Raw genomic sequence first — 115,343 nt, forward strand, 5'->3', positions numbered from 1 at the left:
AAATAGTTACAAAAATATCTGTACAGTAACCAGCTAAAGCCTCATCAATAGAGTTATCTACAACTTCATACACTAAATGGTGCAGACCTTTTGTGCCTGTATCGCCAATATACATCGACGGACGTTTACGAACGGCTTCTAAACCTTCTAAAACCTGAATATTATCGGCCGAATAATGTGATTTGTCTTCCTTTTCTTCGCTCATTATTTATTTAAATCAATACCCGTAAAAATACGTTTTATGCTTGGCATTCCGAAACGGTGTGGATAATTCGTTTTTTGTGGGAATCGTGTAATTATAGGCTTGTCATATTTCTTATGCGCACAATTTTTAGGTTAGAAGCGGAAACATAATTATGCTTGGGTTTGTGGCTGTTTTTTGGCTTTTGTACATGTTTTTCCCCTAATAGGGTAATAACTTCTTTTCTCAATTTTACACATTTTTATATGAATCATAGTTTGATTATGGATAGAGTGTGTTTTTTATGTATTTTTTCTTGTGGTAGTATTATTGTCTTATTTTCTATGAGGTTAAAAATTTTATTTATAAAAAGCCTTGCAAAGTTATTTCAGTTAAAATTAATTGTAACCCGTTATTAGTTGAAGCGTATAAAAGATGTGTGGTGTGGAAAAACGGGGTCATAAAGAGAACCTAAAGGGACATTAAAATGAAAAAGAATTTTTACTTACTATTATTCACACTTAGTATTTTTGCAGTTGCTTGTACAAAAGAGCAGTTGCCAGGTGTTTCTCCATATTCCGGACAAAAGGAGCTGGTGGAATTTGTATTTCTAAAAGCTAACAACCCAACTTTAGACAAAGATTATAAAGCAAGTTTTGACGGACAAGCGATAAATATAGAAGTGCCTAAAGGGATAGACTTAACGGCATTGGTTCCAACTTTTGAATTGTCAGAAAAGGCTACTTTAATGATTGGCGACACCAAGGTTGAGAGTGATAAAACTCCAGTCAATTTTTCCAAGCCACTTTCAATTACTGTTGTGGCGCAGAATAAAAGTATTTTTAAGTATTACCCATCTGTTTTGTTGGTTGGCGTAACGCAGGATTTTGAAGCGAACAGCAAGACCTCATACCATAACTATATCACAAATAATTTATACATCGATTTGTCAACGGCTATTCAAAAAACCGCTTTGGGTGTAAACTATTACGAGGATGCTTATAATGCAAGAGCGTACGGAGATTTTGACAAAGATGGTGATTTGGATATCATAGGAGGTACAAGTAATGCATATGGCACTAATGCGTTAGAACTGGAGTATTTTAGAAATGATGTTTTTGAATTTAAAAAGGATCAAAGTGTGTTTAGCAATGGCATGCCTAAAATGTTGAATGCCAGAAAGGCGATTGTTGCGGATTTAGACAATAACGGATGGTTAGATGTGGTATTCGTAGGTTCTGGATTTGATCAGAGTCCTTATAGTGGCGAAACCATCAAAATTCTGATGAATTATAACGGTAAATTCGCTGTAAAAGACTTAAATATCAATAAAAGCTACTTTGCATCTGTAACTGCCGGCGATATTGATAACGATGGTGATATTGATCTGTTTGTAACTGATAACAAGTCCATCAGTAAGTTTTTAATTAATGATGGAGCAGGTAATTTTAATGAAGATTTAGCAATTTATCCAGGTGAATTATGGGGTAAGGCATATTATTCCTCTGAGCTTTATGATATCAATAAGGATGGTTATTTGGATTTGGTAACCGGTGGACATGAGCACAATAATGCAAATACAATTATTCTTTTAGGGAATGCAAGTGGAAACTTTATAACTTCTAGAATGGTTACTATACCAGCTATATCTGGCTTTGGCGTAGTGGTTGATATTGATTTTATTGATTATGATAAAGATGGTAAAACGGATGTTCTGATTACAAGAACAGGTGATGGTAAGTTGGAGCAGGGATATTATAAAGGTTATTATCTACAGTTATTGAAGAACGGCGGTGATAAATTTGAAGACGTAACTAAAACGGTGTTGAGCAACAATGCAAGCAATAGCGCAAGATGGATTAATTTGGTGCGGGTGCATGATGTGGATAATGATGGCGATATGGATATTACAACAGATGATAAGTTATATGGCTTATCTTGGATTAACAATAATGGTACATTCTTAAAAAAATAGGGTTAAATAGTTGGTTTGATAGGGCAGGATGTTTACACATCCTGCTTTTTTTGTTTTAGAACTATTTTTTTGTTTATTTATACAATGGCGAACACGACAGTTGATTTGGCCGAAAACATCAGTTTCGGAAATTTGGAGTTATTGGCAAAGCAAGTTGTAGAAGGATTTGTAACAGGTTTGCACAAAAGTCCTTTTCACGGGTTTTCTGTAGAATTTGCCGAGCATCGTTTGTACAACAACGGAGACTCTCTTAAAAACATCGATTGGAAACTGTTTGCCCGTACCGATAAGCTGTTTGTTAAGCGATTTGAGGAGGAAACTAATTTACGTTGCCATTTATTGATAGATCGCTCCTCGTCCATGTATTATCCCGAAAAGGGAATCAACAAGTTTGCTTTTAGTGCATTGGCGAGCGCTGCCATTATCAATCTTTTAAAAAGACAGCGAGATGCTTTTGGTCTAACACTTTTTGCAGAAGAAATTGAGTTCCATTCGGCAGCCAAGTCTACCACAAGCCACCAAGCTTTTTTGTTGAACGAATTAGCTACAAGGTTAACAGAGCAGAAGAAAAGCGTAAAAACCAGTCTGATAGCTAACATTCATGCTATTGCTGATAAAATCCCAAAACGTTCATTTGTGATTTTGTTTACAGATATGTTTTCTGCCGAAGCAGACGACACTTATTTAGATGAAGTTTTTGTTGCGCTACAGCATCTTAAATATCAGAAAAATGAAATTATTATTTTTAATGTGAACGAACAGAAACATGAGCTGGACTTTGATTTTGAAAACAGACCTTATCATTTTGTTGATGTTGAAAGCGGGGCAGAAATAAAGCTAAATCCATTACAGTTTAAAGAAATGTATCTTCAGAAAATAAAAACTTTTAAAGAGAAACTCCATTTAAAATGCGGGCAGTTTAAAATCAATTTTGTTGATGCAAAGATTGAAGATGGTTTTTACCCTATATTGAATGCTTGGTTGCTAGCCCGAGCGAAGAAGTGATTGAACCAAATACTCCTCGAACAAAAAAATCTTTTAAATTGGGATTTCAATTAATTCTTGAACCATTAATTTCAAACTAAAATGATGAATAAAACGAAAGCTACGCTACTCATACAATTTGCTTTATTGCTGAGCTTTACGAGCTTGTTAGCCGATGTGAAATTACCCGCAATTTTTGCCGATAACATGGTGTTACAGCAACAGAGTGAAGTGGCTATTTGGGGAAAAGCCAAAGCAAATGCCAAGGTAAAGCTGACTACATCTTGGAATAAGGAGAGTTATAACGTTACCACAACAAGCGATGGTAGTTGGAAAGTTAAGGTTGCCACGCCAAAAGCTGGTGGTCCGTATCAGATAAATATTAACGATGGTAAAACGATTACCTTAAAGGGTGTATTGATTGGCGAGGTTTGGGTTTGCTCTGGTCAGTCGAATATGGAAATGCCGATGAAAGGTTTCCGTAACCAAGCAGTTTCAGGCTCGGCGGCAGCGATAGCTTTTTCTGAAAATCCACAGATTCGTTTGTTTACCGTTAAAAAGAGTAAAAGCTTAACACCGTTAAATGATTTTGACGCCCAATGGAGTTTGTGCGAGCCGGAAAGTGTGAATAATTTTAGCGCCGTGGCTTACTACTATGGATTGATGTTACATAAAAAACTACAAGTTCCTATCGGATTAATACAAGCTACCTGGGGCGGTACACGCATTGAACCTTGGATTAGTGAAATGGGTGTGAAAAATTTTGATTGGCTAAAACTTCCAGAAGAGAAGCCAGTTGATAACCTCTCACAACAAACGCCTACTGTCCTGTTTAATGCGATGATTAATCCAATGGTAGGTTATGGCATTAAGGGAGCAATCTGGTACCAAGGCGAATCTAACAGAAAAGAATATGTGGAATATGAGAAATTAATGCCGGGTTTAATCAATGACTGGAGGAGCGCTTGGAACGTTGGCGATTTTTCATTTTATTATGTACAGATAGCACCCTATAACTATAAAACAACTACTGCAAATTCTGCTTATTTACGCGAGGCACAATTAAAGGCATCTACCAGTTTGCCTAATATTGGTATGGCAAGCATTCTTGATATTGGCGACGAGGCTTTTATCCATGCGCCAAATAAAGAAACAGTAGGACAACGGCTTGCATTTATGGCTTTAGAAAAAACTTACGGGGTTAAAGGAATACAATCAGGAAGTCCGGTTTTAAAGGAAATGAAAATAGCTGACGCTAAAGCGATGCTAACTTTTAGTAATGCGCCACTTGGATTAACATCTTACGGGAAAAAGCTACTAAATTTTGAGATTGCCGGGGCCGATCAAAAATATTACCCAGCAGATGCGGTGCTCACCAATATTGGAGTTGATGTGTCATCGAGTTTAGTTAAAGAGCCTGTTGCGGTACGTTACGCATTTAAAGATTTTGTAATTGGCGACTTATTTGGTTTAAACGGCTTTCCTGTGTCGTCTTTCCGTACAGATAATTGGAATTAATAGGTCTGTTTTTTTAGATAAGTTAAAAGAATGTTTGAAAAGTGGGTAAACCCAGAGCTTAATATTGTGAACCCGATATAAGCTCTCGGTTTTTTACACAAATCAAAATAGGTTCAAAGTTGCCAATCGATCGCATCTTTGCCATTCTTTACTAAATAGGCATTTGCCTTGCTAAAAGGTTTAGAACCGAAAAAACCGTTATACGCCGAAAAAGGAGAGGGGTGAGGAGATTTTATAATCAAATGTTTTTGGGTATCAATTAGTGCTTCTTTTTGTTGTGCATAATTGCCCCACAATATAAAAACAATATTTTCTGTGCGATTGGAGATGGTTTTAATCACTTCATCGGTAAAAATTTCCCAACCCTGTTTTTGATGCGAAGCTGGCTTGCCAGCAGCAACTGTTAAAGTGGCATTTAATAAAAGAACACCTTGGTTTGCCCACTTGCTCAAATTACCGTTTTGTGGGGCCGTAAAATTCTGAAATTCGGCCTGTAGCTCTTTAAATATGTTGCGTAAGGATGGCGGAAGCTTAATGCCATCTTGAACGGAGAAAGAAAGACCATGTGCTTGTTTTGCACCATGATATGGGTCTTGTCCTAAAATTACCACTTTAACCTTATCAAAGGGAGTGAGTTCAAAGGCATTAAAAATTACATTATTTGCTGGGTAAATTAATTCCCCATTTCTCTTTTGCATTTCCAAAAAGCTTTTCAGATTAGCGAAATAGGGTTTGTCAAACTCCGCTTTTAATAGTGTAAGCCAAGAAGATTCTAATTTAACCGACATATTTATCGTTTTTATTGATTTAAAGCCTAAATAAATAGATATTTGCGCCACTAAAATAAAACAATTAATAAGCAGCTATGCCAAATTTTATAAGAATAATTATTGCCGGTTTAATATTGGGTACGGCAATTACGCTAATCGTTTTCTCTTTTTGGGGATGGGGAATATTATTGATTTTTATAGCCATATTGGTGTTCGTTACCTTTATTTTTAACGAAAGAATGCTTTTGGCGCAATGGTATTTGCGTAAAGAAAATATGGATAAAGCAGAAACTACTTTGTTGAGTATCAAAAATTACGAAAGAGAACTGTACAAAGGGCAATACGGCTATTACAACCTTTTGATGGGGCTAATCGAATCTCGCAGATCGCCGATGAAGTCGGAAAAGTTTTTTAAAAAATCTTTAAGCTTAGGTTTAACCATGGATCATAACATCGCTTTAGCTAACTTAAGTTTAGCGGGAGTTGAGATGGGTAAAAGAAATAAAAGAGAAGCCCAAAGGTTATTGAAAGAAGCTGAGAAAGCAGACAAAAATAAATTGCTTGCCGATCAAATAAAGATGATGAAAGGCCAAATGTCTATGTTGGACAAAACCCAACAGGTACGTGGCGGAAAAGGAAGCTACAGACAGTTTTAGTAAGCTGTTTTAAATTATATGTAAAAGCAAATTGGCGATGAGTCGGTTTGCTTTTTTTATTTAGGTGCAATGATTAATTGTTGTAGGAGGAAATTGATTATTGAAATTAACCCGCAAATTTTCTTGATGCTACAACACAAAGAATCACACCAATGGTAACCAACATCATCAATGTACTGACTTCTTCCTGCAGTAAGCTGGTTGCCAGCGCTAAACCAAAAAAAGGTTGCAGTAACTGTAATTGACTAACGGACGCAGTACCACCTTGTGCCAATCCTCGGTACCAAAAAATAAATCCTATAAACATGCTAAATACCGAAACATAACCTAAACCTAGCCAAGAAGCTATGCTGATTCCCCTCAGTGTAGGTGGAAAAAAATAGAATAATAATAAAATCATCAGTGGTAAAGCAATCGCCAAGGCCCAAGAAATTACCTGCCAACCACCTAAACTTTTCGAGAGTTTTGCGCCTTCGGCATAGCCCAACCCACATAAAACAACCGCTAAAAGCATGAGTAGGTTACCCGTCGGAGAATTTGAAACTCCTTGATAGACGGCAAAACCAACGACCAATGATGCGCCTAGAATGGAGAATAGCCAAAATGCTGGGTGAGGCTTTTCCTCGTTGCGAATTACTCCGAAGATTGCAGTTAATAAAGGAAGTATGCCAATAAATACCACAGAACTGGCAGACGTGATATGCTTTAGCGCCATTGCACTAAAAAGTGGGAAACCGATTACGACTCCAATTGCGGTGACTATTAATTGCGAGAATTGCTTTTTGGTTGGCCTTCTTTGATTAAAAAACAACAGCACAAAAACGGCTAACAGTCCAGCAACGGAAGCCCTGGCAACGGTTACAAAGATTGGATTAAAGCCCATGACAGCTATCCGCGTTGCCGGTAAAGATCCACTAAAGATCAATACGCCAATAAATCCGTTGACCCAACCCTTGCTTGATTTTTCTGGCAGTTTTTCCATTGGGCTCAAAAGTAAACAACAGAATGGGAAAATATAGTTCGACGGTTTTCTTTTTGATTAACACTATCCCCACAGAAAAACCTCAAAATTATAGTCAATAAACGCCTTTCAGCTAAAGAGACCTTAAAGTTGCATCTGGAGACAAAAAGAAATACAGCGTGGAATTGTTCTCGAAGTGAAATACGTCCGCTATGGAAAGAGGAACACCATTAGGTTCCATGTGAAATTTGAAAGGAATATAAAACGGTGATAAAAAAACGGTGAGCAAAATTGCCCACCGTATAAATATACTCCCCATTGCGGTGAGTACACTTCCAACTAAACTAAAACTAATCGCTTAAATCCACTCTAGTGTTTGTAATTGAGTTGCGTTTCATTACATAGAGTCCATTATTTAATTTCACAATCAATCATTATAATGTATTATTATATAGGTTTTTAGCGTTAGGCTTTGTGCATTCTGCTTTTAGCCTTTATGTAATATTATTTTGATTGTTTGATGTTTAATAAAACAGGAGCCAAACTAGCATTGGTTGAAACTAATTTTATTTGCGTTGTACGATCTAAACCTGTTGCGTTTGCATTAATTGTCAGTTTTAATTTGAAGTCTCCAGCACCAAAGTTCTTTTCTGTAATGCACCAAGTATTGGTTGGATTCTGGGTGATAGACCATCCATTTGTTCCTGCAATGATATTGATATTTGTAATTGTTTGGGTAGGAGGGAAAAGTGCAGAAGGATCTTCTACCACTGCGGTGAACGTAGCGCTCTGAATAGGTTTTATCGGCTGATCCTGTTTTTTACATCCCGTCGCTGCAAAAGCAATTAAAAGAACTATTGCACAATATTTTATAATTTTCATCTGATTTAAATTTAAAGTATAAATAATTATTACCAGCCAGGGTTTTGAACCCACTTTTCACTTGTTAATTGTAACATCCTTTGCTGAATTGGCAATAGATAATCCCGACCTATATTAAACTTATAGCCTGTAGGCAATGTGTTTTTAAAAGGGTCGATGTAACGTACCGCATCTCCAGATGTACCGGTTAAGTAAAGGTTGATTGATTTTCCAGTGGGGGCAGTATCATAATAAAGTGCTCCTTTATAAAAACCTGTAGGTACGTTTTGGGTGGCCATATCGCTGCCTACAAAAAGACTTCCTAAGGGTCTTTTGCCAACCAACAAGTCGTCCGCAACAGCCCATCTAAAAATATCATCTACACGGAAACCCTCGCATGCAAGCTCTACTCTACGCTCCCTCCTTACTGCTTGTAGTACTGATGAAAGATTTTTGAAAGGATAATCGGCTGCTGTGTTGTATTCTCTTGCAAAATCAACGGCAGGCATGCCACAGCGATCTCTTAATGGTTTTAATGCATTTGCAATCAAGGTTGCGTCACCCCCTAATTCAGCCATAGCTTCTGCATAGTTCAACAGTACCTCGGCATATCTAATAGCAATGGCTGGTGTCATGCTTTTAAAATCGTCGGAAGTTGCCGGTACACTGCTGTATTCTAAAAACTTATGCAGTGGAAAACCTGTAGTGTTTCTGTTAAAGCCGGTTTGATCTATCGGTGGATAATTAGGCACAACTATATTTACCGGACGTAAAGGCTGACCAGGAACACCCACTGTTTGCGATAAGCGAGAATCTCGCTGGCTTGCCAATAGCTCTTTTGAGTAGATTTGCTGTGCATTAGATCGTTCTGTACCTAGAAAGGGTCTGCCGTCGGCAGTTAAATAATCGTCTACTAAAGAAAGTGCAACTCCTAAATCTCCTCCGTCTGTTGAAGTGTACTTTGAAACACTATGGCCAATGTTGTCTGCTATATTATATTTTCTCCATAACATCACTTCACGGTTGGCCGAAAGGTCATAGGTAGTAAATAAATCAGAATAATCTTGTTGTGGTTTACCTGTATTGTGAATTGCCCAACGTCCGCTTGATATTACAGTAAGTGCTGCATCACGAGCCTGTGTGAGGTAGGCCTGAATTTTAGCATCGGTGATACCTATGGTAAAAAACTTATCGTTTTTTAGTTTATGGTATTTTTGCCAAGTACCTTCGTAAAGTGCAATTCGTGATTTATAAGCTAAAGCAACATCTTTATGTACACGTAAGCTCGAACTATTAGAAGCTGTTGGTAGTAGCGAAATAGCCACATCCAAATCGTTCAAAACAGAGTCAATTACCAAGGTGCGAGGATCTCTGGGTACTTTCATTACTTCCGGATCTTCTGGTAGAACTTTATTTACCCAAGTTAAATCTCCGTAGCTTTTTACCATGTTGAAATATGTAAGCGCTCTAAAGAACCGAGCTTCGCCCACATATTGGTTAATCGAACTCTGGCTTCCTACTGCATTTTTATAGTTGCCCAAAAAATAGTTCAGGTTTCTTATAGTGGTATAACCGCTTAAGGTACTTGCGTTGCTCAATGCAAGCTGACCAGTTAATCTGGTGTTTACCGATGAGAAAATAAGATTATCCGTACCTGCATCATCAAAAGCAATTCCTGCACCGCCAACTGTAGTTGGTTGTGTAGGCAGAATGCTATAGAATTGATTTACATACAAACGCAATTCATTAGTACTTGCTAAAGGATTAGCAGTACTCAGTGCGTCCAAAGGTTTGCGCTCTAAAAAATCTTTGTTACAAGAACAGACTGTTAGCGCCACTAAAAAAAGCACTAATTTAGTTATATTGATTTTTTTCATTTTCGTTAAATTTATAGTGAAACAGCTAGACCAAATGCATATACTTTACTTAACGGATAAGATTTACCCGTTCCATTTGAGCCCGACAATCCTTCTGGATCAAACATTTTTGCCAGATTGGTAAACACGAACAGGTTTTCCCCGGTTACAAATACATTGACTCTGCTAAGCTTAAGCTTGTTAATAATTTGTGAAGGCAATACATAGTTAAGTGTTAGGTTCTTTAACCTTAAGTAGGAAGCGCTTTGGAGAAACCTGTCTGCAACTTGCTGCGTTTTGTTTGCAAAAGAAGGCTGAGTGCCTCCAGGTGAAGCATATGGATTAGGATAATAAGCATTGGTATTTTCGGGTGTCCAATAATCTAAATGTTGTTTAAAGACCGTAACTTGAGCCAAAGATCCAGACCCCCAAAAATAAACATCACCTAAGCCTGGCGCAAAGTCCTTTTTGCCAATACCTTGCAAAATACAAGACATGGTAAGCCCTTTCCAGCTAATACTTCCGTTTAATGCATAAGAGTAACGGGGCGTGGTATTTCCTATTACTGACAGATCACCCATATCGCCAAGTTTGTTGCTGCCGTTATTTATCTTCCCATCGTTGGATGTATCTAAATATTTCACATCACCAGGTATCCAGTCTCGGGCAGATAAAAAGCTTCGATTTAGTTTGTTGTACTCAGTAGCATCTGCGGCGTTTTGAATAAGTCCGCCGGTTTTGTATCCCCAAATCTCACCAATGTTTTTACCCTCGTAAAAGGTGCCACCAGGATTCGTAAAAGTAGGATTCTGGTACCTGGTTACTACAGATTTATAATCAGATAGCACTCCGCCTACTCGGTAGTTAATATCCTTATTGATATTACCACGCCAGTTTAAGCTCAGCTCCCAGCCTCTAGTCCGTAAATCTGCGTTGTTGCTAGATGCCACGGCACCTCCAAACATGTCTGCGATGTCAAACGATGGACCTAACATGTCTTTGGTGTTTCGTTGGTAAACATCCGCACTACCAGTTAAACGATTACTCAGAAGCTCAAAGTCGATTCCAACGTTACTGCTCAATACCCTTTCCCAAGTTAGAGACGGGTTATAAGGTGCAGGAGCTAAAATGTTTCCTTCACGACCGTTCTGGTAATACCATCTTGGTCCTGCACCACTTGGTCCAGGTACCGCGATAGACATAGTTTGTGCGTAAGAGTAAATTGGTGCACCAGCCTGATTTCCAAGCGTACCATAAGAACCTCTTATTTTTAAGAGATTGATTTTATTGCCTAAATTTTTAATAAAATCTTCTTCAGCAAGGTTATAGCCAACAGACATTGATGGGAAAAATCCCCATCTGTTGTTGGAGGCAAAACGGGAAGAACCATCGTATCTTGCATTGGCTTCAAAGAGGTATTTGTTTTTATAATTATAGCTTACACGACCGAAATAACCCTTGGTTGCCCACTCATTTCTTGCTTCCTTAGATACCCCTGGCGTAGTAGTTAATACCAAACCTGGTGTAGAAAAACTGATTAAATCTTGCGCACTTGTACCTAATGAATCAAATCTGCTCAGTTCCTGTTGATATCCAGCAAGCAAATTTATCTGGTGTCCATCACCAATTTTTAGATCATACGAAGTGTAAATATTTGGAGAAATGTATGTGTTTGTAGAGCCAGACCTACCGTAACTGCCGGAAAGTACAATTCCAAACTCTGACCTATTTACCAATTTTGGTGTGCCATCAATCCCGTAAATAGTACCAGGTAGTAATAAAGCAGAATTATCAATATTGGTTCTCTGAAGGTTAAAATCAAGGTTAATGTTCCAATTTTTAACAGGGGTAATTTTCAAACTCGGTGAAATACTCAATGAATTCTCTATGGTCTCATTTTTTGACCCTGCTTTTAAGTAAGGCACACTCGAGATTTCGTTGAAGTTCCCACTTAAATCATACGGAGATATATTAGGTCTCATCCTTAGCATATTATGGAAAAACAAGTTTTCGAAGCCTGGAGAAAACGGACTATTATAAGTGCTTTGTGAGTATTTAGAGTTAACAGATGCCTTAATCCATTTCGCTACGTTAGCACTTACGGAAGTATTAAAATTATAACGCTTATAGTTAATGTCAGCATATCTTAATGATCCACCCTCACTATTGCTTCCTCCAGAAACATAATATTGGATATCTTTTGTGCCACCGCTTACGTTTAAATTATGCGTTTGACGGAGGGCAGAAGGTTTATAATTGAAATCAAGCCAGTTGGTGTTAGCTATCCCGTTTGCGGTATTTTCCCAATTAGAAAGATAATTATCATTCGCTTCGGGAAGAACCGGAAAACCAGACGGATCTGCTATAAATGCCTTTAGTTTGGCTAGTTTATCATCGGTATATTGTTTGCTCCCTGTTGCATTAAAGGTAGAGGCGTTAAAATACTGCGCAAAATCGTAAGAATTAACCAGTTCTGGAAGTTTTGTAGGAGAAGTAAGTCCAACATTGTTTGAATAAGTAATCTTCGTTTTGCCTTCTGAGCCTTTTTTTGTAGTAATCAGGATTACGCCATAAGCGGCCCTGGCCCCATAAATAGCAGAAGCTGCAGCATCCTTTAAAACAGATATAGATTCTATGTCATCTGGGTTTACCCGGTCAAGTGGCATGGGCGTACCATCAACCAAAACAAAAGGATTATCCGTGTTACTTAAATTTCCAACTCCTCTAATATTTATAGCATAACTTTGACCAGGTTTTGTGTTCCCGGTAGCGTTTACGTTTAATCCAGGCACAATGCCCGCAAGTCTTTGGCTGGCATTGGTTACGGGTCTGTTTTCCAGATCTTCGCCTTTCACTACAGATACTGCTCCGGTAAGGTTTACCTTTTTCTGCGTACCGTAACCTATCACAATAACGTCGTTTAAGGAACCTGATATTGCTTTAAGTTTGATAATTAAATCCTTTCCTGATGTCGCTTTTACTTCAATAGTTTGATAACCAATACTTGATATTGTTAACGTCTGTCCTTCATCTAAGTCTACCAGTTTAAAATTACCACCAACATCGGTAACAGTGCCTTTTGTGGTGCCTGTTACTCTTAAAGATGCGCCAGGAATCCCTGTGCCGGTTTCATCAACTATCTTTCCTCGCACATCTATTTTATTTGCTTTTTCAATATCTGCAAAAGCATTTTTTGATAGTTCTTTTACGATTACCGTTTTTTCTGTGATGGTATACGTAAATGGTTGGTCTTTAAAACAGATATCTAAAGCTGATGTTAGACTTGTTTGTTTAAAATCTACCGTTACAAGCTTGTCTTTTTTGAGTAAGTCTATGTTATAAAAGAAATCGTAGCCTGTTTGGATATTTATTTGTTCAAATACTTTTTCTAGATGCGCATTTTTTAGCTTTAAAGTAATGGTTTGAGCATAAATACTGGCAGCATTTACCTGCATAATTCCCATCAAAAGCAGAAAAGACATTAGTTTCATTATTCGAAAGAATTTAAGAGTGCAGCGAGACTCACTGCTGAAAATTTTCCTGTAAAATTTCATACATTTGGTTAGTTTAGGTTTAAAATTGTGACTCTTTAATTAAGAAAAGTTTGAAAGCCTGAGCATTCTGAGGGAATCCTGATTGCAGTCAGGATCCCTTTTTTGTCCAAATTACTTCATTACGGTTACCCTCCTTCCTGAAATTTTGAAATGAACATTTCCTGTTTCTTCTATTATTTTTAAAACACTTGAAATACTTTTAGTTTGGGATATTTTACCAGCAAAAATTAGATTAGGATTTTTTCCGGTTTCAAAAACCACATCTATATCATACCAGCGTTCTAGTTTCCGCATGATACTTTCTAAATCTTCATTAGTAAACGTGAAGTATCCACTTTTCCACGCAACAACATGCTCAACATCTACTTGCGAGATTTCTAAATGATTTGCCTGTAATACGGATTGCTCTCCAGGTTTTAAAATGGTAGACTGTTTAGCAGTTTTACTGTTTATTTTTACACTCCCTTCCAGTAAAGTTGTTTTTACTGATGATTCGTTTTCGTAAGCACTAACATTAAAATGTGTTCCTAATACCTCTATTTCTTGTGTATTAGTAATTACTTTAAATGGTTTGGATTTATTTTTTGCTACTTCAAAGTAAGCTTCTCCATACAATTGAACCAATCTTCGGTCTTGTTCAAACTGCACCGGAAATTTTAAAGAAGAACCTGCATTTAGCCAAACTTTAGTCCCGTCTGAAAGACAAATGGTGAATTTTTGACCAACAGGTGTTCGGATTTCGTTATAAACAGTTTTTTCAGAGGGGCTATTTGAAGGCTCATTGTTATAGGAATAAACCAGTTGTCCCGTATCATCTTTAGTAACTGCCACATCTTTTTGATGGTTAATCGTACCTTCCTTAATTTTAGACAGATTTATTTCTGAGCCATCTTCTAGTATTAATACAGGAGCGGAAACTTCTTTTTTGTTATGGATTATTTCCTGTTTAGGACTGTAAGCTGTATTTTTAAGTTTATCAGTCGTTTTTAAACTAATTAACACGCCAATGGCGAATAAAATTGTTGCGGCAGCAGACCACATCCATATCCGGTAAGTCGATTTGTCTTTTACTAACTTAACTTGGATTATACGGTATAAAAAACTCTTATAGTCTTGTTCTGAGCCATTGAATTTATGAGGTATTTTAAAGATGTCCGAATTATCTTCGTTATAGAACTGATATAACTCTTGCTCTTCCGCTTCAGTAATGTCGCCTGAGAGCCACTTCGCAGAAAGTTCATTATATCGTTTTGCCATTTCGGGTGTATGCATATTTCCAAGTATCTAATATTAAGTACTACTTGGACGCGTTTACCCTTAGTGTTTTATAAAAAAAATATAAAATGGTGGCGTAGACTCGATTTTAAAGTCTTTAAGGCTTTGCTGATATGCGCTTCCACTGTCTTTTGCGATATTCCCAATATCGAGGCAATTTGTTTTTGACTCATTCCGTCTTCCCTGCTTAGTTCAAAAACGACCCGACACTTCTCGGGCAAATTTAGTATTGCGTTTTTTAAATCAAGATTAAGCTCTTTAAGGCTTATCGAATCCTGGATTACTTGTTGCGGTTGTGCAGTTTTGAAATTTTGATATTGAGCGTCTTGATGCCTCCTTGCCCAAATTTTTATAACCTGATATTTTAGTGCGAGGTGTAAATAGCTTTTTAGGCAAACAATTGATGGCAGTTTCTCTCTTCTTTTCCATAAAGAAACAAACAAATCAGTTAAAATATCTTCCGCTTCTTCGGTATTAGAAAGCTTTTGACCTGCCTTTGTTAATAGAATTTTCCAATACCTTGTGTAAATTTCCTGAAAAGCTTTCTCGTCGTCTTCTTTTAGCAAATCCAGTAAAACCGGATCAGGTAATGAGGAATAAATAGGCATATCGAAATTAGGTTTTCTTGGTTTGGTCCGATAAATTTAGAAGATTAAAATTATAATCGTTTAAGAATTTAGAAAAAATATTACAGATACTTATTGATGTTTTAAATTTTTTTGAGAAAAACAAGTGTAGTTTTTTCCAAAGATGTTCTATGAGGTAATGTGTACTGTGTTTTTTTGAAGTATAATGAATTGGTACTACATTGATCCAGCTTTGTAGGGCATATTTTTAAATGTTTTTCTCGGTTTTCGAAGCGAAAAAAAAGCCTACAATTATTTGATCAACAGGCTTTTGATAAAGTTTGATGTGAGTATCAGCGGAGAAGATGGGATTTGCGCTTTGTTTTTAACCTACTGAAAATAATAGGTTTAATGGGTGTCTTCGCTGCTTACTCTCGATATACTCTACTTTGCTTTGATCTTGTTTGTCTGCGTTTATTAGGAGTTAAATATAAAGTAAACTGACGATATAGGTAACTTTCTATGTATAAAGCATGCCCTCTTAATTGTTTTAATGCGCTTATTTGACGTTAGGTAAGTTACAGCAAAATTTGTAATTCGATAAACTAAGCGAAAATCAGGAGTGTTGGGAGGGGACTCAACCTATGCTCTATTCTCTTTAAACCAATATTTTGCAATATTTATAACTTAATGCTCACCAAATGCTCACCTTTTTTCTGTAACTAATTGTCTGCAATTGAATGCTAAAATCAACCATTTTATATGAAGGAAGCAAAAATAGCCAACCGCTTGTTAGTAGTAATGGTCCCGATAAGGTATAATTATGGCATGTAAAATGAATATAATCCCGATAGGGTATAATTGGATAATTTATTTTATATTTGTACCCGAAAGGGTATAGATATGTTGTCAGAATATTTAAAGAGCAAAAGAAAAGCCTTAAATCTCACTCAGCAGGATCTCGCTTTAAAAGCTGGGGTCGGTCTAAGAGTTGTCCGTGAGATGGAACAAGGAAAGCCGACATTAAGAATGGATAAGGTCAATCAAGTTTTGATGTTGTTCGGCGCAGAACTAGGAGTGATATCAAAAGTAAAAGAGGATGAGTAAGAAAGGTTTAGTTTATTTCAAGAACACGCTGGCGGGGATAATTGCGGAAACTGATGAAGGTTATGAATTTAGTTACGATGACGATTACTTGGAGAATAAAAACGCAAGACCCGTGAGCTTAACACTCCCGCTTTCCTCTCTGAAATATGAAAGTAAAGTGCTTTTTGCTTTTTTTGATGGATTGATACCTGAGGGTTGGTTATTGGATTTGGCAACAACACACTGGAAGGTCAAAAGCAATGACCGGTTTGAACTGTTGCTTTTAACATGCCGGGATACAATTGGGGCGGTGACAGTTACACCTGAAAAAGATTAATTATGGCAAATTGTTGGTTTTGTTATCAGGATGCGGGTACATCCTCATATCATGAAAAATGTTCAAAGCATTTTTTTGGTACTACCAAAGTACCTGAGCTAGAATTGAACAATAAGCTACTGAAATCGTTGGCTGACCAGACCATCAACGAGAGGATTGCTATGACCGGAGTTCAGCCTAAACTCTCCGTTACACTGGAAAAGAAGAAAGAACAGAACCGGTTGACTATAGTAGGACTTTGGGGAGAATACATACTCAAACCACAGCATCCTGATTTTCCGGAAATGCCACAGTCAGAAGATTTGACCATGCATTTGGCGACTGTATTTAAAATGCCTACTTGCGATCATACTTTAATGGAAGCGTCAGGCGGCAGTTTAGTTTATTTGGCCAAAAGATTTGACAGGGTGAAAGGCCAAAAAGTTCATATGGAAGATTTCTGCCAACTTTCTGAATTTTTAACAGAAAGTAAATACAAGGGATCTTATGAAAAGATTGGCAAGCTCATCCTAAAATACTGCACTCAAACTGGCTTTGATGCGCTCACCTATTTTGAGCTGGTATTATTTTCTTACTTAACAGGAAACAATGATATGCACTTAAAGAACTTTTCTGTGCTACATACAGACCAAGGAATAAATCTAAGTCCTGCTTATGACCTTCTCAATGTGAATCTCGTTAATCCACAAGATGATGAAGAATTAGCCATGACATTGAACGGCAAAAAGAAAAAAATAAAATTAGCTGATTTCGATTTGTTGGCAAAAATGATGAATATACCTGGAACCACTGTTAGGAATACCTACAACAAATTTTCCGCTAGTAATAAACAAGTTGAAGAAATGATCGAGTTATCATTCTTAAGCGCTGATAAAAAAGAATTATATCAAGAAATCTGGAATAAAAAGCAAGGGCTATTTAATTAACAGCAATCCACTTTTACCTATCTTTCAAAGTGTTAGGTTGTCGCAAAAACTATTACCGAAAAGGCTTCAAAATAAATTGGGTAGAATATTATTTATAAGTAGTGAATCAGGTGTTAATATACCCGAAAATATGATTCATTATGGAATGAATAAGGTTGCGATGATGGCTATTAGTAATGGCTTATCAAAACTAACGAAAGGTGCAGAGGTAACAGTAAATACGATTTTGGGCAGACCTACCTATTCAAATGGTGTAGCCACAACTGTTACAAAGCTTGCAAAAGCGAACTGTCTATGCGTAGAACTAATGAAATATCTATCATTCAACAAACAAATCCAAATTCACTTTTAAGCAGATGGTGGAACTTTGAGAATAATCTATATAAGATTTTATATATCTTGAAAGAGGTTTTTTCAGCATGTTTTACTACTTTATTGACCATTCCTTCAAAAAAAAACTACTCGAGTCTGTAGTGATTTTTAAAAACGAATAAGTTTTAGTAAAATAACTTTCTATGTTTGCGTTCTACGGCTTGAGAATTTGCGAAAACTGAGTGCCACATAAAAACTTATTTGGGAATCATTAAAGGGAGAATTACAGGATATAGGTTTTTTTAAAAAAAAATACTTTGAGGTTTTAAAGCATTAATTGCAACCCAAAAGAAGTTAAATCATTCAATAATTATAAAACACATATAATCTTTATTTATGAAAAGAATCCAAATTCTCTTATTTATATATATTGTTCTATTTTCTTTTGGAACGATGGCGCAAAGTAAAAATCGCCCAAATTCGCAAGCCGGGAACACCAAAAAGGACTCAGTGGAGGGTGTAAATCTTTTCAAAATCGCCTATTTTGGGTCTTCAGTACCTTATGGTCAAGGTGCCACAAATAACGATGGGTATACCAACATCTATACTAAAATTTTAGATGAGCGGACTAAAAATGGAGGTTATCCGTGGGAAACCGTTAACATTAGTATTCCTGGAAATAATACAGTTGGCGTATTAAACCGATACACTCGTGACCTTACGTCTAAAAAATTAAAATATGTGATTTTTGCACTTGCCTTAGGCAACGAAGGTATTCACGAAAACGGGGAGCCTGCTTTTGATCAGTTCAAAAAAAACATCAAAATATTGGTAGAGAAAGCCAGAGCTGACGGAATGACTCCCGTAATAACGAACAGCTACACCCGTAATGACTATAATTTGGTGGATTACGGATATATTAAACAGATGAATTTATTTATTCACCTGTTAGATGTGCCAAGCGTTAATTTATTAGGAGCTGTGGATGATTTAAAAGGGCGCTGGAGTAATGGTTACTGGGCGGATAGCGCCCATCCAAATGACAAAGGACACAGAGAGATGGCTTATACATTAGTGCCATCGTTATTTGATGCACTTAACAATAAAAAGCCAATACCTAAAAAGCTAGATAGTTCATCGTCAATACTTAAGAAACGAAACCATACTGTGTTGAGTTTTGTGCCAGAGAACATTGTACATCCATTCACTGTTGCATTTACTTTTAATTCATCTTCATCGGGTAAATTGATGGCAATAGAGGGAGCTGATGGAGAATCTACAATATCTAATGAAAACGGTGTATTGAAATATACGTCCCCAAAAGGCAATGCCATCATCGGTAAAACACCGATAAATGATGGTAAATGGCATAAGGTTGTTTTTACACACTATCACGCAGAAGGAGTCTCCACATTATACTGCGACAGTACTGCCCAAGGTAATGTTAAGGGAAAGCTTTTTATAAATAGTATAAAGTTTGGAGGGAACGAAATGCCTAAAAAAGTTTTTTATAGAGATCTGATGTTTTGGCGATCAGGGATGAATTCAGAGGAAGTAAGATACATCACCAGAGATTCCTTATTAAAATCTAGTTTAGAATTATACGCTCCACTGAGTGGGGCAAGGAAGAAACTGAATAAAGCTAACATTGTTAATTTGGCACAAAGTAGAAATAAACTGGTACTAATCGAAAAAGACTAAACTTATTATTGCGTTTTTCTTCTCTCCTAAAAGCGGGGCGAGTAAAAAGATGAGATTATTTTTAATAAGATTCATATTTAGACTAAGCACAAGAAAGCGAATTTCGATAAGTATAAATGGAATGTAATTGGATATTTAGTGATTTATAATTATCATTGCTAAATCGTTTTATTTAATTTTTTAGGACATATAGCTCATTAGTAGTCTTACATTTTATTTTGAAGGGTGTTGACGGGAGATACACCAATAATTAAAAAAAAACCAAAAATCGATGATGAAGCGTTTTCTACTTTTTGTACCACTTATATTTATTTTTTATGGTAATAGTTTGTATTCTCAAACGGCATACTTTGTTGATGGTTTCCACGGTGGTATTTGGGGGCATTATCCTGAAAAATACACAAGTTTTATAATTACTCAACTAGATAAACATCCGCAGTGGAATATAAACTTAGAAATTGAGCCTGAAACCTGGGACAACGTAGCCATTACAGATAAAGAAGCTTATCTACAGCTTCAGTCTCTTGTGAAAAATCAATCTAAACGTAAAAGAATTGAATTTGTTAATCCAGCTTACGGGCAAAGTTATATGTTTAATATCTCCGGAGAAAGTATTATTAGACAGTTTAGTTACGGAATTGATAAGATTAGATTCCATTTCCCAGAGGTTCAATTCCATACTTATTCTTCAGAGGAGCCTTGTTTTACCAGTGCACTACCAGGTATATTACGGTCATTTGGGTTTAAATATGCTTCATTAAAAAACCCTAATACATGTTGGGGCGGTTATACCAGAGCGTTTGGTGGCGAATTAGTAAACTGGATTGGTCCCGATGGCACAAGTATTTTAACTGTTCCCCGCTATCAAATCGAGCTATTAAAAGAATCATCTACTTGGGAGACTATCGCAAACGATAACGCCGTTGACTTTCTTCAATCAGCATTTAAGTTTGGGATAAAGTCGCCAGTAGGAATGTGCTTGCAAGATGCCGGTTGGAGGTTTGGGCCTTGGCTAAGGAAAGACTTTTATATGCCTACAGAATATACCACTTGGGCAAATTATTTTGAGAACGTAGCTGACCGATCAAAAGTTACCGACTGGAATTTTAGCCAAGAAGATTTGCAGGTAAGTTTGGTGTGGGGAGCGCAGATTCTTCAGAAACTAGCACAAAACGTAAGAATAGCCGAAAATAAAATTGTTCAGGCAGAAAAAGTTGCTTCCATCAAAACGCTAGATAGTAAAACTGTTTATCCTGCTGTTTCTCTTGATAATGCATGGAAATCATTATTGTTAGCTCAACATCACGACTCATGGATTGTGCCTTACAACGTGTTGGATGGGCAAACATGGGCAGATAAGGTTAAAAGTTGGACAGCTTTTACTGATACAGTAAGCGATAGTATTATCAGGACAAAAACCGACGAAATAAAGTTTGATAATAAAGTACTTAAAATTTATAACACAACTTTAAGTGCTAGAGAGGAATGGGTTTCGGTAGCTATTCCTCACGGCTGGAATCCTCACAGAACTTCAATTGCTGATGAAAATCATAAACTGTTAGATGCTCAGGTGGTTGGGTCTGATAAAACCCAGATTAAACTTTTATTTAAGGCTAAAGTGAAACCCTTTGGGTATAATAAATTCTATTTTAAAAAAGGTATACGAACTAAGTTTTCTGGAGCAGAGGTCAAAAAATTAGCAGATGGTGATTTTGTAATGGAAACCAATTTATACAAGCTTGTTATAGACAGCAAACGAGGTGGCATTATCAAAAACCTAATTGCAAAAAACATGAATAATAAGGATTTTGTGGACAACCTATCTGATAGAGGTTTTAATGAGTTACGTGGATATTTCTATAATAAGGGAGGCTATCATTCAAGTGGGGATAAGTCTGTAGAAATTGCCATAGTCGAAAACGGACCAGCCAGAATTAGTTTGTCTATTACAGGTGAAATTGCCGGTGAAAAATTTCAACAGCTTATTACCATGGATCAAGGGCAAGAAAGAATTGACTTTAAACTAAACATAGACTGGAAATCAAATCAAGGAATAGGTGCCTATAAAGAAAACAATTATCAAGATGCTGAACATAAGAAAGCATTTTATAACGATAAGTATAAACTGCTCACCTTGTTTCCTTTAAACTTAAAAGGACAAAAAGTTTTTAAAAATGCACCATTTGATGTTACTGAAAGCAAGTTAAAGAATACTTTTTTTAGCTCGTGGGATAGCATTAAAAATAACATCATTTTAAACTGGGTGGATGTTGTTGATGAAAAGGGAGAATATGGTTGTGCTTTATATACCGATCATACTACAAGTTACACCCATGGAGAAAACTTCCCGCTAGGGTTGAATGTTCAATACTCTGGAAAAGGACTTTGGGGTATGGACTATACAATTAAGGAGGCAACCGAAATTTGTTATTCGTTAATTCCGCACAAAGGAGACTGGAAAGTTGCTGAATTATGGCAAAAGAACGAGCTGATAAATGAGCCATTACTAGCCGTTAATTCAGGAGAAAATAGGTTAATGAGTCCAAATCCACTACTCACTACAGATCAAAAAGGATGGGTGCTATCTTCAAGTGTTTTTGATGGTAATGATCTTTTGGTTAGAATATTTAATGCGAGCGGTAAAGATACGGCGGGAGATTTAAAATTGGGCTTCAATGCTTCAAAAGCACAAACGGAGGAGTTAAATGGTGTTTTAATCCAATCGCTCATGATTGGGAAAGCTAATAATTCTATAGCCAATCTAAAAATGTCTATTCCTAGTTTTGCTTTTAAAACGATTAGATTTTTTGACGTTAATAAATCAGAAAGAAAAAGAGGTGGGCTTGACTAAAAAGTAGGATGAAAATTAATCTAGTTTTAGGAGTTGATATAAGTGCTTCGCACATTAAAGTTGCTTTGGTAGATTTAGAGACCAAAAAGATCATGGACGATTCTTATGTTAGACAACCGATAAATTCATGGGGTAACGCCGATGAAATTATTAATTCGTGGACATCTATAATTTTAAGTGCATTTGATAAACAAAAAATTGCTGAAAAGTATATCCGTATTGCAATGCCAGGTCCCTTTGACTATGCAAACGGTGTATCTTTAATGCTAGGCCAAAAAAAATACGATTCGCTTTACGGGTTGAGTGTAAAACAGTTATTGGCTAAAAAATTAAATATCCCATCAGAAAATATTCGATTTTTAAATGATTCCACTTGTTTTCTTAATGGGGAATTGTCATATTCTGATGGTTTTAGAAATCAAACCGTAATTGCGCTCAATATAGGCACTGGTTTAGCAAGTGCGGTATATAAAAATGGTATCTCGGTAGACGCCCAATTATGGAATTCATCTTTTCTTGACTATACTGCCGAAGATTACATTTCTTCTGGTTGGTTTTTGAAAGAGTACGTGAAATTAACGGGTATTAATATCATCAATATTAAAGGTTTGCGTAGGATTTATTCCAAATCCCCAGTGGCAAGAGAGCTTTTTAAAGCTTTTTCAGTTAATCTTGCTAATTTTATTTATGAATTTGTTTTAAGGGAAGAGCCCGATTATATCATTTTAGGAGGCGAGGTGCTTGATGCCTATCCATGTTTTAAAACGGATTTGGGGAAGAATTTAATCAAAAAAAATATAAATGTACCTTTAATTCTCTCTAAAGCAGATCCGTACTCAAGCGTATTAGGTGCGGCGCTCAGCGGTGGTAATTAGCGAGTAGCGCAGTAATTTCCGTTGATAAATCCACAATATTGAAATATAGCTAAAAGGAAGGTCGAATTTTATTTAGTTGAGTTATTGTTTAACAGATCAAAATTATGCCTCTAAAGCTGTTTAAGCCTTTTGCTAAATCGTTTTTTTTGTATAATTTAGCACTATCCAATTATAATGTCAGAGATACGTCTTTAAAGCTATACGTCTGAAAAACTAAATGACAATATGAAACAAAGAATTGCTTCAATTATAATCATGTTAGCCCTTTCATCAGCCATGAATGCTCAAGAGGTTAAACCTTTTAATGATGGAGACAAAATTGCTTTTGTTGGCAATAGCATAACGGAAGCAGGATTTTATGAAGCTAATATTTGGCTTTACTACATGACTCGTTTTCCCGAAAAAAGAATTAAGATTTTCAATAAAGGGGTTGGGGGCAATGTTGCAAGTCAGATCAATTACAGATTAGAAGATGACGTATTGGTTGAAAAACCAAATGTGGTGTTGATCACTTTTGGGATGAATGACAGTAAGTATATGGAGTATATGAATGCTGTTCCAAGCGCTAAAGCGGTAAATGCAATTGTAAACGAGTCAAGAATTGGCTTTGAAGGTATTGAGGCAAAACTGAAGCAAGTGCCTAATGTTCGAAAAATCATTATGTCGTCGTCTCCTTACGATGATGGGATGGAGAAACAGAAAAGTGATGAACATATCCTATTTGGCAAAGTAGCCACTATGGAGAAAATAACCGATTTTCAGAAAGCCATCGCTAAAGAAAATAACTGGGAGTTTTTGGATATTATGCATCCAATGATGGAGATTAACCAACAACAGCAAAAGATTGACCCAAAATATACACTTACTGGTAGTGATAGAATCCATCCGGGAGAAGAAGGGCATTTTATTATGGCTTATCTTTTTTTGAAAGCCCAGGGATTTGCAGGTAAACCTATCGCAGATGTAGAGATTGATAGCAAGTCAAAAAAAGTGTTGAAGGAAGTGAATAGCAATATATCTTCGTTGACATTTAATCAAAATGGTTTAAGTTTCGATTACTTAGCTAAATCACTGCCTTTTCCAATTGATACCATTGAGCACAGATGGTTAAATCCAGATAAGCAGTCTAACGCTTTAAAGGTTATTCCGTTTATAAAAGAAATGAATCAGGAGGTTTTGAAAATTAATAAGCTCAAAAGTGGTTTGTACAATTTAGCAATAGACAACAGAATGATAGGTGTATTTACCGCGGAACAGTTGCAAACAGGTGTTAATTTAGCGAATTATCCAAATACCCCTCAATATTTACAGGCAACTAACGTGATGTATCTTAACAGACAGCGTAAAGAAACAGAAGATCAATTGCGACAATATGATTGGTTAAAATTTAATTTTTTGAAAGAGAAAGGTTTGCTTTACAAAGACGATATGGCAACACTAGACACGCTGCACAAGCAAGCGAAAAAAGACTGGGCTGTGGCAAGTAAGATGGCGAATTATGAATACAGCCGTTTTCCGGAAGTGAGGGCGATGTGGAAAGATAATATGGATATATTGACGGATAAAATATATAGTATAAATAAACCTATAAAACGTCAAGTAAGACTTGAATTATTAAATATAACAAATTAGAAAGAAGCCTTGATGAGGTCAAATTTAGGTTTTTTTTAGAATAGCACTGCTTAAATTCAATGCTATCTTGTATTATAAATATTTATGATTTAATATTTTTTTTTAATTAATTACCAGTTCAAAAAGATGAATAAAAGCAACTTCCTTTTCTTGGGATTACTCTTTACCACGGTATTTTCGGCATGTAAAATACAAAAAACAAATTCTCAAAAACCCACAGCTTACGTTAATCCGTTCATTGGTGCAAGCACAAATGTTGGGGATGCTGGTACTTATCATGGTTTGGGAAAAACCTTCCCTGGTGCTACAACTCCCTATGGAATGGTGCAGGTTAGCGCAAACACAATCACAGGTGGCGATAATGGCTCTGGATATAGTAGTGAACATGGTAGCATAGAGGGATTCGCTTTTACACAGATGAGTGGCGTGGGATGGTTTGGTGATTTAGGCAATTTTTTAGTGATGCCTACCACCGGACCTTTAAAAACAAACTCAGGTTCTCTAGAAAAACCTGACGATGGTTATCGCTCAAGGTATAATAAAAAATCAGAAAAAGCTTCCGCTGGATATTATGAAGTTGATTTAACGGATTACAATATCAAAACAGAATCAACGGCGGCTCCTCATAGCGGAATGTTGAGATTTACCTTTCCAAAAAATGAACAGTCAAGAATTCAAATTGATTTAGCTCGAAGAGTAGGTGGTACTTCAACAAGTCAGTACGTGAAAGTTGTAAACGACCATACCATTGAAGGATGGATGAAATGTACACCAGAAGGTGGCGGATGGGGCGATGGAGATGGGAAAGCGGATTATATCGTTTACTTTCATGCTGAATTTAGTAAACCATTCAAAAATTACGGCTTTTGGTCTGCCGATATTCCTGACAGCTGGTCAAGAAAAAGAGAAAGCGTAACCAGTGAGCAATATCAACAACGTATTGCTGAGGCTAAGGTGATAGTAGGAACGCAGGAGCAAGAGGGTAAACACTTAGGCTTTTATACCGAATTCCCTACTTCAGAGCAAGAACAGGTAGTGTTAAAAGCAGGAATTTCTTTTGTAAGTATCAACGGTGCAAAAAAGAATTTAAATGCAGAAGTAAAAGATTTTGATTTTGATGCCGTTCATCAAAATGCAATAACATTATGGGAGAACTCGCTTGCTAAAATAAAAGTAGAAGGTGGTTCAGAAGAAGAGAAAACAGTTTTTTACACCGCTTTATATCACACACAAATTGACCCCAGGATATTTGAAGATGTTGATGGATATTATCCCGGAGGTGATGGCGTTGCTCGTCAATCTGAGAATTTCACAAAAAGAACGATTTTTAGTGGGTGGGATGTTTTTAGAAGTCAGATGCCACTGCAGACTATCATTAACCCTTTGTTAGTGAGTGATATGATTAATTCTTTAGTTACCCTAGCCGACGAGAAGGGTAAAAGTTATTTAGAAAGATGGGAGTTTTTAAATGCCTACACCGGGTGTATGATTGGCAACCCTGCGGTTTCTGTAATTGCTGATGCTTATGTAAAAGGAATTAGAGGTTTTGACATTCAAAAAGCTTATCAGCTTTCTGTAAATAGTGTAAATGAATTTGGAAATGGAGCAAGAGGGTTTTCTTATGAACCTTTTGGGATTTCAAACACGCTAGAATATGCTTATTTTGATTGGTGCGTTTCGGAAATGGCGAAAGGATTAGGTAAAACCGCTGATCAGAAAAAGTACCTAGAACGATCAAAAGATTACAAAAATATTTTTGATAAAGAGAAAAACTGGTTCAGACCTAAAGATAAAGATGGGAAATGGTTACCCTGGCCAGAAGAAGGTAGGTTAAAACAATGGTACGGTTCTGTAGAGAGCAATCCTTACCAACAAGGTTGGTTTGTGCCACAAGATATAGACGGAATGATTGGATTGATGGGCGGAAAGGAAAAAGTAAAAGCAGATCTGGAGAACTTTTTCGAAAAAGCCCCTAAAGATGTGATGTGGAACGATTATTACAACCATGCTAACGAACCAGTTCATCATGTTCCTTTCTTGTTTAATAGAGTAGGGGCGCCATGGCTAACGCAAAAATGGACTCGCTTAATTTGCAAAAGAGCCTACAAAAATTCTGTAGAAGGCTTGGTAGGAAACGAAGATGTTGGACAAATGTCGGCATGGTATGTTTTAGCTGCTAGCGGGATTCATCCTATCACGCCAGGTAGTACAAGGTTCGAAATCACAAGTCCGGTGTTTAAAACAGTTTCTTTAAATGCAGATAATGATAATAAATTCACCATTACGGCTAAAAATAATTCTCCAGAAAATATCTACATCCAAAAAGCCACACTTAACGGAAAAGCGTATGATAAATGCTGGTTAGATTATGAAACTATTATTAAGGGAGGTAACCTTGAGTTGGAAATGGGTTCACAACCGAATAAAAATTGGGGATTAGCTATTTAAACGCATGGGTTTTATTGAATAAATAGGTTAAAAATTTTCATTTTATGGATGTTTTTACTTGTAAGGCTGAAAACTTATATTGCCACGGTTGATACGGCATTAACTTACAGCCTTCAATGAAAAAGGAGATTAAGGTGGTTGTAATTGAACCAGAAGGATATAATAGTATAGAACGGTTTCCGTTGGTTTACTTACTTCATGGTTTTTCTGGAAACTATAAAGATGTAACAAAAAATGTTCTGGCTATTGAAGAGCTGGCAGATTAATATCATATTATTATTGTTGTTGTCAGGATCGTAATTACGCAAGTTGGTGTTTTTGATAGCCCCGAACAGGCAGAAGCCCGATATTAAACCTATATCTCATAAGAATAGTTGACTTGGATAGATGCGCATTACAAAACCATCGCTTATAAAAACGCTAGAGGGATTACCAGTGTATCTTGCTTTCAAATATCAAGATGTTTTTTAGCGTTGCTAGAAGTATGATCGGAGGAGCCGATCTGCATCCTTTTCCTAATAACTGGGATATCGCCAAGCTTTTTGGCACTCATGCTGTTTATTCGGAAAGGTGGGAACAGAATAGCGTAGTTAATTTAAGGCATTTACTCACACCAAATTCACTTAAAATCATTAGTCAATGTGGTGATGATTTTTATAAGGTGGATGTAGCGCTACATGATAAATTATTGTTTGATAACATTCCTCATACTTTTATAACAGGGCTAGGTGGGTATACTTGGTCACATATCCTTAAATACCAGCTATTGTTTATGGGTATAAATTTTAAAATTCGCCAATTAAAATATATTATCGATTTTTTATTTCAAATTTGCTAAACTGTTTTAGTATTTAGGTATTGATCTTTTTAATTTTAAATAAACAGAATTTAACAATCAATATATTAACGTATCAATATAAATTTTTAAAAAATGCTTAAAACTTGGTTTTTAAATTTTATTATTTATTTCATATCTTCAGGTTTTTTTTATCTTTTTTTTTCTTTTTTTTTGAAGAAAAATCAATCAAAGAAAATTCAATTATTAGATGCTCCAATAAGTCATAGATTTAGAGAGTTTAAAAATTCTTTTATAGCGATTATCTTTTCTACAAGTATTTCTTTATTAATTATAAACCCATATACCATTCCATACACATTAATGTATATGGACGGCGATAAGTACGGAATACCATATTTTATATTCAGTATTTTAGTGTGTCTTTTTTTGCATGACACCTATTTTTATTGGACTCATAGGTTACTGCATCGGCCTTTTTTTCGTTTCGTACATAAAGTTCATCATCAATCAACTAATCCTACTTCGTGGAGTGCTTTCGCTTTCCATCCTATAGAGGCAATTATCCAGGCATTCATCCTATCATTGTTGCCGTTTATTATTCCTTTACATCCCATAGCATTACTTGTTTTTTTTATTATTATAATGATTTGGGATGCCTATGGTCATTCAGGTTTCGAAATTTTTTCTAAACGTTTTTTGATGTCTAAATGGGGGAGGTGGATTAACTCATCTATTACTCATAATATGCACCACGAATTTTACGAAGGTAATTATGGGTTATACTTCAGATTTTGGGATATTTGGATGAAAACGTCACATCCAAAATATAACGACCATATTGTTAAGGTAAAAGACAGAGAGGCGAAAAAGAAACCATAATGAGGTAAAACTAATTGGTAAAAATGGAATTAAAAAAAGTATATCTATTAATACTATTTACAGGAATTTTTTCAGCTTTTAGTGTTTTAAATGCATATTTTCTGCTTTCCTGGGTATGTTATATTCCGCTTTTTTATATTTTAAACAGTAATTCTAAACTTTCATTTTTTAAAAGTGGTTTTTGTTTTGGAATAGGCGTTTCTACAGTTTCTTTTTTTTGGATTTTTAAAGGGGCAAATGAGTTTAGTGGAAACAGTTGGATTTATGGGACTTTTCTTATTCTAATCTCCAGTTCATTATTTAGTTTATATTGGGCTGTCTTAATTAAAAGTTTAGGTATTCTTAGCTTAAAGTGTAAAAATAATCCATACTTAATGGCACTTTGTGCAGCAAGTGTTTTTGTGCTTTTTGAATCAGTTTTAAATTATGTTTTTAATAAGGCACCATATTATATGTATAATAGCGGTTATGGTTTGCTAAATAATATATATACAATACAATGGGCCTCGTATTTTGGTCTGCCAATTTTAAGTTTTATAGTGGTTTTCGTTAACTACTTAATTAGTAAGATTATAATCTCTGGCAAGTGGTTAAACTTAATATTACCTTCTGGAATTATATTATTGATTATAGGGATGGGATTTCTTATCAAACTTAAGGCAGAAAATGATGTGATTTTTCAAGGACCAATAAAAGTTGCAATTGTAGCCGAAAATGTTCCTCCGCTTTTAAAGTGGGATAATGGAGGAGGTAATGTTTTAGCTCAAAGATTATTATCTCTTAACGAACAAGCCGCATTGTTAAAACCTGATATTGTGCTTTGGTCAGAATCTGTAATCCCTTGGACATACAAGTCAGATGATGATTTGCTGCTTGAAATTCTTAAAGAACCTTATCCGGAAAAAACCACTCATATTATAGGACTAATAAGTGACCATTCTAGTAAAACAGTATATAATTCTGTCTATGGAATAGCAACTAATGGTAAAATAATAGGCAGATATGATAAACAGCAACTTTTAGATTTTGTTGAAGCTCCTATTTTGGGTTTAAGCTTGCCATTTCTTAATTTAAATAATTATTTAATAGAACCAGGCAACAAAAGCAATCCTATTATTACTCCTTATGGTAACGCTGGAATAAGTATATGTAACGAAATAGTAAATCCCAAATCTTCCGTATCTATGGTTAAGAATAATGCAGAATTTCTTCTGACTCTAAGTAATGATGGCTGGTTTAAGAATAATTACATTGTTGGATTACATTTTCTGTTCTGCCGATTAAATGCTGTTATTAGCCGGAAAGATTTGGTAACCAATAGTAATAATGGATTTTCTGGATACATAAAATACACAGGAGAGATTATGTTAAAACGTAAAAGCAATGATTTTTTTGTAGAAATGGTTGCTATTTCGTCTAATAGATTTAATAATTATAAATATTATTTTCCAAATTTAATATTAGGGATAGCTATAATCTTAATTTTTACTGTCCTTTTAAAAGAGTTTTCCTTAAAAAAAGCTTAGTAATCCAATAATAAGTAAGCAGCGATTAATCTATTTTACTTCCTAGGTCGTATTAAGAAATATTTTTTTCTTTTTATTTGCTAAATTGATTTAGTTGCTATATTTTAGTGGAAACTAATTATAAAATATTATGAAATTAAAATTACTATTATTCACACTATTTGTGTGTTTTGCAACGGCTTCCTTTGCTTCCCCAGGAGTTGTTCAAGAAAATTGGCGTTGGAATAATGATGATGCTACAGGGACTGCAAGAGCCACAGATGCATCAGGCCAAGCCGGATCTATTACTATTACCAATAACGGAGTTCTACGCTTGAGACTTATTATTAGAAGGCAAGCTGCTCCTGCAGGTGGTATGACTAATACTAATACTCTCCGCTACTCCACGGTTACTGGCAATGCCGGATCAAATTGGACTTATATTGATAATCCTTCAAATGCTGATACTAAAGCTTTTGAAATGGCACAGACAAATGCGAATGTTATTGACGGGCAAGCAATTACTTCTGGTGTATTAACTAAAGATGCGGCAGCCACAAACTTTATAAACGGCAGGTATATTTTAGCAAATTCTGGTATTAATAGTCCTGGAGTTACTCTACCTGCTGTAGGAGATTACTCAGAGGTTGAATTTCTTATTAAGCCTACTGCTGACGCTTTGCTTAATACAAGATATTATTTCTCTACAAACGATGGTGAGTATGTTGCAACTAATTTGCCTACATTGCTTGTAGGAGCTACATTACCGGTTAGCTTACTAAGCTTTGATACCAAGGCAGAAAACAATGGAGTAAGTCTTAAATGGGCAACGGCATCTCAACAGAACAATGATAAATTTGTTGTAGAGAGAAGCAACAACGGAAAGAACTGGTCAGTCGTTTCCGCAGTAAAAGGAGAGGGAAATTCTTCTTCTAAAAATGAATACTCAGTTTTGGATCAAAACCCAGAGAATGGAGTAAACTATTATCAGTTAAAACAGTATGATTTTGACGGTACATTTAAATTATTGGCCTCAAAATCAGTTAATTTTACTTTGCAATCCCCAGGAGCTGTTGTGTCGGTTTATCCTAATCCCACATTTGCTGACATAAATTTTTCATTAAACGGTTATAAAGGCGCAACAGTGAATGCTTCATTGATTAACACTCAGGGACAAATTGTTCATAAAGAAAGTTTCTCATCAAATAGCACAAACTCATACAAATTAAACCTAAGTACCAAGCTAAGCTTGGGTGTTTATATCCTAAAAATTGAAGGAGAAGGGTTTTCTTCAGCTAAAAATGTTTTAGTAAATTAATAATTGTATTTTAAAAGATATGACTGATCATTTAAGTTTTCAAGTGGTCAGTCATTTCATACATGCAAAAGCGGTATTCCCTAATTAGAATTTCGCACTTTGTAAAAAAAATAGCTTTAAATAGTTGCTAAATCGTTTTTTGTTTCTAATTTAGACGATAATTACCTATTAAGGTAAGTAACCAACCAACTGATTGTAATTAAAAAGGTTTATAATTTTCTTGAATTTTAATCCTTTGCTCCAAAGCGGGCGTTAACCTATTAATTAAATGAGAAATAATTGCTCCTTACTGGTGATTTTATTTTTAGTCACTGCGGTTCTCTATTCTTGTCAAAAAGAAAACTTTTTAGACAAAACACAGTCAACCGAACTCAATGAAAAGACTGTCTTTTTAGATAGTGCTTATACCATGGATTTCTTGACAGGTATTTATACCGATGTGGGATTTAGCACCAGCCCTACTAGGTTTGGTAATAGCGGTTTGGACGCGTCTTCAGATGAGTCCGAAGGCCCGGCTTCTGGGTCAGTTAATACTTATATCCAATTCGCCACTGGTACGGTTAACTCTAGCTTAATCACGACTGATGCATGGCGTATTCCTTATGCTAACATCAGAAGGGTTAATAAATTTCTTTTTCACTTGCCCGATGCTAAATTCGGTAACGCTTTAAAAGTAAGGACCAAAGCCGAGGCTAGATTTTTAAGGGCCTGGTATTACACATTGCTGTTGCAGCATTACGGTGGCGTGGCTATTATAGGTGATAGTACTTTTAATTCAAAAGACAGTATCCCTACTGTTAGAAGAACATACGAAGAATGTGTTAACTATATTGTGAAAGAATGCGATGCGGCGGCACAGGATCTTCCCTGGATCCAAGATGGTGAAGATTACGGAAGAGTTAATAAAGCTGCGTGTTTGGCGTTAAAAGCTAAGGTATTATTATACGCAGCTAGCCCACTGTTCAACGGTGGAGGCATAGCTACTGCGGAACCACTTAAATCTGTGGTTGCTTATCCTGCTTTTGATAAACAAAGATGGAAATTAGCGGAAGATGCCGCGGCTGAAGTGCTAAACTCCGGACAATATTCTTTGTTATTAGATAATGCAACTGAGCCTGGATATGGTTTCTATAAAATCTTTATAAAAAGAAAGAGTACTGAATTGATTTTTGCCAGAATGGTGGGCGACAATAATCAGTTAGAGAGTGTTTGGCTTCCGCCTACTCACGGTGTTACCAATCCGGCAGGATATCCTTATTTAGAAACTGTTAATGCTTTTGGGATGAAGAACGGCCTTGCCATAGACGCTTCCGGCTCTGGTTACAATCCTCAAAACCCATACGCAAATAGAGACCCAAGGTTAGCCAATAGTTTTGTGCGTGATCAATCGCTAGTTTATCATTATCCTGAATTAGCTCGAATTCCAGTAAATATTTTTGTTGATAAAACGGATCCAAATAAGGTTGTTTCTGGTCAAGATGCTATTTATAAAGGGACGCCAACAGGCTATTATACTTATAAGATGGTAGATAGAGAGGTGGTTTCCAACTGGTTTACTACAGCCACAGAGAGATGCCTTCCATTGATAAGATATGCTGAAGTTCTTTTGAATTTTGCGGAAGCAAGAAATGAGTTCTTGACTGCTCCGGATCAACAAGTTTATGATGCGGTTGAGAAAATTAGAGAGCGGGCAGGTCTAACACCTTTTGCTTTACCAGCTGGTTTGTCGCAACTTGAAATGCAGAAAATAATACGCAACGAGCGACAGAAAGAATTGGCTTTTGAAGGTCACAGATTCTTTGATGTGAGAAGATGGAAAATTGCAAGCCAAACAGAAAACCAAATGATGCATGGTACCGAGCCTGTTAAAACAGCTTCCGGCACAACTTACAATACCGTAGAGGTAAGAAAACACACGTTTACAGATAAAATGTATTTGTGGCCGCTACCTGAAAGTGAAATTAAAAAGTCAACGGAGCTATTGCAGAACCCTGGTTATTAACCTGATGAAAAAGAAAATAAAATCATGAAAAATAAAAAAACACTAACGTTTTTATGTCTGAGCTTTTGCGCCATAGCGATTTTTTTTAGTGCATGTAAAAAAGAAAAAACCGGTCAAACCACTGAAGCTACTAAGGATATCTCAGGGACGTGGCAGATTTCTCAATTGACAAGAAATGGCGAGGATTTAACCCAACGCATGGATTTAAGTAAGTTTAGGATTGTGTTTAACGAAGACAAAACTTACACACTTGTTGATAAATTGGCATTTGCTGTTGAGGAAGGCGGTGTTTATAGTTTGGATGATCCTCAATATCCATTCTCTATTATTTTAACACCACAGAGTGAACCAGATGCCAGTAAGGTTGTAAAATTTCAGTTTCCTGTAGTAGAAGGTAAAAGAAGGATGAGTTTAACGATGAGTATGGGTTGTTCAAGCAATACTTATAATTACGTATTTGAAAAGTTACAATAACATGAAGAAGCTATTTAAAATTAATACAAAAAAGGTTTTTATGCTATTGAGCTTATCAATAGTGATTTTTTTAGCACAGTGTGGCCTTGATGCATTGCTAATCACATTACCTCCACCTGGTAATGCCAATGAAGTAAGCACATTCAAATTAAAAATTAGTACAGTAGCAAAGGTAGAAAAACCTCCATATATCACTAAAATGGTAGTTGGCTTCTTAGCTCCGAAAAGTTGGAAAGTTGCGAGCAATACAGTAGTCACTTTTACAAGTGGAAAAGGCGACGGCACACTAGAACTTATTCCGGAAAGTGACAAAGAACTTAATACTGGTTTAAGTTGGCCTGAAGCTGCAAAAAAACAATTTGGAATTGGACCTAACTTAGTTAATGATCTGGAGTGGGTAGTTTACAGAAGTACTTCTACGTATTCTTTTGAGACTGATAAAAACACAGACATCAATGTAACTATCAAATCAAAATTAGGACCTGAAAATATGCTTGTTAAACTAGGCTTTTTTATTGGTGCCTCTAGAGAGGGGATCAACAATGGCGAGATGTATAAATTTGCTTTTTCAAATGCATTTGAAGTTAAAAACGGTGAAGGTGAGGTGATAGATTTTTTTAATCCTCAGTTAAGCAAGGTTGACCCTGTCAAAAGTTTAGATAATGATATTATTACATTAACCTATGATAACGGAGTTTCCGAAACTGTCTTAAGTAATACAGAAGAGATTTATTTATGCGCAACAGCATTACTTGATAATGGTAGCTCAATAGAAATCTGCGAGCAAACTGCCAAAACTAAGCTTAAGCCAATAGGGGGTAAAAGGTATATCATTGATTTTTGGCCGAGAGGTTTTTTTAATGTTCCCAAAGGGCGGTCAATTGTTAAACTTGAATATCATTTTAAAGATTTGAGTGGAATTGGAAAGGTAGGATATGGAAATACCCTAGTTCCTTTTAAATATGTTTTTAACTGTCCGTGATAGTTGCTTAAATTTTTTCTTTACTAGGGATTGATTGAAACTTCCCTAAAATCTAAAACTAATTGATCTTAAACATGATTAATATGCTGAATTGCTACTTTAAAAAGGGCACATTAGGAATGATATTGTTTTTCAGTAGCATTTGTTTCTCCTATGCTCAAAGCCCTGTAATTAATTCTACAGAATCATCTGTAGCTAATGCGACCAAAGAAATTACATTAAATGTAGTTGATGATTTTGGTAAACCACTTCAAGGGGTACGCGTAAGCACAACTACAGGTTCGGAAATAGGATTTACAGATGAAAATGGAAACCTAATTATATCCGGCCAAGGTATAAAACAAATAGTATTGGTTTCTCCTAATTTTATAAGTAAAACTGTAAACCTTTCTCAAAAAGACAAACTTACTGTTAAACTAACAGTAAGTTATCTGTCAAGCCCAGAAAAGGTACAGGTTCTATATAGTGAACAGTCTCCAAAAGAAATATTAGGTGCAGTTAGCTATGTAAATAATCAACAAATTAAATCTACACCAACATCTTTATACCTAAATGCCTTAACTGGTCGTTTGCCTGGTTTTTATACAGAACAATACAGCGGTTTTCGTACAGCTAAAACACAACCAATTACTAGATTAGATTTGGCAGGATGGCTTCCAAATGAAGCAACGAAATATTCATCAAATATTAGTGATAATTCAGAAATTTCTTACAATTTAAGAGGACAGCAGCCCGTTACAATTGTGGATGGTGTACAAAGGGATATTTACTCTTTAGACCCTGAAAATATAGAGTCTATTACAGTATTGAAAGACGCTTTGTCCACCTTATTATTAGGTCAAAGAAGTTCAAGAGGCGTATTGGAAGTAATTACCAAGAAAGGAGTTGTGGGTCCACCAAGAATTTCTTTTACAGCACAAACAGGTATGCAAAGTGCATTAAAAACGCCTAAACCTTTAAATTCCTATCAGTACGCGTATTTGTACAATGAAGCTTTGCAAAATAGCGGTAGAACATTGGCTTATAATATAGATGAGTTTAACGCTTTTAAAAACAAGACTTCTCCATTATTATATCCAGATGTTAACTGGTATGATGAAATTTTAAAGGATAATAATCCCATTACAAAATACAGTTTAAATGTAAACGGTGGGATTAAAAATGCGAGATACTCTTTAGGGTTGGGTTATTTAAGCCAAGAAGGCATGTTCAAGTCTGATGATGCTTTAAGTTACCAAACTAATTTAGAGCTAAGCAGATACCTTATCAACTCAAATATAGATGTTGATGCAACTAAAAATTTTAATATTGGCTTGCAATTATTCGGTCGTATACAAGATGGCCGTCAGCCTGGCGCAACTACAGCAGGTATTTTAAGCCAGTTATACAATACGCCTAACAATGTTTATCCGGTATTCAATAATGATGGAACATACGGAGGAGCTTCCAACTATACCAATAACTTATACCAGCAAGCAACCGGATCTGGTTATTTGTTAGATAACAGTAGGGATTTACTCGCTAATTTAGACCTGAAATATAAATTTGATAATTGGTTGCCAGGTTTGTACGCTAAAGGCAAAATCAATGTTTCTTCAACTTCCTCAAGTTTGATCAACAGATCTAGGAGCCAACCAGTTTATGATCTTTCGTTAAACTCTTCCGGAGATTTTGTTTCTACGAGATACGGTTTGATCTCTGATCAACAGAACTCTTTTAATAGCACTTCCACTGCTCAATTTTTTTATGCACAAGCAGCTATCGGGTATGAAACTACAATAGGAGATAATAATTTAAGTGGAATGTTATTTACAGATCAACAGACATCTACCTATCAATTTGATTTACCTTTTAAATACACCAATTATGCAGCAACAGCAAAATATAATTTTAAAAAGAAATATTTTGCAGAGGCGGCGCTAAATTACTCAGGCTTTGATCGGTTCCAACCAGGAAATCAGTTCGGATTATTTTATGCAGGTGGTTTGGGATGGGATATTTCTGAGGAAGCTTTTATTAAAGACAATGCAAAATGGGTTAATCAACTTAAGTTAAGAGCTACCTACGGAAAAACCGGTAATAGTAATGAAAATGCTTTAGGCTATTTTACATGGAGAAGTGCTTTTGGTCAAGATGGAAGTAATTCATATCCATCCGGAACTGGCTATAACAGCGTTTTTGGATTAATAGAAAAAGGGTTGGCCAATGTTAATGCCACTTGGGAAAAAGCTAATAAACTAAATATTGGGCTGGATGGTGCTTTTTTTAACCAGCACTTAAGTTTTACTGTAGATTTTTATCGTGATGCTTATTCTGATCTTTTACAACAGCGAGGATCAAACAGCGAGATTATAGGGATGGTTTATCCGAATGAGAACATAGGAAAAAACCTTTACCAAGGTCAAGAATTAAGCATAACCTATCAAAACCATTTGGGTAATTTCAATTATTTTATTACCGCAAATGCTTCTCGCATGAAAACTGAGGTGATTGACAAGAACGAGCTGTTGCAAAAATATAGCTGGAATAGAAGAACTGGAATGCCTGTTGGACAAACTTTTGGCTATTTAGCAAATGGATTAATACAAACACAAGCAGAAGCGGATCAAGCTCCACTATTAGCGGGTACTAAAGTTTACCCTGGCGATGTGAAATTAGTTGATTTAAATACCGATGGAATTATTGATCAATTTGATGAAACTGCGCTAGGTAATACCAAACCCGTTGTTTATTATGGAACTACCTTAGGGTTTAATGTCAAAGGTTTTGATGTAAGTGTGTTGTTGCAGGGCGTTAAAAACAGAACTTATCAACAAACGGATTATTCTTTTGGCAGTGGTGGGCAGAGCCAAGGTTATGAATACCTGTTAGGCAGATGGACACCTGAAACCGCCACCACAGCAACTTACCCACGTTTAACATTAGGATTTAATGCCAACAATACTCCTTTCTTAAATAATTCAAGTTATTGGACACATTCTGGCGAGTATTTTAGGGTCAAAAACGTTGATTTAGGCTATACTTTGCCATATAACATCACTAAAAAACTAAAGATAGCCGGACTTCGCCTGTTTATGAGCGGCCAAAATTTATTTACAGAAACTGCTTATGAACGACTTGACCCAGAGGTTTATGGAAACGCTTCATATCCAATTCAGCGGACAATTAGCGCAGGTGTAAATATCAAATTATAAAATCCATTAGACATGATCATGATGAAAACGAACTATTATAAATTATTGTTTATCACAGGTGTGATGGCTACTTTGATTTATTCTTGTAAAAGCGAATTGGAGACGGTGCCAATTGAACAGCAAACAATAGATTATTTATTTAACCCTCAAGATTCAGCCGGAGTAAATGCCAATAAATTCTTATATGATATTTATACCCATTTACCTTTACTGGGCAACAGAGTAGGCGACGATTACTTAGATGCTGCAACGGATGATGCAATTTCCTCCAACACTACCAACACATCTATACAACAGTTAGCTACCGGAAGCTATTCATCCAGTAATTACCCAGATAACCAATGGGGCAGTTATTATGCTGGTATTCGCCAAACCAATATCTTTATTACAAATATTGACGCGGTTCCGCTAAAAGGTAGTTTGGCAAATGGCACTTCATTTAACAGGGTGTGGAAAGCAGAAGCAAAATTTCTTAGAGCATTATTTTACTTTGAATTACTTAAACGATATGGTGGGATTCCTCTTTTAGGAGATAAGGTATATCAATTGAATGATGATATTTCTTTACCTAGAAACACCTTCGAAGAATGTGTAAACTATATAACAAACGAGTGCGCTGCCATAAAGGATAGTTTACGTATAGCCCCAGTTGCTAATAATGCTATAGAAAGACCAAGCAATGGCGCCGCTTTAGCGTTAAAATCAAGAGTATTGCTGTACGCTGCCAGCCAGTTATATAATGGTAAAAATGTAGATGCTAGTAACCCACTCACGGGTTATGCAGCCTACGATGCACAACGCTGGAAAAAAGCTGCTGATGCTGCAAAAGATGTAATTAATCTGGGTGTATATGGGTTATTGAGCAACTTTAAGGATGTCTTTTTGGTTCAGGTAAATTCAGAGAGAATTTTTATACGCCAAGGCGGAAACAATACAAGAGTAGAAAATAACAACGGTCCAGTAGGTTATACAACATCTGCAAACAACGGTCGTACCAGTCCAACTCAAGAATTGGTAGACGCCTTTGGTATGGCAAACGGTTTGCCCATAACAGCGCCACTTTCTGGTTACGATGCTACCAAACCTTATTTACTTAGAGACCCAAGGTTTTATGCAACAATTTTGTATAATGGAGCACCTTGGTTAAGCCGCCCAGTACAAACTTACCAAGGAGGGCTTGATAAGCCAGGTGGCGTAAAACAACAAACCAGAACAAGCTATTATGCTCGAAAGTTCATGGGTAATTTTGAAACTAAAACTACCTACGACAATCAAAACCACGATAATATTTTGTTTCGATATGCTGAAATCCTGTTGAATTTTGCGGAGGCGAGCAATGAATACCTTGATTCGCCAAATCAAGAAGTTTATAGCGTAGTAGAATCTATCAGAAGAAGAGCAGGCTTAGTACCTGCCGAACTTACTCCTGGTTTAAGCAAAGATTCCATGCGGGTAATTATCCATAACGAAAGAAGAAAAGAGCTTGCTTTTGAGGAACACCGATTTTACGATGTGAGAAGATGGAAAGAAGCTGAAATTACCTTTAATAAACAGATCCACGGAAACCTTATTTATTTAGAAGCTTCAGGTAAGTTGACCTATCAAAATGATCCGGTGCAAAAATTGGTATTTACGCCGAAAATGTATTTCGCACCAATTCCTTACAGTGAAGTTGTAAAGAATAAAAATATGGTCCAAAATCCAGGCTGGTAACGGTAAGTTCTCAAAAAATTAAATTAATAGACGATGAAAAAAAGCTTATATATTTTATTAATTATACTTGCTATATGCCCCGTTTTAGCGGTAGCTCAAACGCGTATAAAGGGTGTAGTTAAAGATGCAGGTGGTCCACTTCCAGGAGTAGCCGTAGCTGAAAAAGGAATTCAAAATATCACAATAACTGATGGTAACGGAGCGTTTGATCTAACTTTAAAAGGCTCGTCAAACATAGTTACGGTTAGCAGTGTGGGCTATCAACAACAGACGTTGACAGTGGCCAACGGTCAGACTTTAGAAATAATTTTAAGGCCCAGTACGCAAGACTTGAACGAAGTTGTAGTGGTAGGTTTTGGTACTGTTAAAAGAATAACCAATACGGGTTCAGTAAGTTCAGTAAAAGGAGCGGCCATTAGAGATATTCCTACTTCTAGTTTACAAAACGCACTGCAGGGAAAAGTACCAGGTTTTATTGCACAGCAACGTTCAGGGCAACCTGGAAAAGATGCCTCTGATTTTTATATTAGAGGGGTAAGTTCTTTAAATAGTGAAGGTAACCAGCCTTTAATCATAGTAGATGACATTGAATTTACGTACGAGCAATTTTCTCAAATAAACGTTAATGAAGTTGAAAGTGTTTCTATTTTAAAAGATGCATCTACCACTGCAATTTATGGTATCAAAGGTGCCAACGGGGTACTTGTAGTTACTACAAGAAGAGGAGCGTCTGGTGTTCCAAAAATTAGCGTCAGAGTAGAATCAGGTATGCAAAGCCCATCTAATAAGCTAGATTTTTTAAACTCTTTTGAGAGCGCTACCTTGGTAAACGAGGCTTATGGGAATGATGGTAGAACATTGCCATTTACACAAACAGATTTGGATCACTTTAGAACCGGCGACGATCCTTACGGGCATCCAGATATTGATTGGTATGACAGAATTTTTAAACAAAATACCTTTCAGTACAATACAAATATTGATATATCTGGTGGTGACAAAACCATTAAATACTTTATAGCAGGAGGGGCTTTTAGTCAGAATGGTCTTGTTAGAGATTTTTATGACCCAAGAAGTCAAGTAAACTCTAACTATTATTACCGTCGTTATAATTTAAGATCAAACTTAGATGTACAGGCTTCTAAAAGTTTAAGTTTGAGATTAGATGTTAGAGGAGGATTTAATCAAATAAATAGACCTTTTGCTGGTAATGTAGTTTCAGAAATTTATGATTTTTCTAGACTTCATCCATACTCTGCGCCTTTTCTTAATCCGGATGGCAGTTATGCTTACGCTAGTGATACCCAAGGATTACTTCCAACAATTAATGCCCGTTTAGCTACTCAAGGTTATGATTTAGATAGAAGAAATGATTTGAATATCCTTTTTGGTGGAACACAAAAGTTGGACGATTTAACCAAGGGTCTGTCTTTATCTGCTAAGATTGCATACGCAAGTGTGGAATCAAATACTAGAGAACAGTTTCGTGGAACACCGCCATCTTATCTGTACGATACCGATAAAGATACTTACACACTAAATGGGCCTAATTATACTTTAAGTAATTATACTTTAAGGGCTTACCAAGGAGAATATAATAGCAGAATCAACCTTCAGGGGTTGTTGAATTATGTGAGAGATTTTGGAGATCACCATGTAACCGGTTTATTATTGTTCAACAGAGAATCATATAAAACTAAGGCAAACCTAACCACCCCTTATAACTGGATTCCTCAAAATTTCAAAGGAGTAACTTTTAGAACAGGGTATAATTACAAAGAAAAGTACATGTTAGATTTAACTGGTGCTTACAACGGTTCTGATAGGTTTGGTGCCAATAAAAGATATGGATTTTTCCCTGCTATTTCAATTGGTTATAACATAGCAAACGAAGACTTTTTCAAAAAATACACTTTTGTTGACCTGTTAAAATTAAGAACTTCTTATGGTCTTGTAGGATCTGATAAGGTGCAGGGCAATCAATACCTTTACGAACAGGTATATCTCAATGGAGGTGGTTATTCTTTTGGGGAAACAGATAAATTTGCACCATCAAAATATGAGGGACCTTTAGGAAATCCTAACGTAGGATGGGAAAAACAACGATCTTTTGACGTAGGTTTAGATGTAAACTTGTTTAATAGTAAGTTTAACTTAACTTTTGATTATTTCAATAACGTAAGGTACGATCAATTGATTGTTTCGCAATCTTTACCATTAAACGTAGGGATTGGAGTTTCACCAACCAATATCGCAAAAGTGAGAAATCAAGGTTTTGACGGAGAAATTGGTTATCATAATAAAATAGGAAATGTTGATTATAATGTATCTGGTGTTTTTACATTCGCTAAAAACAAAGTTCTGTATCAGGATGAGCCAGCTGTAGCATACCCTTGGTTAGCACAAACTGGAAGACCTATAGGTCAGCAATTTGGTTACACTTTCATCGGTTTTTATAAAGATCAGGCAGATATTGACGCCAGTGCAAAACCAAGTAGTGGTGTAATCCAACCAGGTGACTTGAAATATAAAGATTTAAATGAGGATGGTGTAATTGATCAGTATGATCAAGGCGCTATTGGAAAACCAAATTCTCCGCCTACAACTACGTTAGGCCTAACACTAGGTGGTAGCTATAAAGGATTTAGTTTAAACGTGTTGTTTCAGGGTAGTACTGGTTATAGTTTTGGCCTGGTGGGTACAGGTATCCAACCGCTTCAAAGTCAGTTTCAACCTATCCACCAAAAAAGATGGACGCCCGGAACTAGCGAAACCGCTACTTTTCCTCGTTTGTCCACCAATCCAACAAACATAAACAGTCCAGCATCTTACCTTTCTGATTTTTGGTTGATAGATGTTACTTATGTAAGGCTTAAAACAGTAGAGTTGGGGTATCAATTACCAGAAAAATTATTGCCTTTTAAAATAAGCAATGTGAGATTTTACTTGAGCGGTTATAACCTATTTACTTGGAAAAATTACTCCTTGTACCAACAAGATCCTGAAGTGAGTTCTCTTACTGCTGGAGATGCCTATTTCAACCAGAGAGTAATCAATATAGGGGTGCAGATAGGTTTGTAGCAGAATTTGTCAAATTAATTAATATAAAATCAATTTACTTTAAACTTTAAAAAAATGAAAAAGCTCATGAATTTTATTACATTATCACTGATAATGGTATTCTCAGTATCATCTTTTGCTAAAAACGCAGATCCGGTAAATTACACTAATCCTTTTAAACAAATAAGTGAATACAAAGTGCGTGTAATAATTCATAGAGAAACTGATCCTTCCACGACTCTTAATGAGTATAAAATCACCGCGTATGTTTATGCAGATAATAATCCAAATGTGGCCGTAGTTATTCCTTCGCCGATAACGGTTGAAGGGAATATAACTTGGAACGGAGGGTCGACCAATTATCCCCTATATCGTACTATACCAACTAGTGGGGTAGACATAAGCTACCAACAAATAGACGTATTGACAGCTAATGAAATAACGTTTGTTAGTTTATCAACAAATAATTTAGGTGGTATTCCTGTAGTGTTTGATACGATTGTTTTTGACTAATCAATCAAATAAGGATTTTTTTAGAGGGTGTCGGGTTAAAGTCTGATACCCTCTTTGCATTTAATGCTCCAAAAATAAAAGAGGTTTAAGTTCTTTAAGAAACTTAATAGAGAACGTTAGTCCTTTGTTCCAAATTTGACAACAAGGTTTTGTTATAAAACATTCTTCTCCATTAGTAAACATAGTATTGCTATAAGATTTATCTAAGTCCGATTTTGTGTACTAACCTAAAATACTTTAAATTTAGCTAGCAATGTTCCCAACCTTATCATCGCTTACCGAATATCTTTTTGGCTTTAGTTTTAACTTTCCAATTTACACGTTTGGCGTTTTTGTTGCCTTGGCATTTATATTTCCGTACTTTATATTTCAAAGCGAATTTGAGCGCAAGGAAAAAGAGGGTTACATTAAACCGTTTTTGAAGACCACAGTTGTTAGCCTATTCTCACTTTACTCCAATATTCTATTAAGGGGTTTCCTGGGTTTTTTCATCGGCTTTAAATTAGTTGGTGTAATCTTTAATTACGCTCTGTTTAAGTATAACCCAGCGGGTTTTATTTTTTCGTTAGAGGGAAGTTGGTTAGGAGGATTATCGTTCTTAATAATTGCTCTAATTATTACTTACTTCAGCACTAAAAGCGAAAGCGTTCCACAACCAAAAGTGCTTGTTGAAGAAGTTCATCCTTATCAATTGATGCCAACATTAATTGTTTGGGCCGCCTTTTGCGGATTTATAGGATCAAAGCTCTTCAGTTTAATAGAAAGGTTTCCCCAATTTATAGATAATCCGTGGCATGAGTTAACCACGTTCACTGGACTTACATTTTATGGTGGTTTTATTTTTGGAGCGATAGCTTATCTTGTTATTGGATATAGGAACGGGATGAAGCTTATACATCTAGCTGATATAGGGTCGCCTGGTATGTTAGTCGCTTATGGCGTGGGAAGAATTGGTTGTCAGCTTTCCGGCGATGGTGATTGGGGAATTGTAAATAATAACCCCAAGCCAGAGTTTTTAAGCACATTACCAGATTGGATGTGGTCTTTCAAGTTCCCTCATAATGTTTTAAATGAGGGTCAATATATCCTTGGATGTTATGGCGAGCACTGTATGATTCTGCCACAGGGTGTTTACCCTACTTCTTTCTACGAAACAGTAATCATACTCACAGCGTTTCTTATACTGTGGTTGTCAAGAAAGCAAATGAAAGTTCCTGGCACTATGTTTACACTTTTTCTGATCGTTAATGGGCTGGAGCGGTTTTTTATAGAATTTATCCGTGTCAATCCTAAACATATTTTTTTAGGCATGTTTATTACTCAAGCGCAAATTATCGCTTTAATATTCATTGTTGGTGGTGTTTTAGGTTTAGCAATAATTATTTTTAAAGGAAATCGTACAGGAGATTATTTACATGACGTAGCGGTAATTGAAGAAAAGAACAAAGAGTAAATCTTGGGTTTCTGCATATTTGAGACTAAAACCTCTGGCCGTTCACTAGGAGAAACGATTGAAATCTACTAATGATAGTGGTTGTTAAATTGCAATTACCAACTTCAAATACCTTAATCCTTTTTACCTGATAATAAGTAATTTTCCTGTTTTATAAGAACTGTCAGTAGTTAATTTCAACACGTATATACCATCCTTCAGTCCAGAAGTGTCGATAGTTTTTATATGGTCTCCAGGAGTTTTTGAGCGTTCATCGGCTGATAGTAATACTCTCCCTACATTGTCATACACAGTAATGGATACTTGTGATTTTTGGAGCAAATTATACTTAATATTTGTTATAGTAGAAGCAGGATTAGGATAGATAGTCATACTTAAACTAGAGACCTCTTCCTCACGCGGGATACTGGTAGGTACGTCGTTAATTTTATGGTGGTAAATATCAATGCCAAAAGCACTACCTACAATCATATCGGGAATACCATCACCATCTAAGTCTGCAACGCAATCTGGAATTGTAACTATAGGGATGTCAATCCTGTCCTTAAAATACGCCGAGCTAATCTGTTGTAATGGTTCTGACTTATTTGGATAAAAATAAATACTATCTTGAGTAGCGCTAAGCGATACAAAATCAAGTTTACCATCACCATTTATATCTTGTGTCATCAAATCATTATAAAAATCTGGACTAATTTTTAGCTCAGTAATATTTATTAAATTACCAGTCAAATCACCGGGTATGGAAGTGTTTTGAATAATACTAACTGAATTATTTTCAGGTTTATCTAGTACGGTATCTAATTTTCCATCCCCATCCATATCTTTCAGGTTGATTGCTGTGGGACGAAAATTTAAGGGGAATTCTGTTTGGACAAAGGATGATTGTAAAATACGGCCGACAGTACAATTATTACGTAATGTTATAATTGAGTGGTCGTTATCATTAGTAATTACAATGTCGGTTTTTCCATCATTGTCCATGTCTCCCAACTTAATTATGCCCAACGATATGCCTACCTGTATAGTAATTCCAGCGCCAAAGAAAAACTCAGTAGGTTTTGCTGGCGTGTAGGTATTACGAAATATTGTTATAAAACCGTTTTTGTTTAGAACTACTAGATCTGGCTTGCCGTCGCCGTCAATGTCTCCTATAATGGCATCTTTGTCACCTGGCTTCAATATAAAATTATAATCTGGTTTGCCAGGAACGGTATCGGAAACAGCCACGGGCATCAAGTTGATATTCCCCGGCTTTCCCACGTTCCGATAAAAACTTAAGGAGTTATTTGAGAGGTCAGTTTTAGTAAAACCTACATTCAGTAAAACGATGTCTAATTTACCGTCACCATCTAAGTCCTCTACAGCAACAAACCCAGCTTGTGGCCCAGTTGGGTATGTTAATGGCTCGGTAAATGAAGTAGTATCTATTTTTTCTTTTTGAGACTTATTACGAAACACCATGAGGGTGTTATAATGCGGTGCGGTTGCAAGTATATCCGCTTTACCGTCTCCGTCCATATCGGCAAGTTTAACATTCATGGCAGGGCTTTTTGGATTTAGCCTTACCACAGGGTTAAAGGCTAATTCGCTGCCCAAAAAGGTAATATCAAAAGCAGAAGTTGACTTTGCTAAAAGTCTTGTACCTTTATTTATAACAGTTAAAGAACCACGAGTTGCACCAGCGGGAACAGTGGCACTAATCATAGTTGAACTTGCTGACTTAACTGTAGCATGAATAGACCCAAAATACACAACATTACTGTCAGGAATTGAATTAAAGCCAGTCCCATTTATCGTTACTATAGTATTGATAGCGCCACTCGTTGGCGTGAATGAATTGATTACAGGGGGTTGGGCAAAGGTCCATGAGAAACCCGACAATAGTAACAACGTAGCAATTATTGAAAAATGTTTCATATGCTTAAATTACAAAAAGATTTTCTCCAGCTTTTAATTCATAAGATGTTCCCTTCCATAGCAATTTGCCTGTAGTATTTGTCGGTAATAAAATATTTATTTTCCATGTATTACCTGTTTGTAAAACATAAAATACAGAAACTGTACCGTTAGGATGAGGAATGGAGCCACTTGCATTAGTGAGTACACCCAAGTGCGGTTCTATCTTTATTTTTTGGAAACCAGGGGAATCAGTATCTATTCCTAATACCGTTCTGTAGAATTCAATATTTGGACTTGCCGACCATGCATGGCAATCCGATCTTGTATTTACTACATCTGCAATTTCTGGCCAGGTGGTAAGACCATTTGCAATAGCATTGCGCCAGACATCCAGCCAATTCATATAATCTTCTCCAAGCCCTGCTTTTACAAGTGCTGCATTAAGATAGTATTTAAAGTATATGTTACACTGGGTTAAACTGTTAGTATTAGCAACGATGCGCTGCGCAAATTCAAGTTTACTCGAGTCAGAGACGATGCCAGTTAGTATTGCCATGGCATTTGCATGCTGGGAGTAGGAATTTTGCTCTTTTGTATCTGCATATAATTTTTTTACCGAATTATAATATTTTGACTGAATTGTCTGTTTTAATTGGGCGATTTTTTGACCGTAAGAAGTGGCTAAATTAGATTGCCCTATAGCGTTTTCTAATACTGTAGCTTGCTGATAGGCTGCTAATAATTGCATATCAATTACTGCAGATGAACCGTCGCTACCATAAGGAGGAACTGCAAGAAACCAACTGTCGCTGTTTGTACTTGGCATAGGACCATCCACATAATTCCAATATGGTGGCCTTACTACAGAGCCGTCTGTTCCTTGGTATTTAGTAAAAAAATCCAGTATCAGCCTTGTGCCAACTAATTTGTCTTTTATAAAATTATGATCATTCCTATACATGTAATAATCATGCAGCATCCCAATATATAATAATGAATAAGGTGGGATAATCTGGGTCCCATTAGTAGGAGAAACACTTAAAGTGATTCCCTCCGGTAAACGGGACTGATCTATTTGATTGAGAGTGTTACGGGTTAAAAGGTCATCATTGCTGTTAAAATAGGAAACCATTGCCTGTATCCGGCTATCTCCAATGTACTGTAATCTTTCATAATAAGGACAGTCCGTATACGTATCCCAAGCATTTAGGCTTACTGTGCGCCATCCTATATCTAGGATCTTTTTTATTTCAGAATCATCTGAATTGAAGACAGCATTTTGTTTGAAGGGGTAAGCCGTGTAAGTTCCATACAGACTATCAATTGTAATTGGTGAACTTTTTGCATCTACAATTAATTGAATATATCTATAAGTACGGAAGTTGAAAGGAGTAAACGATTGTCCTGGTTTACCATTCGAAGTTAGCGTGTCAGTAAGTCCTCTGAAAACTTTACCTATTACATCATTACGATTACCTTTCTTGGAGAAATTTGTTCCCGGGTTATATAGTGTTTCCGCATACCCTAAAGAAATTCCCGCTCCTGTACCACCGCTGAATTTTATTGTAGGATAAGCATTGGTTTCATAGGTTTGGTCAAGGAGGATTATGGCTTTTGTGTTGGCGGGTACGGTGAAAGACAATGATTTTTGGGTGGAATCCACTGGAGGTATACTTATTCCGGAAGACTTTCTTACAACGGTGATCGGCTGGAAAGTGAGTTCTCTCTGAGGTAAAAGCGAAGGAACTAACATGTATTTAGATAGTTGATAGGCCCCCTTAAGCTGTCCAGGAGCTAAATTTGCAGCACCAGGCCATGCACTGTCATCAAAATCGCCTGCATTCCAACCTGTTGCAGGAGCTAAATTCATACTCACATTTTGGCCATTAACAGCCACAAAATATCCGTAAACAGGTTTAATAGATTTATCCTGTACGCACTTCCAGCTATTATTGGTATTCATAATTTCTTCAGCTGCTGTATTCCCTTGCAAGATAAAACCAGCCCTTGACGTATTCTGGTAATGTGGGCGGTATTCAGCTTCTTCCCATACTTGTGCCGCTATACTGTTTTTACCAGCGACGAGATATTTTGCAATATTTACTGTCTCATATCGCCAGTTAAAAAGATCACCTGCTGTAGGACCAACTGAAACAAGGTTGCCGTTTATCCATAATTTGTAGTGATTATCTGCTGAGATATGAATATAAAAATTTGATGGTTTTGAGCCCAACGATACCGTTTTACGGTAACAATAAACGCCGTAATAATCGCCGAAATCAAAGAATGCATTTAAACCTATCCATTGAGCATTCCAAGCTCGCGTATTCCGTAAAGTATCTGTTTGGGAGTAGCTTTGCTGGGTCGCCAATAAGCAAAAAAACAGCAATAGTGTGGAAATAAATCTCATAACTAATATTTGAATGGTTGTATATATAATTGAAGGTCAACTTTTGAAAAAACAATGCCCAATTGGTACCTACCTACTGGGCATTGTTTAATATGTTTGTTGCTAAAATTCAAATCTCGCCTGAAGTTCTAAATTTATTACAACCTCGACTGTCTGAAAAAACTATAAACCGATTACAGCGTATGGAATTCTGATCCCTTTTACTTGATAGTAGTAAGGATCGTAGTTGCCATCGCTCTCTTTGGAGTTATTGTCTGAATTTTGTGGACATGATCCAAAGTTTAAACTATAAGTGATTAAAAGTTCATTTCTTCCATTTACAGATTCCGAATGAATAGCTGGAGTATAATACCTCGCATTATAACCTTTCAAATATTCGGTAATATGGTGAACCATTTTTCTGTTGGTAAATGGGCCGGTTGGACTGCTGGAGGTAGAAATATAAATATTTCTGGAATTATCGCCACAGTTATAACCTTGGTCCATGCTTAAATGGATATATTTTCCATTTACATAAGAGATTGAATTAGTTCCTAAACCGTTGTCAATTTTAGAATTAACATTTGTTGTAGGCGTACTAACCCAAGCAGAGCCATCCCAAAAAGTCCAAGATTGAGGATCTGTTACCGGGAAACGAGCCACATGAAGATAGGTAGAATATCCAAAACTCCCCGGAGGGCTACTGCTTCCATAGCTATATACATAGCCATCAGCGGCTTTAACCATTCCAGAGGAATACCCAATTGCCACTTGATTAGACATTCCAGCAGGCGTGGTACGTTTGAACGTCCACTGTGTCCCGCTATTAGGAGTAAGCTCATATAACGACTGGTTTACCGCTGTAAGTCCATTACCTTCTCCACATTGAACATATACTTTATCCCCTATCTGAACACCAACCCCTGGCCAACTCCAGGTTAAGCCAGGTTGAACCGGAAAAACATTTCCAATATTGTTTCTTGCACCCACCGCTGTAACCATTGGAGCGCTAGGGCTCCAATCAGAAACTGTAGGTTGCATAATCAGAGAGTTTCCATAAGATATAAAGTGATTTCCAAATAATCGTCCATTAGAAGTTAAAGAACCCTGATAGAATGCATCTTGGGTAATCCAAATTACACGACCATCAGCTAGGGGAACGCTTGTGCCTTGATCAAAAGCAACTGATCCTGTAATCCTTTTAAAGAAATTCACCACTTCATCATCACGGTAACTTTCTGGGCTAATTGGTGTCAACTTCCATTTTTGACCAATAGAAGTCGAATTTAGAGGTTGCTGTAGCGCTTTTGTTTTTCCATTTGGATAAATGATATTCTCGTTGCTTAAAGCCATACCATTTCCCTTGTTTATAATTCGGTAAACACCGGGTTCAATTGTTTCTTCAATGCTCCAAAGTTGGTCATTAGCTTTATCCTTTAAAATCTGACTTTGCCCTAGTTCTATATTGGGAGCCGTAGAGCTAACAGGAACAGTTAATAATTTTCCGCTAAAAAGATTTCTGATCTGATAATATTTTATGCCCTTTTCAGTGATTTTATAAATGGTATGCCATTTTTGGTGTTTTGCAGTTCCAGCGCTACTTCCAAAACCACTTATTTCCAATAGGGTGGCATCTTTGTATTTCTCGTTATAAAGCGTATCTCCTTGAATGCCTAAATATTGATTATTAGCAACACTTGTAATAATGTATGCACCGTAATCTTCAATGTTGGAATCAATAATTTTAAAGTCAACTTTCCATACCCTCACTTTACCATCTGCAGCTGTAACAGTGTAATCGATAGATTTATTTGTAGAGATATTAATTTTTTCGCCAGATTTAGGTGATACGGTTGCGCCATCTGAAATAGTAATTTGAGGTGTAAGAGCAGTTAAATTCACGTCTTTGGCAACCAAAATATTAATCTTGTATTGATCGTTTTGCATTGCAAAAGTTTCAGTACCGTATTGCCCAGTTTCTAACTTAAACTGTTTAATCATTCTCCCTGGGCTAGGAGGGTTAGAAAATTCTTTGGTACAACTGCAAATAAAGAGTGTTATACCAGTGAACAAAAAAAGTAATCTTTTCATCATTGCATTAATTTGTTTAGATAATTGGTTCTATCCAAATGTAGAAATTACAAAAGGATTGTTAAAAGTAATTAAAAAAATCGATTTAGCAAATTGTTAATAGTTGTTTTATTTGTTTAAATAAATCCATTGTAGTGCGAAAATAAATTAAATATACTATACAGTTGTAAAGAAATGGCTTTCAGTCGCGATAGTGTGAGTGTATTTTGGATAATTAACGCTGGGAACTAAAAAAATGCGAGTTTATTTTATTTTATTGCTAAATCGTTTTATATTGCGACACGAATACCGTTATAAGCCAAACATTCATGATTTTTAAAAAAATATTGATATTAATATATTTTTCTATCGTTACGAGCTTGTGTGTCGCCCAAAAACGTGAGGCTACTACTAGTTATGCTCAAAAAGTAAATACATTAATAGGCTCAGAAGGCAAGGGAGCTAATTCAAGCGAGTCATATTTGGAAGCAGGTTACACTTTTCCAGGAGCCATGCACCCCTTTGGAATGGTTCAATTTACACCGACTTTTTTTGAACCCAATAAGGGGTTTGTAATTAATCAATTGAGCGGCGCCGGGTGTGAGCACATGGGCAATTTGCCATTGATGCCTTTGTGTGGCCCGCTCAATAAATCTCCAAATGATATGAAAGCATATCACCCTAATTTTAAGGTGAAAAATGCTTATGCAGGGTTCTATGAATCTGAAACAGAAGATGAGATCAATAGCGCCTTAGTGGTGACCAAGCGTTCAGGAATGGCAAAGTTTAATTTTCCAGTCCACCAGAACAAAGGAACTATTGTTATTGGTACGGGTTTAAATGCTACTAAAGTAAATGACGCTTCGGTAAAAATTACAAGTAATTCAAGTTTTGAAGGCTTTGCTGACGGTGGCTCTTTTTGCGGTTCGGCAGTGAGTTATAAAATTTATTTTGTGGCTCAGTTTAACGCTGCATCTTTAGAAAACGGAACTTGGCAGAAAGATAGCATCTTGAGAGGAAGTAAAAGTGCCAATGGAGAAGGAACAGGTGTTTATTTTACTTTTAAAAATAATGCAAATCCATTGCTTTATAAAATAGGTGTGTCTTACGTGTCTTTAGAAAATGCCAGAGAGAATTTAAAGGCGGAGAACCCAAATTGGAATTTTGAAGCTGTGAAGAAAGCAACTGTAAGTGAATGGAACAAACAACTGAATAAAATTGAAGTAAAGGGTGGTTCAGCAAATCACACCGCTCAATTTTATACGCATTTATACCATGCGCTCACTCATCCAAATTTATATAGCGATGTAAATGGAGATTATGTGGGAGGAGATGATAAAATACACAATGCCAAGGGATTTAACTATTACACTTCTTTTAGTAACTGGGATACATACCGTACGCAAATTCAGCTCATCAGTATGTTAGCTCCAAAAGAGACTTCTGATATGATGCAGTCCGTTATTTTGTTTGCTGAGCAGAGTGGTGGAGGTTTCCCCCGTTGGGTGATGGGAAGTACGGAGACAGGTATTATGCAAGGAGATCCAACCTCGGCAATGGTGTCTGTAGCCTATTCGTTTGGAGCAAGAAATTTCGACATAAAAAAAGCGCTCGAAATTATGCGGAGAGGAGCCGAGATATCGGACACTAAATCTCAAGGTCAGCTTACGCGACCTTTTTTGGAAGAATATTTACAAAAAGGCTACATGAATGCTTCTATGATGTTAGAGTATACCACAGCAGATTTTGCGATTGCAGCATTTGCTAAGCAAGCATTTAACGATATGGATACCTATCATAAATTTTTGAAACAGGCGCAAAACTGGAAAAACTTATACAATCCGGAAAGAAAATGGTTGCAATCCAGAAACCCTGACGGAACTTGGAGAAAATATGACGAAGATTTTAGAGAGGCCTCTTTCAAAAATTATTTTTGGATGGTTCCTTATAACCTTAAAGGTTTAATTGATACCATCGGTGGGAAGGATTTTGCTGAGAGAAGGTTAGATGAATTTTTTATAAAGTTGAACGCAAGCTATTCTCAAGAGTGGTTTGCGGCCGGTAATGAGCCCGATTTTCAAGTGCCATGGGTTTACAACTGGACAAATAATCCGTATAAAACGCAGTCTTTGGTTAAACGCATTATCAAAGAGCAGTATGCCAATAAAAATAATGGATTGCCTGGGAATGATGATTTGGGAGCAATGGGAGCTTGGTACGTATTTGCTAATATTGGTTTATACCCGATGATTCCTGGGGTGGCTGGTTTTACTATCAACGGACCTTCGTTCAAAGAAATAAAACTTCATCTCCCGTTAGGGGTAGTGAATATCAAGGGTGGTGATTTGGAGAAGCCTTTTATCAGTTCATTAAAAATTAATGGGAAAGACTATGACGCTACGTGGATTAAGTGGCAAAATCTAAAAAAAAGCAGTACGTTGGAGTTTAAATTGAGTGACCAACCAAACAAAACGTGGGGAAAAGCAACAACACCTCCCTCATACGATAACTAATTGGAATTGGATTTTATATTTATGTATAAGCAATTTTTAACAATTATAATTTTTGCGATAGCTATTGGATTAAACGGTTGTGTGCAAAAGAAAATGGTAACAGGCCAAAGCTGGTCATTCCAGCCGTTTGTGCGTCCTGTCAGCTATCCAGTGATTTCTCCGGATTCAAATACCACCTTTTTAGATCCTATAAGTGGCAAAGTAATCCGCTGGGAAGCTAATGATACTTTTAATCCAGCTGCTACGGTAAAGGGTGATAGTATTTACGTGATTTATAGAGTCGAAGATAAATCTGGTTTAGGAATAGGGGAGCGTACCTCACGACTTGGTTTAGTCGCCAGTGCAGATGGTTTAGCCATGAATCGTAGAAGTCAGCCAATACTTTATCCTGCTAATGATAGTCAAAAGGAGAATGAATGGATGGGTGGTTGTGAAGATCCCAGAGTGGTAATGGCAACTGATGGCACTTACGTTATGATGTACACCCAATGGAATAAAAAGGTGCCCCGACTAGCTGTTGCTACTTCTAAAGATTTAGAAAACTGGGACAAACATGGGCCTGTATTTAATCAAGCCTACGGCGGAAAGTTTGCGGACTTGGCAAGTAAATCTGCATCAGTAGTTACGACTGTTGAAAATGGTAAGCAGGTAATTGCTAAAATAAACGGTAAATTTTATATGTATTGGGGAGAAGAGTTTATCAATCTTGCTACATCTGATGATTTGATTAACTGGACTCCAGAATTGGATGAAAGTGGAGATTTGAAAAAAATAATTCTCCCGAGAAAAGGTTATTTTGATAGCCAACTCACTGAATGTGGCCCTCCTGCAGTACTAGCCGATAATGGGATTGTATTGCTATACAACGGAAAAAATTTGGAAGGCAAAGACGGAGACCCCAATTATACAGCTAAGACTTATGCAGCAGGACAATTATTATTTGATGCCAAAAAACCAGGGAAATTATTGAATAGATTAGATAAACCTTTCTTTGTGCCAACAGAATCTTTTGAAAAAAGTGGTCAATATCCGTCGGGGACGGTTTTTGTAGAAGGTTTGGTGTACTTTACAGATAAATGGTTTTTGTATTATGGCTGTGCCGATTCTAAAGTAGGAGTAGCTGTTTACGATCCCCCTAAAATTAAATAATGCGAAATTTAGACAAACGGCTTTTACTTTGTGCTTTCTTTGGGCATTTTTGAAAAAAACACTAGAAATTGCCATTATAAAATATACATGTCAGGAATTCTTTTTTTTAAACACGATTTTTTGTACCTGAAATAACAAATACGGCTATTGGCTGTACAACAATATATTAACAATAATTTTCAAATATGATGAGATGTTTTTTTATTTTATTTTTACTTTCTTCTTTAATAACTAATAACCATGGATATGCTCAATCTGTAAGCTATACAAAATTGCAAAAACCATGGAATTCGCAATGGATCGCAGCGCAAAATGATAGCGGAATAGCATATGGGGTATATTATTTTCGGAAAACCATCGATCTAACAACAAAACCAGATTCCTTTATCGTCAATGTATCGGCAGATAATCGATATAAATTATACGTTAATGGTAAATTGGTTTCATTGGGGCCAGCTCGTGGCGATACATACTTCTGGAATTACGAAACTGTTGATATCGCTCCATACTTATACAATGGAAAGAACACAATAGCCGCCCTCGTCTGGAATGAAGCGGAGCATCGTCCAGAAGCTCAAATATCTGTTCGTACCGGTTTTATTTTGCAAGGTAACTCCAAGGAAGAGGAAATACTCAACACAAACGATTCTTGGAAATGCATCAAAGATGAAGGTCATCAACCTATACCCGGATATTTTTTCGCGGCCAGTAAAGGAGAGATGGTTGATATGAATAAAACTATCAAAGGGGATTGGACAAAACCCGGTTTTAATGATATTGGCTGGCCCAAAGCCAGTAAGGTTGAGGACGGAAAGCTAAAAGGAATGGAATGGGGAATTGGTTGGGCATTGGTGCCTTCCTCTCTGCCTCAAATGGAAATGACCTATCAACGCATACCGAAGTTGCGTAAAGCAGTTGGAGTAAGTGTTCCTATCGCATTCCCTGCTAAAAAAGTTTCGTTTACCATACCTGCAAATACAACAGCTACACTTTTGTTAGATCAAACTTATGAAACCAATGCTTACGTAACCTTAACTTTTAGTGGTGGTAAAGATGCAGGGATTTCCTTAGGATACGCCGAGTCGTTATACAAAAAAGGCACCAAAGGAGTTGAAAAAGGCAATCGTGATGAGATTGAAGGTAAAGAATTTATTGGGAGAACTGACAGCCTTATTGCAGATGGAACCAAAGAGCAGTCTTTTACTACTATGAATTTTCGCACCTATCGCTACATTAGGTTGATCGTACAGACGAAAAACGAACCTTTGGTAATTGAAGATCTGTACGGTACTTTTACCGGATATCCTTTTAAAAGAGCTACAGTTTTCAATACCGATAATAAGGAAATCAAACAAATATTGGATATCGGCTGGCATACGGCTAGGTTAAATGCAATGGAAATTTACACCGATTGTCCTTATTATGAGTTGTTGCAATATATCGGTGATACCCGCATTCAGGCGATGGTTTCCTATTTTAATAGTACTGATGACCGGTTGGCCAGAAATGCCTTAAATCTTTTTGATCATTCGCGACTTGCTGAAGGGATAACTAGGAGTAATTATCCTTCAAAAGGAACTCAGATAATTCCTGGATTTTCTTTATGGTATATCGGGATGCTTCATGATTATTGGATGTATAAAAATGACAGCGATTTTATAAAGAATAAATTAGTGGGAGAACGGGCCATATTAGACTTCTTTAGCAAGTACCAACAAGCCGATGGTTCTTTAGCAAATTTCCCTTATTGGGGATTTGTTGATTGGGCAGGTAACTTATGGGGCGAAGTTAAAGATCAAGATGGCAGTGCCGCCATTTACGATTTGCAGTTACTTTGGGCATACCAGTCCGCCGCAGAAATGGAAGCAAAAATTGGTCTGCAAGATTATGCTGATATATATAATAATAAAGCGAAGCAGTTGAAAGCCACCATCCAAAGCAAGTACTGGAACGCGACAAAAAAATTATATGCTGATACAAAAGAGCAGACAGGCTATTCACAACATGTTAATTCTCTTGCTATACTCACAGGTATGCTAAGTGATACAGCTATGGAAACCGTAGCTAATAATATGCTAAATGATGGAAATATTACCAAATGCTCTGTATATTTTAAATATTACTTACATAAAGCACTGGTTAAGGCAGGTTTGGGAGATAATTATATGTCGTGGCTGGATATCTATCGCGAAAATATAGCCATGGGACTTACCACCTGGGCAGAATATTCTGACGTGAACACTTCCCGATCAGATTGCCATGCTTGGGGCAGCAGTCCTAATGTAGACTTTTTTAGAGTGGTTTTAGGTATCGATAGCGACGCTCCTGGTTTCCAAAAAATAAAGATAGAACCACATTTAGGAACAATTACCAAAGTTAGCGGAGAAATGCCCCATCCAAATGGGAAAGTTGCTGTGGCTTACGCGTTTAATAAAGGGAAATGGAAAATAGACATCAGTTTCCCTAAAAATACAACTGGTACATTTGTATGGAAAGGAAAAACTTATGAGCTTAAAGCTGATAAAAATGTGTTTGAATTCCAATGATATTCTATTTAAGATATATTTTAAAATAAGGCGATTGTACCTTTTTTTTAAAATTTAACCTGCATTCAGGCATTTAAACCTAATCGGTTAACAACCAACATACATAGCCTTAAAAAATTAGGGCTATAAATCAATATCAATTGATCAATACAAAATGAAAATAATTAGAACAACAATTTTTTTAAGCTTAATCATTTTATTAATTAGTCAGAGTTTCGCCGAAAGCAAAGACAGCTTAATGTTGTCCTCCGTATTGCAGAGCAATATGGTACTGCAACAGAATAAGCCTTTTAAAATTTGGGGCAGTTCGTCGCCAAATACGGAAATCTACATACAGGCCGATTGGATGCAACATCCGTTAAGTGTTACATCAAGTACTAATGGTGATTTCTTGGCGATTATTAATATACCAAAGGCAAAAAAAGGAGACTTCACTAAACACAGCGTAACCGTGAGTTCTGCTAAAAATACAATTAAACTAAATAATCTTTTGATTGGTGATTTATGGCTTTGTAGCGGACAATCAAATATGCAATTCTCTGTAAAGGAGATGAAAGGTGCCGATGAGGAGATATCATTTGCAAATCAACCAAATATTCGGCTGCTAAACGTTGCTTTAAATTTTAGTGCTCAACCTATCAATACAATAGATGGCAAATGGGTAGAATGTTCGCCGGAAACAGCACAGAAATTCAGTGCAGTAGGGTATTCATTTGGTAAAGAGTTATACGAAAGTTTAAATATTCCGATTGGACTCATATTCTCTGGAATAGGTGCTTCAGGAGTCCAAGCTTACATCCCACAGGATGTTTTAGAAAACGACACGCTTTTAAACAGCGTTTATTTACAGCCGTATTTACAAAGTCCAAAATCAAAAGAAAAGATTGACGGCGGTTTCTCTTTTGAAAAAGTAATGCGTCCTTCTCTGTTATATAACGCTATGATCAATCCTTTAGTTAATTTATCAATACGTGGGATTTGCTGGTATCAGGGCGAGGCAAATCATGCAGAAAGAAAGAGTTATACTATGGCCACACAAGAGATGATTAAATCTTGGCGAGAGAGGTTTGGACAGGGAGAATTGCCTTTTTATTATGTGCAGATTGCCCCGTATGGTCATGAAAAAGAAAATCCAGCGTTAGCTAAAGACGCTTTCTTTAGAGAAGCCCAAGCGAAAATTTCTGCGCTGAACAATACAGAAATGGTAACTACAATTGATGTTGGTGACGCAAAGGACCTTCATCCAAAAAACAAGAAACCCGTTGGTATTCGTTTAGCTAAAACCGCTTTGAATAGGATTTACGGACACTTAGATGTAGTTTTTAAAGGTCCCGAGTTTAATTATGTAGAGTTTAAAAAGAAACAAGCTATTATCCATTTTAAACCAGAGACGTTAGGCTCAGGCTTGAATACAAATGATGGAGCAGCGCCGTTATTTTTCTTCATAGCTGGCTCAGATCAGATTTTCTATCCGGCGCAGGCCGAGATTATAGAGAATGTGGTTAAATTAAAATCTACCAAAGTAAAGCAACCTGTATCGGTTAGGTATGCCTTTTTTAACTATCCAGTTACCAATTTACAGAATAGAGAAGGTTTTCCAGTTGTTCCTTTTAGAACGGATAATTGGCAAGAAGCAACTTATTGAAAAATAAGTTGCTAAAACGTTTTATTATTGTTTATTTAGCAAAAAATATCGAAGAACATTCATGTCTTCTCATTTGTCCAATTATCTTTAATTAAATATAATGAATTCAAAAATAGCATTCACAGAGAAGAAATTTCTAGTTGTATTGGTATTTGTAACCTCAGTTTTCATGCTGTGGGGTATAGCTATCACCATGGGTGATGTGCTTAATAAGCATTTTCAAGAAGTACTTAACTTATCAAAGTCACAATCTGGGTTGGTTCAGTTTTCAATATTTGGTGCTTATTTCGTAATGGGGATTCCAGCCGGCTTGTTTATGAAAAGGTTTGGATATAAAAAGGGAATTTTGTTAGGATTATCTCTGTTTGCATTAGGATGCTTTCTCTTTATCCCTGCCGCAAACACAGCCTCATTTGGTTTCTTCAGAGTTGCACTTTTTATTTTGGGCTGTGGTTTATCTACTTTAGAAACTGTGGCTCATCCATTTATTGCCTCTCTAGGGGATCAGCGTTCTAGCGATAGACGCATAAACTTTGCGCAATCTTTTAACGCATTAGGAACAATCATTGGTCCGGCCATCGGGTCGTATTTTCTACTTAGTGCAAGTACCGGAAGTGAAGGACTTTACTCGGTTAAGGTTTTGTATTTGGCTATAGGGATAGGTATCACTATCATAGCGATCTCTTTTTCTTTTATAAAAGTGCCCTCGCTTATTAATCCTCATGCCACTACCGCTGTTAATGGAGAAGCTTTTAATATCGACCATGCACCACAGAAAAGCCTTTTTCAGCATAAGCATTTTGTATGGGCTGTAGTAGGTCAGTTTTTTAACGTGGCGGCACAAAGCGGCACATGGGCATTCTTTATTAATTATGGTCACGAAGTAATGGGTTTTGAAGAGGTAAAGGCTGGTAACTTCTTAGTTCTATTCATGGTTATGATGTTAATAGGGAGATTTGCTGGTACTTTTCTGATGCGTTTTATAGCACCCAATAAATTACTGGCTGCTTTCGCTCTGTTTAACGTTTTAATGTGCGTTATCGTAGCACAAGGATTTGGATGGGTTTCATTTGGTGCATTGTTGATGATCAATTTCTTCTTTGGTATAATGTATCCAACAATTTTCAGTTTGGGTATTAAAAACTTAGGGAAACACACAGAGCAGGCATCGTCTTTCATATCAATGGGAGTAGTTGGAGGTGCATTTTTTCCTATGATTATGGGATTAGTCGCAGATTACGATGTTGCTAAGTCGTATTATTTACCTATACTGTGTTATATGGTAATTTTTTATTTCGGATTTAAATTTCAGCAATTGAAAAATTCTTAAAAGATAAACTAATGTTTTTTTTGATTAATTTACTTAAATTTATTTTCGAGAGTAATTACTGCAAAGTCAATCATTAATTATACTCTAAATCCTCACTTAAAAATCATGATCTTGAAAAAGAAGCTGTCTATCGTAGATCTTGCCAAGCAATTAAATATTTCACCAACCACGGTTTCTTTCGTTTTGAATGGAAGAGCGAAAGAAAAAAGAATTAGTGATGATTTGGTGGAGAGAGTACTGAAACATGTAGAAGAGGTAGGATATAAGCCCAACGCTTTAGCTCAAAGTCTTCGAACTGGAAAAACTAAGATTATTGGGTTAATGGTAGAGGATATCTCGGATCCTTTTTTTTCAAGTGTTGCCCGACTTATTGAGGAAAAAGCTTACAAAAGTGGTTACAAGATACTTTATTGCAGCACTGACAATAATACTGAAAAGACTAAAGATCTTTTAGATGTGTTTAGGGATAGACAGGTGGATGGTTATATTATCAGCCCACCGGAAGGCATTGAAGACGAGGTGTCATCTTTAGTAAATGGTGGTATCCCAGTGGTGCTTTTCGATAGATACTTCGCAGAAATAACAACAGATCATGTAGTGATAAATAACGAAGAGAGCTCTTATAATGCAGTAGTAGGGTTGATTAATTCCGGCTGTAAGGAAATAGCTTTTATTACTCTTGACTCTCTGCAGTCGCAAATGCAAGATCGTTTAAAAGGATATGAGAGAGCTTTAAACGAACACAGTTTAAATCACCATGTCAAGGAGATATCTTTTTTTCAAGACAGCGAGAATATAATTAAACATATTACGAATTTTTTAACTAGAAAAGATAACTTAGACGCTATTCTGTTTGCAACTAACTATTTAGGAGTCAGTGGGCTAAAAGCAATTAAGGCTTTAGATTTAAAAATACCCGAAGATTTGGCCATTATATCCTTTGACGATTATAGTTTATTTGAACTTCATTCTCCTTCCATAACCGCGATCGCTCAGCCGATCGAAGAAATCGCTGAAAAGGTCATTACTATTCTTTTAAATAAACTTAATCTCCCCGCTAAGTATAAAAAAAACCAGGCCATAGTTTTATCTACTAACCTTATTTTAAGAAACTCATCAGTGAAGTGATATTTTTAACTGTAGGCAGTAGTAATTCTTGGTTATTTTCTATATTTGCTAAAACGTTTTAATATACCGCATTAGTATTACCAAAACATAGTATAAATTAATTTAAAGCCATATTGCAATATGGTTTCTATCACAGTTTAATGAATTCGAGAATTATTTTAGGAGTAGATATCGGTGGATCTCATATCACGTGTGCGTTGGTGAATCTAGAATCGAACACGATAATAGAGAATACTAAATTTAGATTAAGTGTTGATTCTGGAGGAGCGGAGATTGATATTGTTAATAGGTGGATTACTGCTATAAAAGAATCTCTTAAGTTATTCGGCCCCGAGTTAGTAAATAAGATTGGGATATCTATGCCCGGTCCATTTCAATATGATAGTGGGGTTTGTTTAATGAAAGAACAAAGCAAATATGACGCTTTATATGGACTAAACATTAAAGATATATTGGCCCAAAGATTGGGTTTAGACTCTAACCAAATCCGATTTGACAACGATGCTAGTTGTTTTTTACGAGGTGAAGTACTTTCAGGCGCTGCGAAAGGTGTGAATTGCGCACTGGGTCTTACGCTAGGGACAGGTCTTGGATCCGCAAGGTTTTCTAATGGATTAGTGGAAGACGCTAACCTGTGGAACTGTGAATTTAAAGAGAGTATTGTTGAAGAATATTTATCTACAAGATGGTTTATTAAAAGATATTTTGAACTATTAGGGATTGATATTTTAAATGTCAGGGATTTAGTTGAGGAAGTTCTTCACCATAAGACAGTAGCTTTAAGCGTATTTGAAGAGTTTGGAAAAAATTTGGGAGCTTTTCTAGTTCAGTTTATTAATAATGAGCCTCTTGTTGAAGTAGTAGTGCTAGGAGGGAACATCGCAAAAGCTTATTATTTATTTGGAAGTGAAACTGAAAAGTATTTGCAGTCTGCCGGAATAGATGTAAAATTAAAACAAGCGGAATTAGGTGAAGAGGCTGCATTAATCGGTGCTGTCGCAGAATAGAGAATATATTTTGAATCTTGACACTCGCTAAGGCTGACGTTGAAATCTATCTTTGGAAATAGCATAAGCATGAATGAATGTATGAGATAAATGTTTTTAAGTTTTCTTCTTGTTTTTAATTGTAGTTAAACTAAGTTTTTGCTGTAAATTAATTTTTAAGAGCCTCGGATAGATTCTTTAAATGATTATATTGAATCTCTTTTAGTATAATAAAAAGGGACTTCTATATGTCTGTGTGAGTTTTCTAAAATCATATTTGCAGCAGCCTCTCCAATGAATTTAAAATCAGTGGAAATTGTTGTTATCCCATTAAAAATGTATTTTTTTATTGGAGTTTCGTTATACGAGATAATTCCCACGTCTTTTCCTACTGTATATCCTAGTTCAACAATGTGTTCAAAAAGTATGGGCAGTTGTTCTTCCAATAAGTTTATAAACACATCTCCGATACTCACCGAGTTTTTTAAAACACAACCAATTATCTCATAATTGAAGCCATAATGTTTACAAAACCTTTCAAATCCCACTGTTATTTCAATGGGGAAGTAGCCAGAATCTGGGAAAATCAATTTTATAGTTGCATATTTTTTTAATTGTTGCCTAGCTTGTACAAGCGCTCGATAGATATCTTCGGTGAAGTTTTCAAAGACTACACCGTACCCGCCGATAATACCTCTGACATTTTTTCCCATCAATATCAGTTTTTCGGTTGGGAGTGTATTTAGAATTTTGTGCACATCATCTCCACCACTAGTAAAGTGAGGGATGATTACATAATGCGTATATTCCTTTTTATGTGATTGGATTAACTTCTTGAATAAATTAAAATCATTGTTGTAAATGTGCAAATCAATAAGCGCATCCTCTCCAAGTTTCTCGATAAACGCATCGTAGATCATCTTCTTTGGATTACTAAGTTTATTAAAAAGCACTAATATCTTGAACTTACATCTATGTTCAGAAGTGCAAAAGTAATATCCTTTACCGGGGAAAGAATCTATAACCCCAATCTGTTTTAGGTATCGGTAGCTTTTTTGAATAGTTTCTCTTGATATATCTATTTTATAGCTCACCTCATTAAGGGAAGGAAGTAGATAATCATGCTCAATTACTCCAGCTTCTAAGGCTATAATCAGGGAATTTGCTAACTGTAAGTATTTTGGAATAGCCGATTTTTGATCAATTATCAAGTATTCAAATAAGGGAGAGTCTCTCATTCATTGAAGATCATTGGTTACAATAAATATTAACAAAGTAGTTTTCTAATTTAGCTAAATCGTTTTATTTATTCTATATGAATTATTGAAATATTTCGGGGAGTTTATCGATCGTTATTATAAATAGCACTCAAAATCTATTTCTACTTCTAAGTATCTGGCAAAAATTATACAGCACAGTCTATAACAGTTAAACCCTTATCTTAATTAATTTTGTTATTGAAGCCCTAGCCAAAGAGAAATCTATTTTCTCTGCTCGATTATAAACTATAAAAAAATAAAATTATGAGAAACAGAATGATGTTGCTAACAGCGGGTATGCTTGTATTATTGTATAGCTGTAGCGAGAAACAGTTGACGGATCCCACGGAACGCAGTTCAATAAAAGCGATGAGTGTAAGCAGTGCACCCTCGGCTTATGGAACTTTTGTTATTACAAATGTCTCCAGCAGTAAACTTTTGCAAGCTGATCCTGGGGCTGATTTACTTTCTATTCAAGTGCCCAATATTCAACAAGGGACCAGTTTTGACAGTGGTCCGGGTTCTGCGGGTAATCAAAAATGGTATTTGATACAACAGGGAACTGGACCCATAACATCTACCACAGGATTTAAAATCATGAATGTTGCTTCAGGGATGTTTTTGGAGGCTCCTAACAGTACTGCCGGTAGTCAGCTGCAATTAAATGGAAGTCATGGTTTTCCAAGTCAGATATGGACTATCCAGAAAGTGACTGGTCAAAGCTATTATTTCATAAAAAATGCTAACGGTTTAGTGTTGACTAACGTAGGTGGTTCTACCACTGACGGTACGGCGATTACTCAAGGAGTTTTAATAAACAACCCTACTCAATATTGGAGTTTAGGAGCTATCGAAGCTGAGGCATATCGCGATGACACTGTTGTAAGATTTTTTAGAAGAGGAAATGTGTCAAATACTACTGTTGCTTTTGATGAGGGGAAAAGTATCCCACTAACTTATGGTACTAATAATGGGAAAATATTGTGGATAACTCAGGATGCTTACGCTTCTAGTCAGCTGAAATCAAATGGCCAACTATCTTGCCAATTTTTTTCATACCATAACTCGGCGTTATTGCAGCCTTCGATTACCAATTGGACATCAGCATCAACTCCGAATATTACTACTACAAGTAACTCAGGCACTGGAGTAAGTTTATTAGAGATAATAAAAAGTCCGGGTAGTCATAATTCAACATATAGTTGGCCGTCAACAGGCGTAGAAATTGGCAGTAATATTTTTTTATGGACACACGAGTCAGCTAATGGAGTTACTCCTGCTAAACAGGTACTCAATAAAATTGCCCAGTCAAGCAGTAGCACTGCTTGGGGAAATGTAACACGTCTTACACCTAATGGTGTATCAACACAGTACAGAGTGAATTACTCAGCAGGCATGGTTAAGAAAACTTCAGGAGATACAGTTTACGTTTGGGGAAGGGCTCAGACTTATTTTAACGAAAACAAAATACTTTTAGCAAGGTTCCCCACTAATAGCCCCACATCCTGGACTTTTTGGAGGGGTAATAGCTGGGCTTCTACTCCCGATACAACTTCTGCTTTTGCTGGTAAGATTACTGTAGGTAGTGGAACTACTGCACAGCAGAATGCAACAATATCTTATGTTAACGGGAAGTATGTGATGATGCAGATGGATTTGGGCTTTTTCTGTGACCCATCTGCAAGAGGAGTTTATATTTCTACAGCAATGACTCCTTTTGGTCCTTTTACTACGCCTAAGTTAGTTTATACTATTAACGATACCTATAAAGGTCATTTTGCGAAGTATTATACGCCTTCAATACATGGACACTTCGTCAATGGTAAAAATGAATTGTTATTGACCTATAGTTTAAACTATAATGCAGATGGAGGTAGTTGTCCCACCCAAACTTGTTTTGATGGAAACCAAGACCCTAATTTTTACCAAGTAAAAGCTATTAGAGTCCCTTATTCGTTGATTGGTTTGTAATGATCATCAAGTTTAAAAGAGACTGTCCCGATAGGCAGTTTCTTTTTTTTTAAAATATCAATCCACAGTATTTATACCTCCAAAAAGATTTAATTGGAAAACTGATACAGCTGAAAGTGTTTTTTTATAGAGCGAGGTAAAAGAAAATATTTTAGATATTTCGCTTATTATAAGAGAGAGATTAGTAATAAAAACTCGATAGGAATCCTGCATAGAAAATATCATATTTGGATTTTCCTCACCGATTTATATCAAGTAACAAGATTTGATCTGTTTGTCCATGACAGTCCATAACAGCTCTCTGTTCATTCCTGCTTATTTTTGGGTTCAACGAATTATCTTTAACAATACAAGTTCAAACATTTGGTTTAAAGGAAAGATTAAAAAGATATTTGTTGATATATATACTTGTGTGGCTGTTAGCGATGCTGGTTTTAGCAATCAAGCTATGTAACTTCAATGCAGCAAACAGTCGCTAATAGCAAATACGGAAAGTCCAAACTGTTGCCGACAGATATATCGCCTTAAACCTGTTTGTATAGGTCGTAAAGAACTAAGAAAATGAAAGTCGCATTATTTATCCCCTGTTACGTAGATCAGTTTTATCCGAACGCCGCCATAGCGACTTTGCAGCTATTAGAAAAATATGGGTGCGATGTGAGCTACCCTAAAAATCAGACCTGCTGTGGGCAACCGATGGCAAACTCGGGTTTTGGGCATTTAACAGGTGGTTGTAACCGTAATTTTGTAGATAATTTTAAAGATTTTGATTACATCGTGGCCCCATCCGGTAGCTGTGTTTTGCACATCAAGGATCATCTGCATGATGAGCGGTTTCCAGCGGAAGCCAAAAAAATAAGAGAAACAACCTACGAACTCGTTACTTTTTTAACAGATGTGTTGAAAGTTGATAATTTAAAAGCAAGCTTTCCGCATAAGGTAGGGATCCACCAGAGCTGTCACGGATTAAGAGGTTTAAAGCTTGCGCAGATGAGCGAGCTGACCGCACCAGCTTTTTCTAAACCCGTCCATTTATTGAACATGGTTGATGATATTGAAATTATAGATTTAGACCGTGTTGATGAATGTTGTGGATTTGGCGGAACATTCTGCGTGGCAGAAGAAGCAGTATCTGTAAAGATGGGAAAAGATAGGGTTTCCGATCATGTTTTACACGGAGCAGAATACATTACCGGAGTTGATTTATCCTGCCTAATGCACATGGAAGGCTTGGTCAAGCGAGAAAAGAAAGTGATCAAAGTTATCCATATCGCAGAGATTTTAAACGGAGGAGTACAATGAAAGTAGCAGACCACGCAGAGCGAGCCAAGGTGTTCAACGAAGATGAAAAGCGTGTCGATTGGCATGATGAAACCCTATGGTTTGTCCGCCATAAGCGGGATCTTGCCACCCACGGAATCCCCGAATGGGAAGAACTGCGGGAAGCAGGTTCACAGATCAAAAATCATACACTCTCGAACCTAAACCAGTACCTACAGGATTTTGAAAAGAACGCCCTAGCCAAGGGAACCGTTATCCATTGGGCAAGCGACGCCAAAGAACACAATGAAATTGTACTGGAGCTCTTAAAAAAGCACCAGATTACAGAAATGGTAAAAAGCAAGTCGATGTTGACCGAAGAATGCCATCTTAATCCTTTTTTGGAGGCAAACGGCATCGAAGTGATCGATTCTGATTTAGGAGAACGTATTGTGCAGCTGGCAGGAGAAGCTCCGAGCCATATTGTATTGCCCTGTATCCATAAAAAGAAAGAAGAGATAGGAGAGCTTTTTCATATCCATTTAGGCACTCCAAAAGGAAATGCAGACCCACAATTGTTGACCGAAGCGGCTCGTCAAAGTTTAAGAAACACCTTCTTGACCCGGAGAGCTGCATTAACAGGTGTCAACTTCGCCGTAGCCGAGACCGGCGAATTTGTAGTCTGTACCAACGAAGGAAATGCCGATATGGGTGCGCATTTAGCAGACATCCATATCGCCAGTATGGGAATCGAAAAAATTATCCCTCAGCGTAAGCATTTGGGAGTGTTCTTAAGGTTATTGACCAGAAGTGCAACCGGCCAGCCTATAACCACTTATTCCAGCCATTTTGCAGGACCTGCAGCGGGTAAAGAACTGCATATTATTTTGGTGGATAACGGCAGGACACGCCAGTTGGCAAGACCAGATTTCAGAAATTCCTTGAAATGTATCCGTTGTTCCGCGTGTTTTAATACCTGCCCGGTTTACCGTAGAAGTGGCGGACACAGTTATGACAGTGTGATTGCAGGCCCTATAGGTTCTATCCTCGCACCCAACTGGGATATGAAAAAGAATGCAGACCTGCCTTTCGCATCTACACTCTGTGGTTCATGCACTAATGTGTGCCCGGTAAAGATTGACATCCACGAGCAATTGTACAAATGGAGACAGGTAATTGTGAAAGAAGGATTTGTGGATCCTAAAAAGGCAATCGCCATGCAGGTAATGGCTAAAACTTTAGCTTCTCCAACTTTGTACCGCATTGCCGGAAAAGCAGCCCGGACAACGCTTAAATATGCGCCGTTTATGGTAAACAATAAGTTTAACGCCTGGTATTTACAACGGGATATGCCGGAAGTGCCCAAATCATCTTTTGGGGAATGGTACAGCAAAAACAGAACGAACAATGACTAGCAGAGAGAAAATATTGAACGCGGTAAAAGACAGTCAGCCAGATTTATTGCCCTTACCCGACCTTAGTTTGTTCTACCCAAACAACGATTCTGTGGAAGAAAACCTTAAAAACTTTATCAGCATAGCTGAACGTATCGGTGCAAAAGTTTATCAAGTTCAAAATCACTCCGAAATCATGACCCATTTAAAAGAAGATCTTGATTTGGAAGGGAAAAGAATAGTTTCCGCAGAACTGGATGCGATTGTTGATGAATATACAGGGACAGACAATCATGATTTGGCCGATGTAGAACTGATGATTTTACCTGTCCATTTTGGAGTTGCCGAAAACGGAGCATGCTGGCTGGATGATGAGCTTTATCAGGAAAGACTGTTGCCGTTTATTCCACAGCATCTGGCATTTATTATAAAGAAAGAGAACATCGTGGCCACCATGCACCAGGCTTATGAGCTGATTGCTGATAAAAGTTACGGCTTCGGTGCGTTTATCGCCGGTCCATCAAAAACTGCGGATATTGAGCAGAGTTTGGTTTTGGGGGCACATGGACCGAGGAGTTTACGGGTGTTTGTTGTTTAAAGAAGCAATCGTGAATAACACGTCTTTGACCCAGCGGTTTTTCATAATTATCCATTTATGGAAATCAAGCTGAGGCAATGTATCATACTTTTTTTCGGCAGGCTGATATTTGACATCGTTTCATTCAAATTTTTTCATTTAGTCCCGTTTGGATGATGTAGTAACATTTGTTTCCAATGAATTGGTTTTTGTTCTTAATTAAAGAATAGGATCCTTATATACAGCCCATATTAGAACTATATTTACCCAATTATCTTCTTTCGGTGATTCAATCCCCAATCGGCAATGGTTAGGGTAAGGTGTTTTAGCGTTTCCCCGTATGAGGTAAGTTGATATTGAACAGTGATGGGTTGTGTATCTATAACCTCTCTTATGATCAGCTGGTTAAACTCAAGCTCCTTTAATTCTCTACTGAGCATTTTTCCGGAAATTCCTTCTACCTCTCTCAATAATTCCGAGTAACGCATCGACTGAAACGTTAGGCAGGAAATAATAGATATTTTCCATTTACCACCGATGATATCCAGCGCATCATGTATTGCTCTGATATTATGCTTACATACATTATTGATTCCTTTTGTTGTTACTGTTTTCTTTTCCATGCCTTCAATTTATTTTTGGTTACTCGAATGTTACCATTACTTTTTGTCATAAAGGTACAAATTGTCACTTAGTTGATATAGCTTTGTAATATAAAATTTTTTAAAAAAAATGGATTTAATACAAGATTTAAACTGGAGATATGCTACCAAAAGCTATAGTAACAATAAAGTTAGTGAAGAAAAATTAGATTTTATTTTAGAAGCTACCAATCTATCGGCTTCTTCATGTGGACTACAGCCGTACCGTATATTTGCTATTGAAAATGTTGAGTTGAAAGCGAAGTTGGGAAACAATTCTTTTAACAGACAAATAGCACAATCATCGCACTTACTGGTATTTGCAGCGTTCAATAGCGTAACAACCCAGCATGTACAAAACTTAGTAAAATTAACTGCAGAAAAACAAGACGTTACAGTAGAATCTTTGACCGGATTATTTACAACGATGGACATGTATTTTAAAAGCCGAAGCAATGAGGAGAACAAGCTTTGGGCAGAAAGACAAACCTACATTGCATTGGGTACGGCATTAATTGCATCCGCGAATGCCAAAGTAGATGCTACACCAATGGAAGGTTTTGATTCGCAATTGTTTGATGAACTATTGGATTTAAAAGGAAAAGACCTACATAGTATCGTGATACTCTCTTTAGGATATAGAGAGGAAGCGAATGACTATTTAGCCAACGCCTCGAAAGTGAGAATACCCGTTGAGGAAATGGTAACCAAAATTGCTTAAACATTTAATTATTGGAATTTAATTGGAAGCTTCAGCTATTTTATATTAAACCATTAAACAGTGGAGATTAGCATGAAGAAATAGGAAGTGTTTACGCATCTACGTTGTTGGTAAAAATGAAATGCTACAAAGTAGGTACAGGCAGGGTATAAAATAAACTGTATCAAGAGTTAACTACAAACTTTAGATACAGTTCATTATGAATATAGAAGAAGATTTCAATATAAGCAAATGAAACGGAAAGCTTTAAATGTTCTTTAATTTTAAAATGTATATGTCAATTTGTTGTAAAATAGAATATAGATCTGACTTAATATAAGTTAGATACATTTAATTCTTATGTTATACGCTAATTCAGAGATGAACTTGTTTTTTTAAATCATTAGTTAGAAATAAATATTACAAAAAAACTAGCAATGTCCATTCCTAATGTCGTTTATAGCTTCAATTAAAATATTTTTCACTTGTTTTAGCTGAATAATTCTATCCTCAATTTGATTAATCTTATCACTAACTATCTCGACTTTACTCTTTATTGAAATTCGTTTGTTAAACCAATTATCTAATAACTTTTTAATTTCGGAAAGAGTAAACCCCGCTTCCTTTGCGCCCTTAATAATCTCGATTTTTTGTAATAAACTTTCGTCATAATGCTTGTAGTTGTTGGATTTTATCGTTTCGTCTGAAAAACCTTTAAAAAGACCGTAATTTTCGTAGAATCTTAATGTGTGGATCGACAATCCTGTTCGCTTTGAAAACTCTTTTATTAACATAAAATCAAATATTGTTGATAACTAATTTATAGCATAGACTATACTCTATACTTGTACGTTGCAAACATAGTGGTTAGGTTTGTAAGAAAAAAATTGAAAAAAAGTAAATGAAAAGTATAGCAATAATTGGAGCAACGGGTTCAACTGGTAAAGAGTTGGTGAGATTAGCAATTGAATCAAATTTCAAAGTAACTGCAGTGGTGCGAAATCCTACTAAAATAGAATTACAGAAAAAATTGACCATCTTAAAGGGAGATGTAACAGATTTAGATAGTTTAATTTTAGCATTAAAGGATGTTGATTACGTAATCAGTTGTTTTGGACCTACAAATCATAGAAAAGTGGGAAACTTAATGTCTCTCGGTACGTTAAATATTGTTAAAGCTTGCGAAGAAAACGGAGTAGCTCGTCTCATTTTTTTGAGTGGTTTTGTTCAATCAAATGGAAATGAATTTTCATTTTTAAATAGATTAGCCGTCAAGATTTTACAAAGATATTTTTATCAATCATACAACGATAAGGTCATAGCGGAGTCCACTATCAAAAATAGTTCATTAAACTGGGTAATTGTAAGAGCTGTTGCATTAAATTACAACGTTCCGACCGGGAAATATATGGCTGGAATTAAGTCTAAAGTATATCCGTTTAAAGCTTTGCACTATTCAGATTGTGCAAAATGTTTACTTGATGCAATTGCTGAAAATAGTTGGAATAAGCAGATAATTAACGTTGGAAAACTGACTGATTAAGGGTTTCGAAATAACGTTGAAGTACAAGCAGCAAGTCAAATACTTTACTGGAGCGCTAGAACGAAATTTTGGAATAAGTAATTAGTTCGAAGACAATCATTTCGATAATAAATAATCAATTAGAATACCTAAATAAAATTTGGATATTCTAAAAAAAATTATGAAAACTTCTGTCTTAAATGCCTCATGTCCTTGCTTATTTTAATATCAAGGACATGAGGCATAATGCTGCGTCATTTTTATACTGATATGTCCCAATATTTTGGAAACAGTTTCTATCGGCACATCGTTAAGCAACGTAACTGTTGTAGCAAAAGTGTGCCTAGCAATAGGAGAAGTCAGGTCTTTTTGAATACCACATACATCCGCAATCTCTTTTAGATAAGAATTCATTCTTTAGTTACTCAATTATCTTTTAGTATCCCTTTCAATATCCCTAAGATAATTTTTTTCAATAAAAAAGCCTTTAAGGTCGTCTTAAAGGCTTTAATTTAAAATTACTTGCGGAGAAGGTGGGATTCGAACCCACGATACCGTTGCCAGTATACCAGCTTTCCAGGCTGGCTCTTTCGACCACTCAGACACCTCTCCGTGTTTTTTTGAATGGATTGCAAAAATAGAACTTTCCAGCTAAAAACCACCATCAAAATAAAATTACATCCCCTTAATATTAGGATTGCTATTTTTGCTGGATGAATACAAAATTTGAAGCTTACCTTTTTGATTTAAACGGGACCGTAATAGACGATATGCATTTCCACGCCAGAGCATGGCATAATATATTGACCAACGATTTGAAATCGGACATCACTTATGATGAAACTGTTTTGCAGATGTACGGTAAAAACGCAGAATTATTGGAGCGAGTTTTTGGAAAAGGACATTTTACCCAGCAACAGATGGATGATTTTTCAATGGAGAAAGAGCGCAGATACCAAGAGGCTTTTAAACCACATATTAAATTGATAGATGGTTTAGGCGAGTTCTTAGAGAAAGCACACCAAGCTGGAGTTAAGATGGCCATCGGTTCTGCCGCTATTCCGTTCAATATCGATTTTATTTTGGATAATTTGAACCTCAGAAAATATTTCCCAGTAGTAGTAAGTGCAAACGATGTGGTTTTAAGCAAGCCAGATCCTGAAACTTTTACCAAATGTGCAGATATTTTAGGTATAGCCTACGATAAATGTTTAGTTTTTGAAGATGCACCGAAAGGAGTGGAGGCAGCTAAAAATGCAGGAATGCAAGCTTTGGCAATTACTACTTTACATACGCCAGAAGAATTCCACATCACTGATAACGTAATCAAATTTGTGAAAAACTATAAAGGATTGGGTTTATTTTAAGATATGGAAAAGCAAACCTGTGCTACTTACAACCGATAGCCCGGTGCTTTGCTATACTCCTCGCCCCGCCCGCCGCAAAAAAGCGGTGCTGTGGGGTACGCTGTCGCCCCGGTTTATTCAATTTAGGCTTATACTTTTTATAAAGGAAGCAGAAGATTCTCCCCTAATAGGAAACATGGATTGATAACATCATCGTACTCACAAAAAAAAACCAAACATATCAGACTCGTTGGTTGCAGTTAATTGACTGTTCACAATTTTATAATCAACAATCTTTTCTGTGTCAGCCCATTTATTTAGGGTGTTGTTGATCTCTTGAGTCATAGCATCCGTAACGTCCGAAGTTAGTTAGTTAGTTAGTTAGTTAGTTAGTTAGTTAGTTAGTTAGTTAGTTAGATTTTATTATTTCTCTTTCAGCTCCGTGTACTCTGCGTCCTCCGTGGTAAATACTACTCCTACGTATCAGATAAAAGCTTTCAGTTTGGAAGTTTTTCGATGACTATGTGGTTGAAAATCATGCTATTTCCCCGCCACAACTACTTCCAGCCCCAGCGGTACAGCCATAACAGTGGTTATTCACAATAATTTCACGATTCAAAATTTCCTCAAAATCGAAATCATCAATATGTTTTGCCTTCCCCACAAATTTTAGATCCAGCTGTTGGTTAAAATCGCAATCGTACATAAAGCCTTCCCAACTAATGCTGATGGTGTTTTTGCACATCAATCCGTCTAAAGTAGAAGGGTTAAAAGCATTCACCAATTCATGCATATAATCCAGGTATTTATTGGTTTCTAACAAGTAATCCAAAAAACGACTTACCGGTAAATTGGTAATAGCAAACAGGTTGTTAAATACAATATCAAACTTGCGTTTTAATTGTCTTTTAAACTCCGCTTCCATTGATTTTTGGTCGCCAGGCAAATAAGCGCCAGACGGATTATAAACCAAATCAATAATTAATCCGCTACCTTCCACACCATAACCAACAGCATTTAATTTTTGCAGTGCTGCAATAGAATCTTCAAAAACACCGTCGCCACGTTGTGCATCTGTTCTCATGGCAGAAAAAGAGGGCAAAGAAGAAACTACATGAACCTTGTTTACTTTAAAAAAGTCAGGTAAATCGTGGTACCTTTTGTTCGCCATAATAATGGTCAAGTTGCAACGGACCATCACTTCAACACCGGCTTTTGTACACTCTTCTACAAACCATTTAAAATGCGCATTCATTTCTGGTGCGCCACCGGTAATATCTACTTTTTTGAATTTGTAGGTTTTAATTAGATAAAGGCATCTTTCTAAAGTTTCGAAAGACATATTCTCCTCTTTCCTATCCGGACCAGCATCTACATGGCAATGTGAACAGGTTTGGTTGCAAAGTTTACCGATATTGATCTGGAAAATCTCCAAGTCAGAAACCGTGATAGAATCTACACCTACTGCTTTTATTTTTTTATAAAAACTTTCATAAGCACCATCCTGAACGTCTTTTTGCGATAACACTTTTAACTGATAAAAGGTGCTGTCCAAGGCATTTCCAGATGCTTTTAAAGATTTTGAAATTTGTTTAACACCCATCAATTACATTATTTTATCTTTCACGTGGTTCATCATCTGCACTCCATAAACTAAGGTGGAACCGGCTTTAATTGCAGAAGCCACATGAACAGCCTCCATCATTTGCTCTTCATCCGCACCTTTTTGTAAACAATCAGACGAATAAGCATCAATACAATAAGGACATTGTACAGCGTGAGCAACTGCCAGAGCAATCAGTGATTTTTCCCTTACAGTCAATGCACCTTCTTTGAAAACCTCGGCATAATACTCGAAGAATTTATCGCCCATGGGTTTTTGAAACTCCGTAATGTTTCCGAGTTTTTTTAAATCTTCTGGATTGAAATAATCTTTTGCCATAATATATCTTTTTTTAGCCCACAAAATGGGTCAGTAAATAATATTTGAATAGAATTTTAATAGGAGTAAAAAGGTTTTCTCTTAAATAGAAAACAGGGGAGGACCTTTTAAAAAGGAGGAATCAACTAAGAAAAACGCACTTTTTATTGTATCGGTATTTAAACCGAAAGTCGGCTTAAAGCTTTTGATAACGTTTAATAGGTCTTTAATCAGTGGGTTATCAATATTGCTGAATAAGAAGTTACTGGCCTTGTCCAAATCGGCTAAGGTTTCGAGTTCAATAACATCACTGTTGAATAGAGATGATAAATCTTTAAATGTTTGCTTGCTTTCCCAGCTGATTTGCTGGAATTTTTGTTGGTTAAATTTTTGTTTTGGGATGCCGATAAGGTAAGCGCCACCGTCAAACGTTGGACCTAAAACTACGTTTCCAGCTTCAATTTGCGTTATGGAATGTTGTAAATCCTTTAAGTTTAAATCCGGGCAATCATTTCCAATACAAATTACGTTTTCAAACCCTTTAGCATAAATATCAGCGAAAGCGTTGGCTATCTTTTCTCCAAAATTTTCTCCTTTTTGCTGAAATGTACTTATTAGAAATATATCTGCTGTGGTTTTTTTTGCTAAATCGTAAAAATGATGGGTCAATATAGAAGAAATAGTCAGCGTGGCTTTTTGCGATGAAAAGCTACCTAAGCTTTTAGCTCTTGCCTCAAAAGCAGGCAAATTTGCAAAAAGTACAATAGCGGTTTTCTTCATCATATTAACTAACGAATATTTTGCCCCAATGGTTTGAAAAGCTATTAAATTTAAACATTTATTTGATAAATTACAGATACGTAAATAGTAACATATGATAATATGTTCATATATTTGTATTGTTATGGTAAACACAAGAAATTTATCAAAAGAAAAATTAGAGAAGGCAGCGTACATTTTAAAAACTGTAGCGCATCCGCTTAGGTTATCTGTAATTGATTTGCTTTCTGTAAAAGATCGCATGAGCGTGAACGAGATTTGCATGGCTTTAGCATGTGAACAATCCTTACTTTCTCACCATTTATCTAATATGAGACTTAAAGGACTGTTAATGTCCGAAAAACAAGGTGTTCAAGTGTTTTACTCGTTAAAAGAACGCGATTTAATTAAACTGTTGGATTGTATGGAGCATTGTGATTGCAACATGTAAACCTTATTTATGCATTTATACATCACCTACTTTTTAGCACTTTTTATTGGTTTAGCCTTAGGCTTAACTGGTGGTGGTGGTTCGATTTTGACGGTTCCGGTTTTGGTTTACGTTGCTAAAATTGAACCAGTAATTGCCACAGCTTACTCGCTGTTTATTGTTGGCTTTACCTCGTTGGTAGGGGCAGGAAGCTATGTGAAGAAGGGGTTGGTCAACATCCGCATGTCGTTTATTTTTGCCGTTCCAGCTTTTATAACCGTTTGGTTGATGCGTAAATTCGTAATACATGCCATGCCCGATGTTTTGTTTAACCTTGGTGGATTTGTGCTCACCAAAGATTTATTTCTGATGTTGTTCTTCGCTCTAATTATGCTCATTTCGGGGTTTAAAATGGTTTATGGAGAGGCAAAAGATAATAGCTTAGTGGGTAATGAAACAAATTATCCGCTTGTTTTATTGAGCGGAATTACCGTGGGTATTTTATCGGGATTGGTGGGTGCCGGAGGTGGATTTTTAATTGTTCCAGCTTTAGTATTTTTTATGTACCTACCCATGAATAAAGCTGTTGGGACTTCCCTTTTGGTAATTGCGATAAACTCGTTAATTGGCTTTACTGGTGATTGGCTAAATATACCGCAGATTGACTGGAATTTCTTGCTCATTTTCTCGCTGATCGCATCAATCGGCGTTTTTTTAGGAGTTTATATCAATAGGTTCGTTGATAATCAAAAACTAAAGAAGGTTTTTGGCTACTTCGTTTTTATTATGGCAATTGTGATTGTTATAGAGGAGTTGGTTTTGTAAAGAAGCATCAAGATTTGAGTATCAAGTACCAAGTCACTTTTAATATGGAAAATAAAAATAATCGAGTTAATAAAAATATATTGAGACGTTTAAATATCCGCTAGACTTCTGGTAGCGGTCTTAGGACCGCCGACTTTAACACACGAAGAAAGGCACTCACATCTCAATACCCAATACTCAAAAATATGAAAGTAGAACAAATTTATACCGGATGTTTGGCAACAGCAACTTACTACATAGAAAGTAAGGGCGAAGCGGCGATTATTGATCCGTTACGTGAGGTTTTGCCTTATATAGAGAAAGCGGAGAAAGCCCAAACCAAGATTAAGTATGTTTTTGAAACGCATTTCCATGCCGATTTTGTTTCGGGTCATGTGGATTTGGCTAAAAAAACAGGAGCTGAAATTGTGTATGGACCAACGGCGGTTACCGGTTTCGAAGCTCATATTGCTACAGATGGCGAGGAGTTTAAAATCGGAGACATCACCATTAAAGCTTTGCATACGCCGGGGCATACTTTAGAGTCCACAACTTATTTATGTTTGGATGAAAACAGAAAGCCTTACTGTATTTTTACTGGCGACACTTTATTTATTGGCGATGTTGGTCGCCCGGATTTAGCACAGAAATCTGCTGATACAACGCCCGAAGCAATGGCTGGCAACCTTTACGACTCGCTTAGGAGTAAAATTATGCCTTTGCCAAATGATGTTATCGTATATCCGGCTCATGGTGCAGGTTCTGCCTGTGGTAAAAACATGAGCAAGGAGACTTTTGATACTTTAGGAAACCAAAAAGAAACAAATTATGCTTTAAGCGATATTTCTAGAGACGAGTTTATCAAAGTATTAACCACCGATATTTTACCTCCACCACAGTATTTTCCGAAAAATGCGAAGATGAACAAAGAGGGAATTGAAACGATTGATGAGGTTTATGACAGAGGTTTGCATGCTTTAACTCCCAATGACTTTGAAATTGCTGCTAACCAAACTGGCGCATTGATTCTGGATGTACGTTCGCCAGCTGCTTTTGCTAAAGGCTTTATTCCTAATGCTGTTTTTATTGGTTTAGATGGTCAGTTTGCGCCATGGGTTGGTGCTTTAATTGTTGATTTAAGTCAGCCAATTTTATTGGTTACTGATGAGGGTAGGGAAGAGGAAACCGTAAAAAGGTTGGCTCGTGTTGGTTACGATTACACCATCGGTTACCTTAAAGGAGGCATAGACGCGTGGATAAAAGCCGGAAAAGAGATTGATACCGTGGAAACTATTGACGTGGAAGCATTTAAACAAAAAAGCGAAAAGGAAGAGTTACAGGTTTTAGATGTACGTAAACCAAGCGAATACGAAGCCGAGCATTTGGAGTTTACCTTAAACCGACCTTTAGATTTTATTAACCAGTGGACAAACGAGTTTGATAAAGACCAGCCTTACTATTTGCATTGTGCGGGTGGTTATCGCTCGATGATTTCGTCATCTATTTTGAAAGCTCGCGGTTATCATCACGTAATTAATGTGAATGGTGGTTTTGATGCATTAAAGAATGCAGGCTTTGAAACCACAGACTTTGTGTGCCAATCTAAAAAAATGAAAGAGTCTTAGTTTATTAGGTGGCTAGTTTTAGGTAGTTGGTTTTTAGATGCTTTTAACTTTCCACTTTCCACTTATTACTCCAAACCTATCACTTTTTACTTTTTTTTGAAAAAATATGTTAGAAATCATCAAACAACCTTGGCCCTGGTATGTGGCAGGGGTTTTAATAGGTTTAATTGTACCAGCTTTATTATTAATTGGCAATAAACCTTTCGGTATATCTTCATCCTTAAGGCACATGTGTGCTGCTTGTTTGCCTGCAAAGCTTCCGTTTTTTAGTTATAACTGGAAAAAAGAAGTTTGGAACCTATTTTTTGTGGCAGGTATTTTAGTGGGTGGATTTATCGCAACGGTTTACCTATCAAACGGAGAACCTGTGCAAATTGCAGCATCTACTAAAGCGCAATTAATTGCTTTGGGTGTAAAAGATTTCAGCGGATTAATGCCCAGCGATATTTTCGGAACCGCTCAGATATTTAGTTTAAAAGGATTAATATTTTTAGTGTTTGGTGGTTTTATGGTGGGTTTTGGTACCCGATACGCTGGTGGCTGCACCTCTGGCCATTCTATCATGGGCTTAGCAAACTTGCAATTACCATCTTTAATTGCAACCATCTGTTTTATGATAGGTGGCTTTATTTCAACTTGGGTTTTATTGCCTATCATTTTTAAGTTAATAGGATAATGGATATAAAAGATAAATATGATGCTGAGTTTGACTCAAGCAACGACAACAATCAGCCAATAAGTTTCTTTGCCAATATTAAATACTTACTTGTAGGGATTTTCTTTGGGATTGTTTTTGTAAAAGCAGAAATTGTTTCTTGGTTTCGTATTCAGGAGATGTTCCGACTTTCTGCTTTCCACATGTATGGCGTTATCGGGACGGCAGTTATTGTAGGAATGATTTCCATATACCTAATCAAAAAATTTAATGTTAAAACTTTGTCTGGAGAAAAAGTGGTGCTACAGCCGAAAAGTTTCCATAAAGGTCAAATTTATGGGGGTTTAATCTTTGGATTGGGCTGGGCAATTACCGGCGCTTGCCCCGGACCTTTATTTGCACAGATAGGTGGCGGTTTTTTAGCGGTAATTATTACTCTGTTAAGTGCAATTGCCGGAACATGGGTTTATGGAAAGTTTATGGAAAAGTTACCGCATTAGGTTAAAATGAAGTAAACTATTTTGAAATCTTTTTTCTGAAAAGGAGGAAAGCAAGGTCTTTAAATAACAATAATAAAGACCTTGCTAAAACATTTAATCCTCTGGTTGCAAATGCGTAGCAATCGCAATTCTGTTCCAAGCGTTTATTGCAACAATGCACATGATAATTTCAGAAATCTGTTGCTCCGAAAATATTTTCAGACCGGCCTCATAAGTTTTATCAGACAAACCACCTTGGCTAATCAACGTAACTTCTTCCGTAAAGGCTAAAATTATGTGTTCTCTTTCGCTAAAAAGCGAAGTTTCTTTCCAAGCGTTTAGTAGATAAATCCTTTTTTCTGTTTCTCCAATTTTTCTGGCATCTCTGGTGTGCATGTTTAAACAAAAAGCACAAGCGTTAATTTGCGATGCTCTAATTTTAATCAGTTCTTTTTCAATTGGAGATAAAGAAATATGATGTAGTGCTTTTTCTAGGCTGATTAATGCGGTGTACGCATTGGGCTGAAGTTCAGCCATATTCATTCTTGCTTTCATTTTTTTATGATTTGATGAAACAAATTTAAAGCTTTGTGAATCCCAATTACTTAAGCTGGTTTAAGAAATTTATTGACTCAGCTTTTTTCTGAGTTCGCTTAAATATTCTGGGGTAAAACCTAGGTACGATGCCAGCATGTATTGCGGTATGCGCTGTACAAAAGCAGGAAAACTGTTGGTGAAATGCAGATAACTTTCTTCTTTGGAATAACCGTATAAAAATTTCAAGCGGTTTTGGCTGGCGGCGTAAGCGATTTGCAAAACCTTTCTAAAATATTTTTCTAAAGTAGGGATTTCTGTTAATAGCTTATCCTGTTCATTTCTCGCTATCGCGATAATAGTGCAGTCTTCAACCGCCTGGATATAAAATTGCGCAGGTGAGCTGTTATTAAAGCTCATATAGTCCGTTAGCCACCAATTTTCTAAAGCAAACTGGATAATTTGCTCACTCCCTTTTTCGTTAATAAAATAAAGTCTTAAACATCCTTTTTCTACAAAATAGTTTGCTCGGCAAATCTCACCTTCTTTAAGCAGTAAATCTTTTTTCTTGATGCTGATTGTTTTCGTAGCCGATTTTAGCGTCTCTATTTCGGGTTGGCTAATGGTGGTAAACTTGTTAATGTGCTTGATAAAGTTGTCCATTTTTTTGTTTCTGATTTATCAATCATTTCGGAAGCTTAAAAATACAAATTAATGCATTACAAAGCTTTCTGCGGAATTATCAATCTCTTTCATTTCTGTAATGTTTTTTCTTCCTAACAAAAGTACCAATAACGCAATAAGGGAAGTAGCGCTCATTACAACCGTCATCGGTATGGCAGATGCACTATCCAATAACCCAATTGCCAATGAAGCTAAAGCACCAGCCCCCAATTGTATAGCGCCCATTAAAGAAGAAGCCGTTCCTGCGTTATCAGAAAAAGGAGCAAGAGAAAGTGCCACGCCATTTGGATTGGCAATACCGATACAGCACAGAAAAAGGAAAAGCATAATGGTGGTTTCGTACAAACCAAACCAATTAAAAAATGTGCCTATTACAAAAATAACAGCAATAGTCAATTGCGAAGCTAGTGCAACAGGGATAATTTGCTCGCTCCTAAACTTCTTTAACAAAATATTGTTCACTTGGCTTGCGCCGATAAAACCAACAGAAAGAATTGCGAAGATCCATCCATAGGTAGTTTCGCTCACTTCGTAAATATCCATATAAACCAATGGCGAGCTAGAGATGTAAGCAAATAATCCCGAAAAGGAAAAAGCTCCAGCAAATGTATAGGTGTAAAACTGGGGATTAACCAAAACTTCTTTAAAACCATTTAAAATAGGTTTTGGCTTCAAGGATAAACTAGGATTGCCCTTAAACCCTTCTGGTAAAAAGAAAAACACCACTACAAAAATTGCTATAGCTATAATCGCCAAGGCGTAAAATACCGATTGCCAGCCTAAACTTGCTGTGAGGTAGCCTCCAGCAGTAGGTGCAATCATTGGAGAAGCACCAACCACCAACATCAATAAAGCAAAAATCTTTGCATTTTCTTTCACCGGAAAAAAGTCTCTCACCATAGCCATTGCTGCAACTGCAGCGGCACAACTTCCAATGGCCTGTACAAAACGTAAGGCAATCAATGATTCTATATGATGAGATTGTGCACAACCTATCGAAGCTAGAATATAAACTGCTAAACCAATGTATAAAGGTTTTTTTCTTCCGAATTTATCTAAAAGTGGGCCGTATAAAAGCTGACCTAGCGATATACCTACAAAGAAACTAGCAAGAGATAAGGAAACCTGGTTAATGGTGGTATTTAAATCTTTAGCAATTGCTGGGAAACCCGGCAAATACATATCTATAGAAAAAGGCCCAAGTGTGGTGAGTGTTCCTAATATTAAAACCAGAAATATATGCCTTTTACGCGTCATGGATTTTGTTTACTTATAAAAAATAAGGTGCAAAGATGCGCTTTTCTGCTTTTGCTTTTTGTGGGAATAGGGTAAAGATTTTGTTTCCGGATTTTCGACTTAGTTTAACGAACGCATTATTTTACTTTTGATAAAACGGAAAGCGATAAAAACGCTCGTTTAAAGTCGAGCGCTTTTGATGGAATTAAGATTTTGCTTTCAAAGCCTCTCTAACTTTCGGTGCAATTTTATCTCCAAATATTTCTATAGATCTCATCATCTCTTTGTGTGACGGACCGCCAACATCCATATGTGCGGAGAAACGTGTTAAGCCAAAAAGTTCTTCCATCTGTAAAATTTTATCTATCGCCTCGTTTGCATCGCCAATTATTAATGCGCCTTCATTGCTTCTGCCATGTGTAAATTGGTTTTTTTGATAAGGAGGCCATCCTCTTGATGCCCCAACTCTGTCCATTTGCGATGAATATAATGGGTAATAATAAGCTGCAACGGTTTTACTATCCTCGCCAAAAAAAGAATGCATATGCACTCCAATCTGCATTTTTTGCTCATCATGGCCGTAATGTTTGTAAACATCTCTGTAATATTTGAACAGCGGTTTAAACTGTGCTGGGCTTCCGCCAATGATGGCAAAGATAACTGGTAAACCCAATCTTGCTGCTCGTTCAACAGATTCTGGTGTGCCACCAACAGCAATCCAGATGCTTAAATGATCGTTTAAGGCTCTGGGTAAAACATGTTGGTTATTTAAGGCTGGACGGAATTTTCCGCTCCAAGTTATCGGGTTTTCCTTATTTATTTTTAGCAGTAAGTCTAGTTTTTCTACAAAAAGCTCACTATAATCATCAAGCTTTTGTCCGTATAACGGAAAAGATTCGATAAAACTTCCTCTTCCCGCGGTAAGCTCAACTCTGCCGTTAGAAATTAAATCAATAGTTGCAAAACTTTGGTATAGTTTAACCGGGTCTGCAGAACTTAACACAGAAACTGCACTACCTAGTTTGATGGTTTTGGTAACTGTGGATGCTGCGGCCAAAACAATTTCAGGAACAGATACGGCATAATCTGGTCGGTGATGCTCACCGATACCAAAAAAATCAACCCCTAATTGGTCCATTAGCTTAATTTCTTCAATAATCTCTTGTAGTCTGTCTTTTGCTGGCTGAATTTTCCCTGCCTTGTTGTGTTGCAGGTCGCCAAACATTCCAATACCTAGTTCCATAAATCGATTTTGAATTACAAATATAATGGTGTTTAACCATCTATTTTTTAATACGGATGTAAAATTCGTCGGAAAAAGTTTTTTTAAACAAAAAAAGCTACCTCTTTTAATGTTGAGGTAGCTTTTAAATTAATTAAATTTTTGTTATCGGCTACAATCGGCCGTCCAAACTTCGCCATCTTTAGTAAAGGCAATTTTTAACGTACTTTCATTAATCCTGATATATTTTGATTCATCTGAACCAACAGAAATAGCTGTGTTTGCATCTTTTTCAAATTTAACGCCGTTCAGATTAGGGATACCGTCAGAAAACTGGAAGTTGTAATCGTTTCCAGTTTTTATCACCGTAACCTTTCCGTTTTCTATTGTTTTTGAATCACCACCGTTTTTGTTGTAACTGATACTCCCCTTGTAAGTACCTACAAATAAATCGTTGTTTGCAGGGTCATCATCTTTACTACAAGCAGTAAAAACTGCGGTCATCATAAATAGCATTAAGGTTAATTTCAATAAGTTTTTCATGTCTTTTTGTTTTATTAATAAGTAAATAGTTCGGGGAGAAATATGCAATTAGTGTTCCAAACCCCAAAATGGACTTGTTTTTTACAGAATATCGGCTTTGCTAGTGAATTAAAATGCTGTTAGCTAATGTGTTTGATTTTATTTTTTTGATGCAAATGCAATTTGTTAGGCGTAAATTTTGTTTAATAATATTCTAATTGTGAAACCAGTAAGAGTTGTTTATGTCCAAGGCTTTGTATAAAAATCCATACGAAACTATAAAAGTTCCACGCTTTGAAGAATCAGAGGGGTTTTATACTACAAAAAAGCGTAGCAGAAACATGAGTAAGATTAGGGCGAAGGACAGTAAACCGGAGTTAGTTTTTAGAAAAGCTTTATGGAAACAGAATATTCGCTATCGCACCCATGTAAAAACATTACCGGGTACGCCCGATCTAGCTATCACCAAATACAAATTAGCGATTTTTGTTGATGGTATTTTTTGGCATGGCTACCAATGGGATAAACGGAAAAATCAGATTAAAACAAACCGTAATTTTTGGATCCCGAAAATTGAACGCAATATGCAACGAGATAGGGAAAACCGCGAAGCTTTAGAAAGTAAAGGCTACACGGTTATGCGGTTTTGGGAGCATGAAATTAAACAGAGTTTACAAGCCTGCATTAATCAAGTGGAACTGTATATAGAAACTGCTAAATCAGTTAAAATCCCAGTCTCTTTAGGCTAGGTAATGAGTGAAGGATAGAATGAATGAGTGAATGATAGAATGAGTGAATGAATCAGTTGCTTTAGTTAATCGCTTGCTTAGCATTCAATCCTTCACTCATTCACTCCTTCAAAATTAATCTATTCAATCCTTCAAAATTATCCAACCGTCATCCCGTTTTTTATCTCCATCAACTTAAGCTCAAATTCCTTTAAGTTATTTATAAAATCTGCTTTAGAGATATTGTTCAATTTCAGAAAATCAGAAGCTAAATCTCTGTAATAGTTTATGCCGTTCTGTAGTTGATTTACAAAATTATTGATGCTTTTCTCCTTTTTAGCATTCATAATCTGCAAGTTCGTTTCGATATCTTTTTTTAGATATTCGATATATAGCTTCAACTCGTTTATAAACATGTGCGGTCTTTTAACACCTTCTAATAAATTCACCTTGCCGTAAATATGGTTAACCATTTGTTCTAAGCTGTAGGTGCCATTAAAGAACGCAATATTTGGTCCGGGGCAAATTGCCACTGCCTTATTTTCTTTGGGCTTTAGCATATTGTTTTTTGCATAGTAGGAGTTTACCAAACCTTCGCACAAACAAATTTTTTCGGTAATTGCATCAAACTTTTGTTGGTACACTTCGGCATCAAGTGCTTCTTTATCTAATTCTTTAATTTTTAGACTTTGGTATTTTCTAGAAGCAGTGCAAATAGGTTGTTTGGTAAACTCGGTATTTGATACCAAAAACTTTTTGGTGCATGGACTTCCTGGTCGGCCTTCTGCTATTCGTTTTAAACGTTGTTTTTCGGCACCACTTTTTTTGAAATTATTAAATGGAATCCCTAATGGAGATGAACCGCTAATGTAAAAGTCGTCTTCGGTTGCTAAAGCTAAATCTTGTAGGGTCTCGTTATCAACCGCTGTAACTTGTGGTACCAATAAAAACGGACTTCCCCAGCCTGTTGCATCCATTTGGTAGTAACGCATTAAAAATTCGTTTTCATCTGCAGTACCAATCCCGCCTTGAACACAAATTTTTAGTGCTGGCGCAATAGCGATGTCAATTTCTTTGATTGCTAAAGCTTTTTGATAAAGTTCAAAAAGTTCGGTAACCATCTCTGCTCGTTTTTGTTTAAATTCTTCTAAAATTGGTCCTAATAAAAAACCTTCGGTAGCAAAAGCATGTCCGCCACAGTTTAAACCAGATTCTATCCTAAACTCAGAAATCCAGATTCCTTTTTTAGCTAAAAATTTTGCCTGTATAAAAGCGGATCTAAAATCGCTTACTTTTAAGATTACTTTCTTTTTTAATTGCTGATGGCTATCAGGTAAGAAATCGGTAAAACTATCTAAATAGCTATATAAACGAGGGTTCATTCCTGCAGAAAGCACAACAGACGAATTTAATCTGCTGTTTGCAAAGCCACGCAATGCAGCAAGCGCATCGCTATAGATTTCTTCCTTAATTTCGCCTCGGGCATCAACGTTCATTTTGTCCACTTTGGCCATAATGTTCACGTCAATCTCTCCTTTAGCCATCGAATTCCTTAATAGCTCTTGTAATTCTTGTTTTTTGGCAGGCACCGTTTCAATCAACATCTGTTGATATTTTTGTGCCAGTGCACTTTCATTGGGTAAAAGCCTAAAGTAAGTCGTTAATTTACTGTCCTCACTAAAGTCAGCATTTTTTATCTCTTCAAATTCCTGATCTATCAAATCCTGCATCATATTTAGGTAAGCCGTAATTCTTTTGGCTCTTGAATCATCTTCTTTGATACTAATTTCTTCGTAGGGTTTGCCTATTTTATCAAAATAATAAGCTCTAATACGTTCTATGGCAATGTCATCAACAATTGATGCAACAGATGAAATACCGTAAGGCGCAACTTTAATTGGTGTATCAATGGTGTATCCTAAACCGAGTACGGGTATATGAAAGGTATGGCTCATGCGTATTTTTTTAATTACGAAATAAGTCTTTTTAAAGCTTAAAAAATATGATGAACATCATTCTAAGAATTGGTTTTTATCAAATAATCAGTTTCATTAGTGTTATTTTATTCTAGTAATTTCTGCTAATTTTAGCCCTCATGGAAAAGCAAGCTTTATTAAACGCCATTATAGAAAATGCAATAGACGGAATTATCACAATAGATGATAGTGGGCTAATAGAATCTATTAATCCATCTGGATGTAGGCTTTTTGGTTACGAACCTGAGGAGGTGAAAGGCAAAAACATTTCGGTGCTAATGCCAGAGCCAGATAAATCCCGCCACGACGGTTATTTGGAAAGATATCAGAGAACCAGAAAGCCACATATTATAGGAATGGGCAGAGAAGTAACTGGACTTAAAAAAAATGGTGAAATGTTCCCGTTTAGGTTAGGAGTGAGCGAAGTGCAATACCAAGGGAGGATAATTTACACCGGATTTATCCATGATTTGACCCGAGAAAAATCTGCTGAAGAGCAATTGTTACTTTACACCAATAGGTTAGAGGTGCTGGTAGAAGAGCGGACGGTTGAGTTACAATCCTTAATTAGACAGATACAGGAAGCTAAAGAAGAGGTAAGCATTTCTTTAGAAAAAGAAAGAGAGCTTAGCCAGCTAAAAAGCAGGTTTGTTTCTATGGCATCGCATGAGTTTCGTACGCCTTTAAGCTCTATCCAACTCTCTGCTTCTTTAATAGAACGCTATACACAGGAATTTGAGAATCCTAATGTTGTTAAGCATGTTAACAAGATAAAAAACGCAGTAGGTAATTTAACTACCATTTTGAATGATTTTTTATCGTTAGAAAGACTAGAAGCTGGTATTATTACGCCCAAACCAGAAGGTATAGATTTGGTGAAATTCTCTGAAGAGATTACCGAAGAATTACAGATGGTTGCTAAGCAAAACCAAAGCATCATTTACCAGCATACCGGTACAAAGCGTATGGTAAATATTGATATCAATTTGCTTAAAAACTGTATCATTAATCTCATAGCCAACGCAATAAAGTATTCTGGAGAAAATACCTTTATAGAATTTAATACAGAAATTACCGACGATAAATATTATATTACCATAAAAGATAATGGTATTGGTATTCCCGTTTCTGAGCAAAAACATCTTTTCGAAGCTTTTTTTAGAGCGCACAACACAGGCAGTATTCCCGGGACAGGTTTGGGGCTAAACATTGTAGATAGGTATATAAAACTTATGTTTGGACAGATTGAGTTTAAAAGCGAAGAAAATAAAGGCACAACATTTACATTGATTTTTAATATTTAAATTCGTTTTTTTGAACGATATTTTATCGATAAAATAGATATGAAGCAAACCATTTTAATCATAGAAGATAATACAGATATCCGCGAAAGCACTGCGGAAATTTTGGAGCTTGCAGGTTACAATACCATTACTGCCGAAAACGGAAAATTAGGCGTTGAGATGGCTCAAAAGCAATTGCCGGCATTAATTATCTGCGATATTATGATGCCAGAACTCGACGGTTATGGTGTTTTGTATTTATTAAGTAAACAGCAAGATACCGCCGTAATTCCTTTTATATTTTTAACAGCCAAATCCGAAAGGATTGATATGCGTAAAGGTATGGAAATGGGCGCTGATGATTATTTAACCAAGCCTTTTGATGATATTGAATTGCTTAACGCGATAGAAAGCCGTTTATCTAAACAACAAAAAAGCCAAGAATTTTATACGCAAGGTTTAAAGAAATTAGAAGATTTTTCGGAAAGCATTACCAGTTTTGAAGGACTCAAAAATTTATTGGCAGGTAAAAAAGTGCGTAACCTTAAAAAGGGCCAGCTTTTATATTTTGATGGCGACGCTTCACAGGGTATTTATTTAGTGCTGAGCGGTAAAGTGAAAATCAGTAAAATTACGGAAGACGGACGCGAATTGGTTACTGCCATCCACTGTACTGATGAATATTTTGGGATGTACGATGCCATTGTTAACCGTACACACAGCGAAAATGCAGAAGCCATTGAAGATAGCAGTGTTTGTTTGCTTTACAAAGAACAGCTTGATGATATTTTAGAAAAGAATGCAGCTTTAGCCATGAAGTTTATCCATCTTTTATCAGAAACCTTGCATCAAAAAGAAGAGCAATTGATACAGATGGCCTATCACTCGGTAAGGAAAAGATTGGCAGAAACCTTATTGCGTGTAAGCGAAATCAATAACAACCCAACGTTTAAAATCTCAAGAAATGATTTGGCAGCTATGGCCGGCATGGCTACAGAAACCGTAAGCCGTACTTTAAGCGACTTTAAAGAAGAGGTTTTATTAGATAAAAAAGGGGCCGAGATTACCCTGCTTTCTGTGGAGAAATTACGTAAAATGAAAAACTGATTTCAATCAGTTTTGCTACTGATAGCACTCACTACAAAACTGCAAAGCTATAGCTAGTTTTGTTTATTGATGTAATACTAATGTATTGCATTTAATAAGCAGATAGGATATGAAGGCAGTTGTTTACAGTATAAAATCTTTTGAGAAAGAATACTTAGCGAAAGCTAATCAAAAGAAGCATGACATTACGCTAATATCGAACCCATTGGGGATAGATACTGTAGGCTTTGCACAAGGTAAGGATGCGGTAATTGTATTTACTAATGATGATGTTAGCGCACCCGTTATAAAAAAACTTAAAAAATTAGGAGTAAAATACATTGCAACACGGTCTGTAGGTACAGATCATATTGATTGCGAAACTGCCACAGCAGTTGATATCAAGATTGCAAACGTCCCTTCCTATTCGCCACAGAGTATTGCAGAACATGCCATTGCACTGATGATGGCACTAAACCGTAAAATTTTTATAGCCATACAGCAGTCTAAAGAGCTTAGTTTTAAATTAGACGGTTTACAGGGATTTACCATGTACGGCAAAACAGTTGGCTTAATAGGTTTTGGGCAAATTGCACAGTTTTTAGCTCGTATTTTAAATGGATTTGGTTGTAATGTGTTGGTTTATGATCCTTATTGTAAAATATACCCTGACCATGTAAAGCGGGTTGAGCTAAGTGAACTGTATAAACAATCGAATATTATTTCGTTGAATGCTGCTTTAACGGATGAAACCAAGGATATGATCAATGCGGAAAGCATTTCGCAAATGCGCAAAGACGTGATGTTGATTAATACGAGTAGAGGCGCTTTGATTAACACCAAAGATTTGGTAGCAGCCTTAAAAAAAGGAAGAATAGCGTCTTTTGGAGCCGATGTGTATGAAAGTGAAAAAAACCTATCTTTTGAAGATGATCAGTTAGGTGAAGACAAAGAGAAGTCACTAAGATTACTAACCGACTTGCCAAACGTTGTGGTGACACCACATCAAGCATTTTTAACTACAGAAGCCTTACAGGATATTGCAGCACAAACTATAAAGAATTTAGATTTATGGCAACTGGGACAATGCACCGGAGATGCTTGTGCCTGTACCACAGTTTGTGAGGAAAATTTGAAAAACAGAGAGAGTTTGGACGACAGTACTGTTGATATTCTTTTTTAACAATTGCTAATCAGCAAATAAAATAGCCTATTGGAAATATCGGTTTGTGGCTTTAAGCTACAAACGCTCATCATTACAAAACATGGATATCCAAGAATTAATACAGAAATACGCAGGCGCAGTACCCCGCTACACCAGTTATCCAACAGTACCCTATTGGGATTCAGAAACTTTTTCTAAGGATAAGTGGCTTAGTGCTGTAAAAGAGAGTTTCAATGCCAGCAATACCGTTAGCGGAATCAGTTTATATATCCATTTACCCTATTGCGAGAGCCTTTGTACTTACTGCGGTTGCAACACCCGAATTACCAAAAACCACGGTGTAGAGAAACCTTATATTAAAGCCGTGGCACAGGAATGGGAGCTTTATAAAGCTATTTTGGTAGATCAACCGATTATTAAAGAGCTACATTTAGGAGGTGGTACCCCAACGTTTTTTAGTCCAGAGCATTTAAAAAACTTACTCGAAGAGATTTTAACAGGTTGTATTTTGCATACTGATGCTGAGTTTTCTTTTGAAGCACACCCAGCAAATACTACCGAATCACATTTAAATGTGTTGTACAATTTAGGGTTTAAACGTTTGAGTCTGGGGATTCAGGATTTTGATGTAAAAGTGCAGGAGATTATTAACCGTTACCAAACGGTTGAGCAGGTTTTTGAGGTTCACTCAAATGCTACAAGAATCGGTTATAACTCTATCAATTACGATTTGATTTATGGCTTGCCTTTGCAAACACTAAATGGTTTAGAAAAAACAATTTCAACAGTTATAGATTTAAAACCCGATCGTATTGCGTATTACGGCTATGCCCATGTGCCCTGGGTAAAACCTGGTCAACGAAAGTTTACCGAAGCAGATTTGCCAAATACTGAAGAGCGACAAGCTTTGTATGAGTTAGGACGTAAGATGTTGATTGAAGCTGGTTACAAAGAAATTGGGATGGATCATTTTGCGCTAGAAAGCGATACTTTACACAAAGCACAACAAGAAGGGAAACTGCACCGTAATTTTATGGGCTACACGCACCATTATACGCAATTGATGATTGGTTTGGGTGTATCTTCCATCAGCGATACATGGAATGCCTTTGCACAAAACGTAAAAAAGGTTGAAGATTATTTAAAGTTGATTGCCCAAAATGAAATACCGGTTTTTAAAGGTCATGTTTTAACAGAAGAAGATCTTTTAATGCGCAAGCATATTTTGAACCTCATGTGCCGTAATCAAACAGCTTGGGGTGCTTTAGATTTGTTGAATGATAATTTTAAAGAAAGCTTGTTGCGTTTACCTGATTTGGAGGCAGATGGATTAATTGTACAATCTGAAAATTCCATTGAGGTAACCAAAATAGGGGAGCGGTTTTTACGGAATATTTGTGCTGTTTTTGATGCCCGCTTACACGCTAAGGATTTAGAACAGAATGTATTTAGTAAAGGAGATTAAGATGCGTGGTCTAAAGTAATGGGTTCTTTTTGCTTGTTATTTGAGATTCGGATGGTAATAACGTTCACTTAGAACTTAGCATTAAAATAATATCCTAATATAGAAAAAGGACCAATAATGTTGCTGCAATTGCGCCCAAAAGTGGGCCCACGATGGGAACCCAAGCGTAAGACCATTCTGATTCGCTATTTTTATTGCCATATATAAAAGAGAATATGATCCGTGGACCTAAATCTCTGGCGGGGTTTATAGCATAGCCAGTTGTACCACCTAAAGAAAGTCCAATAGCCCAAACTAAAAAAGTAACTGGAATTGCTCCTATAGAGCCCAGACCCATAGGCGTTTTTGGGTTAGCTATTTCTGCATCTGTAAAATGAAAAATGACAAAAAGTAAAACAAAAGCTCCAAAAAACTCACAAAATAGGTTTCTTAATTTGTTAGGTATAGCGGGTGAAGTAAAAAAACATGCAGCTTTTAAGCTTGAATTTTCTGTTGCTTTAAAGTGATCTTTATAAAACAACCATACGATTAAAGAGCCCGTCATAGCACCACCAAATTGCATTGCAACATACATTGGCAACTGTGCCCAAGGAAATTTACCTGCAATAGCTAATCCTAAACTCACTGCCGGATTTAAATGTGCACCACTGTGAGGACCAGCGATTACAACGCCCACAAAAACAGCTAGAGCCCATCCAGTTGTGATTACCATCCATCCACTGTTTTGTCCTTTACTTTTATCAAGTAATACGTTAGCAACCACGCCATTACCTAAAATAATCATAAACATAGTGCCCAAAAATTCAGCTACGTAAAGGTTCATCGTTATATTTATTTAGTAGGTTTAAATTAATGTATTTAAAGCTTAGACCAGTAATTTACTGCATCTATTGCTTTTTGCCATTTAGTAATGTTAAGTTTCATATCCTGATGGTTTTTTGAATAATAGCAAACTTCTATTTCCCACTGAGATCTAATTTCGTCTATATTTGACCAAAAACCTACAGCTAATCCTGCTAAATATGCGGCACCTATGGCAGTAGTTTCTGTGTTTTTTGGTTTAATTATTTTGGTGTCTAAAATATCTGCCTGAAACTGCATTAACAAGCTGTTTATAGAAGCTCCTCCATCTACTCTCAACTCTTTTATTTCGGTTCCCGAGTCTGCTTCCATTGCTTTTAGTATATCCATAGTTTGGTATGCAATACTTTCCAAGGCCGCTCTAGCCAGTTCAGCATCGGTAGTTCCTCTGGTTAAACCAAAAATTGTCCCTTTTGCATGGGGATTCCAATGGGGTGCGCCTAATCCGGTAAATGCGGGTACTAAATATACGCCTCCATTATCAACAGATTTTTCTGCTAGCTCGGTAACTTCTGTTGAGGAGTTGATAATCCCTAATCCATCTCTTAGCCATTGTACAATAGCTCCAGCCATAAAAACACTTCCTTCTAGCGCATAAGTGGTTTCGCCATTAATTTGCCATGCAACAGTTGTAATTAAGTTGTTTCTAGAAACAACAGCTTCTTTACCAATATTCATTAACATGAAACAGCCTGTTCCGTAAGTGTTTTTAGCCATTCCTGGTTGGGTGCACAGTTGCCCAAATAAGGCGGCCTGTTGATCCCCTGCAATTCCTGCAATTTCGATTTGTGTTTCAAACAAACCCTTAGCAGTAGCTCCGTAAACTTCGCTACATGATTTTACTTCGGGCAGTATCTGTTTTGGGATGTTGAAAATCTGTAACAGTTCATCATCCCATTTTAAATCGTGGATATTGAAAATCATGGTTCTGGAGGCATTGCTTACGTCGGTAACATGTGTTTCCCCATTTGTAAGCTTCCAGATTAACCAGCAATCTACAGTGCCAAATAGTAATTCGCCTGCATCAGCTCTCACTCTTGCTCCCGCTATATTATCAAGTATCCAACTTATTTTGGTTGCTGAAAAATATGCATCAATCAAAAGACCAGTTTTAGCTTGTACAAGTTCGGTTTTGCCTTCTTTTTTTAGCTGGTCACAAAAATCAGCAGTACGCCTATCTTGCCAAACAATAGCATTGCAAATGGGTATACCGGTTTTTTTATCCCAGATAATGGTTGTTTCTCTTTGATTAGTAATTCCGACTGCGGCGATATCTGTAGCACTAAGATTTTCTTGTTTTAAGGCTTCTTTTGCTACATGCAACTGGCTTTCCCAGATTTCTAAGGGATCATGTTCTACCCATCCTTTCTGGGGGTATATTTGATTGAACTCTTTTTGGCTGAGGCTTATCTGCTTGCCTTGTTTGTCAAAAATCATTGCTCTAGAGCTTGAAGTACCTTGATCAAGTGCTAAAATATACTTTTTACTCATATTGCCAGTTTACTTGTTATGAATTTTGTGTAGTTATTACTCTGATTATTTGTTGGTTTCTAGCAGATACCTAGAAGCTAATGTATTGAAGTTTTGGAGCTGTTTGTTTTTCATATCCTCGCTTAAACCCAGTTCGGTTTGTATTAAATTGGCAACCACAGGAGCCATATCTAAGGCCGCTTGAGCATCTAAAAATAACACCCTTAGTCTACGGGCAAGTATATCTTCTATCGTTCTGGCCATCTCATTTTTCACTGCCCATACTACTTCACCTGTAAGGTAAGGAAATTTTGGATGTAGCAGGATCTGGAACGCTGGGTTTTCGTTAAGCATTTCTTTTAAGCGAGTTGCGTCGCTACCGTAATAATCGAAATGATCTGCATTCTTTACGTGTGTACTTCCATGTATTGCCAGATTTTTGGTTACACATTTTCTAAACCCTAAATTAGTTTGTTTTAGCACTTGGTTAATGCTGTCTTCCGCCATTTTACGATAGGTTGTCCATTTCCCCCCTGTGATTGTAATTAGGCCGGTTTTGCTTAATATTATTTTATGGCTACGTGATATTTCTTTAGTTTTCCCAGTTTCTTTAGTAGGTGCAGCTAGCGGACGCAAACCTGCAAAAACACTAAGAACATCTTCTTTTTGTGGCTTGCGGTCTAGATATTCGCCTGCAGTTTGTAAAATGAAATCTACCTCTTCTTGCAACGCAATGGGTTCTAAGTTATGGCTATCAATGGGTGTGTCAGTAGTGCCCACTACTAGGTGATTATGCCACGGAACTGCAAAAAGCACTCTCCCGTCAGAAGTCTCTGGAATCATTAAAGCACTCTCCGAAGGCATAAATGACCTATCTAGTACAATGTGTACTCCTTGGCTAGGCTTAACTAAAGGTTTAGATCCTGGCTTATCCATATCCAAAATATTATCCACAAATACTCCAGTGGCATTTATTACTGCTTTAGCTTTTAAACTGTATTTTTTGCCAGTTTCGTTGTCTTGCGCTACCACACCAGAAAGTAAGCCATCTGTTTTTTCAAGGTCGCATACCGAAACATAGTTCAATACCGTTGCCCCCTGCTCAATAGCAGTTTGTGCTAAATTTAAAGCTAATCTGGCATCGTCAAATTGGCCGTCAAGGTATTCCACACCACCCTTTAGTCGGTCGCTATTAACGCCTTTTAAAGCTAGTTTCGCTTTGTTTTTGCTTAAAATTATCGATGGTCCAAAACTAAACTTGCCAGCTAACCAGTCATAAAGCTTTAAGCCAACAACGTATTTTATTTTTTCGAAAGAGCTATAACATGGAATTACAAATGCTTGTTTTTTTACTAAGTGAGGCGCATTCTGTAACATTAACCCACGTTCTCTCAACGCTTCGTAAACAAGTTGTACGTCACCCGCGGCCAAATACCTTACGCCACCGTGAACCAATTTTGTGCTTCTGCTTGAGGTTCCCTTAGCAAAATCAGACTGCTCCAGTAACAATGTTTTTAAACCGCGAGATGCAGCATCTACTGCACAGCCTAAACCGGTTGCACCTCCTCCAATAATTATAACATCCCATTCTGCGGTTGTTGAAATGGAAACTAGCTGAGCATTTCTATCTTTTGTATTCATCTTTATAGCTGATGTTTTGAATGGGAGTGTGAATTAATAATTTTTAGTAAATATAAGAAAGAAAAGAAATAAATAAAAATAAAAAGAAAGTATATATAAATAAAAAGATATAAGAGTGACTATTGCTTTGGTTTTTGTCTGATTACTTTTTTGTTGTAAATTGCAAAAAAGAAAATTACAGTTATTTAAGATAAATGATCAATATTGCCGAGCGCCACCAGCTGATTTTGAATAAATTGGTGAAAGAAGATTTTGTGTCTGTTTTGGGTTTGTGTAAAGAATTAGATGTTTCACCGGTAACAATTCGTAAAGACCTTAAACTTTTAGAAGAAAAAAATCTATTGTTTAAAACGCATGGTGGCGCAACTTTACAAAATCCTTACACCATAGATAGGCCTGTTAATGAGAAAGAAGCAATCCGGTCATCAGAAAAGTTAAGAATTGGTGAGACTGCAGCAAAGCTTGTTAATGATAACGATAGCTTGATTATAGGTTCTGGTACTACGGTTTTGGCGCTAGCCAGATCATTGCAGACTAAACTAAATTTAACGGTGATTACCGCTGCGTTAAATGTTGCTATTGAACTTAATAGACATCCCAATATTGAAATACTGCAACTTGGAGGAACAATGCGCAAAAGTTCTTCATCTGTTACCGGTAGTTACGCGGAGCAGATCTTGAGAGACTTTTACTGTAATAAATTGTTTTTAGGGGTTGATGGCATTGATCTAGAACACGGTTTAACCACTACTAACTCTACCGAAGCTCAGTTGAACAGAGAAATGATAAAAGTTTCTCAAAAAACAATTGTACTGGTTGATTCTAGTAAGTTTGGAAAAAGAGGTTTCGGTAAAATATGTGCTATTGATGAAATTGATCACATTATTACAGATAGTGGGATTTTACCGAGTACACTAGCTGCTTTAGAGGGAATGGGCGTTAAGGTTACGGTGGTTTAATTTTTCCTTAAAGCAGAAAAGGTTAAGAATATGCTTGCGCATCGTCTTAACCTCTTAATTTGATTGAAACTTCTTTACTAAATACCGGAGTTTATACCTTTATATCCATTACTTTATTTGTTTTACGGCTTTCTTCTGCCATAAATCCCATAATATGACTTTCTATAGAGTCATCAATGGTTGAAGTCAAAATATTTGGGTTCTGCTGAGAAACTGCCTGTACGAAATCTCGAGCTAATAGCCAATCTCCGCCACCATGGCCACTATTTTTATAGCCTTCTACATCTTCTGCTTTTGGTATAAATTTGAGTGTTTTTCCTGTTTTGAAATCGTTGATAACCAATTCGTTCATGTCTCCAACAATGTCGCCCATGCTTCCCATTATTCTTGTTCTTCTGCCATGGTAAGAGGTGAACGCTTCCATAGAAAAAGAGGCTGTAACACTATCGCCAAACTGTATGCTTGTTACATAATGATCGGGCTGGTCGTTATCCATGCGGTAAACACACCTGCCATAATTAGTTGTTTTTAAATTTGCCATGATTGCTTCTGCATGCATTGCTTTATCTGCAGGTAAATCCATAACACTTAACCGTTTCCTCTTATCGTAATATTCTTTAATTGCAGAGTAGGGGCACTCTCTTTCAACTTTGCAACCATCTGTACATCTTGCGGTACTTCCTTCTGGTGCATTTTCTTTTTTAAACCACTTTAAATCGCCCATAGCTACAATTTTCTTTGCCGGTTTATTTATCACCCATTTTATAATGTCTAAATCGTGGCATGATTTGGCTAAGATAATTGGTGTAGTTTTTTTTGAGTTGTGCCAATTTCCTCTCACGAAAGAATGCGCCATGTGTGTATGTTCAATTGGCTCAAAGTGCTGTACACTTATAATATCTCCAATTGCACCTTTTGCCACAAGCTCTTTCATTTTCACGAAATATGGAGCATACCTTAGTACATGGCAAACGGCAACAATTCTTCCTTTTTTCTTTGCCAATGCTAAAATTTCACGGCATTCTTTTTCTGTTGGTGCAATTGGTTTTTCAAGTAAAACATCATAACCCATTTCCAAAGCTTTCATACAAGGCGCATAGTGCATATTATCTGGGGTAGAAATAATTACAGCATCAGCAAACTTCGGTCTTTTAAAAACGTCTTCCCAGGTGTTAAATCTGTTTTTATCTTCAATTTTATGAATTCTTGCATATCGGTCATTTCTGTATTTTACAGGCTCTGCGACTCCTATGATGTCCATTTCTTCTGCAAATTTAGCCGCGAAATTTCCGTATACCATACCTCTGTTACCCGCACCAATAGTAATAACAGTTATCGCTTTTTTCTGTGGACGATGTAAAGAATTAGCAGGGTTGCTATATAAAAAAGAGTTTTTGCCAACTGACCCTAGCACTTCTGTACTGATGATAGAGGCTCCCAAGGAAAGACTTAGGGTTTTTAAGAGGTTTCTTCTGTTCATTTGTTTAGGTTATTTTTATAATTTTTAGTTGTGATTGGTTTTTAAACATTCAATATTATAGTACATTTCTATTGGTTTATAGCTTTGGTAGTTTAGCAATTATCACATTTTTAGTAAATTACCCTGTAGCCATTCGTTTAATTTCATCTTTCCAAGTAAACAGACTTAAAACTATGGTGAGTACACAGGCAGCAACAAGAACATAAAACCCGCCATCCCAGCCAAAGGCGTCTACAATGTAACCTATTGCAATATTTGCAAAAACGGCTCCGCCCAAATAACCGAATAAGCCTGTAAAGCCCGCAGCAGTGCCCGCCGCTTTTTTTGGAACCATATCCAAAGCCTGTACACCAATTAACATTACTGGACCATAAATTAAAAATCCAATTACAATAAGGGATGCAGTATCAATCATCGGGTTTCCGGGTGGATTTTTCCAGTACACCAGCACCGCAACTAAAACTAATGCCATAAATACAATAGTAGCCGGCACTCTACGTCCGTTAAAAACCTTATCGCTAATCCATCCGCACAAAAGCGTTCCGGGTATGCCTGCATATTCGTAAGCAAAGTATGCCCAGCCAGATTCGCTCATAGAGAAGCCCTTTTCTTCTTTTAAATAAGTAGGTGCCCAATCTAAAACCCCGTATCTAACTAGGTATACAAATACGTTGGCTAAAGCAATAAACCAAAGCGCTTTGTTAAAAAGCACATAGTCTACAAATATTTGTTTAGCGCTTAATTCCTGCTCTTTCTCAGGACTTACCAAACCATCTTTTTTATAGACTTCTATTGGGGGTAAGCCACATGACTGAGGAGTATCTCTAACTAAAAAATAGGTGGCTATTGCAATTATTAAAGCGATAATACCAGGGAAGTAAAAGCTACTTTGCCATGCGCCAAATATGGTTAAACCAACAATCGCTAAAGGACCAATAAGTCCGCCACCAACATTGTGAGCAACATTCCAGATAGACATTTTTACCCCACGCTCTTTTTTTGAAAACCAGTGAACCACAACTCTTCCGCAGGCAGGCCAGCCCATTCCTTGAAACCATCCGTTTAAAAACAGTAGAACAAACATGATGGTGATTGAGCTAGTTGCGAAGGGGAATACACCCATTGCAATCATACAAATAGCTGAAAGAATAAGGCCTAAGGGTAAGAATTTACGGGCATCACTCCGGTCAGAAACGTTGCCCATCAAAAACTTGCTTAATCCATAAGCAATAGAAACTCCTGATAATGCCAAGCCTAATTCTCCTTTAGAAAAGCCCTGCTCTATTAAGTACGGCATGGCTAACGAGAAATTTTTACGAACTAAATAATAGCCTGCATAACCAATAAAAATTCCTAAAAAAACCTTCCATCTTAATTGTTTGTAGGTGGGGTCTATCTGACTTTCGTCTACTAAGGGTTTGTGTAATGGTGGGTCTAAAAAGGAGAATTTCATGTACTGTAATTGATTTTTATTTGGTGAAAACTAGATTAAAATAGATTAGGATAGTCTGTTATAATGCCATCTACACCCATAGTTTTTAAACTTTCTATTTCGGATTTAGTGTTTACCGTCCATGGTAAAACTTTAATGCCAAGCTTTTTACAGGATGCAACCAATTCTGAAGTAACTAATTTATACGTAGGGCTATAAATATCAGGCTTGAAAGATAATTTTTTCAAGTTTTCCTCTAATTCGCCACTAGAAACTAAGTATGCAGTTTTTACATTTTTGTATTTTTTATGGATTATTTCTAAAGAACGAGTATCAAAAGATTGGATAATAACCCGGCTCTCTATATTTTTATTCTTGATTACACGCATTAATCTTTTAACAAATTCTTTAGGTTCTGGATGGAAAATATTGTCGCCACTTTCTTTCATTTTGGTTTCCATGTTGTAATGTGGCGCTGGATAGTTCTTGATTTTAGCGTAATGTTCTACAGTATCAATTAAATCTGCAAGTAGCGGGATTTGCGCTTTTATCTTTTTTTGTTGTGGGAATGCCTTATGAAATTTTGAACCAACATCGTATTTCTTGATGTCTTTATAATCCATTTTATAAATGTTTGCATCTTTTCCTTTCGGAAGTTCCTTTCCTTCCGGATCTAAAACAAACAGGCTGTTCATCCATTGGTCATGAGAAACCAACACTTTTTTGTCCTTGCTAAAGGTAATGTCCATTTCTAACGTGTTACCATAATCCAATGCTAGTTTCATAGCCGGAATGGTGTTTTCGGGCATTAAACCTCGGCCACCCCTATGTGCCTGTTTGTCAAAAATTTCCTGTGCACACATGGTTTGATAACTTAATACGGTTAGAATCAACACGCTTAATTTTTTCATTTGCTTATAATTGGTATTCACAATAGTACATAAATGGAAATAAAAATGCAAGTTATAAAACACAAATAGTTATAATTCGAAATAAAAAGTAATATTTATATGCTAAAATTTGATAATATGGGATAATCAGAATTTTAAAAGCTATGGAAATAGTGTTGGTTAGTAAGGGTTGTAGTAAATTTTATTAGAGATCCGTTCAAAGTAAAAATAGTTAGTGCTAATTGATACTCATATTAGGATAATGAGTACAAAATCTATAGTTTGTTGTGAACTTATTTTGCTAAACCCAAAGGGTAGGAGGGTTTGGGTTTTATTTTATTTTATTGAGAACCAAAGAAAGAGGTAACAACTGCTATTGAATTTTATTAAAAACTAATGGCAAATTACTCCATTAGTGCCCGTGATTTTAGGGCTTAAATAAGGGATATCTAAGTTTAAACCTCTTAATATAAACCAGAGCCCTAAACACAAAGTTACGTAAGGTAAAATCTGGTTTATTTTTTGTCTAAAAGTAGGTTTGCTAAAATTGACACCAAGCATTGCCAATAGCATTAGCGGTGTAGTGCCTAAGCCAAAAACAAGCATGAACAATGCAGATTGGTACGCGTTACTGGTATTGATTGCCGTTGCTAATCCTAAATAGACAAAGCCACAAGGTAAAAAACCGTTTAGTAAACCTAAATATAAATGTCCAGCTTTGTTTTTAATTGCTTTGCCAATCAGTTTGTTAACTGATTGTGTAAAACGGTTTGGAACATAATTTTGTGATTTTCGGTACTTGATGATTTGCGGTGCAACTGCCACAATTATTAAAATGCCACTTAAAATACTAATGCCTTGTTGTAATCCAGCCAGCCAAAGTTGCTTACCTAAAAGCCCAATCAACAATCCTAAAAAAGAGTAGGAGATTGCTCTTCCGATATTATAAGATAGCTTTTTAAATAATGTAATCCATTTTGATTCTGATTGCTGTGGAATAGCGAAAGCTAGTGGTCCGCACATTCCTACGCAATGCAAACTGCCAAATAACCCAATAACAAATGCCAGTTGCAAGTGGTTCATCGCAAAAATAAATTGGTTTGGTAAAGATATTTTTTATCACCAGCTGTCCACCTAATTTCAATTCGCCACTCGCCTTTTTCAAAATCATCTTTTGTAAACTGTAAATCTTTTTGATTGAAAGAGAACAGCTGATCTTTCTTGCTATCGGATGGGCGCTTAAAGTTCACCGAACCACTATCAGCGACAGCGAAATTAATGGTTACATAGTTTTGAGTTTGCTTAACAATGGGTTGAACTTTGTCTGCAATAACTTGTTGCATTTGGTTGTAATCAATGTCGTAAGCTAAACCTCTTTCGTAATAGTCCTTATCAAAATTGTCTTCGGCCGTTCTAAACATCAACACAACCAGCACCGTAATGAAAATCATAAACGATGCTAAACCTATAACTAATCCTTTTCCCCAATTCATTTTTATTTAATTTACAGGTCCTAAAAAATTTGTTTCAATATGATCAATTACTGCTCCATCCTGTAACACTTGCAATGCTACCGATGTTTTTGTTTTTTTAATTTCTGACTGTGGCACTAACAAAAAGAAAGTGACTTTTGCAGTTGCTTCTGGCGCCAAACTGTCAATTGGTTGTACCCACTGTATTTTATGTGTCTTACTTTCTGGAGCAAAATCAATTTTAACAGGTTTAGCAGATTTATTTACCACTTCTGCAGTGTACAAATTACTCACAAAATTATTTGGCTGTTCTTGGTACATAGTTCCGGCCGCTCGTAAAACGCTTACATCTATGTCTTTTTTAGAGAGAATGAAGTAAGTGGAAACGCCAATCATAATTAAAATGATGATTCCGTAAGCTTTCATACGTAAGGTAAGCTTTGGTGCTCTTTCGTCATTTTTGATCATCTCTTCAGAATAGTAGCCAATCAAATTTCTTGGACGGTTAACTTTATCCATAACTTGGTTACATGCATCTATACATGCAGTACAGTTTACACACTCTAATTGTGTCCCCTCTCTAATATCAATACCAGTAGGGCAAACCGCAACGCATAAGTTACAGTCTACGCAATCTCCTAAAGGTTGAGGGTTAACCTCATTCTTTTTAATACGCCCTCTGGGTTCGCCACGTAAATAGTGGTAAGCAACAACTAAGGAATTTTTATCCAGTAAAACGCCTTGCAATCTGCCATAAGGGCAAGCTACAATACAAACTAATTCCCTAACATGAGCAAACACATAATAAAAAGCGGCAGTAAAAAGCCAAATGCTAATAAAACCTACCAAATGTAAAGTAATGGGTTCGGTCATTATCTTCCAAAGCTCTTCTGTTCCTATAACATAGGCTAAAAAAGTGTTGGCTATAAAAAAAGATATCAGTACATAAATAATGTGCTTACTTGTTTTTTTGATGATTTTATCCTGAGTCCAAGGGCTGTTATCTAGTTTTTTCCGGGCTGCGGGTTCACCTTCAATCCAAACTTCAATCCGCCTGAAGACCATTTCCAAAAAAATGGTCTGCGGACAAACCCAGCCACAAAATATTCGTCCGAATGCGCTGGTAAATAAAACGATCCCAACCAAACCGGTTAACATCATCAATACAATAATGAAGAAATCTTGAGGCCAAAAAACCTGCCCGAATAAAATAAACTTACGCTCAATAATGTTGAATAAAAGAAATTGATGTCCGTTAATTTTAATGTAAGGCGCTGCAAACAAAAAACCTAATAATACATAAGCAACAACGCTCCGGTATTTGTACCAAAAGTCAATCCTAATTAAAGGATAAAGCCACTTTCGCTTTCCGTTTTGATCTACAGTTTGATGGTAATATTTTATTTCTTCTTCAGCCATTTTTTATAGTATAGCGTAGTGCGATTGGAGTATTGAGTGTTGGTATTGAGATTTGAGTATTGAGAACTTTTAGAAAGTATCAAGATATAAGTATCAAGATCTCGCTTAATTGAAAATTATAATCTGTTAATTATACTCAACTACATCTTCATCAATTATTCTCATTATTCTTTCAAAAGTTCTACTGTTTCTCAATCCTAATACTCCAAACAAACCACAAAATAAGCAAGTCCTTCTCCTTTGGAGAAGGATTTAGGATGAGGCTCTTATTCCTTGTCTCCTTGCGGTGCTTTTGGATTTGCGGGATTTGTACCTTTTAAAGATTCAATATAATTAGACACGTCTGAAATCTGCTTTGGACTAAGTTGTTTTTCCCAAGCAATCATTCCCTTTTCTGGTACACCGTATTTAATGGTTTTAAACACGCTGGCAATTTTTCCGCCATGCAACCAATAATCATCTGTTAAGTTTGGACCAACAACACCTTCGCCATTTTGACCGTGACAAGCTACACAGTTCTGCGTGTAAACAGCTTTACCCGCATCTAAAACTGGAGCAGACTTATCAATTTTAACGCTGTTTTCGTCAATAGCGTTTCCTGATTTTACTAAATAAGCTTCTTTTGCAACGTCGGCCTGTTTCATTTCTATCACATACTCCTCATCTTGTAATTTTCCGAGTTTAAATACGTGGTAGTTTAACATATAAACCACAGCAAACACAACAGAACCATAAAACAACCAATTAAACCATGCTGGTATTGGGTTGTCAAGCTCTTGAATCTCATCATAATCATGCATGATTAAAAGCTCTTTCTCTTGCGACATAGGCTTTAACGATAATAATTTTTGCCACATCGTTTGTTTGTGAACTTCTGGAGTTTCATGCTCGTGAGTTGATGCTTTTTCTCCTAAAACGGTACTGCTTTTAACGGCTTGTGGCGCTGAAGGTAATACAAATGCAGTAAGTACCTTAAAAGTATGTAGCAGAACAAAACATACAACAACAATTAATAACAAGGTTAATATGATTGCACCTAAGGCAATCCCATTCATTATCTCGGTATTAGTAGCTGCATAGGTGCCAGCTGTACTTAAAAGAAATACGGCGATGGCTAAAAATATGGTGTTTCTTAAACGCATAATAATATAGGTTAATTATATGTTTCTGTTTTATCTTCCAAAGGGATATTACTCATGTAGTTCAAATGATTTTTCTTCATCTTCATAAGTGCTATGGTAGCACCTATAAAGAAAAGAAAGAAGATTGAAAGTGAGATGAGCATGAAAACTTCGTCGCCCTGTAATGTGTTTACGAATTGTTTGAACATCTTTTATCCGTTTTAATTTTTGTTTTTGATATCAGTACCTAAGCGCTGTAAATAAGCGATAATGGCAATAATTTCTTTGTCTTTACTAACCTTAATTTTATCAAATGATAAGTTCTCCGCAATAGCTGCTGCTTGCTTATCTAAATCCTCATTTGCAATGGCATCATAACCTTTTGGATAAGGAACACCCAAGGTTTGCATTGCTCTAATTTTTGCACCAGTTGTACTGATATCTAAATCCTGATCTAATAACCAATCGTAATTAGGCATAATACTTCCTGGAGACATTGTTCTTGGATCCATCATGTGGTTGTAATGCCAAGCGTTGCTGTACTTCCCGCCTTGGCGATGCAAATCCGGACCAGTACGTTTTGATCCCCAAAGGAATGGATGATCATAAACAAATTCGCCAGCTTTACTGTATTCGCCATAACGCTCTGTTTCTGAACGGAACGGACGCACAGTTTGTGTATGGCAGTTTACACAGCCTTCGCGGATGTATAAATCTCTACCGTGTAACTCAAGAGGTGTATATGGTTTTACACTTGTTATAGTTGGTATGTTTGATTTGATAAAGAAAGTAGGCAGCATCTCTACAGCACCACCAATTACAATAACAATTAAGCTCAACACCAACATAACCATTGGCTTACGCTCAATTCTTCGGTGCCAAAATTCTTTTTTACTATCTGCTGGTAAAGCTGGTAATGGTAATGCCTCAGCATATTCATTACTAACCAACTTGCCCGATTTGGCAGTTTTAACCAAGTTATAAGCCATTACAATTACGCCGGCTAAGTACATTGCGCCACCAATAGAACGCATAATGTACATTGGTAAAATACGGGTAACAGTTTCTAAAAAGTTAGCGTATTTTAATAAACCTTCTGGGGTAAATTCTTTCCACATTAAGCCTTGGGCAAACCCAGCCCAATAAAGTGGAATAGCATAAAAAAGAATTCCTAAAGTGCCAATCCAAAAGTGGAAAGATGCCAGTTTATTAGAGTAAAGCTTGGTTTTGTAGATTCGAGGAACCAACCAATACATTACGCCGAAAGTTAAGAAACCGTTCCAGCCTAATGCACCAACGTGAACGTGTGCTACTATCCAGTCGGTAAAGTGAGCAATAGCATTAACGCCTTTTAATGAAAGCATTGGGCCTTCAAACGTAGCCATACCATAAGCGGTTAATGCAACCACCATAAATTTTAGGGTAACGTCATCCCGTACTTTATCCCAAGCACCACGTAGGGTTAACAAACCATTGATCATACCGCCCCAACTTGGTGCAATAAGCATAATAGAGAATGCCACACCTAAAGATTGAGCCCAGCCAGGTAAAGAAGTGTATAATAAATGGTGAGGACCAGCCCAGATGTAAATAAAAATTAAAGCCCAGAAGTGGAGAATACTTAATCTGTAAGAGTAGATTGGACGATTGGCCATTTTAGGTAAGAAGTAATACATCATTCCCAAATAAGGCGTAGTTAAGAAAAACGCAACTGCATTGTGCCCGTACCACCATTGTACCAGTGCATCTTGCACCCCAGCGTAAATATAATAGCTTTTAAAAGCAGAAATTGGTAACTGAAGAGAGTTAACAACGTGTAAAACGGCTATTGTAATAAATGTAGCGATGTAAAACCAAATGGCCACATATAAGTGGCGTTCTCTTCTTTTAATAATAGTACCAAACATATTGACACCAAAAACTAACCATATCACTGTGATAGCAATATCAATTGGCCACTCTAGTTCTGCATATTCGTGAGAAGAAGTAAGTCCGAGCGGTAGAGTAATTACGGCTGCAACAATAATTAATTGCCAGCCCCAAAAATGTACTTTACTTAATGCATCACTAAACATTCGGGCTTTTACCAAGCGTTGTAAAGAGTAGTAAACACCCATGAAAATGGCGTTTCCAACAAAGGCGAAAATCACCGCGTTGGTGTGTAATGGCCTAATTCTACCAAATGTGGTGTATTGGTTGCCAAGGTTCATGGATGGGCTAAAAAGTTGGGTAGCTATCAGTAAGCCAACTGTCATCCCTATAATCCCCCAAACCAACGTCGCGATCGCAAAATCTCTAACGATTTTGTTATCATAATAAAATTTGTCTGCTTGCATCATACTTATTAACGAATAGATTTTTTTTGATGGACCAAAAATAGTCCGATTTACGTGACAATATAATGACCAAGATAGCAATGTTGAGTGATTAAAATCACTTTTCGTTTAAATAACCGTCTTCAGTGGTATTTAATGCAGGTTGTGGCTGATGTGTTTCTGATAGTAATTATCGATAAACTAATGAATGTTCGATGGATTGCTACATGTCAAGGTTCTGGATGATAGCAGTCATATTTTTAGCGCACATCTGTATTTAGATTTGTTTTAAATAACCAGACTCATTGTTAATGCTCGTTATTTCATGTATCACTCATCATAAAAAAAGCATACAAAAATGGAAACTTTAGATGTTACACAGATAGAACCTCGTTTTAAACATCCAACAATATTTGAGAAATTTGATAACCTGGCAGACGGTGGTGCGTTTATTATTAATAATGATCACGATCCAAAACCTTTGTACTATCAACTGCTTGCGGAACGTGGGCAAATTTTTACATGGGAGTATTTAGAGAACGGACCAGAAGTATGGAAAGTTAAAATTGACAAAAGACCACCGAATGCTGATGAAACTATTGGAGAGATGGTGACAAAAGACTTTAGGAAAGCACAGGTGTTTAAAAACTTTGGAATTGATTTTTGTTGTGGTGGAAAGAAAACTTTGAAAGAGGTTTGTGACAGAAAAGGTATTGATGCAACGCTAGTTGAAACCGAGCTTAGTGCTTTTAAAGAAGAAGAAAATACCTATTTCGATTTTGATACTTGGGAGTTGGATTTTTTAGTAGACTATATTATAAATACCCACCACAAATACGTTAAAGAAAGTTTGCCATTTATGGTAGAACTTTCAAATAAAGTGGCAACAGTACATGGCGGTAGCCACCCCGAGTTAGTAGAGATTTCCAAAATCTTTAGCTTGCTGGCTAAAGATTTTAAACTGCATTTGTTAAAAGAAGAAAATATTTTGTTTCCGTACATTAAAGAATTGGTGCAAGCAAAAAAAACGTCGCAAAGCCTTTCTTTAGCTCCATTTGGCAAGGTTGATACCCCAACACAAATGATGGAAACTGAGCATGAAAAGGCAGGAGAGGATATGCAGGTGATAAGGGAGCTTAGTAATAATTTTGAACTACCTTCTGGAGGGGCGTGTAGCTCGTACCAGATTTTGTTTAAAAAGTTTGTTGAGTTCGAGAACGATTTGTTTAACCATGTACACCTGGAAAATAATATTTTATTCCCTAAGGCTATAGCACTAGAGAAGGAAATTGTGTTTGATTAGTTTGTTGGTTTTAACCGCGTGGTATTTATTATCTCGCGGTTAATAGCCATTAAAAGCTATTGCATTTTAATCATAGAAAAAAATATTGGTAGAACTATAAATGGAAAGTACCAGCACTGTTATCAAGCAAAACCGCGGGTTGTACAAAATTGTAACCACCCACTACCTAGTTGCTGGTTTTACTTTTCTGGCGTTGATACCAATGCTCTTTTTTAGTGCTCAAGATTTTGGATCTCATTATTTTCAGCCTCATTTACTTGCCATTACTCATGCCGTGGCCTTGGGTTGGGCCAGTATGATTGTTATTGGGTTGTGCTATCAGTTGGTACCATTGCTTTTAAAGGCAGAATTATACAGCTACAAGTTGGCTTGGTTTGCCTTGGTTGCTTTTTACTTAGGACTTATAGATTTAGTCTACAGCTTCTGGGTTTTTGAACCCGGCCTGCACATGCAATGTGGAAGTCTGCTGCTGTTGGTTGGTATTTCTTCTTTCGCTATTAACATTACCCTCACTGCAAAAGCAATCAAAAAACCAGATATCCATCAGGATTTTTTGCTTACATCATCTATTTGGTTACTTTTTACAGCAATTTTAGGTGTGCTTATGGTGTTCAACTTTCGCTATGCGTTTTTACCAAAAGATCATCTGCTATTTTTAAAAATCCATGCCCATTCGGGGATAGTAGGTTGGTTTTTACTTCTTGTTATTGGGTTAAGCACCAAGCTTTTGCCTCTGTTTTCTTTTAAAGCAAAGGGAAATGTTGTTTTGCTGAAATGGAGTTATTATCTGCTAAATTTTAGCTTAATAGTGTTTTTTGTAAATACTTATATTTTTGATTTAAATACAGCAACTTACCTTATTGCGTTAGTGGCTTTATCTGGAATAGTTTGCTGGTTACTTTACGTTTACCAATGCGCTAAAGCTTGTGGTTCTTTAAAAATTGATGCTTCCATTCTACATATTTTATTAGCGGGCTTATTGTTGTCGGGTGCGATTTTTTTATTGCCATTCATTATTTTTTATCAGCTTAAAGCAGATGCGCTGGCAATTAGGTTAACCACTATTTATGGTTCTTTGTTGCTTTTAGGGTGGATTAATTCTTTGTTGTTAGGTCAAACTTTTAAAACTTTCCCGTATATTTTGGGAGGTCAAAAAGATCTTTCGTTGGGTATAAAGCTTTATAACAGTAAAGCATTGAATCTTCAGTTTTTATCGTTTTTAATATTTATTACAAGCTTTAGTTTAGGCTTGGCCTTTTCTATAAAGTGGTTGGTGTATTTTGGGATAACGTGTTTCTCGGCAACGGCGGTGTTGTATATCAGCAATATTTTTATTGTATTATTTAAAATAAAAAAGAATGAGATTAACAGCGTTTTGTAGAAGATATTTAACCCAAGAAACTCAGTTTGTGAAAATTTTCGAGAACTTGATTTTTAATAACGGCCTATCCATATTCGCTGTGGTTTACGCCCTGCTATACCAGGAGTTATTACCAAGTACTATTCTTGTAAAATCAGTAAATCGCGTAGGTTTAAAAAAGCAGCATGTTAATTATTTATAATGAGCAGTTTTTCCACTTACATATCACGCAAAGTAAATTATCCGGTTTGGATACTGCTTAATTTTGTTGTTTTAGCAATTGCTGGAGCACTTTTGCGCTATATGCATGTGTTTACAATGAAAGGCGTTAACTACCAATTTCTGTTACATGCTCATTCGCATTTTGCCTTCGCCGGATGGATGTTTTTAGCCATTATACTACTATTTTTTTATTATTTTAGAACTGATATTATAAAGCTCAAAACCCAATTTACGCAGATTTTTTTGTTAACAACTGTAGTGAGTTTTGGGATGTTAATTAGTTTTTTTTTAACAGGTTATCAGTCAGTTTCTATTATTTTATCAACCTGTTTTATATTTATCAGTTACTGGTTTGCCTTCGTAGTTTTTAAATCTCAAGCATTAAAAAAATCAAACCACGCTCCGGTAAATATTCTGTTAAAATACAGTTTGGTTTTTTTAGTGATATCTTCCTTCGGACCATTTTTTTTAGGTTATTTAAAAGGTTCGGGATTTAAAGATATGGCCTTGCAACAAAACTCCATATACTTTTATCTCCATTTTCAGCTCAACGGATTTATGCAACTTGCCTTACTAGGTTTGTTCTTTAAAAGCTATTTAACAACTGATTTAAGTGCCACCAAAAGTGTTGTGTTTTGGATCAAAGTATTTGCTATTTCAACTTTGCCTTTATACGCCATGTTTACTTTATGGACAAAGCCTGCAAACTGGGTTTACGCAGTGGTTTTTGTGTCGGCGTTTGCACATCTGTTAGCTTGGGTAATATTAATTTTAAGGCTTAAGCCCCAATTTAAGCCTTTAAGTTTTTTAGCAAAAACAGCTTTACTGGCAGTAAGTTTACAGTTTGTATGCCAACTGTTAATCGCAGTCCCTCAAATTGGAAACTGGGCTTTTAGTAGCCGAAACTTAATTGTTGGGTATATTCATTTATTAACGTTGGGCAGTTTATCTCCCTTAATTATTGATTTATTTAGCAGAGCAGGTTTTTGTAGATCCACACCTAAATTAAATTATATTTTTACGGCAAACGTGGTGATTTACTTAGTGATTTTGTTTGGATCGGCATTTTTAACCGTGTTTAGCATTTATATTCAACACTTACCACTTTACCTCTTTTTGGTAAATTTAACATTGCCTTTCATTGGTTTGGCATATCTTATCAATACAATTCATTATCAAAAGCAGAAACGAACAGCTGAAATAGCCAACAATATTTAATTATAACAATATGACAAAGACAAATTACATCACTGCAGAAGAAGCAGTTAAAATGGTTAAATCTGGGGATCGGGTTTTTTTACATGGCAGCGCAGCAACACCAACTATCGTAATCACTGCTTTACAGAATCGTTATCAAGAATTAAGGAATGTTGAACTGGTAAGTATCACCACTTTGGGTGATAGTAATTTTAACGATGAAAAGTACAATGACAGCTTTTTCTTCAACTCTTTGTTTGTTTCTGCAAACTCACGAGCGGCGGTAAATAGTTCACACGGAGATTATGTGCCGGTTTTTTTAAGTGAGATTCCACTTTTATTTAACGATGATTTTTTACCTATTGATGTTGCCATTCTTCAGGTTTCTGAACCGGATAAACACGGATATTGCACTTTAGGAACCTCCGTTGATGTTGCAAAGGCCGCATTGGATAATGCAAAAAAAGTAATTGCGCAGGTAAACCCAAATATGCCACGTACCCATGGCGATGGGTTTATACATACCAGTAAACTTGATGCAATGATTTGGCATAAAAGTGATTTGCCAGAGGTAGATTATTCATCTAAAGCAAACGATGCTATTGTGGCAATCAGTAAAAACGTAACTTCTTTGATTGATGATGGTTCAACCTTGCAGTTAGGTATTGGAAGTATTCCAGATCAGGTTCTGAAAAATTTAACCAACCATAAAAACTTAGGTTTACATACAGAAATGTTATCAGACGGGGTAATTCCTTTAATAGAAAGCGGTGTAATCAACAACATCAACAAAAAATTGAACAAGGGGAAATCCGTAACGTCTTTTATGGTTGGCACCAAAAAACTTTATGATTTTGTGGATGATAATCCATCCATCAGGGTAATGAATATCAATTATGTAAACGATACAAGTATAATTCGACAAAATCCTAAAGTGATAGCCATTAACAGTGCGATTGAACTTGATTTAACCGGCCAGGTTTGTGCCGATTCTATTGGTACTTTCCAGTATTCTGGAATTGGTGGACAAATGGATTTTATTAGAGGTGCGTCTTTATCGCCAGGCGGAAAACCTATTATCGCTTTACCATCGGTTACCAATAAGGGGATTTCTAGAATCACCCCGTTTTTAAAACAAGGCGCCGGCGTTGTTACCACGAGAGGTCACGTACATTGGGTGGTTACAGAATATGGTAAAGTAAACCTATTTGGTAAAAGCTTAAAACAAAGGGGGAAAGCTTTAATTGAAATTGCCCATCCAGATCATCGCGAAAGCTTGGAGAAGGCGTTTTTTGAAAGATACGGTTCGTTTTAAATTTTATCAGCCATCAGTATTTTTCTGATGGCTTTTTTATATCCATAATCAACAAAACCCGATGAAAAAGGACTTGACAGAATTTATCGATGAAAATAAAATTGCTACGATTTGTTATTTAGATGTTCAGGGCAAACCTTATTGTTTTAACTGTTTTTACGCATTTGAACCTACGCAAAAACTCTTGTTCTTTAAGTCATCTGCAAATACTCTTCATGCCCAATCTTTAAAAATAAATGCAGAAATCTCGGGTACTATCCTCCCTTCAAAAAGTAATATTTTAGCTTTAAAAGGATTGCAGTTCACCGGTGTTGTATTGTATGATGATTTTCCGTTGACGGTGTCGCCAGCCAGCTATTATCATCAAAGAAACCCAATGACTTTAGCAAAAGCGGGCGAGGTTTGGTGCATACAGCTCACTAAAGCTAAAATGACAGACAGTACGCGAGTGTTTGGCGAGAAATTAGTTTGGGAGAAGCTATCAGAGGAAATCCTTTAAATTTCAATTAATTTATGATGATTGTCATTTCGTTAGAAAATGTATTAAGCCATTTTTGTGCTTTAAATACAACTTTCAAAAATGATTATTTACAAACAGTTTACCTTCGACGCCGCACATTACCTACCCAATGTTTCAGAAAGTCATAAATGCCGTAAAATACACGGGCATACGTATCATCTTACTTTGTTTTTTGAAGGTGAAATAGCTTTAGACAAAGGTTGGATAATAGATTTTAGTGAAATAAAAAATATTGTAAACCCAGTTTTGGATTTAATAGATCATCAGTTTCTTAACGAGGTAGAAGGTTTGGAAAACCCAACTTGTGAATTGATGGCTGTTTGGTTATGGGATAAAATTAAGCCACAAATTACTCAACTAAAGCGTGTGGAATTAAAGGAAACCCCTACTTCCGGTGCAATTTACGAGGGAATTAGCATTTAAAATTTTTATCTAAATACAAGAATGTGAAAATAGATGATAAACCTTTGGTGTATTCTTGTTCTGGCTGTTCGAACGCGGCACAGATGGCGAATCATATCGCTGTAAAGTTAGACCGATCGCAACAAGCGGAAATGTCATGCATAGCTGGAGTTGGCGGAAACGTAAAAGCGCTGGTGAAAGTTGCAAAAGCTAATCGGAAAATAGTGGTGATTGATGGTTGCCCGCTTGCCTGCGCAAAGGCCTGTTTAACCAATCTCGGGATCCCGCCAACGCTTCATATCAAACTTTCTGATTCGGGGATTAAAAAACAACAACATGTTGACTTTGATTTAGAGGAAGCCGAATATTTATATCAAGGTATCGCCACAAAAATTAGAAATTTGGGTTAATCTGTTTGGTTGAATTAGTTCATTAGTCATTAGTTGGATCGGTCCACTAGTCATTCAATCCTTCACTCATTCAAAACTTACTCATTCAATCCTTTCCTCCTTTGCCAATTGCAAAGTCCTAATGAACCAATGGTTTGGACTGCTCTGCCTTCAAAATTCACTCGTCTCATCATTAATAAGCAATATCTATCTAGCTATCACTAATATCATTTGGCAATAGCGTTTGCGAATACTAAATTTGCCACACAATATTTTAACATGACAGAAGAATTAGAACACGTTCAGTGCTTAATTATAGGTTCGGGCCCAGCAGGTTACACTGCGGCTATATACGCAGCCAGAGCAGATTTAAAACCAGTAATGATTACTGGCATGCAGATGGGCGGGCAATTGACCCAAACCACTGATGTTGAGAATTTTCCAGGTTACCCGGGTGGTGTAATGGGACCAGAGATGATGGAAGACTTTAGAAAACAGGCAGAACGTTTCGGTACAGATATCCGTTTTGGTTATGTTTCTGGAGTTGATTTTAGCGGTCCTATCCATAAAGTAATAGTTGATGAAACTAAAACCATTTTAGCTGACACAGTAATTATTTCTACAGGTGCTTCTGCAAAGTGGTTAGGCCTGCCTTCCGAAGAAAAGTATAATGGTTTTGGAGTTTCCGCTTGCGCTGTTTGCGATGGTTTTTTCTTTAAAAACCAAGATGTAGTAATTGTTGGAGCAGGAGATACCGCGGCAGAAGAAGCAACCTATTTGGCTAAGCTTTGTAATAAGGTAACCATGTTGGTTCGTAGAGACGAGTTTAGAGCATCAAAAGCGATGGTTAACCGAGTATTGAATACTAAAAACATCGAGATTTTATACAATAGCGAAACCAAAGAAATATTAGGCGACGGTAAATCTGTAACCGGAGTAAAGGTTGTTAACAACCAAACTCAAGAAGAAACGGATGTGCCTGCAACAGGTTTTTTTGTAGCTATCGGGCATAAGCCAAATACCGATATTTTTAAAGATTGGTTGAAAATGGACGAGGTTGGTTACTTAATTACCCATCCAGATAGTACAGCAACAGACATTGAAGGTGTTTATGTTTGTGGAGATGCGCAAGATAAAATTTACCGCCAGGCAGTTACTGCTGCAGGTACTGGGTGTATGGCAGCATTGGAAGCCGAACGTTATTTAGCCGCTAAAGAAGATCAATAAGAAAGTTTATTCTTATCAAACTATAGAAAGACTTGTGGGTACACAGGTCTTTTTTATGCACTTAATGTTGCTAATTATATTTTTTTAGCTTTGTTAAAACCTAATTATTCTTTCAATGAGATATAAGCTATTTACCATGTTGATGTTTTTTACATCATTTGTATTTGCACAAGCCAATAATCCAAGTTTAGGGATTATACCCGCTCCACAATCTGTTATTCTGAAACCG

96 protein-coding genes and 1 tRNA gene (2 of these 97 cut by a window edge) are annotated in these 115,343 nt (G+C 36.5%); 60 read left to right on the forward strand and 37 right to left on the reverse strand.

The genetic code is table 11. From position 1 onward, the window contains the following. On the reverse strand, nt 1–205 hold the start of the coding sequence (gene gyrB / locus B176_RS0104770; RefSeq protein ID WP_017257643.1) for a DNA topoisomerase (ATP-hydrolyzing) subunit B. 1,754 nt of this gene lie to the left of the window's left edge; only the first 205 of its 1,959 coding nucleotides appear in the window; it begins with the start codon at nt 203–205; its stop codon lies beyond the left edge, outside the window. Between the two features lie 463 nt (nt 206–668). Between gyrB and B176_RS0104775 the strand changes: the two genes are divergently transcribed. The 3 genes from B176_RS0104775 to B176_RS0104785 all read left to right on the forward strand — a co-directional run bounded on the left by B176_RS0104775 (nt 669) and on the right by B176_RS0104785 (nt 4,658). Beyond that, nucleotides 669–2,156, forward strand: coding sequence for an FG-GAP repeat domain-containing protein (locus B176_RS0104775; RefSeq protein WP_017257644.1), 1,488 nt, complete (start codon nt 669–671; stop codon nt 2,154–2,156). Nucleotides 2,157–2,240: 84 nt separating this feature from the next. Beyond that, nucleotides 2,241–3,161: a DUF58 domain-containing protein gene (locus tag B176_RS0104780; RefSeq protein ID WP_017257645.1), complete on the forward strand. Its 921-nt coding sequence runs from the start codon at nt 2,241–2,243 to the stop codon at nt 3,159–3,161. A gap of 81 nt (nt 3,162–3,242) precedes the next feature. Next, on the forward strand, nt 3,243–4,658 hold the full coding sequence (locus tag B176_RS0104785) for a sialate O-acetylesterase (protein ID WP_202803333.1): 1,416 nt from the start codon (nt 3,243–3,245) through the stop codon (nt 4,656–4,658). Nucleotides 4,659–4,771: 113 nt separating this feature from the next. On the opposite strand, the gene ung is transcribed toward B176_RS0104785, so the two are convergent. Then, complete coding sequence (gene ung / locus B176_RS0104790; RefSeq protein ID WP_017257647.1) at nt 4,772–5,446, reverse strand: uracil-DNA glycosylase; 675 nt, start codon at nt 5,444–5,446, stop codon at nt 4,772–4,774. Between the two features lie 77 nt (nt 5,447–5,523). On the opposite strand from ung, the gene B176_RS0104795 reads away from it, so the two are divergent. Continuing rightward, nucleotides 5,524–6,084, forward strand: coding sequence for a tetratricopeptide repeat protein (locus tag B176_RS0104795; protein WP_017257648.1), 561 nt, complete (start codon nt 5,524–5,526; stop codon nt 6,082–6,084). Between the two features lie 106 nt (nt 6,085–6,190). On the opposite strand, the gene B176_RS0104800 is transcribed toward B176_RS0104795, so the two are convergent. The 6 genes from B176_RS0104800 to B176_RS0104825 form a co-directional block, all read right to left on the reverse strand. Further along, nucleotides 6,191–7,066, reverse strand: coding sequence for a DMT family transporter (locus B176_RS0104800; protein ID WP_017257649.1), 876 nt, complete (start codon nt 7,064–7,066; stop codon nt 6,191–6,193). Nucleotides 7,067–7,549: 483 nt separating this feature from the next. Next, nucleotides 7,550–7,927 carry a BACON domain-containing protein gene (locus tag B176_RS0104805; RefSeq protein WP_017257650.1) on the reverse strand — a complete coding sequence of 126 codons (378 nt, stop codon included), beginning with the start codon at nt 7,925–7,927 and terminating at the stop codon, nt 7,550–7,552. Nucleotides 7,928–7,956: 29 nt separating this feature from the next. Then, complete coding sequence (locus tag B176_RS0104810; RefSeq protein ID WP_017257651.1) at nt 7,957–9,783, reverse strand: RagB/SusD family nutrient uptake outer membrane protein; 1,827 nt, start codon at nt 9,781–9,783, stop codon at nt 7,957–7,959. Between the two features lie 11 nt (nt 9,784–9,794). Then, nucleotides 9,795–13,253 carry a TonB-dependent receptor gene (locus tag B176_RS0104815; RefSeq protein WP_161603009.1) on the reverse strand — a complete coding sequence of 1,153 codons (3,459 nt, stop codon included), beginning with the start codon at nt 13,251–13,253 and terminating at the stop codon, nt 9,795–9,797. 174 nt (nt 13,254–13,427) lie between these two features. Further along, nucleotides 13,428–14,588, reverse strand: a complete 1,161-nt coding sequence (locus B176_RS0104820; protein WP_017257653.1) for a FecR family protein — start codon at nt 14,586–14,588, stop codon at nt 13,428–13,430. A gap of 53 nt (nt 14,589–14,641) precedes the next feature. Then, entirely contained in the window at nt 14,642–15,199 is a 558-nt protein-coding gene (locus B176_RS0104825; RefSeq protein ID WP_017257654.1) for an RNA polymerase sigma-70 factor, read from the reverse strand. 861 nt (nt 15,200–16,060) lie between these two features. Here B176_RS0104825 and B176_RS0104830 point away from each other — a divergent pair. The 22 genes from B176_RS0104830 (at nt 16,061) to B176_RS0104930 (ending at nt 45,217) form a co-directional block, all read left to right on the forward strand. Continuing rightward, complete coding sequence (locus B176_RS0104830) at nt 16,061–16,264, forward strand: helix-turn-helix transcriptional regulator (RefSeq protein ID WP_017257655.1); 204 nt, start codon at nt 16,061–16,063, stop codon at nt 16,262–16,264. After that, a complete protein-coding gene (locus tag B176_RS0104835; protein WP_017257656.1) occupies nt 16,257–16,580 on the forward strand; it encodes a HipA N-terminal domain-containing protein in 324 nt (107 codons plus the stop codon). Before B176_RS0104830 ends, B176_RS0104835 begins: the two co-directional genes overlap by 8 nt. Nucleotides 16,581–16,582: 2 nt before the next feature. Further along, nucleotides 16,583–17,506, forward strand: a complete 924-nt coding sequence (locus tag B176_RS0104840; protein ID WP_017257657.1) for a HipA domain-containing protein — start codon at nt 16,583–16,585, stop codon at nt 17,504–17,506. A gap of 37 nt (nt 17,507–17,543) precedes the next feature. Further along, nucleotides 17,544–17,858, forward strand: a complete 315-nt coding sequence (locus tag B176_RS20565; protein WP_026063158.1) for an SDR family NAD(P)-dependent oxidoreductase — start codon at nt 17,544–17,546, stop codon at nt 17,856–17,858. Nucleotides 17,859–18,214: 356 nt separating this feature from the next. Further along, a complete protein-coding gene (locus tag B176_RS19015; RefSeq protein ID WP_083852683.1) occupies nt 18,215–19,519 on the forward strand; it encodes a GDSL-type esterase/lipase family protein in 1,305 nt (434 codons plus the stop codon). A 271-nt stretch (nt 19,520–19,790) separates the two neighbouring features. Further along, complete coding sequence (locus B176_RS0104855; RefSeq protein WP_154647890.1) at nt 19,791–22,370, forward strand: glycoside hydrolase family 38 C-terminal domain-containing protein; 2,580 nt, start codon at nt 19,791–19,793, stop codon at nt 22,368–22,370. Nucleotides 22,371–22,378: 8 nt separating this feature from the next. Then, nucleotides 22,379–23,245: an ROK family protein gene (locus B176_RS0104860; RefSeq protein ID WP_017257660.1), complete on the forward strand. Its 867-nt coding sequence runs from the start codon at nt 22,379–22,381 to the stop codon at nt 23,243–23,245. A 225-nt stretch (nt 23,246–23,470) separates the two neighbouring features. Then, complete coding sequence (locus B176_RS0104865) at nt 23,471–24,877, forward strand: SGNH/GDSL hydrolase family protein (RefSeq protein WP_017257661.1); 1,407 nt, start codon at nt 23,471–23,473, stop codon at nt 24,875–24,877. Nucleotides 24,878–25,003: 126 nt separating this feature from the next. Beyond that, the gene (locus B176_RS0104870) at nt 25,004–27,325 is read left to right on the forward strand and encodes a GH92 family glycosyl hydrolase (protein WP_017257662.1); all 2,322 of its coding nucleotides are present in this window, start codon (nt 25,004–25,006) and stop codon (nt 27,323–27,325) included. Between the two features lie 116 nt (nt 27,326–27,441). Continuing rightward, nucleotides 27,442–27,591: an alpha/beta hydrolase-fold protein gene (locus B176_RS21260; RefSeq protein ID WP_202803334.1), complete on the forward strand. Its 150-nt coding sequence runs from the start codon at nt 27,442–27,444 to the stop codon at nt 27,589–27,591. Between the two features lie 194 nt (nt 27,592–27,785). Further along, complete coding sequence (locus tag B176_RS21265; RefSeq protein WP_051129993.1) at nt 27,786–28,163, forward strand: hypothetical protein; 378 nt, start codon at nt 27,786–27,788, stop codon at nt 28,161–28,163. Between the two features lie 93 nt (nt 28,164–28,256). Beyond that, nucleotides 28,257–29,003 carry a sterol desaturase family protein gene (locus tag B176_RS0104880; RefSeq protein WP_017257663.1) on the forward strand — a complete coding sequence of 249 codons (747 nt, stop codon included), beginning with the start codon at nt 28,257–28,259 and terminating at the stop codon, nt 29,001–29,003. A gap of 23 nt (nt 29,004–29,026) precedes the next feature. Continuing rightward, the gene (lnt, locus tag B176_RS0104885) at nt 29,027–30,529 is read left to right on the forward strand and encodes an apolipoprotein N-acyltransferase (protein WP_017257664.1); all 1,503 of its coding nucleotides are present in this window, start codon (nt 29,027–29,029) and stop codon (nt 30,527–30,529) included. Between the two features lie 130 nt (nt 30,530–30,659). Then, a complete protein-coding gene (locus B176_RS0104890; protein ID WP_017257665.1) occupies nt 30,660–31,826 on the forward strand; it encodes a T9SS type A sorting domain-containing protein in 1,167 nt (388 codons plus the stop codon). Nucleotides 31,827–32,094: 268 nt separating this feature from the next. Next, on the forward strand, nt 32,095–33,828 hold the full coding sequence (locus B176_RS0104895; protein ID WP_017257666.1) for a RagB/SusD family nutrient uptake outer membrane protein: 1,734 nt from the start codon (nt 32,095–32,097) through the stop codon (nt 33,826–33,828). Nucleotides 33,829–33,852: 24 nt separating this feature from the next. Next, the gene (locus B176_RS0104900) at nt 33,853–34,302 is read left to right on the forward strand and encodes a DUF5004 domain-containing protein (RefSeq protein WP_017257667.1); all 450 of its coding nucleotides are present in this window, start codon (nt 33,853–33,855) and stop codon (nt 34,300–34,302) included. A gap of 1 nt (nt 34,303) precedes the next feature. Beyond that, nucleotides 34,304–35,284 (forward strand): DUF4961 domain-containing protein, encoded by a 981-nt coding sequence (locus tag B176_RS0104905; protein ID WP_017257668.1) that lies wholly within the window; start codon nt 34,304–34,306, stop codon nt 35,282–35,284. A gap of 83 nt (nt 35,285–35,367) precedes the next feature. Then, a complete protein-coding gene (locus B176_RS0104910) occupies nt 35,368–38,478 on the forward strand; it encodes a SusC/RagA family TonB-linked outer membrane protein (RefSeq protein WP_237739797.1) in 3,111 nt (1,036 codons plus the stop codon). 18 nt (nt 38,479–38,496) lie between these two features. Further along, a complete protein-coding gene (locus tag B176_RS0104915) occupies nt 38,497–40,191 on the forward strand; it encodes a RagB/SusD family nutrient uptake outer membrane protein (RefSeq protein ID WP_237739798.1) in 1,695 nt (564 codons plus the stop codon). 33 nt (nt 40,192–40,224) lie between these two features. Beyond that, nucleotides 40,225–43,272 (forward strand): SusC/RagA family TonB-linked outer membrane protein, encoded by a 3,048-nt coding sequence (locus B176_RS0104920; RefSeq protein ID WP_017257671.1) that lies wholly within the window; start codon nt 40,225–40,227, stop codon nt 43,270–43,272. Nucleotides 43,273–43,326: 54 nt separating this feature from the next. Further along, nucleotides 43,327–43,764: a hypothetical protein gene (locus tag B176_RS0104925; protein WP_017257672.1), complete on the forward strand. Its 438-nt coding sequence runs from the start codon at nt 43,327–43,329 to the stop codon at nt 43,762–43,764. Nucleotides 43,765–44,017: 253 nt separating this feature from the next. Continuing rightward, a complete protein-coding gene (locus tag B176_RS0104930; RefSeq protein WP_017257673.1) occupies nt 44,018–45,217 on the forward strand; it encodes a prolipoprotein diacylglyceryl transferase in 1,200 nt (399 codons plus the stop codon). Between the two features lie 123 nt (nt 45,218–45,340). Here B176_RS0104930 and B176_RS0104935 read toward each other — a convergent pair whose 3' ends face one another. The 3 genes from B176_RS0104935 to B176_RS0104945 form a co-directional block, all read right to left on the reverse strand. Further along, nucleotides 45,341–47,137, reverse strand: a complete 1,797-nt coding sequence (locus B176_RS0104935) for an FG-GAP-like repeat-containing protein (RefSeq protein WP_017257674.1) — start codon at nt 47,135–47,137, stop codon at nt 45,341–45,343. A gap of 4 nt (nt 47,138–47,141) precedes the next feature. Then, a complete protein-coding gene (locus B176_RS0104940; protein ID WP_051129994.1) occupies nt 47,142–49,529 on the reverse strand; it encodes an alpha-L-rhamnosidase-related protein in 2,388 nt (795 codons plus the stop codon). Nucleotides 49,530–49,691: 162 nt separating this feature from the next. After that, complete coding sequence (locus B176_RS0104945; RefSeq protein WP_040540055.1) at nt 49,692–51,509, reverse strand: RICIN domain-containing protein; 1,818 nt, start codon at nt 51,507–51,509, stop codon at nt 49,692–49,694. A gap of 398 nt (nt 51,510–51,907) precedes the next feature. Here B176_RS0104945 and B176_RS0104955 point away from each other — a divergent pair, with 398 nt between their 5' ends. The 7 genes from B176_RS0104955 to B176_RS0104985 all read left to right on the forward strand — a co-directional run bounded on the left by B176_RS0104955 (nt 51,908) and on the right by B176_RS0104985 (nt 62,896). After that, on the forward strand, nt 51,908–54,091 hold the full coding sequence (locus B176_RS0104955; RefSeq protein WP_017257677.1) for a GH92 family glycosyl hydrolase: 2,184 nt from the start codon (nt 51,908–51,910) through the stop codon (nt 54,089–54,091). 21 nt (nt 54,092–54,112) lie between these two features. Beyond that, nucleotides 54,113–55,240, forward strand: coding sequence for a glycoside hydrolase family 130 protein (locus tag B176_RS0104960; RefSeq protein WP_017257678.1), 1,128 nt, complete (start codon nt 54,113–54,115; stop codon nt 55,238–55,240). Between the two features lie 185 nt (nt 55,241–55,425). Continuing rightward, nucleotides 55,426–57,786, forward strand: coding sequence for an alpha-L-rhamnosidase-related protein (locus tag B176_RS0104965; protein WP_017257679.1), 2,361 nt, complete (start codon nt 55,426–55,428; stop codon nt 57,784–57,786). 154 nt (nt 57,787–57,940) lie between these two features. Next, entirely contained in the window at nt 57,941–59,431 is a 1,491-nt protein-coding gene (locus B176_RS0104970; RefSeq protein ID WP_017257680.1) for a sialate O-acetylesterase, read from the forward strand. Between the two features lie 100 nt (nt 59,432–59,531). After that, complete coding sequence (locus B176_RS0104975; RefSeq protein ID WP_017257681.1) at nt 59,532–60,761, forward strand: sugar MFS transporter; 1,230 nt, start codon at nt 59,532–59,534, stop codon at nt 60,759–60,761. Between the two features lie 105 nt (nt 60,762–60,866). Next, complete coding sequence (locus B176_RS0104980) at nt 60,867–61,889, forward strand: LacI family DNA-binding transcriptional regulator (RefSeq protein ID WP_017257682.1); 1,023 nt, start codon at nt 60,867–60,869, stop codon at nt 61,887–61,889. 140 nt (nt 61,890–62,029) lie between these two features. Further along, nucleotides 62,030–62,896, forward strand: a complete 867-nt coding sequence (locus B176_RS0104985) for an ROK family protein (protein ID WP_017257683.1) — start codon at nt 62,030–62,032, stop codon at nt 62,894–62,896. A 185-nt stretch (nt 62,897–63,081) separates the two neighbouring features. On the opposite strand, the gene B176_RS0104990 is transcribed toward B176_RS0104985, so the two are convergent. Then, a complete protein-coding gene (locus tag B176_RS0104990) occupies nt 63,082–64,113 on the reverse strand; it encodes a GntR family transcriptional regulator (RefSeq protein ID WP_017257684.1) in 1,032 nt (343 codons plus the stop codon). 285 nt (nt 64,114–64,398) lie between these two features. On the opposite strand from B176_RS0104990, the gene B176_RS0104995 reads away from it, so the two are divergent. The 4 genes from B176_RS0104995 to B176_RS0105015 all read left to right on the forward strand — a co-directional run bounded on the left by B176_RS0104995 (nt 64,399) and on the right by B176_RS0105015 (nt 69,357). Then, on the forward strand, nt 64,399–66,105 hold the full coding sequence (locus B176_RS0104995; RefSeq protein WP_017257685.1) for an RICIN domain-containing protein: 1,707 nt from the start codon (nt 64,399–64,401) through the stop codon (nt 66,103–66,105). A 561-nt stretch (nt 66,106–66,666) separates the two neighbouring features. Next, a complete protein-coding gene (locus B176_RS0105005; RefSeq protein WP_017257687.1) occupies nt 66,667–67,407 on the forward strand; it encodes a (Fe-S)-binding protein in 741 nt (246 codons plus the stop codon). After that, the gene (locus B176_RS0105010; RefSeq protein WP_017257688.1) at nt 67,404–68,780 is read left to right on the forward strand and encodes a lactate utilization protein B; all 1,377 of its coding nucleotides are present in this window, start codon (nt 67,404–67,406) and stop codon (nt 68,778–68,780) included. Before B176_RS0105005 ends, B176_RS0105010 begins: the two co-directional genes overlap by 4 nt. After that, nucleotides 68,773–69,357 carry a LutC/YkgG family protein gene (locus B176_RS0105015; protein WP_017257689.1) on the forward strand — a complete coding sequence of 195 codons (585 nt, stop codon included), beginning with the start codon at nt 68,773–68,775 and terminating at the stop codon, nt 69,355–69,357. Before B176_RS0105010 ends, B176_RS0105015 begins: the two co-directional genes overlap by 8 nt. Before the next feature lie 242 nt (nt 69,358–69,599). Here B176_RS0105015 and B176_RS0105020 read toward each other — a convergent pair whose 3' ends face one another. Then, a complete protein-coding gene (locus tag B176_RS0105020; protein WP_017257690.1) occupies nt 69,600–69,959 on the reverse strand; it encodes a winged helix-turn-helix transcriptional regulator in 360 nt (119 codons plus the stop codon). A 109-nt stretch (nt 69,960–70,068) separates the two neighbouring features. Between B176_RS0105020 and B176_RS0105025 the strand changes: the two genes are divergently transcribed. Then, nucleotides 70,069–70,698, forward strand: coding sequence for a nitroreductase family protein (locus B176_RS0105025; protein ID WP_017257691.1), 630 nt, complete (start codon nt 70,069–70,071; stop codon nt 70,696–70,698). A gap of 410 nt (nt 70,699–71,108) precedes the next feature. On the opposite strand, the gene B176_RS0105030 is transcribed toward B176_RS0105025, so the two are convergent. Then, nucleotides 71,109–71,471 (reverse strand): MerR family transcriptional regulator, encoded by a 363-nt coding sequence (locus B176_RS0105030; RefSeq protein WP_017257692.1) that lies wholly within the window; start codon nt 71,469–71,471, stop codon nt 71,109–71,111. A 107-nt stretch (nt 71,472–71,578) separates the two neighbouring features. On the opposite strand from B176_RS0105030, the gene B176_RS0105035 reads away from it, so the two are divergent. Then, on the forward strand, nt 71,579–72,220 hold the full coding sequence (locus B176_RS0105035; RefSeq protein WP_017257693.1) for an NAD(P)-dependent oxidoreductase: 642 nt from the start codon (nt 71,579–71,581) through the stop codon (nt 72,218–72,220). 207 nt (nt 72,221–72,427) lie between these two features. On the opposite strand, the gene B176_RS20575 is transcribed toward B176_RS0105035, so the two are convergent. After that, nucleotides 72,428–72,613 (reverse strand): tyrosine-type recombinase/integrase, encoded by a 186-nt coding sequence (locus tag B176_RS20575; RefSeq protein WP_316928460.1) that lies wholly within the window; start codon nt 72,611–72,613, stop codon nt 72,428–72,430. Nucleotides 72,614–72,724: 111 nt separating this feature from the next. Continuing rightward, nucleotides 72,725–72,811 (reverse strand) — tRNA-Ser (locus B176_RS0105040). Between the two features lie 101 nt (nt 72,812–72,912). Between B176_RS0105040 and B176_RS0105050 the strand changes: the two genes are divergently transcribed. Beyond that, nucleotides 72,913–73,566 (forward strand): HAD family hydrolase, encoded by a 654-nt coding sequence (locus tag B176_RS0105050; protein WP_017257695.1) that lies wholly within the window; start codon nt 72,913–72,915, stop codon nt 73,564–73,566. A 514-nt stretch (nt 73,567–74,080) separates the two neighbouring features. On the opposite strand, the gene arsS is transcribed toward B176_RS0105050, so the two are convergent. The 3 genes from arsS to B176_RS20140 all read right to left on the reverse strand — a co-directional run bounded on the left by arsS (nt 74,081) and on the right by B176_RS20140 (nt 76,249). Further along, nucleotides 74,081–75,148: an arsenosugar biosynthesis radical SAM (seleno)protein ArsS gene (gene arsS / locus B176_RS0105060; protein ID WP_017257697.1), complete on the reverse strand. Its 1,068-nt coding sequence runs from the start codon at nt 75,146–75,148 to the stop codon at nt 74,081–74,083. 3 nt (nt 75,149–75,151) lie between these two features. Beyond that, on the reverse strand, nt 75,152–75,487 hold the full coding sequence (locus B176_RS0105065) for an arsenosugar biosynthesis-associated peroxidase-like protein (protein WP_017257698.1): 336 nt from the start codon (nt 75,485–75,487) through the stop codon (nt 75,152–75,154). Nucleotides 75,488–75,568: 81 nt separating this feature from the next. Continuing rightward, entirely contained in the window at nt 75,569–76,249 is a 681-nt protein-coding gene (locus B176_RS20140) for a TIGR04282 family arsenosugar biosynthesis glycosyltransferase (protein WP_161603010.1), read from the reverse strand. A 121-nt stretch (nt 76,250–76,370) separates the two neighbouring features. Here B176_RS20140 and B176_RS0105075 point away from each other — a divergent pair, with 121 nt between their 5' ends. The 5 genes from B176_RS0105075 to B176_RS0105095 all read left to right on the forward strand — a co-directional run bounded on the left by B176_RS0105075 (nt 76,371) and on the right by B176_RS0105095 (nt 80,239). Then, complete coding sequence (locus B176_RS0105075) at nt 76,371–76,676, forward strand: ArsR/SmtB family transcription factor (protein WP_017257700.1); 306 nt, start codon at nt 76,371–76,373, stop codon at nt 76,674–76,676. 9 nt (nt 76,677–76,685) lie between these two features. Beyond that, nucleotides 76,686–77,480, forward strand: a complete 795-nt coding sequence (locus tag B176_RS0105080; protein WP_017257701.1) for a sulfite exporter TauE/SafE family protein — start codon at nt 76,686–76,688, stop codon at nt 77,478–77,480. Nucleotides 77,481–77,665: 185 nt separating this feature from the next. Further along, the gene (locus B176_RS0105085; RefSeq protein ID WP_017257702.1) at nt 77,666–79,084 is read left to right on the forward strand and encodes an MBL fold metallo-hydrolase; all 1,419 of its coding nucleotides are present in this window, start codon (nt 77,666–77,668) and stop codon (nt 79,082–79,084) included. A gap of 106 nt (nt 79,085–79,190) precedes the next feature. Further along, a complete protein-coding gene (locus tag B176_RS0105090; protein ID WP_026063163.1) occupies nt 79,191–79,760 on the forward strand; it encodes a YeeE/YedE family protein in 570 nt (189 codons plus the stop codon). Next, nucleotides 79,760–80,239, forward strand: a complete 480-nt coding sequence (locus B176_RS0105095; protein ID WP_017257705.1) for a DUF6691 family protein — start codon at nt 79,760–79,762, stop codon at nt 80,237–80,239. Before B176_RS0105090 ends, B176_RS0105095 begins: the two co-directional genes overlap by 1 nt. Nucleotides 80,240–80,332: 93 nt before the next feature. Here B176_RS0105095 and B176_RS0105100 read toward each other — a convergent pair whose 3' ends face one another. The 5 genes from B176_RS0105100 to B176_RS0105120 form a co-directional block, all read right to left on the reverse strand. Beyond that, nucleotides 80,333–80,773 carry a carboxymuconolactone decarboxylase family protein gene (locus B176_RS0105100; protein WP_017257706.1) on the reverse strand — a complete coding sequence of 147 codons (441 nt, stop codon included), beginning with the start codon at nt 80,771–80,773 and terminating at the stop codon, nt 80,333–80,335. Nucleotides 80,774–80,842: 69 nt separating this feature from the next. Beyond that, on the reverse strand, nt 80,843–81,415 hold the full coding sequence (locus tag B176_RS0105105; RefSeq protein ID WP_017257707.1) for a Crp/Fnr family transcriptional regulator: 573 nt from the start codon (nt 81,413–81,415) through the stop codon (nt 80,843–80,845). A 48-nt stretch (nt 81,416–81,463) separates the two neighbouring features. Further along, on the reverse strand, nt 81,464–82,693 hold the full coding sequence (locus tag B176_RS0105110) for a Bcr/CflA family multidrug efflux MFS transporter (RefSeq protein ID WP_017257708.1): 1,230 nt from the start codon (nt 82,691–82,693) through the stop codon (nt 81,464–81,466). 184 nt (nt 82,694–82,877) lie between these two features. Next, nucleotides 82,878–83,915 (reverse strand): LLM class flavin-dependent oxidoreductase, encoded by a 1,038-nt coding sequence (locus tag B176_RS0105115; RefSeq protein ID WP_017257709.1) that lies wholly within the window; start codon nt 83,913–83,915, stop codon nt 82,878–82,880. Nucleotides 83,916–84,059: 144 nt separating this feature from the next. Then, the gene (locus B176_RS0105120; RefSeq protein ID WP_017257710.1) at nt 84,060–84,437 is read right to left on the reverse strand and encodes a hypothetical protein; all 378 of its coding nucleotides are present in this window, start codon (nt 84,435–84,437) and stop codon (nt 84,060–84,062) included. Between the two features lie 221 nt (nt 84,438–84,658). Here B176_RS0105120 and B176_RS0105125 point away from each other — a divergent pair, with 221 nt between their 5' ends. Continuing rightward, the gene (locus B176_RS0105125; protein ID WP_017257711.1) at nt 84,659–85,165 is read left to right on the forward strand and encodes a very short patch repair endonuclease; all 507 of its coding nucleotides are present in this window, start codon (nt 84,659–84,661) and stop codon (nt 85,163–85,165) included. Nucleotides 85,166–85,302: 137 nt separating this feature from the next. Here the strand turns inward: B176_RS0105125 and B176_RS0105130 are convergent, their stop codons facing one another. Beyond that, complete coding sequence (locus B176_RS0105130; protein WP_017257712.1) at nt 85,303–87,099, reverse strand: hypothetical protein; 1,797 nt, start codon at nt 87,097–87,099, stop codon at nt 85,303–85,305. 140 nt (nt 87,100–87,239) lie between these two features. Here B176_RS0105130 and B176_RS0105135 point away from each other — a divergent pair, with 140 nt between their 5' ends. The 4 genes from B176_RS0105135 (at nt 87,240) to hemN (ending at nt 92,119) form a co-directional block, all read left to right on the forward strand. Continuing rightward, nucleotides 87,240–88,424 carry a PAS domain-containing sensor histidine kinase gene (locus B176_RS0105135; RefSeq protein WP_017257713.1) on the forward strand — a complete coding sequence of 395 codons (1,185 nt, stop codon included), beginning with the start codon at nt 87,240–87,242 and terminating at the stop codon, nt 88,422–88,424. Between the two features lie 39 nt (nt 88,425–88,463). Further along, nucleotides 88,464–89,510 (forward strand): response regulator, encoded by a 1,047-nt coding sequence (locus tag B176_RS0105140; protein WP_017257714.1) that lies wholly within the window; start codon nt 88,464–88,466, stop codon nt 89,508–89,510. A gap of 109 nt (nt 89,511–89,619) precedes the next feature. Beyond that, nucleotides 89,620–90,672, forward strand: coding sequence for a 2-hydroxyacid dehydrogenase (locus B176_RS0105145; protein WP_017257715.1), 1,053 nt, complete (start codon nt 89,620–89,622; stop codon nt 90,670–90,672). Between the two features lie 82 nt (nt 90,673–90,754). After that, nucleotides 90,755–92,119 (forward strand): oxygen-independent coproporphyrinogen III oxidase, encoded by a 1,365-nt coding sequence (gene hemN / locus B176_RS0105150; protein ID WP_017257716.1) that lies wholly within the window; start codon nt 90,755–90,757, stop codon nt 92,117–92,119. Between the two features lie 94 nt (nt 92,120–92,213). Here the strand turns inward: hemN and B176_RS0105155 are convergent, their stop codons facing one another. Genes B176_RS0105155 through B176_RS0105165 form a run of 3 tightly spaced genes read right to left on the reverse strand, consistent with a single transcriptional unit; the run spans nt 92,214 to nt 96,091 of the window. Beyond that, nucleotides 92,214–92,942, reverse strand: a complete 729-nt coding sequence (locus tag B176_RS0105155; protein ID WP_017257717.1) for an MIP/aquaporin family protein — start codon at nt 92,940–92,942, stop codon at nt 92,214–92,216. A 35-nt stretch (nt 92,943–92,977) separates the two neighbouring features. Beyond that, nucleotides 92,978–94,471, reverse strand: coding sequence for a glycerol kinase GlpK (gene glpK, locus B176_RS0105160; protein ID WP_017257718.1), 1,494 nt, complete (start codon nt 94,469–94,471; stop codon nt 92,978–92,980). A gap of 45 nt (nt 94,472–94,516) precedes the next feature. Then, entirely contained in the window at nt 94,517–96,091 is a 1,575-nt protein-coding gene (locus tag B176_RS0105165) for a glycerol-3-phosphate dehydrogenase/oxidase (RefSeq protein WP_017257719.1), read from the reverse strand. Nucleotides 96,092–96,285: 194 nt separating this feature from the next. Here B176_RS0105165 and B176_RS0105170 point away from each other — a divergent pair, with 194 nt between their 5' ends. After that, a complete protein-coding gene (locus B176_RS0105170) occupies nt 96,286–97,050 on the forward strand; it encodes a DeoR/GlpR family DNA-binding transcription regulator (RefSeq protein WP_017257720.1) in 765 nt (254 codons plus the stop codon). A gap of 91 nt (nt 97,051–97,141) precedes the next feature. Here B176_RS0105170 and B176_RS0105175 read toward each other — a convergent pair whose 3' ends face one another. The 9 genes from B176_RS0105175 to ccoN all read right to left on the reverse strand — a co-directional run bounded on the left by B176_RS0105175 (nt 97,142) and on the right by ccoN (nt 107,200). After that, nucleotides 97,142–98,530: a Gfo/Idh/MocA family protein gene (locus B176_RS0105175; RefSeq protein WP_017257721.1), complete on the reverse strand. Its 1,389-nt coding sequence runs from the start codon at nt 98,528–98,530 to the stop codon at nt 97,142–97,144. A gap of 118 nt (nt 98,531–98,648) precedes the next feature. Continuing rightward, entirely contained in the window at nt 98,649–99,983 is a 1,335-nt protein-coding gene (glpT, locus tag B176_RS0105180) for a glycerol-3-phosphate transporter (protein WP_017257722.1), read from the reverse strand. A gap of 35 nt (nt 99,984–100,018) precedes the next feature. Next, nucleotides 100,019–100,873, reverse strand: coding sequence for a glycerophosphodiester phosphodiesterase family protein (locus B176_RS0105185; RefSeq protein WP_017257723.1), 855 nt, complete (start codon nt 100,871–100,873; stop codon nt 100,019–100,021). A 372-nt stretch (nt 100,874–101,245) separates the two neighbouring features. Then, a complete protein-coding gene (locus B176_RS0105190) occupies nt 101,246–101,935 on the reverse strand; it encodes a sulfite exporter TauE/SafE family protein (RefSeq protein ID WP_017257724.1) in 690 nt (229 codons plus the stop codon). Further along, the gene (locus B176_RS0105195) at nt 101,932–102,345 is read right to left on the reverse strand and encodes a FixH family protein (RefSeq protein ID WP_017257725.1); all 414 of its coding nucleotides are present in this window, start codon (nt 102,343–102,345) and stop codon (nt 101,932–101,934) included. The genes B176_RS0105190 and B176_RS0105195 overlap by 4 nt, the downstream gene beginning before the upstream one ends. 6 nt (nt 102,346–102,351) lie before the next feature. Next, nucleotides 102,352–103,743 carry a cytochrome c oxidase accessory protein CcoG gene (ccoG, locus tag B176_RS0105200; protein WP_017257726.1) on the reverse strand — a complete coding sequence of 464 codons (1,392 nt, stop codon included), beginning with the start codon at nt 103,741–103,743 and terminating at the stop codon, nt 102,352–102,354. A 266-nt stretch (nt 103,744–104,009) separates the two neighbouring features. Continuing rightward, nucleotides 104,010–104,885, reverse strand: coding sequence for a cbb3-type cytochrome c oxidase N-terminal domain-containing protein (locus B176_RS0105205; protein ID WP_017257727.1), 876 nt, complete (start codon nt 104,883–104,885; stop codon nt 104,010–104,012). Nucleotides 104,886–104,896: 11 nt separating this feature from the next. Continuing rightward, nucleotides 104,897–105,073: a hypothetical protein gene (locus tag B176_RS21160; protein WP_169314445.1), complete on the reverse strand. Its 177-nt coding sequence runs from the start codon at nt 105,071–105,073 to the stop codon at nt 104,897–104,899. 12 nt (nt 105,074–105,085) lie between these two features. Next, nucleotides 105,086–107,200, reverse strand: a complete 2,115-nt coding sequence (gene ccoN, locus B176_RS0105210) for a cytochrome-c oxidase, cbb3-type subunit I (protein WP_026063164.1) — start codon at nt 107,198–107,200, stop codon at nt 105,086–105,088. 337 nt (nt 107,201–107,537) lie between these two features. On the opposite strand from ccoN, the gene ric reads away from it, so the two are divergent. The 9 genes from ric to B176_RS0105265 form a co-directional block, all read left to right on the forward strand. Continuing rightward, the gene (gene ric, locus B176_RS0105220) at nt 107,538–108,482 is read left to right on the forward strand and encodes an iron-sulfur cluster repair di-iron protein (RefSeq protein ID WP_017257730.1); all 945 of its coding nucleotides are present in this window, start codon (nt 107,538–107,540) and stop codon (nt 108,480–108,482) included. 100 nt (nt 108,483–108,582) lie between these two features. Continuing rightward, complete coding sequence (locus B176_RS0105225) at nt 108,583–109,863, forward strand: hypothetical protein (protein ID WP_017257731.1); 1,281 nt, start codon at nt 108,583–108,585, stop codon at nt 109,861–109,863. A 180-nt stretch (nt 109,864–110,043) separates the two neighbouring features. Then, nucleotides 110,044–111,282, forward strand: a complete 1,239-nt coding sequence (locus tag B176_RS0105235) for a hypothetical protein (protein ID WP_017257733.1) — start codon at nt 110,044–110,046, stop codon at nt 111,280–111,282. 10 nt (nt 111,283–111,292) lie between these two features. Beyond that, on the forward strand, nt 111,293–112,576 hold the full coding sequence (locus tag B176_RS0105240) for an acetyl-CoA hydrolase/transferase family protein (protein ID WP_017257734.1): 1,284 nt from the start codon (nt 111,293–111,295) through the stop codon (nt 112,574–112,576). A gap of 61 nt (nt 112,577–112,637) precedes the next feature. Beyond that, the gene (locus tag B176_RS19030) at nt 112,638–113,075 is read left to right on the forward strand and encodes a PNPOx family protein (RefSeq protein WP_017257735.1); all 438 of its coding nucleotides are present in this window, start codon (nt 112,638–112,640) and stop codon (nt 113,073–113,075) included. Between the two features lie 81 nt (nt 113,076–113,156). Then, nucleotides 113,157–113,519 (forward strand): 6-carboxytetrahydropterin synthase QueD, encoded by a 363-nt coding sequence (gene queD / locus B176_RS0105250; RefSeq protein ID WP_017257736.1) that lies wholly within the window; start codon nt 113,157–113,159, stop codon nt 113,517–113,519. A gap of 23 nt (nt 113,520–113,542) precedes the next feature. Continuing rightward, on the forward strand, nt 113,543–113,908 hold the full coding sequence (locus tag B176_RS19035; RefSeq protein ID WP_017257737.1) for a putative zinc-binding protein: 366 nt from the start codon (nt 113,543–113,545) through the stop codon (nt 113,906–113,908). 258 nt (nt 113,909–114,166) lie between these two features. Further along, nucleotides 114,167–115,114 carry a thioredoxin-disulfide reductase gene (trxB, locus tag B176_RS0105260; RefSeq protein ID WP_017257738.1) on the forward strand — a complete coding sequence of 316 codons (948 nt, stop codon included), beginning with the start codon at nt 114,167–114,169 and terminating at the stop codon, nt 115,112–115,114. A gap of 115 nt (nt 115,115–115,229) precedes the next feature. After that, nucleotides 115,230–115,343, forward strand: partial view of a family 20 glycosylhydrolase gene (locus B176_RS0105265; RefSeq protein ID WP_026063166.1) — the beginning only. Its footprint extends 2,196 nt past the window's final position; the window shows 114 of its 2,310 coding nt (coding positions 1–114); it begins with the start codon at nt 115,230–115,232; its stop codon lies beyond the right edge, outside the window.

It is taken from the genome of Pedobacter arcticus A12, from assembly GCF_000302595.1.
Taxonomy (GTDB): Bacteria; Bacteroidota; Bacteroidia; order Sphingobacteriales; family Sphingobacteriaceae; genus Pseudopedobacter; species Pseudopedobacter arcticus.

Coding starts and splice junctions, on each gene's coding strand:
- B176_RS0104775 (WP_017257644.1), top strand. CDS start 669: ATGAAAAAGAATTTTTACTTACTATTATTCACACTTAGTATTTTTGCA.
- B176_RS0104780 (WP_017257645.1), top strand. CDS start 2,241: ATGGCGAACACGACAGTTGATTTGGCCGAAAACATCAGTTTCGGAAAT.
- B176_RS0104785 (WP_202803333.1), top strand. CDS start 3,243: ATGATGAATAAAACGAAAGCTACGCTACTCATACAATTTGCTTTATTG.
- ung (WP_017257647.1), bottom strand. CDS start 5,446: ATGTCGGTTAAATTAGAATCTTCTTGGCTTACACTATTAAAAGCGGAG.
- B176_RS0104795 (WP_017257648.1), top strand. CDS start 5,524: ATGCCAAATTTTATAAGAATAATTATTGCCGGTTTAATATTGGGTACG.
- B176_RS0104800 (WP_017257649.1), bottom strand. CDS start 7,066: ATGGAAAAACTGCCAGAAAAATCAAGCAAGGGTTGGGTCAACGGATTT.
- B176_RS0104805 (WP_017257650.1), bottom strand. CDS start 7,927: ATGAAAATTATAAAATATTGTGCAATAGTTCTTTTAATTGCTTTTGCA.
- B176_RS0104810 (WP_017257651.1), bottom strand. CDS start 9,783: ATGAAAAAAATCAATATAACTAAATTAGTGCTTTTTTTAGTGGCGCTA.
- B176_RS0104815 (WP_161603009.1), bottom strand. CDS start 13,253: ATGAAACTAATGTCTTTTCTGCTTTTGATGGGAATTATGCAGGTAAAT.
- B176_RS0104820 (WP_017257653.1), bottom strand. CDS start 14,588: ATGCATACACCCGAAATGGCAAAACGATATAATGAACTTTCTGCGAAG.
- B176_RS0104825 (WP_017257654.1), bottom strand. CDS start 15,199: ATGCCTATTTATTCCTCATTACCTGATCCGGTTTTACTGGATTTGCTA.
- B176_RS0104830 (WP_017257655.1), top strand. CDS start 16,061: ATGTTGTCAGAATATTTAAAGAGCAAAAGAAAAGCCTTAAATCTCACT.
- B176_RS0104835 (WP_017257656.1), top strand. CDS start 16,257: ATGAGTAAGAAAGGTTTAGTTTATTTCAAGAACACGCTGGCGGGGATA.
- B176_RS0104840 (WP_017257657.1), top strand. CDS start 16,583: ATGGCAAATTGTTGGTTTTGTTATCAGGATGCGGGTACATCCTCATAT.
- B176_RS19015 (WP_083852683.1), top strand. CDS start 18,215: ATGAAAAGAATCCAAATTCTCTTATTTATATATATTGTTCTATTTTCT.
- B176_RS0104855 (WP_154647890.1), top strand. CDS start 19,791: ATGATGAAGCGTTTTCTACTTTTTGTACCACTTATATTTATTTTTTAT.
- B176_RS0104860 (WP_017257660.1), top strand. CDS start 22,379: ATGAAAATTAATCTAGTTTTAGGAGTTGATATAAGTGCTTCGCACATT.
- B176_RS0104865 (WP_017257661.1), top strand. CDS start 23,471: ATGAAACAAAGAATTGCTTCAATTATAATCATGTTAGCCCTTTCATCA.
- B176_RS0104870 (WP_017257662.1), top strand. CDS start 25,004: ATGAATAAAAGCAACTTCCTTTTCTTGGGATTACTCTTTACCACGGTA.
- B176_RS21260 (WP_202803334.1), top strand. CDS start 27,442: ATGAAAAAGGAGATTAAGGTGGTTGTAATTGAACCAGAAGGATATAAT.
- B176_RS21265 (WP_051129993.1), top strand. CDS start 27,786: ATGTTTTTTAGCGTTGCTAGAAGTATGATCGGAGGAGCCGATCTGCAT.
- B176_RS0104880 (WP_017257663.1), top strand. CDS start 28,257: ATGCTTAAAACTTGGTTTTTAAATTTTATTATTTATTTCATATCTTCA.
- lnt (WP_017257664.1), top strand. CDS start 29,027: ATGGAATTAAAAAAAGTATATCTATTAATACTATTTACAGGAATTTTT.
- B176_RS0104890 (WP_017257665.1), top strand. CDS start 30,660: ATGAAATTAAAATTACTATTATTCACACTATTTGTGTGTTTTGCAACG.
- B176_RS0104895 (WP_017257666.1), top strand. CDS start 32,095: ATGAGAAATAATTGCTCCTTACTGGTGATTTTATTTTTAGTCACTGCG.
- B176_RS0104900 (WP_017257667.1), top strand. CDS start 33,853: ATGAAAAATAAAAAAACACTAACGTTTTTATGTCTGAGCTTTTGCGCC.
- B176_RS0104905 (WP_017257668.1), top strand. CDS start 34,304: ATGAAGAAGCTATTTAAAATTAATACAAAAAAGGTTTTTATGCTATTG.
- B176_RS0104910 (WP_237739797.1), top strand. CDS start 35,368: ATGCTGAATTGCTACTTTAAAAAGGGCACATTAGGAATGATATTGTTT.
- B176_RS0104915 (WP_237739798.1), top strand. CDS start 38,497: ATGATGAAAACGAACTATTATAAATTATTGTTTATCACAGGTGTGATG.
- B176_RS0104920 (WP_017257671.1), top strand. CDS start 40,225: ATGAAAAAAAGCTTATATATTTTATTAATTATACTTGCTATATGCCCC.
- B176_RS0104925 (WP_017257672.1), top strand. CDS start 43,327: ATGAAAAAGCTCATGAATTTTATTACATTATCACTGATAATGGTATTC.
- B176_RS0104930 (WP_017257673.1), top strand. CDS start 44,018: ATGTTCCCAACCTTATCATCGCTTACCGAATATCTTTTTGGCTTTAGT.
- B176_RS0104935 (WP_017257674.1), bottom strand. CDS start 47,137: ATGAAACATTTTTCAATAATTGCTACGTTGTTACTATTGTCGGGTTTC.
- B176_RS0104940 (WP_051129994.1), bottom strand. CDS start 49,529: ATGAGATTTATTTCCACACTATTGCTGTTTTTTTGCTTATTGGCGACC.
- B176_RS0104945 (WP_040540055.1), bottom strand. CDS start 51,509: ATGATTAAACAGTTTAAGTTAGAAACTGGGCAATACGGTACTGAAACT.
- B176_RS0104955 (WP_017257677.1), top strand. CDS start 51,908: ATGATTTTTAAAAAAATATTGATATTAATATATTTTTCTATCGTTACG.
- B176_RS0104960 (WP_017257678.1), top strand. CDS start 54,113: ATGTATAAGCAATTTTTAACAATTATAATTTTTGCGATAGCTATTGGA.
- B176_RS0104965 (WP_017257679.1), top strand. CDS start 55,426: ATGATGAGATGTTTTTTTATTTTATTTTTACTTTCTTCTTTAATAACT.
- B176_RS0104970 (WP_017257680.1), top strand. CDS start 57,941: ATGAAAATAATTAGAACAACAATTTTTTTAAGCTTAATCATTTTATTA.
- B176_RS0104975 (WP_017257681.1), top strand. CDS start 59,532: ATGAATTCAAAAATAGCATTCACAGAGAAGAAATTTCTAGTTGTATTG.
- B176_RS0104980 (WP_017257682.1), top strand. CDS start 60,867: ATGATCTTGAAAAAGAAGCTGTCTATCGTAGATCTTGCCAAGCAATTA.
- B176_RS0104985 (WP_017257683.1), top strand. CDS start 62,030: ATGAATTCGAGAATTATTTTAGGAGTAGATATCGGTGGATCTCATATC.
- B176_RS0104990 (WP_017257684.1), bottom strand. CDS start 64,113: ATGAGAGACTCTCCCTTATTTGAATACTTGATAATTGATCAAAAATCG.
- B176_RS0104995 (WP_017257685.1), top strand. CDS start 64,399: ATGAGAAACAGAATGATGTTGCTAACAGCGGGTATGCTTGTATTATTG.
- B176_RS0105005 (WP_017257687.1), top strand. CDS start 66,667: ATGAAAGTCGCATTATTTATCCCCTGTTACGTAGATCAGTTTTATCCG.
- B176_RS0105010 (WP_017257688.1), top strand. CDS start 67,404: ATGAAAGTAGCAGACCACGCAGAGCGAGCCAAGGTGTTCAACGAAGAT.
- B176_RS0105015 (WP_017257689.1), top strand. CDS start 68,773: ATGACTAGCAGAGAGAAAATATTGAACGCGGTAAAAGACAGTCAGCCA.
- B176_RS0105020 (WP_017257690.1), bottom strand. CDS start 69,959: ATGGAAAAGAAAACAGTAACAACAAAAGGAATCAATAATGTATGTAAG.
- B176_RS0105025 (WP_017257691.1), top strand. CDS start 70,069: ATGGATTTAATACAAGATTTAAACTGGAGATATGCTACCAAAAGCTAT.
- B176_RS0105030 (WP_017257692.1), bottom strand. CDS start 71,471: ATGTTAATAAAAGAGTTTTCAAAGCGAACAGGATTGTCGATCCACACA.
- B176_RS0105035 (WP_017257693.1), top strand. CDS start 71,579: ATGAAAAGTATAGCAATAATTGGAGCAACGGGTTCAACTGGTAAAGAG.
- B176_RS20575 (WP_316928460.1), bottom strand. CDS start 72,613: ATGAATTCTTATCTAAAAGAGATTGCGGATGTATGTGGTATTCAAAAA.
- B176_RS0105050 (WP_017257695.1), top strand. CDS start 72,913: ATGAATACAAAATTTGAAGCTTACCTTTTTGATTTAAACGGGACCGTA.
- arsS (WP_017257697.1), bottom strand. CDS start 75,148: ATGGGTGTTAAACAAATTTCAAAATCTTTAAAAGCATCTGGAAATGCC.
- B176_RS0105065 (WP_017257698.1), bottom strand. CDS start 75,487: ATGGCAAAAGATTATTTCAATCCAGAAGATTTAAAAAAACTCGGAAAC.
- B176_RS20140 (WP_161603010.1), bottom strand. CDS start 76,249: ATGATGAAGAAAACCGCTATTGTACTTTTTGCAAATTTGCCTGCTTTT.
- B176_RS0105075 (WP_017257700.1), top strand. CDS start 76,371: ATGGTAAACACAAGAAATTTATCAAAAGAAAAATTAGAGAAGGCAGCG.
- B176_RS0105080 (WP_017257701.1), top strand. CDS start 76,686: ATGCATTTATACATCACCTACTTTTTAGCACTTTTTATTGGTTTAGCC.
- B176_RS0105085 (WP_017257702.1), top strand. CDS start 77,666: ATGAAAGTAGAACAAATTTATACCGGATGTTTGGCAACAGCAACTTAC.
- B176_RS0105090 (WP_026063163.1), top strand. CDS start 79,191: ATGTTAGAAATCATCAAACAACCTTGGCCCTGGTATGTGGCAGGGGTT.
- B176_RS0105095 (WP_017257705.1), top strand. CDS start 79,760: ATGGATATAAAAGATAAATATGATGCTGAGTTTGACTCAAGCAACGAC.
- B176_RS0105100 (WP_017257706.1), bottom strand. CDS start 80,773: ATGAAAGCAAGAATGAATATGGCTGAACTTCAGCCCAATGCGTACACC.
- B176_RS0105105 (WP_017257707.1), bottom strand. CDS start 81,415: ATGGACAACTTTATCAAGCACATTAACAAGTTTACCACCATTAGCCAA.
- B176_RS0105110 (WP_017257708.1), bottom strand. CDS start 82,693: ATGACGCGTAAAAGGCATATATTTCTGGTTTTAATATTAGGAACACTC.
- B176_RS0105115 (WP_017257709.1), bottom strand. CDS start 83,915: ATGGAACTAGGTATTGGAATGTTTGGCGACCTGCAACACAACAAGGCA.
- B176_RS0105120 (WP_017257710.1), bottom strand. CDS start 84,437: ATGAAAAACTTATTGAAATTAACCTTAATGCTATTTATGATGACCGCA.
- B176_RS0105125 (WP_017257711.1), top strand. CDS start 84,659: ATGTCCAAGGCTTTGTATAAAAATCCATACGAAACTATAAAAGTTCCA.
- B176_RS0105130 (WP_017257712.1), bottom strand. CDS start 87,099: ATGAGCCATACCTTTCATATACCCGTACTCGGTTTAGGATACACCATT.
- B176_RS0105135 (WP_017257713.1), top strand. CDS start 87,240: ATGGAAAAGCAAGCTTTATTAAACGCCATTATAGAAAATGCAATAGAC.
- B176_RS0105140 (WP_017257714.1), top strand. CDS start 88,464: ATGAAGCAAACCATTTTAATCATAGAAGATAATACAGATATCCGCGAA.
- B176_RS0105145 (WP_017257715.1), top strand. CDS start 89,620: ATGAAGGCAGTTGTTTACAGTATAAAATCTTTTGAGAAAGAATACTTA.
- hemN (WP_017257716.1), top strand. CDS start 90,755: ATGGATATCCAAGAATTAATACAGAAATACGCAGGCGCAGTACCCCGC.
- B176_RS0105155 (WP_017257717.1), bottom strand. CDS start 92,942: ATGAACCTTTACGTAGCTGAATTTTTGGGCACTATGTTTATGATTATT.
- glpK (WP_017257718.1), bottom strand. CDS start 94,471: ATGAGTAAAAAGTATATTTTAGCACTTGATCAAGGTACTTCAAGCTCT.
- B176_RS0105165 (WP_017257719.1), bottom strand. CDS start 96,091: ATGAATACAAAAGATAGAAATGCTCAGCTAGTTTCCATTTCAACAACC.
- B176_RS0105170 (WP_017257720.1), top strand. CDS start 96,286: ATGATCAATATTGCCGAGCGCCACCAGCTGATTTTGAATAAATTGGTG.
- B176_RS0105175 (WP_017257721.1), bottom strand. CDS start 98,530: ATGAACAGAAGAAACCTCTTAAAAACCCTAAGTCTTTCCTTGGGAGCC.
- glpT (WP_017257722.1), bottom strand. CDS start 99,983: ATGAAATTCTCCTTTTTAGACCCACCATTACACAAACCCTTAGTAGAC.
- B176_RS0105185 (WP_017257723.1), bottom strand. CDS start 100,873: ATGAAAAAATTAAGCGTGTTGATTCTAACCGTATTAAGTTATCAAACC.
- B176_RS0105190 (WP_017257724.1), bottom strand. CDS start 101,935: ATGAACCACTTGCAACTGGCATTTGTTATTGGGTTATTTGGCAGTTTG.
- B176_RS0105195 (WP_017257725.1), bottom strand. CDS start 102,345: ATGAATTGGGGAAAAGGATTAGTTATAGGTTTAGCATCGTTTATGATT.
- ccoG (WP_017257726.1), bottom strand. CDS start 103,743: ATGGCTGAAGAAGAAATAAAATATTACCATCAAACTGTAGATCAAAAC.
- B176_RS0105205 (WP_017257727.1), bottom strand. CDS start 104,885: ATGCGTTTAAGAAACACCATATTTTTAGCCATCGCCGTATTTCTTTTA.
- B176_RS21160 (WP_169314445.1), bottom strand. CDS start 105,073: ATGTTCAAACAATTCGTAAACACATTACAGGGCGACGAAGTTTTCATG.
- ccoN (WP_026063164.1), bottom strand. CDS start 107,200: ATGCAAGCAGACAAATTTTATTATGATAACAAAATCGTTAGAGATTTT.
- ric (WP_017257730.1), top strand. CDS start 107,538: ATGGAAACTTTAGATGTTACACAGATAGAACCTCGTTTTAAACATCCA.
- B176_RS0105225 (WP_017257731.1), top strand. CDS start 108,583: ATGGAAAGTACCAGCACTGTTATCAAGCAAAACCGCGGGTTGTACAAA.
- B176_RS0105235 (WP_017257733.1), top strand. CDS start 110,044: ATGAGCAGTTTTTCCACTTACATATCACGCAAAGTAAATTATCCGGTT.
- B176_RS0105240 (WP_017257734.1), top strand. CDS start 111,293: ATGACAAAGACAAATTACATCACTGCAGAAGAAGCAGTTAAAATGGTT.
- B176_RS19030 (WP_017257735.1), top strand. CDS start 112,638: ATGAAAAAGGACTTGACAGAATTTATCGATGAAAATAAAATTGCTACG.
- queD (WP_017257736.1), top strand. CDS start 113,157: ATGATTATTTACAAACAGTTTACCTTCGACGCCGCACATTACCTACCC.
- trxB (WP_017257738.1), top strand. CDS start 114,167: ATGACAGAAGAATTAGAACACGTTCAGTGCTTAATTATAGGTTCGGGC.